A 115343-nucleotide genomic window follows, 5' to 3' on the forward strand; every position below is an offset into this window, starting at 1 on the left:
TGCCTGAGCAATCGATATGCTTCCTCTACCTTCTCATTTAACCCCGTGAATTGCTCAGTTTTCGGTATAACTACAGCCATTTGCTTCTCGTAGTCATAGGGTGATGGAACCGAGAAGGACAACGCGTTGTCCATACCTAATATGTCCATCATGTAATCAAATGAGCTGTTAACAGAAAGTGTCGCAGAAGAGAAAACGATTGGCATCTTACGTGAGAACACCTGCTCCTTCAGCACTTCCTTAACCACTTTAGGCATAATGACGAGTGAAGTTCCTTCTTTATCCTGCGAAACCCAGCTGATAGGCTTGTCTTCTTTTTTGAATAAAGAGAGGGCAAATTGAATCATCTCCAAATGCTCTTCGACAATTTTTAGTTGATACGTATCGATCGTATATAAGCCGCTTTCAAATACAAGCTCTTCTTCAATGACAGAGAGAGTGTCCTGCAAACGATTGATTTCGCGAATAAGCTCCGCGCTCCATATGATTTCCTTACGGTCAGACGCCGGAACCTTCTTGCTGTGTTTGTTCATCATTTTAAATAAATATTCACTTTGAGCAATCGAGTCCTCAACCGCTACTGCTAATGATTCCCGAATTTCCTGCTGCAGCAGTCTTGTTACGATTCCTTCATATACAACATGGTTCAGCTTATAAGTCAGTGCTTGCTGCGCTGCTGTTTCAAGTAAATGACCCTCATCAAATACGACCGAGCTGTATTCTGGCAGCAGCGGCAGCTGACCTTCACGTTTTCTAGCTTCATACGTCCAAATATGCTCCATATAGAAGTCATGTGAACAAATGATAACATCTGCTGATTTACGGTAATGGTCGCGTGACAGCGTTTGACCGCAGCGATGACGTACGTCACAAACTAAGCAATCCTGAAATACATCCCAGCCCAGTTCGTTCCACTGCTCGTCATTCAAGCTCGGATAGTCCTTGCGGTTACCATATGGATAGAAGCTTTGCATAGAATCCGGTTTTTGCACAAAGCTGGGAAGATCGCGATAGATGCTGTCATACAGCTCAGCATTATCTTGGCCTACCCTTGCGTCATCAAGCTTGTTCAAGCAAATATATTGATCAGCTGATTTGCCTAATCTCGCATCAATCGTTAAATCCAAGTATTTGCCAAGCTTAGCGATATCCCCTTCGGGTTTAACGAGCTGCTCAATTAATGACTCATCCGCACAAGCAATAATCGCAGGTTTTCTCGTATACCTTGCATACGTGATCGCATACAGCAGGTATACAAATGTCTTGCCGGTACCTACCCCTGCTTCTGCAAAGATCGTTTGCTTATCCGAGTAAGCACGCTCCAGTTGAAAGGCCATATAAATTTGTTCATCTCTAATTTCGAAACCAGCTTCAGGCAGTTTCTCGTAGAAAACATCAGCAATCCAATCGCTAGCTTGCTCAATAAAAGGTTTTTTTGGGTCAAAATCAAATGGATATTTATTCACGGGTTACTTGCCTCCATATAGTAGGCACAAACGGCCGCGTGCATGCACGCAGCCGAATGTGAAATCTCCTGTACTAATCGCACACTCAAATATATCACTAGAGTGCTTGTTTAGTCAAAGATTCCAACAATCTATCTTCTTATTCGATCCATTTCACCAAATTCGGCTTCTCATCAAGAATAGATTCATATTGCTCTTTCCAGCCGTATATTGCGTCAGGATCAAGTTTTTTGTAACGTTCATACTTATGCAAACGATCCTGCTCTCGTGCCCATCCAAAGTGTTTCACCCTGAGGTTAGAGATTTTATGGGCTTTCAAATATATGTTTTCAGGAAATCTACCGCAGTGCTGAGGCGTTTGCCTCCATGCATAAGGAAATCCTTCGACGTATTTCAACAGAAATGGACGATATACCTCATGTGCTTTCCAGTAGTTGTCTTCGCGATATTGGTCTTCAGACCAGAAATCATATAAACGAAACATGTAAGCATAACTTTCTGGATCACTCAGCAGAATCGGCAGCTCATCCTTAAATTTTTCTTCAAAATATTCATCTGCATCCATATTCAGAATCCATGCCGGATGAATTCGAATCGTTTCTTCCCATTGCTGCGTTCTTAGCTTCACTTCATTATGAAATTGCGAGCTTTCATTTTTAATATAGGTTAAAGGAATACCCGCAAGATATTCATGAACAATTTCACCGGTCTGGTCTGTGCTTCCATCATCAATAATGACGGCATGGTCTATATATTGTCTGTGATGCTCAAGTACTTCCTTCAAAAAACGATCTCCTTCGTTTTTGACAATCATGGACAATGTAAGCTTCGGGCCAGCATCGGGCACAATGATCGTGAGACCTTTAGATGATTGTGTAGTCGTTACTTCATTTGTTTGGGGCCGTGTAGATTCCATAAATAATTGTGCTCTTACAAGATCTGATTCTCTATATACATGAAAGGCCGGATATCTAGTATCGACGTGCAGCCCGATGCCAAGCGCAGCTGCTCGTATGCAGAAATGTCGATCTTCGCCCCAAAACGATACGTTTGGGATCGTTCGGAATGAAATCGGTTTATCTAGAACTGTTCGAGTCATATATGTACATGCACCAAGTCCGCCTACTTCATATACACCAGGAATTTTTAGCATTACAATAAAAATAAGAGCCGTTTCCGCTCCGTCCCCTGCTTTGACTGTCCCATCGGATTGAAATGGCCAATAGGTATCCTTCAGCCATACTTGCGGCATTTCCATCGTATTCGGCTGCCATTGGGTCCAAAAAATAGCGGATATGATCTCTTTTTGAGATGAAATTAACGATTCGAGAGCTAACGGATGCAGCAGAATATCCGAATCAATGAGAAATAATCCATCATAATGCTGCTCTCTTGCCGTGCTAATGATGTCATCTTTCCAACTCGCAATTTTATCGATCAGATCATTGCTCCAGTAGTGAGTAAATTCATCCCTAGAGTAAGGTGTAATAGAGTCGCTTCGCTTCAAAATCGTGTGGCTTCCATGATTGTCACTCTGCTTCGTTATAAAGTCGCTTAATAATTGCGAGGACTGTTCATTATCATTGTCATCAATAAAGTAATAATCAACCTTAAAAGAACTCGCATCAATGCGTTCCAATGAGGATAAAAATTGGCGTAACACGGTCGGGCTCTGGCGTATGGGGCTTCCAATCAATACTCGCTTCAACGATATGCCTCCTTTATTCCAGAGAGATACGTTAGGAATGTTAAACCTTATGCAGCATATGCATCTATTATGCGATTTTCTCGTCATTTTCATTTGAATGGAGGTTCACCTGTCATCACAGCACTTAAAGAATGGGACCTAAAGCCGCTTCTCTTTGGATTATTATTTCTATGTTTTGCCGATGCAGCATTTACTGACATCGGACTTAGACTTAACCTGATTGAAGAATTGAATCCTCTCGTGAAACGGCTGTATGACTGGAATATGGTTAGCTATTACGCATTGAAGCTGGTGCTGCCTCTGCTGCTTTTACTCATTTATTACCAGTTGAAAAACCGCTATTGGATAAATCCTTGTATTCTCGTTACCGTGCTGCTTTATATTATCGTCAATATCTACCATCTCATTTGGATATCGTATGGTGTTCATGACAGCTGGTTTTCATTCGATTCACTATTATGATTTCCTTTACCTCTTACAAGAGTGTTGTATAATAGCTCATAGAAGCTTTGTGCAACACTTATTCGCTTAGAGAGTATAAAGGAGTCACTTTTATGATTGATGCACGACATTTGTTTCCGCTTAACCTCTCCAAGTACTTCCTAAAATGGCTTCTCATTGCTGGAGCGGTCGGCATACTATCCGGATCAGCCTCAGCCTTATTCCTAGCCAGCCTTGACCTCGTAACTGAAACTCGTTTCCATCATCCTTGGCTGCTATGGCTTCTTCCCGCCGGCGGTGTACTCGTTAGCTTCCTTTATCTCAAGTTTGGAAAAGAAGCAGGAAGAGGCAATAATCTTATTATTGAACAAATTCATTCTGGCGAAGGAACGATCCCTTTACGAATGGCTCCACTCGTCTTGTTTGGGACGCTCATTACACACTTATTCGGCGGATCCGCAGGCCGAGAAGGAACGGCAGTCCAAATGGGCGGCAGCTTAGCGGAATGGTTTGGTCAACGAATTCATTTAAAGTCGATTGACCGTAAAATCATTCTCATATGCGGCATCAGCAGCGGCTTCGGCGCTGTCTTCGGCACCCCACTCGCGGGTACGATCTTTGGCTTAGAGGTACTTGCTATCGGAGTAATTAGTTATGAGGCGCTGCTTCCCAGCTTTATTGCAAGTTATGTGGGACATCTTGTTGCTACAGCATGGGGAATTAAACATTTAGCCTATTCAATGGGTGCTGTACCGCCGCTCGACTGGCTCTTACTCCTCAAAATTATTATTGCTTCCGTCTGTTTCGGCTTAGCCGCACTGTTATTCACACAGCTCCTTCGTTTGTTTAAACGGTTATTCAGCAAATGGTTTAACCATCCCGTTATAAAAACCTTAATTGGCGGCATCATCGTGATTGCACTCGTGTATGTTATCGGCACACGTAATTATTTGGGACTTGGGATTCCACTCATTCAGCAATCCTTTCAAGAGGCGGTTTCGCCACTTGTTTTCTTACTGAAAATATTATTCACTACCATTACGCTTGGAACAGGCTATCAAGGCGGTGAGGTAACACCTCTCTTTGTTATAGGTGCCACGCTTGGCAGTGCGCTTGCAGGTTTGCTCAATACTTCAATTCCATTGCTTGCTGCTATAGGCTTCGTATCGGTATTCAGCGGCGCTGCTAAGACGCCTATCGCCTGCTTCATTATGGGCATTGAATTATTCGGATCTGATGGTGCAATGTATTTGTTCATCGGCTGTATGATCGCTTTTATATGTTCTGGTCAAATGGGCATCTATGAAGCTCAAATACACAAAAAAGGCCTGCTCCCGTCTTAACGGCAGCAAGCCTTTTTCTTTTGGTTAAAAATATACGATGTAAATCACTGCAGCGAGTACAATCCGATAAATTGCAAACGGTACAAGCTTGATTTTGTTAATGAGCTTTAAGAAGAAACGAATTGAAAGTAGTGCAAATACAAAAGCACTCAGGAAACCTGCGATAAAAAATGGCAATGATTCTAACGTGAAGTACTCCCAGTTTTTCGCCAAAGACAGTATGCTTGCTCCTGCCATAATGGGAACTGCCATAATAAATGTAAAATCCGCAGCAGCACGGTGACTCATGCCGAGCAGCACCCCGCCCGAGATCGTTGACCCAGAACGAGAAAAACCTGGCCAAAGCGACAAACATTGAATGAGTCCTACTGAAAGTGCTTGCTTATAAGTGATTTGGTCAACCGTCTCGATCTTTGGTTTCTTAGGTCCAAAGCGATCTGCAATGATCATAAATATTGCTCCAATGACTAGACCAATAAGTACGGTGCGGATCGAGAATAAATACTCATCGATGTAATCATCGAATAACAGACCGAACACTCCAGCAGGAATTAGTCCGACGAGAACATGCATAAGCTTAAGCTTATTCCCTTGCCCAGCAGCAGGCTGAGTTGCGTCCTTTCTTTTACGCTTTAAGCCGAGTAAATCAATAAATCGATTTCGGAAAATGATGACCACAGCTAGAATGGAGCCTAGTTGAATGACGATTTTGAAAGTGTTCGCCACGTATTTCCCCAAGTATTTCTCCGTTTGAAGCCACATATCGTCAACAATGACCATATGTCCTGTCGAGGAAACCGGTGCAAACTCCGTTAATCCCTCCACGATTCCCAAAATAATCGCTTTTAAAATTGTAATAAAATCCATGTGTAGTTGAATCTCCTAACTCTCAGATTGATTGATAGACGACAATGAACAGCACGAAGTAAATCATAACACAAAAGCACCCTTCCCAACAATTCCACTCGTTTACAATTGGGTTTGAAGAAGCATCTTCAATTTTTTTTACATTTAAGAAGAACTAGTTAGACGATACATTAGCTATAATCAGTTGAGCCTCTTGAACTACTAGCTTATCGCTCTGCTCCTTCCCAATCGAATAGACGTCAGCAAGTCCCGCTTCCCCTGCTTGTTGCCAATAACTTTTTTTTCATGGCTCGAACATCTTCTAACAAAATAAAAAACCTCATCAATAGGTAGGACTAGCCTACGAACGATGAGGTTCTCATCCTTTACTATAGTCGTTCAAAGCTTGTAAATCGGATATCAGCCGAAACGCTGACGATATCCGCATTTGCGGCATAGCTCTTCGACCGCTTCACGTCTTGAGAACCCATCGTAAAGGTTCGTTGAGCGCTCATTCTCAATAATTTCTGAGAAATGAGTATCATGGATGTTGCCTAGATTAATGACCCCTTCTCCATCCAGACAACAAGGAATGACTGTACCGTCAATGAGAATACCAGCTTGATTCCGCAGTGCATGACAGAACCCTTTCCCGTTATACTCGGGCTCTTTCAGATCCGGCCATTTGAACTCTGGATCTTGATTTAAATAAATGCGCTCAGCGATTTTCACGCCTGATCCTGGAATGAATTTTTCCTCGATTTTATAGTCGAGATCGAAAGCCTTCTCAATCATGCCGAGCAGCTCGCGATTTTTATTTTTCTGCTGATTTGTTTCATTGTCCATGTCTAAATTCCATAATCGAAACGAAATAATAATATTACTGGTTGCTACCGCTTCCTTCACGAATGATAATATCTCAGCTAGATATCCCTCTTTATTCGTTGAGCCGGCATGACCGTCAAAGCTGTGCAGCGAGAAGTTGATTTGACGCAGCGCTGGTTTATTCAGCAGCTTATGTTTATTTTTCGTAATTAGCGTACCGTTAGAAGTAATGTTGACTTTAAAGCCCTTCTCATGGCTAATATCGAGCAGCTCATCCATCTTGGGATGAAGCATTGGCTCCCCTTTGACGTGAAAATAAATATAATCAGTATGAGGCTTGATTTGATCTAGTGTTTTTCTAAAATCCTCAACTGTAATAAAACCTTTCGCGCGCAGCGTAGGCGGACAAAAGCTGCAGGATAAATTGCAAATGCTAGTCGTTTCTATATAAAACTTTTTGAACTTTTTCATTCTTCATGTACTCCATTTCCCGTGGTTCTAGCTGCCTCTGTCTCGCGAGCTTGAATCTTCATATCGTGTCTGACTCTATTATACAACGACAAGCTAGCAAGTGACAAAAAGGAATAAACGGCATCAGCCGATTATTCCCTCTTCTCGTCACGCAGCGGCCGAATTCCGACAGGTATAGCCTCAGGATAAGACTTTATGAAAGTCGCTTGGAAAGAGCCCACATATCGGAATATTGGACCGATAATCGGATTGCGAACAACAACAGTAATTTTGTAACAGCACTCGCTATCGTCATACCACTCATTTACCTCTGCGCAGCCCGTCAATATTTTGGGGAATCGAAATTGCAGCCATCCTTCGTAAAAGCGCTGTTCACCCGAACGTATCGTAATCCCTCCTTTTGAACATACGCTAAGCTCCAAATCGACAGCTAGATGCTGCTTATTACCTAGATAATCAACGATTTGCTCCCTCTCCCCACTGTACACCATCGTTGCATCAAAATGCTTGACTGCTCTAGAAAATTGAAATTTGCGAATCCAAGAAACCGTTTCACGTCCAAAAGGGTCAATATAGGCAAAATTCTCAATTGAAAATGGAATGTTCCTGCCTCCTCGGGGAAACATAATATGGCGAAATGTTCCAAGAAACAGCGGCAGTATAACAAGCTTGTTGTACCAAATAAGCTCCATAACCCCATGACCTATCGATGCGGTGCGATCCTGACTGCTAAAGCCAAAGCGCTGCTGGATGCGAGGATGAAGCTTGTGAAATTCAGCTCCTAGCACTTGTTCATATATTGAGCCCATCGTAAATGCCTCCTCTTTCATAGTTATGATTTGTACTTTCGTTTACAACGACTTGCTTGCGGCAAGTGACTTCTGCTCCAAAAGGCAGCGACTCCCAAACCAATCATCGGTAATGATAGCGTAATTGGGTTAAACGGAGCTGTAAGCAATTCGGAATTGAAAAACAGTGCTGGAGCTGTCAATGCAACCAGCGCAGCGGTGTGAGCAATGTAAATCCATTTTCGCCTATGGAAGAAAGCCGTTGATAAGCCAAAAGCAATTTCACATAGGCCAATCCATTGAACGATTTGCAGCTCTATCCCTTTAAACAAACCTAGCTCCTTCATCATCGCCAGTTCACCCGACTCTGGAAAAAGCAGCTTGGGCACAAGACCCTCATAACACCAAAGCAGCATCATAAGACATACACACAAGTAATGAATACATGCTCTCTCCGCAACGACGGAAGGCGAAATACGCTCTTCCATCCAAATCCGCAACCGATCAAAGCTCCATGCGGTAGCAAAACCAAATAGAGGTCTAAATACATAGTGATCGATTATTCGACCGGCAAGACCGAAGCGTGTCTGATAATCAAATAACGTGATAAAGGTAAGCTTATCTCCGTGCACCTTGTACTTCCAATAACCGCCACCCGAACGAATGAGCGAGATCGCCTGCTCTGATGCAAAGGTTAAGGTAGATACTCTTTCTTCGCTATGCTTGAGTAAAGTGCTTCCCGTTTCTCCCGTACCTGCTATTTTTAGTCCAAAGCCTATCCTTGTTTCATATTGGAACTTCTGTTTGTCTGTTTCATTCATTCGTGGTAAATATGTAATCTTCGAGAAACGAAGATCCCATAGCTCATGCAGCTGCGGCGATTGTGTATGTGCCCACAGCTCATCCATTGTAGTACGGATTTCAAGCTCGACATAGATTGGTTTATTTTTCACCCGTATTCCCTCCCGCTTTTCAATCACTTATAGGATCATCACTGTCTACAAATCGATCTATTAGCTCAGGTGACGGCAACAAGCATACGTCAGTTTTTCCAAACAGTCGGAAGCGATTTCGAGCAATAATATCATAAACACGGTTTCTCCATGATAGAGGTACAAAGCGAAATAGATACAATATACGCCACAAGCCGCCAAGCTTGTGTAAAACACGAAGTGCCGCTTCTGATTTTGTATAGTACTTTGCGGATTCTACCATCACAAACGTATCGATATCATCTATTGGTAAATGCCCCTCTTTGAGCAGCTGCTCGCCGAGAGGCGATTGCAATGTTGCAAACCGAAATAACTTTCCCGTATCCCATTTCACAACAAAGTGAGTAATTTTACTGCAAAGCAAACATTGTCCATCAATGAGCAGAACGATAGGCTTTTGGATACTATTATTCGTTGCAGCCATTTTCAGCACTTCCTCTCTTCTTTCATTCTAAAGTTAAGCCATTCGTGATGGCAGTTCCATCTTTCGTAGAACGACATAAAGAGGGGTACTACAAAACGTAGTACCCCCTACTGACTTCGTGCATTATTTATGCGGCTATTCTTACTCTTCCCTCTGAAACAAACCTCTTCGTTTAACCTTCTCTACCGCATCTTTACTGCTTCGGACACCTAGCTTCTTTAGCATTTTGTTGACTTGATTTTTTAGAGTGCTCTCTGCCTTATAAAGCTTTTTCTCAATTTGTGACTGGGTATAACCAGCTTCGATAAGCTCAAACACCTCACGCTCCGCGCCAGTCAGCTCTTTAAGCTGCTCCTCGCGCTTTAATCGAGCAAGCTCGTTAAGCAAAGCCTCCATAGGTGCAGGATGATGATAGACGCTTCGTATCGTTTGCGGAAGCTCCTGAAAGCGTGTCTTTTCAAGATACTGAACTGCGCCTGCTGTAAAAGCTTTCGTCATCGTCTGTTCATCATTTAATGACGTTAACATTATAATTTTGGCGGAAGAATATTCATGCATCAGCATCGCCGTGTGAATGCCGTCAAGACGGCTGCCATCGAGCTGAATGTCCATCAAGACAACATCAAACGTGATCGTTTGCGCTAGGCTGATCGCATCGCTTGAATTCGTTGCGGTGCCTACGACGAGCAGATCAGACTCTTTATTCAAAAAAGCAGTGAGCGCTTTAATCCAATCCGTGTCATCCTCTACAATAAACACTTTAATATGACTCAAAGTGACTCCCTCCTTTAGAAAACATTATAAAAGCTTTTTTCGAGGCCAAACCAGCGCTGCACGAGTACCAACCCCTGCCTGGCTCGTTAATATGACTTTTGCCCCGCTCTTCTGCATCACATTATAAACATAAGATAAGCCCAATCCAAAATTTCTGCCGCTCTTGCCGCTGCTGTAGAACGGATCAAATACTTGGCTCAGCTTCTCCTCAGCAATTCCGATTCCGCTATCTTGGACTGAAAGCTCTACGCCATTCTTATACGCGGCAAGTCTTACTTCAATTGTACCCCCATCAGGCATCGCATCACTAGCATTCATTAATAAGTTTCCGAATGCCTCACTTATATGAATGGAATCACATTGTATGATCGGACGAATTTCATAGTATGCATTTACAAATATTCCTTGTCTTTTAAGTATAGTTTCATGTTGAAAGAGCACTTTCTCAATTAATATATCCAGCTGAACAGGTTGCTCCTTTAACGTAATGTCCTTGATTTGACTATGTATCCGACTGATCATCTCTAGCATATGATTTGATGCATTCGTAATGATTTGCATTTGTTGATTCGTCTGCTCGCTTACTTCGGGCAGCATGTTCTTTAAGTTTTCAGTGCTGATTGCTATTTTTCCAATTTCATTTTTAATCGTATGATTTAACATCGTAGCACCCGTGCTGACTGCTCTCATTGTACTTTCCATAGGATCATGCTCGAAGCGCAGTCTCACACCGAGGACACCATACATGAACGTACAAAGAAGCGCTACTGTCAATGAATAGATCATAAATACGGAAATATAATTAAAAAATTGAAAGTCAGGAGATATAACCTTCGCAACATAGATGAAGAAAAGTACAGCAAGCAGAGTAGGTACTATAATAATCGTTGTAATAAAACGACTTCGCTTTAGCCTTGGGTCACGTTCTTTCCAGAAGGCTGCAACTAATAAATAGCAGGAAGCCAAATAGTAAGGAGCGCACCAAATAAGCAAAATGATAAAAAACCATTTTTGATTTGAAGAAAACATGACAAACAAAAGCATCAATATGATCGGAAATGCAAGTACAATTTTGAGTTTCCTTCTTAGTTGATAGGAATCAATTACAGATGCATACAAGAAACTAAAAACAAGAACTGCATACGGTGTTAACGTATAGTTAAGAAATTGCAACACATTGGAGGACTGTATTAAGCCATTATTCGCAAATACATCAGAGAGACCTCCAATCGATGCGCTGCATAAGAACATTGCTGCCCACTGATTTGACTCACTCTTGCGATTGTTCAAAATGACAATAACAGCTGCCGTAAATAATGCTAAAAAATAAAACAGCATAGATCGTATCATCCTGTCATTGATTAGTATGTCTATCCTACCATATTAAACAGCTTGTTAGTCGAGATGTTTCAAACGTATAACTAGAAAAAATCCCAATCACACTCGAATGAGCGGATTGGGATTTTTTCGCTGGTCATATTAGTAGTCCGATTTCGGCTTGCGAGGCTGCGGCTTAGGCTTGTTTTGTACAGCTGGCAGATGCCTCATGCTTCTAAGCATCGGTCCTTTACATATTGGGCAAGTTTGTTCTGTAGCTGCGAACTCATCTCTAACCCATGCCTTACATTCTGGATTTTTACATTTAAAAATTTTGGTCGCCTTTAATTTCGGTTTATCATCTTCGTTAGTAGCCACGCTTCAGTATTCCCCTTTTCTCTCTACACTTACGTCATTAATTATTTATACCGTTAAATAAACAGGAATAACACAAACTGGCTTTGATAACGTAACGCTATTACCAGTATACGTCAATTTTCCATCTGTTTGATTAACTGAAAACGTAACAATATTATTCGTATCTCTATTGGCTGCAAGTAAATACTTGCCGTTTGGCATCAATGCAAAATGACGTGGATGCCCGCCTTCTACCGAAATATGCTGTACAAGTGTTAACAAACCTGTTTGCTCATCGATAGCAAATACTACAATGCTGTCATGTCCACGATTAGAGCCATATAACAATTTTCCGTCAGCTGATATAGCAATCTCAGCACAAGAATTCTCATCCTTAAAGTCAGCAGGCAGCGTGCTTACTGTTTCCTTAGTCGTTAACTTACCGGTCTCAACATCGTATGTAAACGATGTAATCGTCGAATCCACCTCATTTATGACATAGACAGACTTTCCATTCGGATGAAACGATAGATGACGCGGACCAGCTCCAGGATGCAAAGAAATTTCACTTTGATGAACCAGTTTGCTATCAGCTTCATCTAAAAGATAAGTCACGATTCGATCAAGACCTAAATCCGATACGAGCAAATAACGTCCGTCCGGACTATAGAACGAAGAATGCGGATGAGGACGATCCTGGCGTTCAGGATGCTGACTGCTGCCTTCGTGCTGTTTTACATCCAGCTGCTCACCAATTGTACCTTCTTCAGTGATCCCAAAAAGACCGATCATGCCGCCATGATAACTTGTAACCGTCAGGAAACGGCTATTTTCATCTCGTTGAATGTGGCAAGTCGTAGAATCTACTGTCTGTTTGCGGTTTAATAGTCGAATTGAACCTTTTACTGGGTCAATTGTGAATGCAGCAGCCTCTCCAACCTTCTGACCGCTTTGATTCACGGTTTCGGAGATCGCATACAGCAGCTTACGGTCTGCATCAACATTAAGAAACGTTGGATTTTTAAACTCAGCAACCGCATCTGTCAACGTTAATGTACCCGATTCATCATCGAATACATACACGTAAATACCATTCTCATCTGATTCCGCATAAGAGCCTGCGAACACAAGCAGTCGTTGTTGTTCAACTGTCACGTTTAATACCCCCTAAGCGTTTGCATGTCAGCGCTTTTTTAAGCGTCTGATTTTTACATCGTTATCTATTATAAGTTCTGAACGCTCATTCGACAAATAGGTATTTTCATACACCGTTTTTACTATTCCAGCTGCTCCCCGTCCAAACGACAAGGTCGCCGAGAATTAAACCCTCAGCGACCTTAGTCAGCGGTACTTCAATGCGTTTTTTATTGATGAGAATAAAAGCAGCGTGTTCGTTCTGGCCGATGATTTCCCCTATTCGTTCAATTTGACAGTTACTCATAAGAGTAGTTTCCTCCATGAACGCGCCGCCCTTCACTACAAATTATGATTTTGGAGAATCGGGAGCGCAATAACCATCTGAGCAAGTAATATCTGCGTCCCCTTCGTTTACTTGAATGAAGGTTGGATGTTTTTGTTCCCATGCTTTATTTAATGTATCCAAGAACACCTCTGGTGATTGAGCTCCAGAAACCGCAAATTTACGATCAACCACATAAAAAGGAACACCGCGTATGCCAAGCTTGCTGCCTTCCTCTTCCTCTTCTCGAACTTTATCAGCGAATTGGTTGGTTTGAAGCATCTCTGCTACAGCAGCGGCGTCTAAGCCTGCTTCTGAAGCAATCGAAGCCAGATGCTCACGATTTCCGACATTTACACCGTCCGTGAAATACGCTTTGAACAATTTTTCGGAAAGCTCCTTGTCCTTACCCTGTTGAGCTGCAAAATGAACAACACGATGCGCATCAAACGTATTTGTTGACACCGTACCTTCAAAGTTGAACGTAATGCCCACTGCAGCAGCTTGCTCAGCGACATGAAGCGTTGTTTCTTTCGCTTTCTCCACACTCATTCCATATTTAGAAGCAAGCATGCTATAGGTGCTCACGTTAGAATTAGGGTCAGCGCTTGGATCGAGCTCGAAACTACGAAATACGATTTCGATTTGATCCTTATGCGCGAATTTCTCCAATGCCATTTCAAACTTTCTTTTGCCTATATAACAGAACGGACAAACATAATCCGACCAAATTTCAACTTTCAATGCGGACACCTCCAAATGTTTTAAAAAAAGTATGATACTTTATTTCTTATTGTAACATGTTTTTATAATAATTTAAAAACAGTAATTTTGCCATTATTTTTAGAAAAAAAAAGATTCCTATCGCAAGCAGCTGCACTTGTCGATAAGAATCTCTTCTCTATACTGCAAATAAATGACGTCCAATTTTCACTGTTGGCTTACGGGACCAAATCCAAGAAGATGTAGCTGTCTCAGGATTAAAATAATAAAGCGCTCCGTTTGTTGGATCATAGCCTCTTACAGCATCTTGAGCTGCTTGATAGGCTGTTTTATCCGGTGTTAAGTAGTATTGCCCATCATCAACAGCAGTGAATGCTCTCGGCTGCTCAATGACACCTTTAACCGAATCTGGGAAGCTTGATGATGCCAATCGATTCATAACAACTGCCCCGACTCCAACTTGACCTTTATAAGATTCACCTCGTGCTTCGGCGTAAATGATTCTTGCTAGAAGATCAAGCTCCACTTTATTTACCGATACACTCTTTAAAGTTTTCCAAGTTTGTTTTCCAGCAATTCCATCTACTTGTATCCCATAATCTTTCTGAAAACTTTTCAGTGATTCCAAGGTAGCAGTACCGAAATACTTACTCACATCTTTGTTGAAATAACCTAGCGTTTTCAAGCGAAATTGTAGATCAGGCACATCATCTCCTGTGCTTCCGGCCTTTAAAGTTACTGGTGAAGCAGCATTTGCAGCCTCCAGCGGAATCGCGAATGCCATCATAAAAATGATAATAAGCGCCATACTATGTTGTACAAATGTTTTGTTCATCATTAGGAATGAACCTCCCTTTTCTTTTGCGATCATACAAATTGTCCGCAATTTGGAATAAGATTGGTAACTCGTCAACTGACTCGTTTGAGTTTAGCACAGTTAAAATGGAATTGTAACCGCGATTGATAAATTGCATCTATTTACTAATTTTGCTCTTCTTTGTTTATTTTGTAGATTACATTATACTTTTGGAGCAATCTTAAGCTCAGTAAAAACAGAAAAAGACTGCTGAGTCACCTCAACAGTCTTATCTGAATTTCATATAATGTAACGCTGTTTGAAACGAAATTAGTTATTATTTGTTGCTACTTTAGCGTCCGATGAATCCTCTTCTTTGTCACTCGATAAGAACCAAGCAACCGTTGCGATCAAGACAAGGACTACATAGAACGTGATCTTCCAACCAGCCGAGTGAGAGAACGACTCTGGAATAATGTTTACTTTAGGGTGCGACAACGTTACAACAGCCAACTTGACGCCTACCCAACCAACGATGACAAATGCTGCGACTTCAAGTCCTGGTTTGCGTTCTAGCAACTTCACGAATGCTGAAGCGGCAAAACGCATAATGATAAGACCAATGAAACCACCGATAAAGATTACCGCAAAATGACCGCCATCCATACCGCCAATCTTCGGTAAATTGGTAGTTGGAAGCGCCATTGCGAGTGCAACTGCCGCTAGAATTGAATCTACTGCGAATGCGATATCCGCAATCTCTACTTTTAATACGGTTAACCAGAAACCGCTTTTCTTTTTGTTATCTTCTTTGTCTTTGTCTTTGTCTTCAGTTACATTGTCCACATGCTTCTTGAAAAGAACTTTCCGGAAAATATGGTTTAACGCAATGAACAATAAGTACAACGCACCGATGGCTTGTACCTGCCAGACATCCACCAGAAAAGAAATGGCGAATAACGAACCGAATCTGAAAACAAATGCCCCTGCTAAACCATAAAACAATGCTTTCTTACGTTCTTTCTCCGGCAAATGCTTGACCATAATGGCCAACACTAGTGCATTGTCTGCTGCGAGCAAACCTTCAATCGCAATAAGGATAAGCAGAACCCATCCATATTCCATTAGCAAACCAAAATCCATACCAGATTCCTCCCCTTCGACTCTACTAAGTAAATTTAACTTGTGCTAACACCCAAAAAATAGACCTTTGCCGAATAGAGGCAAAGGTCTCGCTAACAACGTTAAGTTGCCAATAAAGCCGGAGATCGTTAGATTCTCGTAATGACGACTTTACTGTAGCAGCTACTCCCCTTTGGAATGAAGCACGATGAAGTTATAAAAAGGTATACGGGCTGTTTGAATATGGGTTTCAAAAAAATAATATTGACAAAAAAATATAGTTGTAACTATAATGGTTACAACAAGCGAACGCGTCGCTTTTTATTTTCGCAGTAATTGTAACTGTAATAGTTACAATTACTCAGCATTTATCACATCATCATAACTACGAAAAGGAGTTTTTATAATGAAAATAGCAGTAATCGGAGCAGCTGGACGTGCAGGAAGTCGAATTGTTGAGGAAGCTAAAAGTCGCGGACATCAAGTGACAGCGATCGTTCGCGATGCAAGTAAAGTTGCTAACAAAGCCGGAATTGAGGTTTTAGTTAAGGATATATTTGATACTGGCACCGAACTAAACCAATTTGATATCGTTATTAATTCCTTCTCAGCGAAACCAGGTGAAGAACACCAGCATGTGGAAGTAATTAAGCATTTGATCAAGATCCTTAAACAGTCGACTACAACTACTCTGTATAACGTTGGTGGAGCTGGCAGCTTGCTTGTAGATGACAAGGGTACTCGGTTAAAGGACACACCTGAGTTCCCTTCCATCTATTATGCTACTGCTCATGCGCAAAGCGAACAACTTGATGTGCTTCGCGGGGAGAAAGAACTCAAATGGACGTTCTTCAGTCCTGCTGCAATGTTTGAACCAGGTGAAAAAACTGGAAAAGTACAGCTCGGCAATGATCACTTTCTACTTAACGATAAACATGAAAGTAAGATCAGTATGGAAGACTATGCTGCCGTACTCCTTGACGAAATCGAGAATCCACAATTTATGAATCGTCGTTTCACAGCGATTAACCTATAATGACATTTCTTGAACAAGTCTCTGAAAAGAGGCTTGTTTTTTTGTCAACTATTTCCCTTTCATCGTTGTAGCTCCTTGATGGAATTGTTACAATGTAATTATTCTATAGAGCAATCGTTTAATTTGTTTACATAATTATAATTATGTTTAATTAACTACGTAAAACATTAATATCTTTAATTATAGGGGCTGACTGATCATCAACATTATCAAACAGAAGGATCGTGAGGAGCTAGATAAGAAACTCCCATCCATGCCATGGTATATCGAGAAATTTATTAATTACAAGCTTCCTGATTTATCTCCATCCTCACTCGTGGAATATATGAGGGATTACGAAACATTTCTGAACTGGTTGATGGCTGAAGGGTTATCCGAAGCGACGACAATTAGGGATGTTGCTTTGCTTGAGCTGGAGAAGCTGCATATGGACAGTATAGATGGTTTTCGTATGTATTTATCAACACATAAGGTGGAGCGAAACAGCAAAACGACCATTTCCCGCAAGCTTTCCTCCCTTCGATCATTGTTTCATTATTTAAGCCAAATTGCTGAGGATGAGGAGTTTTATCCGCTTCTCAAACGAAATGTAATGGCTAAGGTCATGATTAAACGTACACATAAACCCAAAGATACTGCTGCCAAACTAGAGGGTAAGCTCCTTCAAGAGGAAGAAATATCCGAGTTTATGGATTATATTAAGCAGCATTATAGTATAGATGTGGCATCAAATAAGCAGGCACTTTATGCTTATGAGTTAAATATGAATAGAGATGCTTGTATCATTAGCTTTATTTTACACTCAGGGCTGCGCGTCTCAGAGCTCGTGAATTTAAACGTTGACGATATCGATCTGAAGAAGAAATTATGTTATGTCTATCGCAAAGGTAAAAATGATGACACATTCAAAACACCCGTTTACTTCCGACAAGAAGCTGTAGAAGATTTACAAGCTTATTTGATTCTGAGGGATGTCCGCTACAAATGTCCTAAACGCGAAAAGGCTTTATTTCTAGCCGTCGCTAACGGAAAAAATGAAGGGTCACGGATGACGAAACGAGCTATTCAAGAAATGGTACTTAAATATGCCAAACGCTTTGGCAAACCGTACTTATCCGTCCATAAGTTAAGACATAGCTTTGCTACGGACTACTACTTAAGAAACGACATCTACAAGACGCAAGAACAATTAGGCCATGCCTCTCCGGAAACGACGCAAATCTACGCTCATTTAACGGATAAGACGATGGCACATGCGATTGATCGATTGAAAAAAGAGGACGAGCCAAGCTAACGCCTACTGCGCGATAGCTTGACTTGCCCTCTTTTTTTTGCGATTAGGAACTTGTTTGTAAAATGACGGATTCCTGCATTGATAGCTGTGTTAGAACGAGATTCGAGTAAATCCCACCTTTCTTCATTAACTCCGCATGTGCTCCCTGCTCTGCTACGCGGCCATCCTCAATCACGAGAATTAGATCAGCATCTTTAATGGTCGACAAACGATGTGCGATAATAAACGCTGTTCTGCCCGCTAACAATGTTTGTAAAGCCTCTTGTATGTGCTGCTCTGTCTCCATATCAACGCTTGATGTAGCTTCGTCCAATATGAGAATGCCAGGGTCTGATAACAATACGCGTCCGAAAGCTAGCAATTGCCTTTGACCTACTGAAAGCTTCGAGCCCCGCTCCTCGAGCTGTGTCTGATAGCTATCCGAAAGTTTGCTTACAACACGATCCAATCGTACACTTTCCGCTGCTCTCAGCAGCTCTTCCTCACTTGCATGCTCATTGCCATAACGGAGGTTCTCTTCTACCGTTCCAGCGAATATAAAGGAATCCTGAAGCACGATCCCCATTTGCTTACGCAAAGATTCTAGTGTCGCTTCCTTGACGTCCACGCCATCTATACGAACCGTTCCTTCAGTAGCATCGTAAAAACGCATCAACAAATTTACAATCGTACTTTTTCCTGCTCCAGTTGGTCCAACCAGAGCGACTCTCTGTCCTGGCTTAACTTGAAATGATACATTATGGAGCACATCTGGTTTATTTTCCTCATAGCGAAACGAGACATTCTCGAATGTGACTTCTCCCCGAATTTGAGGAAGATCACGAGACAGCTTACTATTTTTAACCTCAGGATCGGTATCAAGCACTTCAAAAATACGCTCGGCAGAAGCCATGGCGGACAGCAGCTGGCTGTATACCTTAGACAAGGCACTCAGCGGCCCCCAGAAACGCCACAAATAGTTAATGAAAGCCATAATGAAGCCGAGCGTAATTGCTCCTTCTATAACACGCATAGCTCCAAACCATACGACGATACATGTACCTAACATTCCGATCATCTCTACTAGCGGATAGACGGTCGATTCCAACGTAATGGCTCGCATGAACGCCCCTTTGTTGCGTGTATTAATGCCATGGAACCGCTCATTATTTGTCTTCTGACGCGAGAATGCTTGAATAACACGTATGCCTTGAATCGATTCATTCACATTTCCGTTAATGGAGGACATCGTAGAGCGTGAACGCGACCATGATCCCTCAATTTTCGGACGCAGCTTTGCCACAATAAAGTAGAGCAGCGGCATCATAATAAATGAGAGCAGAGCAAGCTGCCAATCCATCCATATCAAAATAATGACGATACCAAGTAGATGAGTAACTTCCATCACCATCGTTATTAACCCGCCATTAATTAGCTCGCCAATTGCATTCGTATCATTCGTAATTCTGGACATGATTTTACCTGCTGGACGGCCGTCAAAAAAACGAAAGGATAGGGTTTGTAAATGATTGAATAATTGCTGACGCAAATCGAACAAAATACGCTGACCGGTAAAATTAATCCATTTTGTGTGCATGTAGCTAAATAACCAGCCTAATAGCTTGACCCCAAGCAATAAAGCTCCCAGCACATGGATAACAGAATAATCCTTCGCGTTTATCCCTTTATCAATGATATATGCAAGAATAATGGGCTCAGATAAACTCAATAACATATTAATTAGAACGATGACAACAACCCATGTCATCAGTTTGCGATACGGAATCAAGTATTGAAGCATACGCCGCATGTACTTGCCATTAAACGGTTTCTCCTCCACATCATTATCCATATCCCATTCCACTTGACTCATGATCTCACCTCTTTATTATTGATGAGCGATTTGCTTCTGTCTATCGAACAATTGACGGAAGAAGCCACTGCCTTCATTTAATTCCTTATGCGTGCCTTCTTCAGCCAAACGGCCGTTCTCTAGAACAATTATCCGGTCTGCATGCTGAATGGAAGATAACCTCTGCGCGATAATAAACGTCGTCCTCCCCTTCATAACCTCTAGCAAAGCTTCGTGGATCGCTGATTCAGTCGCCGTATCAACACTTGCTGTCGCTTCATCCAGCACAAGAACGGGGGGATCCATTAAGATAGCACGAGCAAGCGCCACGCGCTGTCTCTGTCCTCCAGATAGGCCGACTCCGCGCTCGCCGATTCGAGTATCGTAGCCGTTTGGCATGCTCTCGATAAAGTCATGAATTTGTGATTTGCGTGCGGCTTCTTCAATTTGCTCCTGCGTTGCATCAGGATAGCCGTAGGCAATATTATCTCGAATAGATGCGGAGAATAGAAAGGTTTCTTGCGGTACAATGCCGATGTTTCTTCGTAATCCTTCAAGTTCGTATTCACGTACATCTACACCATCAATGAGGACACTGCCTGCTGACACATCATAGAAACGCGAAAGCAATCCAATTAGACTGCTCTTACCTGAACCGGTTGCCCCAAGCACCCCAATAACCTCGCCTGTTTTCACTTGAAAAGATACCTCATCTAATATAGGTTTGTCCCTACCTGCTTCTTGATCAGAAAAATAAAACGTTACTCGGTCAAATACAACATTGCCGCTCATATTTGCAGTATCCATCCCTCGTTCGGGATTTTTAATATCAATCGGAGTATCCAGCACTTCAAATACGCGTGGAGCGGCTTTAATTGCTTGCTGAAAAATATTAATTTGCCAGCCAAGCATATTAAGCGGCCAAATAATGCCCCATGTGTACCACTGAAACGCCATAAATGTTCCGATCGACATTTCGTCGCGAGCGACAAAGATCGCTCCGATCCAGATCATCATGACGAAAGTAAGTCCGCCGTAGAAGCCCATTAAAGGAAACGCTTTAGCTTCTAGCTTTGCCCGATCCATATTAGTCTCGAAATTTTGCTCATTTCGTTCGGCGAATTTTTTTTGCTCAACCGATTCCGTTGCAAATGATTTTACGACACGAATGCCAGAAATATTTTCTTGCAGCGTTGTTGTTAAACGCCCCATCTGCTCGCGGATATTGGACCAAGCTGGCCCAACCTTGTGGTTAAAGCGGTATAGGACCAGTAGAATAAACGGAATTGTAATTAAGCTGATTACGGTTACTTTCCACTGCATATTCAACATGAAAATAGTCGTTCCAATAAACGTCAGCAAACCTGTAAATAAATTCATTGCTCCGAATCCTACAAAGTTTTTAACAGCATCAATATCACCAGTCATTCTTGACATCAATTGACCAGTCTGTGCACGGTCATAATAAGAGAATGATAAACGCTGCAAATGCTCGTAAAGCTCCTTCCGAAGCTTAAACACTACATTTTGCCCGACCAGCTCTTGTGAATAGCCTTGAACAAACATGCCAATGCTTTTGAGAGCTTGAATGCCTGCCAAAGCAAGTGTTAATCCAATCACGACGGACATATTGCTTTTTCCAATGCCTTCGTCAAATATTCGGCCTAATACCCATGGTGCCACCAAATCAAATATCGTCGCGAAAATCATAATGATCACTGCTGTAAATACCCACTTGGCACTCGGTCGTACATAAACCATCAACCGTAAAAGCGTTTTCATTCAATAACCCCTTCCCTTGTAGGAAACAAAAAAAGACCTCAAGCCAAAGTTGGCTTGAGATCTTCGTATAATCGCGAGCAACGGCTACAAAGCTACGTTGACGCCAAAAAACGAAGGCAGCCCGATCGGCATGTTTGTTGAACGGAATTGAAATTAAAGTCAAACTGTGCACGATCAACCTTCATTCCAAAACCGTTGTTAAACATCCGAGAGCCCCCCTTTTCGCATCCATTTGATAATATTTCCCTAACACATCCAAATCTTAACACCTGATTCCGTCATTGCGCAAGAGGTGTTCCGAAAAAAATTTTAAAACCTGTCTTTATCTAGAGGCAAATCTAAGTCACTTGCGGATATTCCTTCCTCTACGGCAAACTCAAAATCCTCAATGTCATAGATTTGTACTGGAACTTCAGCTTCTATGAGCTTATCTTGAAAGTCAAACTGATCAGATAACAAAGGCACTTGCAGCTTCATGCTTGTGAGCAGCAATTCGGTCTCGATCGGGTCGAACATCTCACCATAATGCGCGTTATCGACAGCATGCACAATCGTAAATTGAATCGTATCATTTAGTAGCAAAGGCGAGCTTTCCCGCCAAGGTACCTGCATCGCCCTTTCGATTTTTTTGCGATTGAGTGAATCCTCAAAAAATGCGATTAGCTCATTTATTTTGGTTTTTACATGCCCATCATCGTCCGGATCATCCATGACAGGCTCTACGCCATCTCTCATATCGTACAGCTCAGCTATAGAAGAATAAGGAACGATATAATCAATGGGGCGACTCGGTACAAGAAGATGTCCATACGTTGCCACCAATACTGCCTCAATTACAAAACGCCGACGCATGTGATCTCCTCCAATCATTTTGTGAAGTAAAGCTAGCTTTCTATGACATGTATGAGTAAATAGGAATAGTTACATATTATTATACAATAATATACCTCTTAGACACGAGAGTCATAAATCCAGATTTGCACAATAGGTACCCTCGCAGTAAAATTATCGTTATGCGATCTATTAGAAGCTGTAATAGCTTCGTTATATTTTAGGAGGTTACTACAAATGCAGATTGAAGATGCCATTATTATTGGAGCTGGCCCCTGCGGCTTGGCCGCTGCCATTGAACTCGAACGAATTGGTCTAAAGCCACTTGTTATAGAGAAGCGCAATATTGTTCATTCGATCTCTCAATATCCGACTTACATGCATTTCTTCAGCAGCCCGGAGCTGCTCGAAATCGGCGGGATTCCCTTTACGACGGCGAATGATAAACCTTCCAGACTCGAAGCTTTGAATTATTACCGAACAGCCGCACAACGTCATCAAATTCGTGTGCAAGCGTATGAATCCATAACGAGAATCACCCCTCAGGATGGACAATTCATTCTCCAAGGTGAGGATCGGTTTGGCGAGAAACGTGTATACAAAAGTAAATATGTGATTATCGCTACCGGTTATTTCGATCATCCAAACGAGCTGGGTATTCCAGGTGAGCAGCTAGAAAAGGTCAGCCATTTTTTCCGTGAATCCCATCCGTACGTAGGAATGAAGGTGGCCATTATTGGCGGCAGCAACTCCGCCATCGATGCAGCATTAGAGCTGGAGCGTGTCGGTGCATATGTAACGGTCGTTTATCGCGGCAATGATTACTCCACCAGCATTAAACCATGGGTTAAGCCCGGCTTCCAAAGCAAGGTTACAAAAGGCTTTATCCGTATGCTTTTCCAATCCACCGTCATTGGAATCCAGAATAAGGATATCACGGTTCAGAGCCCCGAAGGTAAAATTCGACTTGAAAATGATTTTGTACTCGCACTGACAGGTTTCCACCCCGATCGCAACTTCCTGAATGCTACTGGCGTGACCATGGAGGAAGAAGGTTATCCTACTTTCAATGAAGAGACGATGGAAACAAATATTGCCGGAATTTATCTAGCAGGAGTTGTTGCATCCCGGCATGAAGCGAATGAGATTTTCATTGAGTCCGGCCGTTATCATGGTCATAAAATAGCTGCACACATTCAAAGCCTCGATAAATAAGCAATTGTACGATGTTGAGTAAAAAAAGGGAATCAGCCGACTTAGGCTTGATTCCCTTTTTTCTCGAACTGCTGCTTAAAAGCGTTGATTTGATGATCATTTGGCAGCTTATCACCGTACCGTGCTTCCTCATACACCTCAATGAACTGAGGCATACTCTCAAGCTTCGTCCGACCATCCTTCCAATGAGCTAGATCCTCCGTCGTTTCACGAGGCGTCAAATGCTCTTTTACGCTATACCCCTGCTCTGCATTCATCTTCAGTAATCGAGCGTACAAATATCTGATTTTTTCAGTATTTGTTGGGAGCTCATTCCATTCCTGAGCAAACGATCGTTTCTTAGGTAAGAGCCCCTTCAGCTTATTCCTCATTTGCTCTCGCAAATTAGTTAATGTCATTATACTTTCAACTTCATCCGTATATCCGTCGCCGCTGCTGCGAGTATCTGCGCCACGTTCCTGCAGCTTAACCGCAATGAGCTTCGTCAATTGATATAGCTTTTTGATGATGAAGTATAAGAGAAAACATCCGGCAACGATAACTAGCAATGTGGCAATTATTTTGAAAATTAGTTCCATCAGCAGCATAAAGTCTGATGGCGGCTTGGCCTCAACAAATGGCATTTCAGGAGCCGTGGGATCAGCAGGAAGCTCCTCAGCGGGTGATTGCTCCTTCGACCGGCCAAACCAATTCATGAATCGCTCGATGACCGATTGGAAAAAATGCTCAATCATCTTCTGAATTTGGCGAAACATTGCAAGTATGCCGATAGTTATAACCATAATGACGACTAACAGCCGATTTTGGCGTTTAAAAGCAAGAGTAGCCGAAGTTTTTCCTGAATCTACAGTTTCACTGTTAAAATGTCGTTCATTAGCAAAAAAGAAAAATAAAATAACGACTGCAATTCCGCAAACGATTAAAAGCTCGTTATAATCTATCAGTCTTTTAAACATAATCAGCTTCAACGGTTGCACAGCTACATAAAAAATAATACCAGTTAACATCAGCGAATTGGAGAATGATTCGGACCAGCCGGCTAAATTTGCAGACATGCCCCTTAGAGCTACTATAACAGCAACCACACCTGTTATTACAACGGGGATGGCGCCTGTCTCTCCTACCCATGCAACAATGGACAATCCGCTATGCAAGGCTCCTAAACCAATCGCCAGCAGCAGCTTCACGCCATAGCGCAGCCGTGGAAACTTTCCAATCCATAACGAAGCTGCCCAGTAACATAAAGGAAGTGTAGCAACCCATGACCATAAAGCAGTGGAAGGAAGCAGGTATACGGATATAATAATAAAAATAGGTAAATAAAAGAGCAGTTCAATGTAACCTTGACCGAGAGTTATTAAAGAAAGAGATCGCTTCTTTGGAGCATTCACGCGATCACCCCTTCTCTGCTTTTTTCAGAAGCAGCGGGCTCGTCGTCGTTATAGGATATTGCAGTGTTGTCCGTCAGCATCCAAACAGCAACAGCATTCCCGTTATAACGCAGCTGCTTGGCTTGCTTCTCTAGCTCATCATTCCAATAACAAGTAATCATGAGTACATCTCGTTCGCTGTAACCGCGCTGTACTTCTCTCTCCAACAAATGATGGAACAGCTCGGTACGTTCAATTTCAAGCTTAGCCATTTCCTCAAAAATCCCAATTAAATGCTCATGCCCGCCTCGAGGCTCAATGTGAACGCTTTCTGACAAGCCAATGAGTGGCATATTTGATGCGAATCCAACCTCCATACCCTGCTGAATAACAGCTTCAGCTGCTCCAGCTGCCCATTCAATGCCTCGTTCGATTAGTGCAAGATCAGTTACCGAACGCCACATGCCCTCTACGTCGTCCACATTCAAATAAATCATCAGCCTGCGATCTGCTGTAAAATCATATAGATGCACTTGAAGACTTCCTGTCTTTGCCGTTGCCTTCCAGTTGATTTGCTTATACGTATCGCCAGCTTGATAATTACGAACGCCTGCGATAATGAAGGGATCGCTGATGATCCAGCGACGAATCGATTGGTCCCCTTGCCAGCTATGATAAGGAAGCTCATGAATTGGCACCTGTGCAGGCTTAGGATAAACAAGGAGCTCACCTTGCAGTGTAATTTGAGTAGAGGCATTGGAAAATCCAAGCGGATCTCCACCCGTTAAAGTGACCGTTTGAAGCTTGTACCATCCTCGCTTAGTACTTGTGATGCGATGTGTACGAGTAATTTTTGTATAAGGTGCAAGACTGAAGAAGCTCTTGTGGTTCTGATAAAGCTGCCCGCTGCTTACTGAAAAATTATCAAGCTTCTGAAAATGCAAATGTGTCGATAGCTGTGATTCTACTCGAAGCCACGGAACTGGCAGCCACTTGGCATTAGCCATCTCTTCGATCAGTTCCACTTGATCGCCGCTAAAGCATGACTTACTCGTGAATCTTCGTTCGTATGAGATACGCTTCAGTACAAACCTTTTGAATACACTGCTCTGTACTGACAAAATGACAATTGCAGCTAATATAAACCAGAATAAGATCATCCAGTGCCCGCCTAACGGACCGATACGCCGGCTTCAGCAGGCACGGACGTCAAACGAATAATATCGTCGATAATTAAATCAGCTTGATTAGCGATTCGCTGCATGCCTCGAATTGCTAATCGATGTGCTAGAACGGGCTTTGCCATAGCCTTTATATCATCTGGTGTAACGAAATCACGACCGCGTAAAATGGCATGCACTTGCGAAGCACGTAATAATGCTTGACTGCCGCGTGGACTTACGCCAACCGAAACCTCTTCACGCTTGCGTGTCTGCTCAACGATTTGCAGTAAATATTGAAGGATATCATCCGTCACCTTCACAGATGAATAAACTTGCTGAGCTTGTTGAATGACTTCAATGCCTGCGACTGGCTCCAGCTGTGACAGCGGATCATGATCTTTAAATCGTTTTAATAGCTGCAATCCTTCTTCAGTCGTCGGATAACCCATTTTGATTTTGAATAGGAATCGATCGAGCTGAGCTTCTGGAAGCGGGAAAGTACCTTGGTGCTCAACAGGATTTTGAGTTGCTATAACCATAAACGGCCGCTCCAATTGCTTCGTTTCCCCATCGATGCTTATTTGCCGTTCCTCCATACATTCAAGCAGACTCGATTGCGTACGCGGTGTCGCGCGATTGATCTCATCAGCTAACAGCAAATGAGTAAATAAAGGACCTGCTCGGAACTCAAACTCGCCTAATTTTTGATTATAGAAATGAATGCCGCTTAAATCCGAAGGAAGCAAATCAGGTGTAAATTGAATTCGTCTGAATGATAATGCCAACGATTTGGCCATAGATTTAGCGAGTAAAGTCTTTCCTGTTCCAGGCACATCTTCCAGCAGGACATGACCGGAAGTAATAAGACCAATGAGCAATAAATCAACAACCTCTTCTTTACCTACGATGACGCGTCCGATATTGGCTTTGACTTGTTCAGCTAATTGTTTAATCGCTTGATAAGACATAGGTCAGCTCCTTCGTTAAGTTGTAAAGCCTGTTCGCTCACGCTGCAGTTTTTGCAGCTCACTCCAACGGATCATACGGATTCCTTCATTTTTCATCGTTTGTTTAATTGCTGCATCGCGGAACAGCTCCAGCTCCATTCCGCGCTTTAAAGGCTGCATATGAAAGGCATTCAGCTCATCTGTTACGAGAGAAGGATGAATAATGATTTCAGAAACACCTGGTTTCAAGCCTTCAAGCACCTGCTGCATATTTGCCTTGAATGAATCGAACGTTTCACCATCCTCTAAATGGAACGGCAAACCAATCAAATAATCAAGGACAACAACACCTTTCGAATCAGCAAGCATAGCAAGCTGTTTCGCTTGATCTTCCAGTTCAGGCGCTGCCACTTGGCCCAGATTTTGCCGCAAATTACGGGGCAAACGGAAAGGCAAACCATAGGAAGCGCATACATCTAGAACAATAGGCAAAAAGTTTCTGCCGGTTGCAAGTCCATACAAACTGCCCATGTGATTGTCAGCATGCGAAGGTTTCATCCCCATAGCTAAGGCCATTTCAATTTGTGCGATAAGTTCTTCTTTGACTTGCTCTGGATCAGCCTGCTGCTCGAAAGTTTTGCAATCCTTTGGGAAATAGTTTTCATTAGTGACAAGTGAGCTTGTGCTGCCCTTGCGATTGACAGGTCCCCAGCGGTAATTATCCCATTCGCTTGTAAATGTGAAATGAATACCTACATCGATTTGCGGATGCCGCGCACTCCAAAGCGCTGCTTCCCGCGCCCAGCCGCAAGGCATCATTATAGTCGCCGAGCTAACAGTCTGTTCAAGCAACAGCTGTTGAATGCCGATATTTACGGAATGGCATACACCGTAATCATCTGCATTAATAATCAGCAGTTTCTCGTTCTCGTCGTAACCTAGTGCTTTTGCTAAACTCATAAAAAATCCCCCTCCCAATGTTCATTAATCCAGCAGCACCGTGACGCTGACTGATCGATAATGCCGCAAAGTATTTCCTCATTATCCAAATTATCTCTTAAACGTATGGCAAAATGCAATACTACATCAAGCAGTCTCAATTTCATTAATGTCGGTAATACCTGTAACTCCTGATAGGTTAAGGGAATTGTGTCCTGATATCCTTTCAATAATTGTTTCACATTCGCGTGTAAATTTTGGTCGATTGGGTTAATTAGATCAACTATGATTACTGCTAGCTCCATCGCTCTAACATCAAGTGTCGCAAATTCAAAATCCAGCACGCCGATAATTGCATCCCCATGTGACACCGTATTATTAAATACCAAATCACCATGAATCCACTGCTGCGGAATATGTTTGAACTGCTCACTTGCTTCTATGAGCTTAAGTCTCTCATTATGCAGTAACTTGAAGCTGTCTATTCTTGCTGCGAGCCCTTCAGAGCGTTCAGCCATTGCCAAAAAAGCGGTCTCATCCATAGATGCATACGTATTCTCCAGCATATAATATGGACTGTGCAATGGTTCATTCTTAGGTTTAATATTGCTTAATGCATTTGATAGCTTTGCTGCTGTAACACCAAGCCCATAAACATGAGCAGGATTTGAAATTGTAGGCCGATCACCGGCAATATAGTGAAATAATGAAGACAATGTACCATCTGGAGCAATATTGTATGTCTCTCCCCTCTTATTACAAACGGGGATTGGAATCTGAAAAGTTAATTCCAGCTTGTTCAAAGCACTCAACACCTCATGCTCCAGCTTTACTAGCTCGATGTCCTTATGATTATTATATATACGCAAGACGAATCGCTTATTTCCCGACGAAATCATACGGGTCGTATTATTCATCCCGCTCTCTTGGAGCTCGATTAGACAAGGCTCCGGAAACTCATAGTCATTTAAATAGGATGTAAAATCTAAGGTGTCTTGCAAGCTAGTTAACCTCCTTAAATATTGTGCTCCAATCGGTTCAGTCGAGCTGCAAGCTGTTCCTTCCAGCTCGCAGACAGCTCCTTCACCTCAAGCAGCTCACGAATTCCCTGTAGATCTTCCTTATCTCGATACATGATGCGGTTAGCTTCCAGAATCGATTTCCTAGCGGGATGTTTATCCGTAATCTCAAACAACATACCTGCTTGTATAATGCCTTCGTTAAGCACTCGGAAATAACAACCCGTGTAGCCTTCTCGCTGAACATGTGCAGGAAACTCTGGTAGCTTATGCCTTAATCCCAGCTTATAACACGGTTGTCTAGGCTGACTCACTTGGAGGACGACCTCACCTGCTTTAATAATATCACCGATGCATAAATCTTCTTCCGTCCAATTGGACAGTGTGAAGTTCTCACCGAAAGCTCCATGCTCAAAAACTGCCTCGTATTGCTCTCGCCAATAAGGGTATCGCTCATCAAAATAGACGCATACCGCTTTATCAGGACCGCCATGATGAACCCTATCGCCTTGTCCATCACCTTGCAGCCCCGTTGTTGAAATCTTATGGGAAATTGACGAAGACTCCTTATAGATACCGGTTAATACCTCTTTGCTGCCGTGAGCTATCATTACCGGCTTGCCGACATTAAGCGATAAGAGACTGGCAGTCCCTATTGGATGAATCATTTCTGTGTTCCTCCTAAATGGTTAACTTATCTCACTATTATAATCTTGAGAGGGAGATGTTGGCAAAGAATTAAGCCTCTTTCGACATTTTTGACAGCGCCAAGTTCCATGAGCTGTCGAAAACCTCTCTATCCTGTTACTTATTGCGCTTCCCCGGGAAATGTTTTTTCAATAGTCCGACTATTTCCTAAAATGATTACGTTTCATTTCCCAAAAATAATTTGCCATCTATTTAAAGAAAATTTAACGCACATAAATTCATCTAGAATATGGCTAGAATAGTCCATCTCCCTCCTGCTTAACTTGATGAACCGTTTTGACAAGGCAGGCAGGATGGGAAATAAATTAAGCTCAGCACAAAAAAACCTCGCATCCAAATCGATGCGAAGTAATTGAGCTATACCTAAATAGCTTAAAATGGATTTAGTCGTTAACGAGCATCGGTCCAAGAGGTCCATCTTCATTAATGATATCTTGAAGCTCATATACGGATATCGGAAAATATAGAAATCCAAATACGTAGGCTGCCAACTCGTATAATTGAAAGTATATGACGAGCGAGCGATCCGCCACATAGTAGTCCTGATCTGGTCTAATTGTTTTGAAAGGCTCCAGCGTATCAATCTTTCTCGCCGCAATTTGTGCGCTGACGATCCTGTTTATACGCCCTATATAATCTGCTCCAGGTTTGAAAAGCTGAGCCAGCGTATAGGTTTGTCCTGTTGATTGCTTAAAAGTCAACGATTCCTGCAGCGTCAAACCGTGAGCTCCGCCTGTAAAAGCATAATTGAACAGGGATAGACTAAGGTAATCCTTTTGATTATTCTTCTGTTCATAGTAGCCAATCATCTGAGCCCTAGGGTCCTCCAGCGAGCCTTGCTGATGGACCATTCGCTGCACGGTTTGATGAATCGTATGGTTAATCTTCTTATCAACGGCTTCGCTTCTACCACCGCTAACATAAGGCAATGAGAGCTCAGCTTTTGGAAAATCAGCTTTAGCAGTTTGTATAACAACTGGCGGTTGAAATGACATATGAAAGACACCTTCCTATTCGGTAAGATGCTCCATTGTATGCATTATACGACTCATCTCATACCAAACGATTCCGCCATGGGTCGAGGCAGATACACCCCTAAGTTTGAATTGCTCGGATTCATAGAACGGTATAAGATGCTCCTCGCACATCAAAATAATCGTTTCGATACGGCTTACCGCACATTGCTCAATTAATTTCCGGAGCAATAACGCTCCAATCCCCTGTTTGCGGTAATCCGCATCTACTGCTATGGTTAGGATGCAGAAGTTATGTCCATTCATTTCATCCGCTTGGTTTCCCTTCATCTCGTCACCGCATGCGGTCTGAGAAGTACGGATACCATTTGTAATTCCGATTAATCGTTCTCCTTGCCACATAGACAAGAAGAATGATCGATAATGCTTATGGCGAAATTGAAATCCCGACATCGTGGCAGCCGCCTCTGGCGAATAACAACTTTGTTCGAGCTTTATGGCTGCTTCTAATTCCTCTTCTTCGATAACGCGCAGTACGAAGTCTCTCACAGGAGTGCCTTCTCGCGTGCTGTCAGTTTTCTGCCGCGTACGTTTAGTACGAGTTTACCATTATTGAGACCGAGAATCTGATCAGCGTATCTCTCAGCCCAGTCGCCTTGATGCATTACAGCTATAACGATAACACCCTGCTCCTTGCATAGCGCTTTCAAATCAGACAGCACTTGATCTGCCGTATGTGGATCAAGACCGGATACAGGTTCATCGGCTGCGATAACCTTAGCGCCATGAACAAGTGCTCTGGCGATAGCCATACGCTGGCGTTCACCTCCGCTAAGCGTTCCTGCCTTCTGATGCGCTTTATCGATTAGTCCGCGCTTTTCAATCATATCCATCGCACCCATATAATCGTCATTCCTTAGCATGCCTGTCCATCTGCGCCAAGCTGGTGTCTGTGAGATCGAGCCGATAATAACATTTTTCAATCCCGTCTTATCAGGGAATAAAAACGGCTTTTCTTCTATATAAGCAACCTCTCTCTTCACTTTAAGCTTGCCTTTGAATCCCTCTTTGAAAATATCATTGCCATCGAAATGGTATGAGCCTTCACTCCACTGTTCTTGCAAGGCAAGGCAGCGAAGCAGAGTGGACTTCCCGCTTCCGCTATCTCCTTTAATTGCAATAAAATCGCCAGGATAAGCCTCCAAGTTAATATCATCGAGCACCTTAGGCCCGCCGGGAATACGTCTCGATAGGTTCTTAATTCTGATCATTTTCCGCTCTCCTTCTGTTTGCATCAACTGCTTCTATGAATCTAGTTTACTTTATAAAAAAAACAGTTTCCATACGAACAAATGTTTGGTATAATAAAAACAAGAACAAACGTTCTAATGATCATCGAATTCAACCTATTGGAGGAGGCCTGATCACCATGAATAACATCTGCGAAAATTTCCGTTATGTAGAGAATGAACGCCCTGGACGTGACTTAACTTTTAAGTTTTATGCCGATGGACGGCTTATTATTATCGATAATGTAGCAGAGGAGGTGATCACTCCCAAGGATTTGAAGGGCGCAAGCAAGGACTTCTACGTTCGTAGACGTATTGCATTCATTAAGAATCAATTAAGAGCCTCGCAGCTTAAATATGCATAGAATTCCGATAAAGGAGAGCAGAAGTGATTCACGCTCTCCTTTTACGTATCACATCGTTATCTAATAATTAAGGGAGCTGTTTGTTAATGCCGTTTAAGCTCGACGGACGCTTCGCGAATTTATCGGTTTTCAACTTGCCTGACTGACCGTACACACTTGAATTATTTTGCCGATCGCTCTTACCGTTTTTGTTAAAAGCCATTCCAATCACCTCCACTATCATTATGCCGTATTTGTTGGATAACTATGTAAAAGAAATTGCACAGCATCCCCTTACATTGACTCAGGCCCTCCTCTTGCGGTAGATTGATCATACAGTTTCAAGTTTCGCAAAGGAGATCGTATATATGAAGCAACAAATTATGTTTGATCTTGATGATACATTAATTCACTGTAATAAATATTTCTATTTGGTCATTGATCAATTCATTGATGCGATGACTACTTGGTTCGGCAGCTCTTCCCTCGTTTCGGTCCAGGCCATTCGTGATAAGCAAATGGAAATCGATATTGCCGGTGTAGCCGTATTCGGTTTTAAAAGTGAGCATTTCCCACAATCATTTGTCGACACTTACATTCACTTCTCCCACTTAACCGGCCGTAAGCGTTCCACTAACGAGGAAAGCTTTCTATGGAAGCTTGGTTTAAGCGTCTATGAGCATGATACTGAGCCTTATCCCAACATGGAGCAAACATTGTTCGCATTGGCAGAATCCGGACATGAGCTCCATCTCTACACGGGCGGTGAGCTTCCAATCCAACGCCGTAAAATTGAGAAATTAAATTTGGAGCGTTATTTCGAGTCACGGATATATATCCGCAGGCTAAAGAATAGCGATGCTTTAGAAACGATTTTAGCTAATGGTACTTTTGATCGCAACAGCACATGGATGGTCGGCAACTCCATTCGAACGGATGTTGTACCTGCATTAACCGCAGGTATTCACGCTATTCATATGCGTGCAGTGACAGAATGGGAATTTAATGTCATTAAAATTGAAGTGGAGCCTAAGGGCGCTTTCTTAACGCTGGACCACCTGAAGGATGTTCCAGATGCCATTCACGGCTACGTAAATCGTTAATTTCAACCTATAGATCAAATAGCCCCGAATTCGTCTCCTTTTGCCAAAGACGAATTCGGGGCTATTCATTTTACTACTCGATTGCTAATTCACCAGTATCTATATTTCGAAGTACGATTCTTCCTTCTCCAGGCGTACCATCTGCTAGTTCGAGCTTAAGCTTAGTCGTCTTACCCTTCTCGACTAAAGCTTTAACCTGCGAATCCGTCAAAATCCTTCCGAAGCTTTCCTTCCAAATGACGAATTTGCAGCCTTCCTTGTAATGAGAGCAGCCATAACCCTTGCGTCCCATAAAGATCGAGCCGCCGCAGCCTGCCCGCGGACAAGTTGTAATTACAGATGGACCGCTGGAAGCTGAAGTCTTTGCAGCTGTGCTTTTTTTCGCTGCTGTTGTAGATTTTGTTGCCGTGCTGCGGCTGCGAGTCGCAGCCCCAGCCTTTCCAGAAGAGCCTTTCCCAGATGCCTGTGCTTCACTCTCAAACGAAGTTTTTGCCGCACGGGACTGCACACGAACCTTGTCCACTATCATCGTCGCGAATTTCTTCACATTTTCCATGAACTGTCCGTCAGATGCCGTTCCTCTTGAAATTTCGTTCAAACGTCTCTCCCACAAACCCGTCATCTCAGGAGAGGTCAGCAAGTCAATCCCTGCACCGCGTATCAGCTCAATAGCAGTCCGCCCTTTTTGGGTAACTTGGATCTTCTTACCTAGCATTTCTACATAACCAACATTTTTAAGCCGCTCGATTGTGGCTGCACGAGTAGCAGGCGTACCTAAGCCGGAATCCTTCATCGCATCGCGAACATCTTCGTCCTCAATTTGCTTGCCCGCACTTTCCATTGCTTTAAGCAGCGTTCCCTCGGTGTAATGCTTGGGCGGCTGAGTGTCCTTTTCTTTCACAATGGCATCTGAACACGTAATTCCTTCATCTGCAGAAATTGAGAAAGGCTCATTCACTTCAATTTCTTCGTCCTCAGCATCTTCCTTATCCTTGCTTTTGGCTGTCGTCTTCGCTTTCTCTTTCTTCTGATCAGCGTAGATGACCTTCCAGCCTAAGCTTAACAGCTCTTTAACCGTCGTTTTGAACATTTCGTTCTCCACCTCGGTCAAAACGGTATGCACTTTGTATTCAGCAGGTGGATAAAACTGGGACAAAAACCGTCTCACAATTAAATCATAAAGCTTTTGCTCATCAGGACTAAGCCCATTTGCTTTGCGATTCGTTGGCAAAATAGCATGGTGATCCTCTACCTTTGTAGGATTGCAAATAAATTTATTCCCTTTGTGTACAAGGCTGCGATTGGCCCCTTTTACGAGATCATCATAAACGGTTCCTTGCAGTGCATTCAACGTTTTGTGCATCTCCGGAATGTTCTGCTCCGTAACATAGTTGGAGTTTGTTCTTGGGTAAGAAATAACCTTGTGTTTTTCGTATAACGCCTGCGCAGTATCCAGCGTTTTTTTCGCAGAGAAAGAATACTTGCCGTTGGCTTCCCGCTGTAATAAAGTCAAATCGTAAAGTTTAAAAGGATACTCCTTCGTATCTTTAACCTCGTAAGATGCAATACGCCCGGGCTTACCCTTTACCTTAGCAGCGATGGCTTCTACTTTTGCTTGATCCGTCATTCGCTCGCCCTGCCACATACCGCGGTACGTCATCTCATTTTGAGCGAAATGTCCTTCTAATTCAAAAAACTTCAAAGAAGAGAACGCCTCAATTTGCTTCTGACGGTCATAGATCAGTGCAAGCACGGGCGTCTGTACTCTGCCTACGGATAACAGCACATTATGCTTTGTTGTAAATGCACGAGACCCGTTCATACCGATAAGCCAATCCGCTTCACTTCTTGCCGTTGCTGCACGAGTCAAATTCTCATACTCGACACCCTCCTTCAACTCCGCAAAGCCTTTGCGAATTGTCTCAGGTGTAAGGTCTGATATCCATAATCGCTTAACAGGTTGACTTAGCTTCAAATGCCGCTGAATGAGCGAGAAGATGTATTGTCCTTCCCGCCCTGCATCGCATGAGTTCACAAGTAGATTGCTGCGCTTTGCCAAATCACCGATTACTTTAAGCTGATCAATCGTTTTTTTATTTGGTACAAGCTTGAATTGTGTCGGAATAATCGGAAGATCATTAATGTTCCACTTTTTATAACGATCGTCATACGCATCAGGCTCAGCAAGACCAATCAAGTGTCCAATAGCCCAAGTAATAATATATTGCTCGCCTTCTATGTAGGAACGGTGATTTTTTGCTTTAGGATCGATTGCGGCTGCTATATTTCGTCCCATATCAGGTTTTTCCGCAATGATTAGTGTCTTCAAAAGATAATCGCTCCTTCAATAAACATTTCGAAAGTCTAACGCCTATCACTCTCCGCAGAGAGTAATAGATCGCTTCGCACTGAACAGTCACTAAAACATTTTACAGATTTCTCGTTAAAAAAGAAATCAAAAAAAACAAAACCCAACGGGAAAAGCATCCCAATTGGGTTTACTGGTGATTCAAAACTCTATGTTATTAATGAGCTGGCGGTGTCTCCAGATAAGTAATGATTTTCGCAAAAATAGATCGAACGCCTTCCGACCACTTCGGGTCCTCTGCATATTTCCGATTAATCCATGTGAAAGGATCTACGTCTACTGGTCTGTCTTTGCTTAGATTATACACTGTTCTTGCTGCGATTTCTGAAGATTGTTTAATATTTGTATTAAAATCCTGCCAGCTATGAAAAACGTTAAACGGATTATTAGCAATTTTCTTATGCTGCTTGTTTGATTTCGGGACAAATCCCTGTTCTTGGCCTGTGATGGCAAACAAGACGACAGGATGAATATCAAACGTATGAGCTGCTTTGACAATCGCATCAAAATAAGGCTGCTCCGCAAGAATAGATGATTTCGTCTGTAAAAATGATATTAAACGTTTTTGATCAATTTCCTGATAGCGCAGCTCAGTAGGGAGTCCATCTATAGGAACAACGAGCGGATTAACAGGCTTCAGAACGACAGGCGGCTGAGGCTTATACATTGAAGGTTTGCTTAAAGACCAGCCATACAATAAGGTAGCTGCAATTAATAATACACTTAAAGCACTATAAATATAGGTTCTGGATCTCCGTTTGTGCGATAAAGCATAAGCTGACGTGCTTAGTGGAAGTGCGATGACTTCAGCTGCACCCGCAGACTGAGTCATTTGCCGCTGTTCGACGCCTTCAGCATGCAGTAATCCTCTCAGCTGCGTCAAAAGGCCATCCTCAGCCTCATTCGGGTCAAAGTCCGACCGTTCACTGGTTGTTATGAGCTTGTCCATTACATGCTGCATGAGCGGCTTCTTACAGCTTACAAACAGCTGCTCTTCCACCCATTCATGGAACGGATCATAAATATTCGTCTCCGTTCGATCGAGGGTTAAGCATACCTGAAAAATATCCTCAGCTCTAACAGGTCTCTGATGCTCCAACACGGCTGTTTTAATCAAAGTTTCGGTGACGGAGCTTTTGATGCTGCTCTCGAAATTCGGCAATTGCTTATGTATAATGCGTTTGACCGCATCCGCTACGATTTCTGCCCGTTTTTCTTGCGGCATGGCAGCGTATTTGTGCTGAACATAGCTTCGAATGTTTCGAACGTCTGTTGGTGACAATACATATGCTTCATCGGCTGGCATGACGAATCGCCCCTTCGCGTCATCTCAAACCGATTTTACCACAACTTTCCTTAGGACAGTAAGCTTAGTTTTTGAATTTCATCTTGAATATGCGTTTGCATAATAAATGCCGTGATTTGTTGCTTTTCGTTTTCCGTAAATTGATATTCACAATCGCAGCCTTCATCCTGCGGCACCATCTGCGCGATCCTTCCATCTATAGTACAAATGACAAGTATCGTAAAATCGATCATATCATCCGGCATTTCCGTTTCAGGTGCAAGCTCTGCACGTAAAACGATGTCCACCCATTGCTCGTTCCTACGCTCAATAACTGGCCTAAAGGATTGGAAATTTAGCTCCGTAATACGTTCTACTTCATATTTAATCACAAGGTGTCTCCTCATATATGATGTCATCGGTCAATCCACAGCAAGAAAAGCGCCCTAAGGCGCTTCTCATTCAGACTATTAATCTATTCTTACCTCTTCTTGTACTTCTATTACGGGAGCATCGATGTTCCCATCAAATACTTGTCGACTTCACGCGCAGCCTCGCGACCTTCGTTTATCGCCCAAACGACAAGACTTTGACCGCGGCGCATATCGCCAGCAGCAAATACTTTATCCACACTTGTCGCGTACTTTCCATATGTTGCTTTTACGTTAGTACGACGGTCTTGTGCAAGCCCAAGCTGCTCAATGATCGTTGTTTCAGGACCTTCAAAGCCTACTGCGATGAATACTAGATCTGCAGGCCATACTTTTTCTGTTCCTGGAATTTCACTATATATTTTACGTCCAGTCTCGTCAACTGTACGTTCAATTTGTACGGTATGAAGCTCTTTGAGGTTTCCATTTGCGTCGCCAACAAACTTCTTTGTCAGTACAGAAAACGCGCGAGGATCTTCACCGAATAGTGCTTTCGCTTCCTCATGTGCATAATCAAGCGTATAAACATTCGGGAATTGCGGCCATGGGTTTTTCACGTTGTCACGCTCAAGCGGTGCCTTAGCATGTGTGCCAAATTGCGTAACCGATTTGCATCCGTGACGAAGTGCCGTTGCTACGCAATCCGATCCTGTATCACCGCCTCCGATAACGATAACGTCCTTGTCTTTCGCGGAAATAAAGTTGCCGTCCTCAAGATTCGAATCCAAATAGCTTTTGATTGTGCCATTCAAGTAATCCATCGCCATGTGAACGCCGTTTAAATCGCGGCCTTCCATCTCAACATCACGCGCTCTTGTTGAGCCTCCGCAAAGCACAACAGCATCAAAGTTGTTTACAAGCTCATTCGCTGAAATATCTTTGCCGATTTCTGTATTTGTTACAAACTCAACGCCCTCTGCTGCCATTAAATCAACACGGCGCTGAACAACATGTTTCTCAAGCTTCATAGTAGGAATACCATATGTGAGCAAGCCGCCGATGCGATCTGCACGCTCATATACCGTTACGGTATGTCCTGCTTTGTTAAGCTGAGCAGCTGTTGCCATACCTGCAGGACCAGAGCCTACTACAGCAATACGTTTGCCAGTACGAACTTTTGGCGGTTGTGGAACAACCCAGCCCTCGTCAAACCCGCGATCGATGATCGCTTGTTCAATCGTTTTAATTGTGACAGCATCGCCGATCAGGCCAACTGTACAAGATCCTTCACACGGTGCTGGACATACACGGCCTGTGAATTCAGGGAAGTTATTTGTTTTATGCAGACGTTCAAGCGCTTCGCGCCATAAACCACGATAAATAAGATTATTCCACTCTGGGATTAGATTATTTACTGGACAACCTGAAACGGAACCAGCTAATTCAATTCCAGTATGACAATACGGCGTGCCACAGTCCATACAACGAGATCCTTGTGTCTTTAACTGCTCATCCGAAAAATGCTTATGAAACTCTTGCCAGTCTTTGATACGCTCTAGCGGATCGCGATCGGCCGGCAATTCGCGTTGAAATTCCATAAATCCAGTAGGTGTAGACATGATCGCATTTCCTCCATCCAAATTTCCCGTTAACCACAGTTAAGATTCTCTTCAAACTATATCGGGAATTCTTCAAATATTCAATAACAAACTTTCTCAAAAACGAATAATTTGTCTAATGCACTCGATTACTATTTTACAATATCCTAGCATTCAAGCACTTATGAAGGTAATGGATTATGCGTACAATCATTTGCACTTTATGACAGATCGTTCGTCAAACGTCCGTTTTTAGCTTAAAAAGCTATTAATCTTGACGAATATACGTTTGAAACGTGAAAGCATACTTATTTTTTTCATCACTTTCTCTGCTTTCACTCTCTACAAGCTGCCACTCTGAATCGGAAAAAATAGGAAAGAAAGCGTCCCCGCCTTCAATATCAACTTCCACTTTCGTCAGCAAAATTTTGTTTGCATGCGGAAGAAACTGCGAATAGATATCTGCCCCGCCAATAACGACTAATTCATCGCCTGAATCTAGATTAAGCGCTTCTTCGATCGTATGAACGATGTCACAGCCCTCAGGGTGATAATCGTATTGACGCGTCAATACGACATTTCGACGATCGACCAGCGGTTTAGGAAGAGATTCAAAAGTCTTTCGACCCATCAGAACCGTTTTTCCAATCGTCATTTTTTTGAAAAAAGCCATTTCTGCAGGTAAACGCCAAGGCAGTTTATTTCCAATCCCTATCGTGCGGTTGCGGTCCATCGCAGCGATTAGCGTAATATTCATTTTTGATTTGCACCTCTCTATCGATTAGCATGGTCAATTATACAGCTACAGGCGCTTTTATAGTTGGATGTGGATTGTACCCCTCAATTGTCAAATCCTCAACAGCAAAGTCGAAGATCGATTTTTTATCAGCATTTAGCTTTAATTGAGGCAATGGTTTGAGTTCTCTGTTAAGTTGAATATCGATTTGCTCCAAATGATTTGTATAAATATGAGCATCACCAAGCGTATGAATGAAATCGCCGACTTCAAGTCCACACTCATGAGCAATCATATGAGTTAATAACGCATAACTCGCGATGTTAAACGGAATGCCGAGGAATATATCAGCACTGCGCTGATATAGCTGGCAAGAAAGCTTACCGTTTGTTACATAAAATTGAAACATCGTATGACATGGAGGCAGCGCCATGCTAGGCACATCCTCAGGATTCCAAGCGGAGACGATCAACCTTCTTGAATCTGGATTTTTTTTGATCGTTTCTACAACGTCCTTAAGCTGATCGATCGTACCCCCTTGGGTCGTCTTCCAATCCCGCCACTGCTTTCCGTATACGTTACCGAGCTCCCCGAATTCAGCAGCAAACAGGTCATCCGCTAATATACGCTGCTTAAAGAGCTCCATCTGCTCATCATACGCTTTAGCGAATTCAACATCCGATTGTGACCGAAGTCCAAAATTAGTCATGTCGGGACCGGTATATGATGCACTTTCGACCCATCTTTTGAATGCCCATTCATTCCAAATATTATTATTATGCTGAAGAAGGTAGCGAATGTTCGAATCCCCTTGAATAAACCAGATCAACTCGCTAGCAATTAATCGGAAAGGCACACGTTTTGTTGTAAGCAACGGAAATCCTTCGCTGAGATCAAAACGCATCTGATAACCAAAGGTAGAGATCGTCCCGGTACCAGTACGGTCCTCTTTTTTGGCTCCATGCTCCAAAACATATTTTAACAACTGCAAGTAAGTTTGTTCGCTATTGCTCATTCGGATATTGCCTCCAATCTTGAAAAAAAATCTGAAAAATAACAATTCATTATAGCATCATCCGCGTTTTCTGTCCTGCTTTCGTTTCTTTCTTAGTGCATACCGTTCAGGTGCAGAAGCGTGAAGCTTCATTTCTTCTTCGGTTTCTGGCACGACAACCGGTACAATGGCAGGCTTGCCATTATCATCTAAAGCAACAAAAGTGAAAAAAGCAGTAACTGTCGTTTTGCGAACACCGCTGATCAAATTTTCGGACTGCACAGAGACGAATATTTCCATAGAACTCACATTTGTCCAGCTGACAAAAGCTTCAACCTCAATAACTTCTCCTACTCGAATCGGTGCCAAAAAATCAAGACTATCCGTTGAAGCGGTTGCGACCTGCATGCGCGCGTGCCTCATAGCTGATATGGCAGCCACTTTATCCATATATTCCATCAGCTTGCCGCCAAACATCGTATCGTAATGGTTCGTATCCGATGGAAAAATGAGCTGTGTCATAATGGTTCTCGATTCTTTGGCAAACTTGGTCGCATGTTCCATGTTCGTGTATGCCCCCTATTCGTTCGATTACAACTCTTGATGCACAAAGAGGCCCCGTCGGCTGGGTAGCCGCGTGACCTCTTGTTCCGCAAAACGATAACATTATTGCGATTTATTTGATAAATGTATGAATCGGGTGACCAAGTGCAACTTCAGCTGCATCAAGCACGATTTCACCGAGTGTAGGATGCGCATGAATCGTAAGTGCGATATCCTCAAGAGTTGCACCCATTTCGATTGCTAGAGCAAGCTCAGCAATCATATTGGAAGCCTCAAGACCGATAATTTGCGCGCCGAGTACAAGACCGGAATCTGCATCGGATACAAGTTTAACAAAGCCTTCGTTTGCGTTAAGCGACATTGCACGTCCATTGATTGCGAACGGGAATTTGCCAACCTTCACGTTGTGGCCTTTGTCTTTTGCTTCCTTCTCACTGAAACCAACGCTTGCGCATTCAGGATCAGAGAAGCAAACGGCTGGTACACATTTGTAGTCAATTACACTGGATTGACCCGAAATAGCTTCAGCAGCAATACGACCTTCGTACATTGCTTTGTGCGCAAGCGCAGGACCAGCAATAATATCGCCAATTGCATAAATGTGTGGAATGTTCGTACGGCATTGCTCATTAACCTCAACCAGACCACGATCGGAAAGTTTCACGTTGATAAGATCAAGACCTAGCTCGCCATCGGTATTTGGACGACGTCCAACCGTTACGAGCAAGTAATCAGCCGTTACTTTCTCTTCTTTGTCGCCTACTGTATAAGTTACAGTAACGTCTTTATCTGTTTGCTCCGCACCTTTTGCTTGTGCGCCAGTAATGATATCAACGTTCGTGCTTTTCAGTTTCTTAGCAACAATGTTAGACATATCTTTGTCAAAGCCCGGCAAAATAGCGTCGGAGCCTTCAATTACTGTTACTTTCGTGCCGAATTTGGAGTACATTTGACCAAGCTCGATACCGATATAACCGCCGCCGATAACGACAAGGCTCTTCGGAATTTCAGGTAAGGACAATGCGCCAGTCGACGATACGATACGACCAGTGAACGGGAATGCTTTAAGTTCAATTGGACGTGAGCCCGTAGCGATAATACAGTTTTTGAAACGGTAACGAGGCGCTTCTTGATCGTTAAATACACGCGCTTCTTGATCGTTAATAAACATAACTTCGCCTTGGAAATATTGGACTTTGTTTGCTTTCAGAAGAGAAGCAACGCCGCCTGTCAATTTTTTCACGATGCCGTTTTTGAACTCTTGTACTTTAGTAAAGTCAACCTTCGCTTCGCCAACTTCGATACCGAATGCGGAAGCATGACTGATTGATTCATATTGATGTGAAGCGGAAATAAGTGCTTTCGATGGAATACAGCCCACATTCAAGCATACGCCGCCTACATGTTCTTTATCCACGATAAGTACGTTTTGACCAAGTTGAGCCGCACGAATCGCTGCTACATAACCACCTGGGCCCGCACCAATAATTAGAGTGTCAATATCAAGGGAAGCATCACCAACAACCATGTCTTATACCTCCATAATAAACAGTTCTGGTTGACCCAAAAGTGTTTTGATGTGATTCATAAAGTTTTGTGCTGTAGCACCATCGATTAGACGGTGATCGAAGCTTAGAGATAGAGCCATTACAGGAGCAGCTACGATCTCACCATTGCGAACAATCGCTTTCTCTGTAATTCTACCTGTTCCAAGTATTGCAACTTCTGGGAAGTTGATTACTGGAGTGAAGAACATACCGCCAGCTGAACCAATGTTAGAAATCGAGATCGTGCTGCCTTTTAGTTCGTTAGCAGCAAGCTTGCCATCGCGGCCGCGTGCAGCTAGATCACGGATGTTATCCGCAATTTTGAACAGGTTTTTACGATCTGCATCTTCAATAACCGGCACGATAAGGCCGTTATCCGTATCTGTTGCAATACCGATATTGTAGTATTTGCGTAGAACGATTTCTTGGTTAGCCTCATCAAGCGTTGCGTTCAAGATCGGGAACTCACGGCAGGCTGCCACAAGTGCTTTCACGATGAACGGCAAGTACGTAAGCTTGGAGCCTTTTTTCTCAGCATAAGGCTTATATTTAGCACGAAGTGCAACGAGTTCAGTAACGTCAACTTCATCCATAATTGTAACGTGCGGCGCTGTATACACCGATTTCGACATTGCGTTTGCAATGATTTTGCGAATACCTTTGAAAGGAACGCGCTCTTCCGGACGATATGGTGAACCAGAAGTTGTAACCGCTGGTTTCGCAGCTGCTTCCGCATTGCTTGCTTGTTCAACTGCTGGAGCAGCAGCTTCAGTTGCAACAGCTGCTGGAGCGCCGTTAAAACCAGATACATCATCACGAGTGATACGGCCGTTCTTACCAGTTCCGCCCACTTGCGTAAGATCTACACCCTGCTCGCGTGCAAACTTGCGAATGCTTGGTGTTGCTAGTACAAGACCGCCTGTTGCTTTAGGAGCGCTTGTTGCAGCTGGTGCTGCAGCCGCTTCAGCCTTTGGTGCTTCAACTGCTGGCGCAGCTGCTGCAGGTGCTTCTGCTTTAGGAGCTTCAGCAGCTGGTGCTGCTTGTTCAGGCAATTCGCCTTCCGCGTCGATGATTGCAACAACTTCGCCTATGTGGCAAACTTGTCCGTCTTTCACGAACACTTCTAGCACTTTACCATTTACTGGGCAAGGCACTTCCACGATCGCTTTATCATTTTGTACTTCCATAATAATGTCATCATCTGTAACCGTGTCTCCGACTTTGATATGCACTTTAATGATTTCACCTTCGTGCAAGCCTTCGCCGAGCTCCGGGAAACGATATTCGAATTTAGCCACCGATTGTAGCCTCCTTTAAAAGTTCATTACTTTGTTAACCGCTGCATTAATACGAGCTACTGTAGGTAGCCACGCATCTTCAACTAGAGCAAACGGATATACGGTATCCGGTCCAGCTACACGAAGTACTGGAGCTTCCAAGTGCAGAATTGCTTTTTCATTGATTTGAGCGATTATTTCCGCTGCTGCGCCAGAAGTTTTTTGAGCTTCTTGAACGACGATAGCACGGTTTGTTTTTTGGATCGAAGCTACGATTGTATCGATATCAAGCGGAAGCAGTGTACGAAGATCGATAACCTCTACACTCACGCCTGTTTTTTCTAGCTCTTCTGCTGCTTTGACAGCAGTGTGAACCATAAGTCCATAAGAAAGGATCGTTACGTCTGTACCTTCGCGAACGACGTTCGCTTTGCCGATTTCAACTGTATACTCGCCTTCAGGCACTTCAGCCTTGAATGCGCGGTATAAGTTCAAATGCTCCATGAAGAATACTGGATCATTGTCACGGATAGCAGAAATCATCAAGCCTTTTGCATCGTATGGATTAGAAGGTATGACAACTTTGATACCTGGTGTTTGAATCGCAAGACCTTCAAGAGAATCCGTGTGCAGCTCAGCCGCTTTAACGCCGCCGCCAAATGGCGTACGGAATACGATTGGCGAGTTATAGCGGCCGCCGGAGCGGTAACGCATACGAGCAGCTTGGACAAACATTTGGTCAAGTGCTTCATAAATAAAACCTACGAATTGAATTTCTGCGATTGGACGGAAGCCTTGCAAGCCCATGCCTACTGCCATACCTGCAAGAGCTGACTCAGCCAGCGGCGTATCAAATACGCGTTCTTCACCAAACTCGTCTTGCAGACCTTCTGTCACACGGAATACACCGCCGACCTTACCTACGTCCTCACCGAAGATGACAACGTTTGAATCACGCTTAAGTTCTACACGCATCGCATCGCGAATTGCTTCCAACATATTCATTTGAGCCATGATCGTCTGTTCCTCCTCTACTATTGAAAATCGTCCTTTTGTTCTTCCAAGTGCTGCGGTGTTGTTTCGAACATGCTATCGATCAAACCAGATACAGTCATTTTCTCAACTGCTTCGGCTTTTTTGATGTGCTCAGTTACAGTAGCTTTCGCTTCTTCTTTCACACGGTTTGTATCCTCTTCTGTCCACAAACCTTTTTTCTCCAAATACTTACCGAAGCGAACTAGCGGATCTTTCAGCGCCCATTCTGCTTCTTCTTCTTTGGTACGATATTTAGTCGTGTCATCCGCCAAGGAGTGCGGACGGAAACGGTAAGTTAGAAGCTCGATCAACGTTGCGCCTTCGCCATTGCGACCGCGCTCTGCTGCTTCTTGAACGGCTTTAATAACAGCAAGCACGTCCATTCCATCCACTTGAACACCTTTAATACCAGCAGCAACAGCTTTGTGTGCTACAGACAAAGCGCCTGTTTGCTTGGAGTAAGGAGTTGTAATTGCATAGCCGTTGTTTTGAACGACATAAATAACTGGAAGCTTATAAGCGCCTGCAAAGTTCATACCTTCGTAGAAGTCGCCTTCTGACGAACCGCCGTCGCCTGTATATGTGATAGCTACACGCTTTTCATTCTTTTTCTTGAATGCCATCGCAACACCTGTTGCGTGCAATACTTGTGCACCGATTATGATTTGCGGCATAAGGACATGAACATCCTCAGGAATTTGACCACCTTGTTGGTGACCGCGTGAATATAGGAATGCTTGATATAGCGGCAAACCGTGCCAAACAAGCTGCGGCATATCGCGGTAGCCTGGGCAAATGAAATCATCTTTGTTTAGTGCGTATTCGCTGCCGACCATCGATGCTTCTTGGCCGGATACTGGAGCGTAGAAACCCAATCTTCCTTGGCGTCCTAGATTAACAGCACGCTCATCCCATGTACGAGTAAATACCATGCGGTACATAACTTCTTTTAATTGATCATCAGACAAAGCCGGCACTAAATCCGGATTAACAACTTCTCCGTCGAGTGACAAGACAGAAAGCGGAGTTACCGGTTCCGTTTGAACTTCATATGGCAATTTGCTCATTTTGAACGCTCACCTCAATCGAAATATTTGAAAATCATTTACCTCTGTTATAGAATTATTATAAACCTGTTTAGTGAAAATGGTCAAAGCAAAAAACACAAAAACCGTTGTTTTTTCGATGATTCTCATCATTCTCTTAAGAAATTGTATATGCTACAGACTTTTTTATTTAGTATAACAGCATAATACAACAAGACAGAAATAGATGTGATTCCTTTGATTGTCTTTCTATTGTTTACCCACAACAGATGCTTTCCATTCAATAAACCAATCCGATAGGGGAGAAAGTAATGACAGACGAGCGATATTTGAAGCGAACAATAGTAAAAGAAACTGTACCCAGCCGTTATTTGCCTGAGCAAAACCGTAATTTACGTATCTTTTTGCCGCCAGGTTATAATGAGGTGCTTAGCTACCCTGTCGTTTATTGCCAGGATGGCGAAGATTTTTTTAATTTCGGCCGGATCGCAACGACTGCGACGCGTTTGATTTTGGATGAGGGTCTTGAGCCCTTCATTATTGTAGGTGTAGACGTCGACAAAAAACAGCGCACGGAGGAATATGCACCTGACGGTAATCGACACGCAGCTTATATTCGTTTTTTTGCAGAGGAGCTTATTCCTTTTGTAGAAGAGCGATATGCCGTTAGACAGGTTCCAGAGCACCGTTTATTAGCAGGTGACTCCCTTGGCGGGTCAGTCTCCCTCCATTTGGCGCTGTCCTACCCTGATCTCTTTACACGGATCATGTCCTTATCTGGTGCTTTTTATGGCGTCTCTCAAAATATTATTTCTTCAGCAGGCGACCTTAGCTGGCTTAACATCTATATGATTGTTGGTCTCCAAGAGGATGCGTACGAAACTGACCGTGGTGTATATGATTTCGTCGCCTTGAATCGCAATGCGAAAGCGTTATTGGAGCTTAATCAAGCTACTGTCTTCTATGAAGAGAAGGATGGCAAACATCAATGGGGCTTTTGGCAAAAAGAGCTTGATCAAGCACTCTCCTATTTTATTGAGGTAGAATAAACAAATAAAGAAGAAGCTGCCAATCGTCTCCTTACGGAACGTTTGTTCAGCTTCTTTTGTTTTTCGTTCGTTTAAGATAATTGCAAATCGGCTTGGACCCGCTTTAGTAGTTCCTTGCATCCATTTTCCACGAGTTCAAAAACAAACGGGAAGTTGTTTTCATAATAAGGATCTGGCACATCAGCAATTCCTTTGTCAGGAAGAAGCTCCATGAAAGTAAATAACTTTTGGGATACTCCCTCTCCACTTGTTCCTTCTGCTTCATTAAACACCTTGCGTACATCACGTAAATTATTCGTATCCATACACACGATGTAATCAAAGGTTTGGAAATCTTGAGGCGTAACTAAACGAGCTTTCATGCCCTCATGGGAAATGTGACGCTGATCCAATTGCTCCCTAGTTCCCTCATGCGGAGGATGACCCAAATGCCAGTCACCGGTTCCTGCGGAATCTACTGTAATTTTATCCGACAAATTCGCTTGCTCCACCTGATGGCGCATAACCGCCTCTGCCATAGGAGATCTGCAAATGTTTCCTAGACAAACAAACAAAATACGTGCTTTCATCACATTCCTCTTTTCTGCTGTTCATTAACAGTATTAATATGTAGCGAGCGCCTAGGCAGCTTCCACTTGAAATAAACCGACAACATTCGCAAGCTTATGATGATAACAAACAATATCAAGAGCTCTAATGTTGATTTCAACCACCCAAGACCAATGACGAGCCCGGCAAGCATAGCCCATACGGCATAAATTTCTTCTTTTAACACTAGCGGTTTACGGCCAGCCAGCACATCACGAATAATTCCTCCGCCAATGCCAGTCAACATAGCCGCCACCAGCACCGCACTAAGCGGATGCTTCATTTGTGTGGCATACAGAGCACCTTGGATTGCAAAAGCAGATAAACCGATCGCGTCAAAAAAAGCCTCACTCCGCCTCCAGCGTTGAATCCAGTTGACAGGGAGCAGAAATGCAATCGTCATGGCAATCATGGCTATTTTCAGCAGATTCCCTTGACTCCAGAGTGATGTGACTGGCATTCCAATTAAAAGATTGCGTACAACACCGCCGCCAAACGCGGTTACGAGGCCAAGAACGAATACACCCAGTATATCGTACTCTTCCTCCATTGCCACAATCGCTCCGCTCACAGCGAAGGCAACCGTACCAATAATGCTAAAAATGCCAAATATGTCCATGCTCACCGCACATACTCCTCGCTTCCCGTCCATGAACCGACCCTCAGTGTCGGTACTTTCCTACATCATTTTAGCTGGGAGTATGTGGATACGCAACGACAAATTTCGCATTATTCGTCTGCTTCAGCGAATGCGATATTCAGCTTCCTCTAGTTTTTATATTACAATAGGCTTTATACTTATAGGAAATGAATGATATTTCGTAAAAAAGGAAGGAAATACGTTATGCAACCTCGAATCGTTATTTGCACAGGCGGTCAGCTCGGAGCTTGGGCGCTTGAACATATAAAAGTCGATGATTTGCTTATTGGAGCTGACAGCGGTGCACGATTTCTCATTGCACAAGGTCTGCAACCCGATATTGCGATCGGTGACTTTGACTCAGTAACCGAAGAAGAATTACTTCTTATTCGCCAAAACAGCGGTCAAACGATCTCATGTGACCCCATTGACAAAGACTACACAGACACAGAAATGGCTGTTCGGCTCGCTTTAGATTTAAAACCTCGTGAATTGATTTTGCTTGGTGCGCTTGGCACAAGATTTGATCACTCACTGGCAAATGTGCATCTGCTCGCCCTTGCAGCCAAGGAGCGTGTCAAAACGACGATCATTGATAATTATAATAAAATATCACTCGTGACCGAAGAAGTGACGATCGAGCAGCAAGGCTACTCTAATGTTTCATTACTTCCGCTTTCACTGCAAGTCGAAGGAATTACGCTGAACGGATTCCAATATCCTCTGAATGATGCGGAGTTATCTATCGGACAGTCGCTTGGAATTAGCAATGTCCTCATCTCCCGCACAGGCAAGATCATGATAAAAAAAGGCTTATTGCTCGTTATCCAAAGTCGAGATTAGCATTACCTTTTTGTAAAAAAAAGAGAGCCAGACATCGTGTGTAATCACGAGCTGGCTCTCTTTCGTTTTTTTACATTCCTATTTTAGTACAGATCATCTTCCTTTGTAACGATAGTAAGGCCATCCACATGTTTACGGCTCATCAACTTGCGAGCTTTTCTATTTTCCTTCGATTCAAAGACGATATCCAAATCGTACTCCTCATGTTTATCCGGATAGAGCTCGGTTTTGGCAATATACAACTTTAACCGTTTGTGATTAAACGTATGCTTCTTTCCTTGTACCTGTACAATGACGTTACCTCGCTCATCAGCAGGTCGATATACAACACCCATTCTCTTGAGCGGATAGATCCAAACAGCGTCCCCCTTTTCGAAGGGCTTAACTATTTTCTTCTGAACCTCAGTTGATGATTCGCTTTTAAAACGTTTATTTGCACTAGAACGCCCGTGAGCAGCAGACGATGTAGTGTTTGTTGCATCACCCTCATTACCGGCAGCGTCGTCATTCACTTTGGCAGACGTTTGATTTCCCTTTCGTACTAACAATTGCTCAGCACGCTTCATGACCTCTTCCGATAAGCCGAAGCGTCTTGCGATAGCAAAGGCATGACTCTCTCCCGATTCTCCCATTTCCAATCGATATAGCGGTTTTAGCGTTTCTGCATCGAAGGCCATTTTCCCATTTTGACAACCGGGGGTGCGAGCTGCGAAAGCTTTAATTTCATTAAAATGTGTGGTAGCTGCCGCTAAAGCCCCACGTTGTAACAATTGCTCGAGTAAAGCTATGGAAAGTGCGATGCCTTCTGAAGGATCGGTACCTGCAGCCAGCTCATCGAGAAGAAGCAGTGCTCTCGGACTCGCAACTTGAAGCATTGCCTTCAACACGGTGATATGCGAGGAGAATGTGCTTAGAGACTGCTCCAGACTCTGTCCATCACCAACATCTGCAATTACATGCTGAAATATCCCCATCTCGCTGCCCTGCTCAACTGGAACTAGCAGCCCTGATTGCACCATGAGCACAAATAAGCCAATCGTCTTTAAGGTAACTGTTTTTCCGCCTGTGTTCGGCCCTGTAATAATTAGCTGTTTCCATCCATAACCGAGTTCCACATGTAGTGGCACACTGTCTTTTCCAATCAATGGATGGCGGGCACTGACAAGACGAATAACGGGCTGTTCTGATAATGTGATTTTTTCACCTTCATACGAACGAGAAAGCTTAGCACGAGCAGTAATGAAATCAAATGATGCCATCGCCTCAACATTTCGGAACAACTCGAAACTGAAAGACTCCGTCTTTTCGGATAATCCAGCTAAAATAACCGTTCGCTCCCGCTCCTCCTCTGCCTTCCACTGCGATAACTCCACCTGAAGCTCTGCTGCATCCAATGGCTCAACGAATAAGGTCTGACCGCTAGCGGATTCATCCCATACCGTTCCGGGCACCTGCTTGCGAAGCTCACGCTTTACAGCGATAACAAAACGATCATGCCGCTTACTTATCACCGGCTCCTGTAGCGAAGATCGATATTTATGCAGCGCATTCTCCATTTTCTTCTGTATTTTATCTTCCGTTGCGTAAATGTGTCTGCGGATATAGGCAAGATCCGAGCTAGCCATATCGGTTAATTGTCCGTAACGGATACACCGCTTTAACTCCTCACGCAATTCTGGGCAATCGTACATCGATTCTGCATAAGCTGCGATGGTTGGAGCAACTTCGCGCTTGCTGCTCATATACTTCTTCATCTGTACAACGGATGTAAGCCATACAGACAACTGCTCAAGTTCCTGTTCATTATATATTCTCCCTTTGCCGAGCAGCGCTAGAAATGAATCAATCCCATCCATAGTCGATATGGGGATACTTGCTCCGCTTGAGAGCAATTCAGCTGCCTCGTACGTTTCCTGCAGCCATGCTTCAACTTGACGCTGCTTTGTGCTCGGTTCCAGTCGTTCAGCCAATAATCGCCCCGCAGGCGAAATCGTATATTTTACAACCTCTGTCTTAATTTTATCAAATTCTAATCTTCGCCAAGATGCTTCATTCATCTTTATGGCCTCCTCAAATTTAGGGTATAAAAAAAGACAGAAACAGAACGCGGGCGCGTTCCATTCCTGTCTTTGATCGATAACTGCTCCAATTTCATCCATTTCCATCGTCAACAAAATCGTTAACATGAAAATGGATATAAAAAAAACCGCGCTGCGAGAGCACGGTGATTGGGGCCGCTGTCGAATTGCTTCAGGCGGAAATCCTCATGTCCAGAACTCTTGGCGTCAGATCACGAAATAAAGCCTTGCATCTCGACGCAATTGCACCGGGACTCATTGCAAGACCAGCGTTCATCTGACCATATCCAATTTATGAGTTAAGGACACCAGCAAACATTAAAATTTCCCCTTTAAAGCATAATTGTAGATCCGTAAAAGGATTCTTACATAATGTACAAAAAAGACAAGCGTCTTGTCAAGCATTGACTAACTTAATCGTTAAGCCTATAAAGTGATTTCCATTCCCGTTCGCGCAAATTGCAGTTGACCAGGCAGTTTATAATCTCTTCGAAGATCGATATCATGTGACATGTGAGTAAGGATGGTCCGTTTCGGGCCCCATTTATTAACAAGCTCTATGGCTTCAATAACATCATAAACAGAACGGGTTTCATAGGCATAAGGCTCTTCATAAAAGCTAGTACCTAGTACAAGCAAGTCAAGATCTGCCAAAGGAATTTGCTGCTCATCCGTCAAACCTATGGAGTCCGAGCAATAAACCCACTTGCAGCCTGTTTCCGTATGCTCGAAACGAAATGCGTAGGCGTATCCGTTTTTACCGTGATTAACACGCCAGCTATACGCTCGCCATTTGCCGATCATAATCGGTTGATCGAAAGAATGGAATTGAATCTGATTGCTTAGCCAAGGAAAACGATCCAAAATCTCCATGATGACTTCAGAAGGTGCAAACGCCTCGCCTCTCTTCTTCATCCATCGGCAAGCATCAGCCCACTCCACCAAACCTCCAATATGATCAAAATGTGCATGAGTGATAAGCAGAGTATTAATCTCGCGTACAGCTGCCATTTCTAATTGTTTCGCAAAGTCAGTACCGCAGTCAATCCATACCGTGCCTGCATCCTCATCTTCAATCTGCAAAGATGATCTGAATCGACGATTTATGTTCGTATCCCGTGCTTCCGAGCATACCTCACAATTACAATAAATGCGAGGTACACTCATGGAATCTCCGGTTCCTCTAAAAATCAGTCTCGTCATAGCGGCAGCAGCTCAAACGACTCCGATGCACGGATTTGTTCCATCATTTGCAGCCATTGTTCCGGCTTATTTGGCAGTGCAGCATAGTAGCCTTCTAAGAATGATGCAACAAGAGCCGCTTCAATAGTTTCCTGCTCTTCGTCCCTCGGCAGGAAGCATAAATCTAACTCTGCAACTGCTTGTCCTTCGTGATCCCAAGAAGGATGAACATAGGAAATAGCGATCCGTTTGTAACCGATATGCGACAATACTTCGCGACGAACATACGGATTCATAGGTGAGACACCTCCGAATGTATGCTCTTCTGCCCGGTACGGATCATAGACCTCAGCGAACATGCCCAGCGGAACTGTTCCGGATTGCTCGGCAAGCCTCTGCAAATCGCGTTCCCGATTACGAAGCAGAAAACGCCCAATGCCTAGCGAAGGTTTCCCGATAATCGTAAAGTCAGTCATTGCTACACGCAGCTCTGAATAATAACGATATTCCGTTGAGCCTACTACTTCACCCTCATGTATCGCAACATAAACATGTATGGAGGGATCTTCTAGCGGCTCACGCCATAGCTCGTACGCAAGCACTTCCTCAGGTGGAAATATCGTTTGAAGAAGCTTATGTAAGGGTCCAAAATATTGGTCTTCTATTGATGTAATACGATGATAGATAAGCATAAAGTTGTTCCTCCAATATAAAAAATTGATTTCACAGTAATATTTCCCTTTGCTTTCATTTAAATGGATTCAGCCATTCCATGATCACCGCACAGTTATGCGATTGCTCATCATCCAAATAGTTACGGGCAATACCAATTGGCATTCGTCCACATCTAAGTAGAAAAGTAATGACAGGGTCTTTGTATTCGCCGCTCAGCACGTTTTCCAAATATGCTTCTGGTGACATTACCTCCGAAAGTACTCCATAACCAGGCATGCGACCGCCGCCTAGCAGTCTACGCAGACCTAGATGTACGACCGTCTCGTACATCGTCTGCATCATCCATTTGCCAATGCCTGATTTACGATATTCCGGAATTACGCAAACGTCTATTACATATAGCGTATCTCCGTCCTCATTATGATTTCGAATATAACCGCTATCTGAGATCGACTCCCAATTATGTGTATGACCGTAATCATTCATGTCGATTTTAAGTCCAGTCATCGATCCAATAATCCTACCATTCACCTCAGCGCATAAAGCTCCCTCTTGAAAACGTGTAACATGTTCAAGAAGCTGCTCATTATTCCACAGTAGCTCCTGCGGGTAAGGAGGTGGAAAGCTCAGTCGTTGAACTTCAATCAAAGCTTCAAAATCTGCTTGACTATAATTGCGAATTACGGCTTTAACCGGCTTTCCGTCAACAAACAAGTACAGTTCCTTACGCATCGTTTCCCGCCATTCTGCTGGATTTCAATAGAAATAATAAGAAATTAATTCCAATCTGGATACAGATCTGTACGCCGGTCTCGCCAAGTTGTAACGGAGCCCTTAGCTCTAACATCCTCAAGCAGCGACAAATCAAGATCAGCGACGACGAGCATGTCATCATTAATAATGCCTTCACTCAAAATTCCAGCCGGCGGGAAAGGAATATCATTAGGAGCTATAATAGCTGCTTGTCCGAAGTTCGCGCGCATAAGATCTACCTTACGAAGTGAGCCGACAGTGCCGGTTGTAACGATATACACTTGATTCTCTACTGCTCTCGCATGACAGCAATAACGTACGCGATAGAACCCATGACGATCATCCGTACAAGAAGGACAGAAAATAACATCTGCCCCCCTCGCCCTTGCCATCCTTACGATCTCCGGAAATTCAATATCATAGCAAGTAAGCATAGCTATCGTTCCATAAGCGGTCTCGAATACCTCAATTCCTTCACCGGCAGACATATTCCAGCCTTCTACTTCTGAAGGTGTAATATGGATTTTATGCTGAACATCTATCTTACCATCTGGATGAAAGAGATGAGCAGCATTAAGCAAGCTGCCATCAGCTTGCTTAATGACATGTGTCCCGCCTACGATGTACACTGCATATTCTGCTGCTAGGGAACGAAATAGATTCAAATAGTCTTCCGTAAAGTCGGGAAGCCTCTCGATTGGGAGTGCGTGTCCTTGCTCGTCACCAATAGACATCAATTGTGTCGTCAAAAACTCCGGAAACAAAATAAATTGCACTCCGTATTCCGAAGCATTACGCACATAATGTGTCACTTGCTCTGCAAATTGCTCAAACGAGTTAATATCAGCCAGCTTATACTGTACTGCTGCCGTACGAAACTTCATTTGGTATAGCCTCCATTTATTATCGTTAGTGTTTACGCTGTTTAAACTGAAGTGTAATCGTTGTGCCTAAATCTGGCAAGCTAAACACATCTACCTTTCCTTCATGCAAATCAACGATACGTTTGGCGATAGACAAACCAAGACCAACTCCGCCGGTTGCACGGCTTCTCGCACCATCGACGCGATAGAAGCGCTCGAATAGATGCGGAATCTCGTTTTCCGGAATACCCATTCCTTTATCTTTGACCTCGATTTTTACGATATGCCTTACGAGCGTAATCGTAATATCGATAGGGTCCTTCGAGTATTTAATGGCGTTATCGAGCAATATGACGAGCAGCTGCCTAATTTTGTCCTTGTCTCCAACCATTCGAACAACCTTGGACATAGCTTTCACCCGAATCGGTCGGCCAAAGGTCGTTTGCAGCATCGTAGCTAGCTCATCGACAACTTGAACGACATCAAAAAGCTCCTGCCGCAGCCAATCCTCTTGCTCCGCCTCGGCCAGCATAAGCATCGACTTCGTCAAATTTTGCAAACGGTTAGCTTCCTTATCAATCGCTTCAATCGCTTCATTCCGTAAGCTCTCATCATCGCGACCCCAGCGTTTTAACATTCCAGCATAGCTGCTGATGACCGTTAACGGAGTTTTGAGCTCATGTGACGCATCGGCTACGAATTGCTTTTGCTTGGCGAAAGTTCGATCTAGTCGTTCAATCATTTGATTGAACGCTCGAACCAGCTGCAGCAGTTCTGCTGATTCCTCGCGATTACTAAGCTCAATTTGTCTTAGCTTACCGCTTCGGTCAATTTCTCGCATCGTATTCACCATTTGTTGAATGGGAGCCGTTAGTCTCGAGGTAAACCAATAGGTACCGAATATGGCGAAAAGAATCGCACCGCCGCTCGTCACACTTAACGCCGCGACCAGCACCTGCAAATAATTGTCCAATTCGTCCAAAATTCGATTAATCTCAAGCATTGCGATTACACGATTCCCATCGTATAACGGCACCCGCATGAACAGAATACGCTCTCCGCCCTTCGATATCATCCCGGTATGATGATGAACCTCAAAGGCCGCAGGAAGCTGTTGCAGCACTTCGTTCGTCCCCGTTATATTCACGACCCTATTATTAGGAGCAATAATACGAATCATTTCGTTTACGTTGTAATACTCATTGAGCAGCTCCGGATAATTTAATCCTCGACCGCTCTGAATTCGGGGATTCTCAAGCATGAGATTCACCTTATTCGCAATAACCTCTTCTTCACTCTCCGTCGTAATTTTGATCACATAGAAATAAACAAAAATATTAAATAGGATCAGAATGAAAATAAGCCAAAAAATGGTGAAAAGCGTAAACCGTTTGCGGAGTGTCATGCATCTGGCTCCTTAACCATATAACCTACTCCGCGTACTGTATGAATAAGTTTATGACGGTAACCCTTGTCCAACTTCTGACGCAAGTAACGGATATAAACATCAACTAGATTTGTTTCACCGATGAAATCATAACCCCAAACCTCTGATAAAATATCTTCACGTGACTTTTCTTCATTTTTGTTTTCGACTAGATATACGAGCAGCTCAAACTCACGCGGCGTCAGTTCGATTAGAATGTCCTTGCGATAGACTTTGCGCGTACGAAGCTCAATCGTCAGGTCTCCAACTTTAATCATGTCTGAGCCTTCCGCTTCCTTAGGGTACTGCTGGAATATGCGCAAAATATTACGCACACGCGCCAGAAGCTCCTCCATTGCAAACGGCTTTGTAACATAATCGTTAGCGCCATGCTCGAATCCGCTTACCTTATCCGGTACCGTATCGCGAGCTGTTAATAATATAATAGGTACTGGATTACCTGCTTGTCGCAGAAGTCGCAGTACTTCAATTCCACTCATCTCAGGAAGCATCACATCAAGCAATACAAGCCCCCAATCACCCGTTGAAGCCATTTCATAACCTGTTCTGCCATCAGCGGCAGTTCCTACGGTATAACCCTCATGCTCTAATTCAAGCTGTAAAATCCGGGAGATACCCGCTTCATCTTCTACGACAAGTACACGTTCTTTCATCCTAGAGGATCACCTGCTTCCAGTTGTATATGATTGCATTCGAATTAATTACATCTTGTTCGATAGGGACGGTTAAATTTATCATAATGAACACGTTTCACAAATGCAAGCAAGCCGATCTACATGTAGAGTAGACCGGCGTTTGCCGCGGAGGTATTTACCCTCAATTAATTAAATCGTATGAAGTTGATACTGTTACTTTTTACTTCTACTAGTTTTGCATTGACCATGCTTCGACATCCCATGTTTTTGTAGCCATATCCTCATAGAATTCAGGTTCATGAGATACGAGAACGACAGTCCCCTTATAGGCTTTAAGAGCACGCTTCAATTCTGCTTTGGCTATGACATCCAAATGGTTCGTCGGCTCATCGAACAAAATCCAATTGCTCTCGCGCATCATGAGCTTGCAAAGACGAACCTTCGCTTGCTCACCACCACTAAGCTGATTAAGTGCACGCGTAATATGCTCATTTTTCAAGCCGCAGCGTGCAAGTGCACCGCGTACCTCTGACTGCGTCATGTAGGAAAACTCATCCCAAACGTCTTCCAACGGTGTCATCGTCGGAGCTTTTGCTTCTTGCTCGAAGTAAGCTGGGTTCAAATAATCGCCGAGATAGGTCTTCCCATCAAGCGCTGGAATTTTACCTAGTATCGTTTTGAGCAGTGTTGATTTTCCTACACCATTGCAGCCCACGATAGCTATTTTGTCACCACGTTCAATGACCATGTCCATCTTAGGCAGTAGCGGCTTCGTGTAACCGATAACCATTCCTTCAGCTTCAAATACGGTTTTACCGCTCGTTCTAGACTCTTTAAAGTTAAACGTAGGTTTCGCCGCTTCCTCTGGCTTGTCGATGCGGTCAATCCGATCTAACTGTTTTTCACGGCTCTTCGCACGACCGGAGGTCGATGCCCGCGCCTTATTCTTTTGAATGAATTCCTCTTGCTTCTTAATAAAATCCTTTTGTTTCTCATATGCATCGATATGTTGAGCTTTGTTCAAATCAGCCATCTCAAGAAACTTATCATAGTTGGCCGAGTAGCGTGTGAGCTTCGTAAATTCAAGATGATAGATCGTATTAACTACTTGGTTCATGAAGCTCGTTTCATGAGAAATAAGAACAAAAGCATGCGGGTAGTTTTTCAGATAGTTGGTCAACCAATTGATATGCTCTTCGTCCAAATAGTTGGTAGGCTCATCAAGCAGAAGAACGCCTGGCTTCTCTAGCAACAGCTTAGCAAGTAGAACTTTAGTCCGCTGACCACCGCTAAGCGCTGTAACGTCGCGATCAAGTCCAATCGCATTAAGACCTAAACCATTTGCCATCTCATCAACTTTAACATCAATTAAATAGAAATCGCCGATCTCAAGCTCTTCTTGGATCTCGCCCATCCGGGTTAGCAATTCATCAAGTGTATCTGCATCCGCGTCGCCCATTTGATTCGCAATTTCGTTAAGCTCTGCTTCCAATACGAGCAGCGGAAGAAATGCATCTTTCAGAACATCACGAATAGTTTTGCCTTCTTCAAGCTTCGTATGTTGATCCAAGTAGCCGTAACGAACGCGCGGTGTCCATTCAACCTTACCTTCGTCCTTCAACAGCTTACCTGTCAAAATATTCATAAGTGTTGATTTGCCGGTTCCGTTCGCACCAACAAGCCCAACATGCTCCCCATCCAATAAGCGGAAGTTAACATTTCGAAATAGAACTCTATCTCCGAACGTATGTGATAATTGCTCTACGGTTAACAAACTCATTGTCTCTATCTCCATTCATATATAAACCATAATCATAAACTGCTAATTTTGTCGTTTTGCCCGTATCATTGTACCACAGAAATGGTCAATTTGTGTCAGTTTCCTTATAAAGGAGCTTTAAAATAGGCAAAAGAGCTTGATACAGTCTCTTGTTTAGACGTGATTCATCCGTTGCCCATCTTCCTCTCCACTGCATGGAGAGGAGCATGTCATCCGGGAGCCGCGGTATTATAGCCAGCGGTTTTTCGGGAAATATGGAAAGCCATTCGCTTCGGCCATGGAATGAAACATCTTTATTTGCGATAAATACCATTTTCCCGTCAAAGTCATTCATCTCTTGTTTCAAAGCAACAAGCTTGTTTAATTCACTTGCTTTCCATTTCTCGACGAAGGGGTCTCCAATGACCAGCACAAACTGTGCTTGCTTTACCTGCGCTAGACTGGTCGGTTCATTCCATTTCCCAGAAAAATCGATCAGCTGAAACATACCTTCTGAATGCTTCAGCATTTGTGCGAAGCGCTGAACATCATGTTCAAAATCAGAATACTGCTCGGGGTGTATCGAATACCACTCAATAGATAATTCTTCATGCTCGTAATGGACGTAACGTTTCTCGAGCGATTTCATATCCGCTGCACCACGTTTGATCATCTTTTTATTCCCAGATAGCCATGCATGCCAATCAGGTCTCGTATCGTCATATTCGACTGCCGTAACAGATACGCCTTCCCTCCCGATCAAGATAGCAAGTGTACGCGTCAAAAAAGTTGCTCCTGCACCTGGTGCTAAGGATAACAAAGCAATCATCTTATTATTTTTTTGTGAATAGGGTTGGTTGTTCTCATGATTTATACCCCAGTAATTAGCATTTCGGGACCCACTTAATAAAGCTAGAGCCTCTTCTACATCAGCGATAGTGCGGTATCGATATTGCGGGTCTGATTGCAGCAAACGACTCAGCACCACTTTGAATGCATCCGGTATATCAGGCTGCAAATTTGTGAGCACTTCCTGCACCTGAGTCAAACCCGTCATAGGTCCGTATATCTTTCCTTTACTAGCCATGAAATAGAGGAGTGCTCCTAGACCGTAAATGTCCGTTCGCTCATCACTTTGCCCCGTTCCTGCTTGCTCCGGAGCTGCGAAGCCATGTGTTCCTAGCTGCACGGTATCCTGATCTTTTCCTTGTTTATATTGGCGTGAAATACCGAAATCTATGAGCTTTACATTTCCTGTCTTATCGCTCATCACATTTGAGGGCTTCAAATCACGATGAATAATAGGCGGATTGTGACTATGCAAATAACGCAGTGCAGCACAAAGCTGAAATCCAATATGTAATATTTGTAGGAAAGTCAGTCCTCCCGTATAGGAACGGAGAAGGTCCGCAATGGTTTGTCCTTCGATGTATTCCATCACAAGTGCTTCATATTCATGATTTTGCGGCGGAAAGTAGTCAACAATTAACGGTAAATTTGGATGCTCTACCTTCATCAACATTTGCGCTTCCTCCGCATATCTGCTGCCGCCTGGCAAAGGAGCAATGACCTTTATCGCTCTTAGCTTACCTGCCAACTTTAAATCATCAGCAGCATATACAACTCCCATCCCACCGCGACCAATTACACTAACAATCCGATAACGACCGCCGATAATCGAACCTCGTTCATAAGGTGTAAACAAAACTCCCTGTCCTTCCATGCCATTTCCTCCTAAACAATAATTGAACAAAAAAAGGCATCCCGACGCTGCTTGTAAAATTACAAACAGCATCAGGATGCCTTCCTGATTTCCTAGCTATTAGTGCTACTTTATCATATAAATCAAGGATGAAACAATAAAAGATTGATTAAAACAAACGTTTTTTCGAGTTTAAAAGCTCAGCTAGAGAAGCTAGTACTAATCCTTGGCCCCAGCCCTGTACACGTTTATAAGCAACATCGCAATAACCCTGCTGATCATTCATGACAGCTGTTCCTGCTGACACATTCAGTACAGCACCGTCCTCCGTAATTTGACTCAAAATACCATCAATCGACCGTTGAATGTATTTGTTGTATAAGGAACCAAAGGCGAATAATCCAGTCGCTATCCCTGCAGACCCTGAGGTTTCAAGATAAGAGCTCTCGTCATTCAGCACCGTATGCCATAATCCATTATCAGCCTGCAATCTTACAAGTGTGCTAAGCTGATCACGCATCGAGCCTTCAATAATCATGAATGATGGATGCTGAACGGCAATATGCGGCAAAGCCTTTGCCATCGTAAGAGCAGCCCATGAATTACCGCGAGCCCAGAAGATGGAGGACATATGATTTTGCGCGATATTGTCCCAGCCATGATAATACAAATTCGAGACAGAATCCTGCAAGAAATGCTCATGACCGTGATATTGCTTTACCTCTAAATAATCGGTACGTCCGAGTAAATGTCCCATCCGAACGAGAAAATAACCAGCCATCATAGCAATTGCAAGCGGTCGGTTAGCTAATTGCTGTAAACCAACATATTGGTTTGACCATTGCCATACTCCGATACCTTTATTCAATACGAGGTGATTGTCTTCAGCACCTTTGATTTGAGCCAATACGTCTGGCGATGGCACTGCGCCATTAACCACTAGTTTAGCCAACATACCGAAGAAATCGGTGAACAACTTATCATCTTCGTAGAAGCTCATTTGCTGCAGCTTGAGGAGCAAGCTTCTTCCAGTAATCAATCCATACAAACATTTTGTGCTTGATTCGCAAATTCATATAAAGCGCTTTCAATTTAGGCATCAGTCGAGACATCTCCAAGCGATAACAGCAGCTTTCTAATTGTGTAGATTCGAAAAAGAGCGCCCTCCCTAGCTAAAGGGGGGCAGCTCATGTTATTTCTTAATCAAATATAGTGTAATCTCTTCTCTATTGTGGAACAATTGCTTCGCTTTTTGAAGGACGAATTCCGTTGAAAGTCTTGAAATGACATCCCTTATCGTTTGAAGCGGTTTCCGATGCATCAGCTTTACTGTAATAATAGCTGTTCCACCCTTCGTTAAAGCTGGCTCCAGATCTAGAACAAGCTTACACATCATCATAGGACTCCAGCTCATATCGCACACAAGCAGTTGGAATGAATCTGGATTAAACTTCACTTCTGACGCATTGCGCTTTAAATAGGTTAACGTTGGATAGGCCATTAGTGAAGGATGTAATTCTGCAGGATCAATCGCCGTAACCCGCAAGCCTCGTTCCAGCAATAGTGATGTCCATCCGCCAGGCGCTGCTCCAATATCGAGTGCATTCTGAAAACCAGCATAGTTTAGGTTGAAAGCTCTCTCCGCTTCAAGCAGCTTGAATTTGGCACGTGATACTTGTCCCTCTTCCCGTTGAAAACGAACAGCTCCCCCTGGCCAATCCGACAGCATATCTGATGGCGAACCGAAACCGATATAAAGCTGATTAACCGCCGCATAGATCGCAATAATGACATCCGGCTGCTGCACGACAGGCTCAGCATCGATCTCTTCCAGCACGGCATCAATAACAGATTTGGTATCAGCCACCGAGTATACATACTCTGATTTGGACGCACGTCTAATATGAACCGCCACTCGTTTGTTTTCTAAAGTCAAAACAGCATGTCGGACCATACTCGATAATTGTTCTAGATCATTCGCATTACCTGTAATTTCAATCGTACGATCCACCGGTTGCACATGACGTAAAAAAATCGGCTCATTTTGCAGAATAGACTGCAGCGTCTCTTCCCGCGATAATGGGCTCGACATTAGAAACACTTCACCTGCTGCAAGCTGTGTAAAAGCAACACCCTCTATCAGCTTCCTAAGCTCTTCCATTGCATATGGTGCATAAGTTTGATTAGCTGTTCCGATCCATTGACTCACGTATGTTAAACCTCTTTCGTGTATGATTACCCATAATCCCTTTTTTCGAACCCACCCAAACCCTCCCTTCCAAGGGAGGGCCCCAAGGGTTGCACCCTCTGGAGACCCGCAACTGGACTAACATGGGAGCTAAAACGTCACATGCGCGATACGTCTGCGGTGGATCGCTTTCGTCCCTGCGGGACACGCTTAACTTTGGAGGAATTTATAGTGAATATACTGATTATAGTGTTAAAAACTCAAGATGCGTTAGGGAGTAGATATCCTTTTGTAATAACAGATTTACTTCATAGCATATATTTACATATTTTAGGAAAAATTTATAGCCTTTAAATATGTTATCCATGTATTGTGGAGCAATTGAAGCATTTATATATTTAGCTATTTAGCCTTAGATTGCATTATAACCGAATATGTCACATTTCGTGAAACTTTTCGAGTAATATTTATATAATTATTACTTTTACAACCTAATTCACATTAATGCGAAAACCCATCTCATTGTCCACAAAAGCTCGTCCCTGTACAAAACTTGAAAAAAATAGGTCTAGATTCTAGACCTATTTCTATCAAATGACTTAATTTACTCCAAATAAGTCTAGATATTATACTTATCCTAAGTAAATTAAGTCCATTTCCTATAGTATTCACAAAATCGGCGGAAATAGATCTAAAAACTAGATCTAATTTCGCCAAAACAGCATATTGACACCAAATAAGTCTAAAAATTAGACTTGTAGCAAACCGGATCCTCTTTTTCAGTAACCACTTTTATTTCTTAATTAGCTTTAAGAAATATAAAGCATTCATTACAACATGCACGCACTGAGAAGGTTCAAATCTTACCAATGAAAGCATGTCCCGTAGGGACGAAAGCTTTCAATGCTCTGCTCTATCCAAACACGCGCACGCTGGTTAATCTCCTACGTTAGTGCAGTAGTGTGTGTGCAGAGAGGGTGCAAACCTCTCCAATGAAATCGTGTCCCGTAGGGACGAAAGCGTTCGATGCTCTATCCAAACACGCGACCACCTGTTAAACTCCTACGTTAGTCCAGTAATGTGTGTCCGGAGAGGGTGCAAGCCTCTCCAATAAAAGCGTGTCCCGTAGGGACGAAAGCGTTCAATGCTCTATCCAAACACGCGACAACCTGTTATTCTCCAACGTTAGTCCAGTTGCAGGTGTCCAGAGGGTGCAACCCTTGGGGCCCTCCCTTGGAAGGGAGGGTTTGGGTGGGTTCGAAAAGCCCTTAAGGGTTTGGGTATTAGTCCCTTAAGGGTCTGGGTGTAAGCTACCTTGAGGGCTTCGGGGTGTAAAGCCCTTAAGGGTCTGGGTGTAATTACAACCCAGCTATATTATTAATGAGCGCGTCCGGCATCGGACCATTAAATAGCTTAGTTTCAGCCGGCGCGTTCGTTGAGAGCATATGGTACATTTGCATGCGTCCTGATGCACTAGAGGTGTGTAAGTAAATTTGCTCGGGATACCGGCCAGTTTCAACGATATGACGCACGACCTCGTAGCCAGTAGGCTCTGACCATCCTAGATCGTAATCGAGCGACAGAATTCCTACCTTCTCGAGATCAAGCAGCTGCTTACACTCTTCTGCATTAAGCGCAAGTACAAAACCTTTTGGGCATGAGCGGTAATCGTCTAAATAAACATGAATCATAAATGAATCCCCCGTTCAACCGTTAGACTCAAACGCAATGCTAACTGATTTCCTCATTCTGTTGACAATTCGGACATGCATACGCTTTGCGATTAGACACATCTATCTTCTCGATCATAGTGCTGCAGCGTGGACAAGGTTCACCCTCACGATCATAAACTTGAAAATGATTACGATGTTTACCCGAAAAGCTATCACCGGCAAAAAACGGATGATCTCCCGCTCCGCCCTGTGAAATCGCTTCCTTGAATACACTATGCATCGAAGTATATAGGCGTTCCCATGTTTCGCGTTCAATCACAGGAATTTTAACATCTGGACGAATGGCTGCTGCAAAACAGATTTCATCGGCATATACAGCTCCGATCCCAGAGATCACATTTTGATCAACTAAAGCCGTTCTTATCGCGACTCTCTTCTTAGCAAAAAGCCCAATGAATCTCTCCAGCGTCACTTTCTTGTCTAGTGCATCTGGTCCAAGACGTCCGAGCTTTCCTTCGACTTCTCTCACCGTTAAAAGCTGTAAATCATCTGTTCGCAAACCTAATCCGTACAATACAGTTTCGCCAAAAATAAGCTTTAGCTGCGCGGTGCGATTAGGTTTATCCGCTTCACTTCCTCTATACAAATAAGCCCCTTGCCCCAAATGCAGCAATAGACGTTTCCCATTATCTAGGTGCAAGACTAGGTGCATTCCTCTTCTTTCTACAAACCAAACTTCTTTCCCGATAATGTCCCGTTTGATTTGATCCTCACTGGCTTGAAAAACCTTGTCATTAGATATCTCGATACCGGTTATTTGGGCGCCTGCGAATTGCTCCGTAATCAGGACCCGATAATTTTCCAGTTCCGGTAGTTCATACATGAAAGCTCGCTTCCTTCCTATGTTCTTCGTTTGAAATCTTATATTTCTCTATGGTCGGATATATAAGAACGAAGTTCTTCTAAGTGATTGCATACAACAGTTGGCTTACACCCTGCAATGCCCATATAATATTCCATATTTTGCGCAGTTGTGAGTCCAGTTAAAACAAGGATCGTACCACAGCCGGCAGCTTCACCGAATGCGATATCTGTTGCTAAATTGTCGCCTACTACCCAGGTTTTATTAGCTGTTAATCCGATGGATTTTAAAGAATAGTTCAAAAGGATAGATGATGGCTTGCCAATTAAGATAGGCTCTTTACCGCCTGCTGCCTTCAGCATCGCTCCAATAGAGCCTGCCCCCGGTATAAGCCCATCGCCCGATGGCAGGAGCAAATCTGGGTTTGTCATGATGAATGTTGCCCCGTTGTGAATATGTCGAACTGCCTTCGTTAAACGTTCGTATGTGAAGGATCGGTCTATTCCTTGTAAAACAAAATCAGGTTGTTCCTCTGTCAGCTGTAAGCCAGCTTCTTGAACGGCTTTCTTTAACCCTTCCTCACCTACTACGAATACAGCAGCTCCTGGTTTAATTGAAGCAATATGCTCAGCAGCAGCTTGCGCAGATGTGCATACGTCCTCAGCAGCAGCAGGTATACCCATATTCATCAGCCGATCTGCTACGTCTTCAGGAGTCGATGATGAATTGTTCGTAACAAAGCGGTAGGGCAGCTTCGTTTCTTTCAAATAAGAAATAAGAACATCTGCACCATCTATTCGATGCGTCCCATGATATAAAGTACCATCAAGGTCAATTAATAAACCATGCATTGCAGGTCGTTCAGTTGTCATAGCTTTATCCTCCCAAGCATAAACGGAAGTTGCCACAACCATCGCAGCTAAGCTGACGTATTCCGTTGAAAAGTAAGCTGTATGGTAGTGATGCAACGATCTGTTTACACTGTTCATTCCCATTAAAGGTTGCTTATCTATTAGGTTTCGATATTTTACGGCGAAGCCTTGCAATACGATTTCGCAATGCTTCGAGCTGCGCTCTTTTTTTGGCATCGGGACGAACGAGCTGTGAATGATTCAATGAATGCTCAAACGCCACATTCGCATAACCTAATGCCGATTCATAGTCTTTTAACTTGTGCTCGTTATACATAGCAAGCTCTACGCTCGCTTCATGGGCAGATGAACCAAAATGATTTGAAGAACGAATAATTGCCTTCTGCCACAATAACACAGCGCGTTCCCAATTTCCAGCCTTCTTGTCTCGAGAAGCGAGCATAACAAGCGATGATGATTTCGAGTGCTCTGCTCGCACAGCCAAATCGAATAATTGGTTAGGCAGCTCGATTTTGCCCATACGTTCCAGCCAGAGTCCTGTACGAACCATCTCCTCGGGCTCATCTGGAAGCGGTATGAATGTTTGAATGTTTCCGTTTAATAAATGCCCAAAACGTATAGCTAGACAAGCAAGAGAGAGCATATCAATTTCATTATGACGAAAAACACCTTCTAGAGGTGCCGGATCTCCACTCGCCAAAAATTGAAAATAAAGTTGAGGAGCTAAAGAACCCGGAACATCATCTACTCGTTCAATGCCGAGCCTTTCTTCTTCAACATGACTTAATTTACAGGAAACGAGCGTATTTCGCCATATAGATCTTGCGGGATGCAAAAAATCAAGATGCTGAGGCTCCCACATTTTAGTGCCAAGCCCATTCATAATAAAGCGGCTTTGGACTAACGGCCAATCGAAGGTCTTGCCATTATAGGTCGACAAAAAAGTATAATTGTTCAATTTCTCCATCAAATAATGAAGCATTGCCCGCTCCTCAGCAGGGTGTCTAATTAAGGCTTGCTCGATGACAAAATGCTCCTTTGACATATAACCTATGCCAATCATGAAAGGAATGTTCCCTGCGCCGACACCTAAACCTGTTGTTTCCAAATCGAGAAACAATATCCGCTCAGCCGCCATCTGAGATGCGGGATGAATAGCAGACAAACCAGGCGCAGCTTCATGAAGCTCATTTAATGCATGATGACCGTGTCGATAATTTGCCGGATAAATGATTTTTCGAAGTAGAAAGCTGCCTATTTCATTCTTAGTTAGCTTGACATCAAATGTCTCCCACACGGGGGAAATCCATTCCTCATCATCCGTCAGCTCCTGCTCTATCTGTTCTTCAATCATAGTTGTCGTCGGTTCAATTGGTTGGTTCTGCTCCGTGCTGATTCCCCGCAACCGATTCATTTTATCGCGCATTCCGCTCATCGATTGCCCTCCGCTTCTTTAGAACGTTCACGATGTCCCAGCTTTGCAAACGCAATACTTCTCATAATACCCCCAACAGTTCAAGGCTTGTTGCCTTTGCATGAATGCCTTCGATCTCTGTACCGATACAAGAAGGACAGCCGTCTTCACATGGGCATTTCCGAATTAATTTTGATGCAGCCGCTTTTATTTCGTCAAACCGCTTGTAGACATCTTCCGCTAACCCAATTCCGCCGGGGTAATGATCATGTATGAAAATCGTAGGCAGTTGCGTATGTTCTGCTCTTATCTGTGAAACAACGTGAATATCGCTTCGATCGCACATGACATGAATAGGTATAATATGTCTTAATACATTGGCTATGCCTAGCAGCAATTGTTCAAGCGTTTTCGTTCCTAACGCCGGGTCAACCTCTTTTATTTCAATCCAGGTTGCGCTTGTGTGTAATTCTTCTTCTGGCAGACTAACTTGACCGTACCCGATATTCTCAAAACTGGACAATCGAATTTTTTTGAAAAGAGTCACCATGAAATTAACGACGACATCGCCGTAATTAATCGCAGTATTTCGTCTATTCTCTCTCCGATCGGTAGCTAGTACTTTAAGCTTCACCGCTAGGTTCGCGTCTGTGTAGTACTCAACATCGACTTTTCGAACATAAGCCTTCTTATGATGCCAATCCAGCTTTTCTACTTGGTACTGTACGCCTTCATGTAAATAGATTGCCTCATCGTGTAAAAGGGTCATGGCGCTGAAACGATCCATCTCTCCAATGATTTTCACGTTTGCTACTTCTGATTGATCGATAATGACTACATTTTCCTGCGCTGCAGAGCGTAGACTAACTTCACTAGCTGGAAAAGCTAAGTTAGCCCAGTAAAATGTATCACCTGCATGTGTTAAAACTCTTTCTTCTACGAGATATTCCAAAATATCTTCTATCTCCAAAGTCCCAAACGTTTCACCCTGCTTAAAGGGTAGTTCGTAGGCTGCACAACGCACGTGATCGACAAGAATGAGTAAATTTTCCGGATTAATTCTTGCAGATTCTGGGGATCGATCAAAAAAGTATTCGGGATTCAGTACAATATACTGGTCGATGGGCGTATTGCTTGCTACCATTAATACGAGCGCTTCGCCATGTCGTCTTCCAGCTCGACCTGCCTGTTGCCATGTACTTGCTACGCTTCCGGGGTAGCCTGTCATAATACAAACTTGCAGCTGGCCTATGTCTACACCCAGTTCTAGAGCATTCGTACTAACTACGCCTAATATTTCGCCGTTCCTTAATCCTCTTTCAATTTCCCTACGCTGATTGGGCAAATAGCCGCCTCGGTAGCCCCTAATTGATTTGGCTCCGATTTCATTTTTAACAAGCTCCTGAATATGGCTTAAAATGATTTCTACCCTTACCCGACTGCGGGCAAAAACGATCGTTTGTATTTTATTCGTTAAAAACTCCCTGGCTAAGTGATTAACCTCTACGGTAGCACTTTTTCGAATATTCAACGGCTTATTCACTATTGGCGGGTTATAAAATACAAAATGCTTTCTTCCTCTAGGCGCGCCATTATCATCAATTAACGCCATAGGGTTTCCTGTTAGCTGTTCTGCTAGTTCCTTCGGGTTTGCAATCGTTGCAGAAGTACAAATAAATTGTGGATTGCTGCCGTAAAATTTGCATATCCGTTTAAGCCTGCGAATGACATTCGCTACATGACTGCCGAATACCCCCCTATAAGTATGAAGCTCGTCAATAACGATATATTTTAGATTGCTAAATAAGCTTACCCATTTTGTATGATGGGGAAGGATTGCTGAATGTAACATATCAGGGTTTGTAATGACGATATGTCCGACATTTTTTACAATCTGCCGGATTGCTGGGGAAGTATCACCGTCATAAGTAAAGCTTTTGATATCAATTCCCATTTCGTTTATCATTTCATTTAATTCGCTTTTTTGATCTTGCGCCAATGCTTTCGTAGGGAATAAATAAAGCGCGCGGCTGCCATCATCTTCGGCTATTGCCTGTAGTACTGGAAGGTTATAGCATAGTGTCTTTCCCGATGCCGTGGGAGTTACTGCTACAATATTTTTGCCTTTTCGTACGGTCTCGTAGGCAGTGTACTGATGAGTATATAACTGTTCTATTCCTCGCTTCAAGAAAGCCGATTTAATTCTTGGATCGACACTTTCTGGTAGAGGTTTTGTTTTAGCTTCTTGAGGCTCTATTTCAGTCCAATTAATTATATTCTCATTGGCTCTTAAGCCCTGTATCAATTCAGAAAGAGATTTCTTTTTTATCATTTCTCTGCACCTCGCTATACCCTATATTTTAGCGAATATCTGTTCCCTTTACTAGTCTTTACTTAGGGTACTCATCTTTTCTGAGAATACATGTATGTTCTGTAATTTTAGTTCAAGGTATTTGTTGACCTCATGCAAATTGACAGTAGAATGAAGAACCTATATAGTAAATTAGTATTATATAATTAGATGATTGTTTAAATATCTAACAGATTCATTAGATAATCTAGAAAGGATGACTTAGATGTCATTCAACCTAGCTTTTAAAGCACTATCTGATCCAACGAGAAGAAAAATATTAGATTTATTGCGAGAGCGAGATCTAACAGCAGGAGAAATAGCTGACCATTTCCAAATGACAAAGCCAAGCATTTCCCACCATCTCAGTCAATTAAAGCAAGCGGAACTCGTATCGGATAAGCGGCAGGGCCAGCATATCTATTATTCACTCCACACAGCGGTCCTCCATGATCTGACGAATTGGATTATTTCCTTTCAGCAGAGTGTACCGGAAGGGAATGTAGAGAAATGAAATCAAGCATCATCTCTTGGATTATTGTTGCCATTGCTATTATCGCAAGTCTCGTGACTTATCGTGATTTGCCTGAACAAATGGCCGTTTATTGGGATATAAACAACGAGATTAGCGGACTAGCGCATAAAGCCTTTACACTGCTCTTATTGCCGGCTTTCATGGTCATCTTAATTGTCATACTCCCAAAAAAACATGCGTTTCAAGATCTAAAGCCTAATATGCATACAGTCCAGAACGTCGTATTAATATGTCTTCTCGTCCTCCATGGTGTAACTATTGCTTATGGCTATGGAATAGAATTTGAACTTATTACCGTGATTGTACCTATGATTGGTACTGTTTTTACCGCTACAGGAATCTACATGCCGCGCTTTCAGCCTAAAAGCTACATTGGTATAAAGACTATACATACGCTCGGCAGCGAAGATGTTTGGAAAAAAACACATAAGGCAGCATCAAAATATTTTTTAGTTGGCGGCCTATTGATGATTGCATCAACTTTCATCCCCAGTCCGTATCAAATGTTCGTCTGCTTCGGCATTGTCCTCATTGTAGTACTAGCTTCGGTTTTCTATTCTTTTTACTATGGCAAAGATCATAAATAAAACAAAAACGCGAGGTTATCCTCGCGTTTTTGTTTTATTCTATAGGAAGTGTACGCTTAATCTCGATATGTTGCAGATCAGTTGCCGCAGTTACAGGTGAGAAATGCACCCTAGCCTCTTCTTCTAGCGAAGAGAGATCCTCGTTACTGTATCGTCCGCTGAAATGAGTCATCACAAGATGCTTTGCGTTTGCCTCAGCTGCAGTTCTAGCCGCTTCAGTCGTCGTACAATGTCCGAACTCATGTGCTTTCTCTTCCATCCCAGCAGCGAAGGTTGCTTCATGTACGAGCAGATCAGCATCCTTGGCTAACGAAATGGCATTTTGACAAGGCTTCGTATCTCCTAGCACCGTAATGATTCGCCCAATAAGAGTAGGCCCTGTAACGTCCTCTGACCGTATGACTGCTCCATTAGGCGTAGTAACTGATTGTCCACGCTTTAATTGCCCGTATAAAGGACCTGCTTCGATACCAAGCTCCTTCAGCTTATGGACGAGCAGCTTCCCAGTTTGGTCATGTTCTGTTACTCGATAACCGTAGCAAGTTACGCGATGCTCAAGCGGAGCAACCTCTACCTTAAAATAGTCATCTTCAAAAACAATACCTTCATCACCTGTTAATTCGTGAATAATCAGCTCATAATCGAGCTTTGTAGCGCTAATTGCAAATGTCGTTTCTATGTAACTCTTTATTCCAACAGGTCCATAAAGCTGAACAGGCGTAATCCCTCCGTCAAATGAACGACTGCTGAGCAAACCAGGAAGTCCATAAATGTGATCACCGTGCAAATGCGTTATAAATATGAACTCTAGCTTATTCAACTTAAGAGGTGTCTGCATAAGCTGATGCTGAGTAGCTTCTCCAGCATCGAATAGCAGCCATTTGCAGCATGGATCAGGAAGATGAAGAACCATTGCCGTCACATTCCGATACTTTGAGGGCCTGCCAGCACCCGTACCCAAAAACCACATATTCATGTTATTATCCACCTCACCCTTAGCGCCATTGCCTCGACTTCTGGAATTGAAACGAAGAGCCCTCTCAAGCTCGTTATGAACGAACGATCAAGGGCTCTTGTTTATTATACGCTATAATTTCTCTACGTTAAAATATTGCGCTTCTGGATGTGCGAATACCATCGCAGATACAGATGCCTCAGGCTCCATCATGCATCCTTCCGTCAATTCGACTCCAATATCCGAAGGTCTCATCAAATCGAACAATGGCTCTTGATCCTCAAGGTTCGGACATGCCGGATACCCGAACGATACGCGAATACCTTGATAACGAGCGCCATGACGCTGCTTCATAGTCATTTCAGCTGGATCAGGATAACCGCAGATGTCACGCATAATATGGTGAACACGCTCTGCCATTCCTTCTGCTATCTCAAGCGCTACAGACTGAAGTGCGTGTGATCTTAAATAATCACCGTTATCCTTCCACTCATTCGCAAGCTCACGAATTCCGTGGCCTGCTGTAACGACTAGGAAACCTACATAATCCATAACACCGCTTTCCACTGACTTCAAGAAATCAGATAAGCACAGATACGGCTCAACTTGTTGACGCGGGAATGTGAACCGCTTAATTTCTTGCATTGGATCAACCGGGTTATAGATGATAATATCATTGCCCGACGATTGTGCCGGGAAGAAACGGTACATTCCGTGAGTTTTGATAATGCCATTCGTTGTTCCTTCACTCAAAATGTCATCTACTGTAGCTTTGAGTTGAACCGCCTTCTCATTGCCTTCCTTCAGTAACTGGTCTACATTGCCCTTAAGTCCAAGGTGATGACCAAGCAGCATTTGCATATTTACATAAGGGATCACATGAGGCAATGGTACATCACGCAGAATATGCCGATCTAAGTCCGGCGGTGTAAATACCGGTGCATCAGGCGAAATCTTGGAACGTACTGCGCGTGTTAATTGAGGCAAAGGTTTCTTCTCTTCATCATTAACTCCGCCAGCTGCTTTAAATGCAGCCATTTCGTCTTCAAGCCGCGAGCGATGTTCAGGGTCCATCAGCTTGTTGGCGATATCTAATCCGTCCATTGCATCCTTAGCATAAAGAACTAGACCGTCATATTCTGGACCGATTCTCGTTTTCGTAAATTTCCGTGTAAGCGCCGCGCCGCCCACAAGAATTGGTGCATCAATACCTGCTGTTCGCAGATCCTGCGCCGTAATGACCATTTGCTGAGCTGATTTAACAAGCAAGCCAGACAAACCAATGGCATCGGCCTTCTCATTGCGATATGCCTCGATTAACTGCTCAGGCGGTACTTTAATGCCTAGATTTATTATTTTATAACCATTGTTTGACAAAATAATTTCAACAAGGTTTTTACCAATATCATGCACATCACCCTTAACCGTAGCTAAGATGATTTTCCCCTTCACGGAGGACTCATTTTTCTCCATGAACGACTCTAGGTAGGTTACAGAAGCTTTCATAACCTCGGCGCTCTGCAGCACCTCTGCTACGATAAGCTCATTACCATTGAATAAGCGGCCAACTTCCTCCATCCCGCGCATAAGCGGTCCGTTGATGACTTCCATCGCCGAATATTTATTAAGCGCCTCATCGAGGTCAGGGATAAGTCCTTCTTTTGTACCTTCCACTACGTAAGAGCCCAGTCGCTCCTCAAGGGTTAGATTAGAAATTTTCTCCTTCTTCTCTACCTTCTTGTCACGGAAAGCCGCTACGAATGCTGCTAGAGTCTCGTCCGTCGTCGTGTAAATAAGTGCTTCCGCCAAGCGACGCTCTTCATCAGGAATCGATGCATAACGTTCCAGCTTCTCCGTATTCACAATTGCATAGTCTAGACCTGCTTTTGTCGCATGATACAAATACACGGAGTTAAGCACTTCTCGTCCAGCATCCGGCAATCCGAAAGAAATATTACTCAGACCTAGAATCGTCTTGGCGAGCGGAAACTTTTCTTTGATCATTCGAATTCCTTCAAGCGTCTCGACTGCAGAACCGATATATTGCGGATCGCCAGAGCCGACAGGGAACATGTTTGGATCAAAAATAATATCCTCAGGATTCATCTTATATTTCTGAGTCAATAGATTGTATGACCGTTCGGCAACTTCCATCTTCGCTTCACGCGTTACGGCTTGACCACGTTCATCGATTAGGATCATAACTACTGCTGCTCCATACCGATGGATTAGCGGTAATATTTTCTCAAACTTAACTTCACCATCCTCCAAGTTAATGGAGTTAATGATCGCTTTACCTTGCGAATATTTAAGACCAAGCTCAATAATGTGGTCGTAAGTGGAGTCAAGCATCAATGGTGCTTTGATCTTCTTCACAACTTGCGGCAAAAATTGATGAACCGCATACTCCTCATCAATATCGGTATCCTGCAAGTTGATGTCTATAACATGAGCGCCGCCCTTAACCTGCGCTCGCGCAATTTCTGATGCCTCGTCAAACTTCTCTTCCTTCAGAAGACGTTTGAACTTGCGTGATCCGGAAATATTCGTACGTTCCCCAATCATGATTGGGCGATTTTCTGGTTCAATATATACGGTCTCTATTCCAGAAACGGCATTAGGGTGCTCCCCCATCTTTGTACGTGGAGCGTATTTCGCCATCGTCTCAGCCATTGAACGAATATGTTCAGGAGTTGTTCCGCAGCAGCCGCCAGCAATGTTCAACCAGCCTTGTTCAGCGAATGCAGACATCTTCTTAGCGAGTGAATCCGGTGATTCATGGTAGTTTCCGTTCTCATCCGGCAACCCTGCATTCGGATAACAGCTAATTGCAGAGTTAGCAATATCGCTGAGTGTCCGCAGATGATCCCGCATAAACTCCGGGCCAGTTGCACAGTTAAGCCCGATCGAAATCGGTTTCAAATGCTCTAGTGAAATGTAGAATGATTCAATCGTTTGACCTGCGAGCGTCGTTCCCATAGGCTCAATCGTACCTGAGATCATAATGGGCAGCTCTTTACCGAGTTTATCAAACGCATTGCGTATGCCGATGCTTCCAGCTTTTACATTCAGTGTATCCTGTGATGTTTCAAGCAACAGTGCATCCACATCAGCTTCGATCAAAGCAAGTGCTTGCTCATAGTAGCTCTCTACAAGCTCATCGAAAGTGACGCCGCCAGTTACAGATAAAGTTTTGGTTGTTGGTCCAAGTGCCCCAGCTACATAACGAGGCTTGTCAGGCGTGCTGTATTTATCACATGCATCACGAGCTAGTTTAGCTGCTGCTAGATTGATCTCTCTTGCTTTTTCCGGAATATCATAATCGGCCAATACAACACTCGTTGCACCAAACGTATTTGTTTCCAGAATATCGGCGCCAGCCTCAAGATACTGCTCATGAATAGATTGTATAACATCAGGACGAGTCAGAACGAGTATTTCATTACATCCGTCCAGCTCCGCGCCTCCAAAATCATCTTCATTTAAGCCTGCTTGTTGAATCATCGTGCCCATCGCGCCGTCCAAAATAAGTATGCGCTCCTGAAGCATTTGTTGTATGGTCGGTTTTGACAAATGACTACACCCTTCCCCAAAATCATTAACATATAGTTTATCAGAATACCTGTGAGGTGAAAAGGTAATCCATCGACAATCCATTTGATTTGTTTTATAATCATTATATCATTTAATCTCTATAGGAAAAGAGGGAATGTTCATGGCCGAGATTAGAATTCGCAATACAGAAGAACGAATTCAAGGTGAAGAGGCTGTTCGTGCATTTCTAGAACAGCAAGAGGTGCTTTACGAGCATTGGAATCCAGGCAAGCTAGCAGAAGGATTACAAGGAAAATTCGTCCTCACTGATGAAGAGAAACAACAAATCTTAGCGACTTTTGACGAAGAAATTAAAGATTTAGCTGAACGTCGCGGGTACCAGACTTGGGATATCATCGCTTTGTCCGATGCTACGCCTAACTTAGATGAGCTTCTCAAAAAGTTTGAAAATGTACACACGCATACAGAAGATGAAGTTCGTGCAATTACTGCAGGACGCGGCATCTTTATTATAAAAGGAACAGACGATGTAGGTTACTTTGACGTAGAACTAGAAGCTGGCGATGTTATTTCCGTACCGGAATACAAGCCGCATTTCTTCACACTTATGGATAATCGCCAAATTGTAGCTGTACGTCTCTTCATTGAAACTGAAGGCTGGATTGCTCATCCATTCGCAGATGATAAGTTTGCTTCAAACCAGGCCTAATAACAAATATAAAATAATGCAAGCCTCCCGCAAGCAGCTTTAGCTGCTGACGGGAGGCTTTTTTATTGCAATAATTTAAACTTCAAGCAATTGCAGCAGCTCTTCTAGGTGTTTAATTTCATGCGTTGGCACGATCTCGTCATTACGTACAGCTTCATGACGATTAATCCAGACCGAAGTCATACCAATCGTATTTGCCCCAAGAATATCCGTTGTCAGCTTATCTCCGACCATAATACCGTGTTCAGTTTCAACACCAAGTCGCTCAAGCGCATGCTTGAAAATAGATGCCGCTGGCTTTCCTTCGCCGAATTCACCTGAAATTATAATATGATCGAAATATGGCACTAGTTCCGGTACTCCGGCAAGCTTCTCGCGCTGTAGATCAGGTGAGCCGTTCGTAAGTAATAGCAGCTTGTATTTTCCTTTAAGCGCGTCTAGGACGCGGAACGTTTCTTCATATACGATCGGCCGTAGTCGACGTTCTGCTGGGAATTGCTCCGCCAGCTTCGCACCAAGCTCCTCGTTATCTACACCAAGTGCCTTTAAACCGAGTGTCCAAGCCGCTTTCCGATAACCGGGAGCAAGCTGCTCAAGCTTACGGAATTCCTCCTGCTCACCTTCAAGAAACGGTGCCCAGAGTCCTTCAAACGGGTTAATGCCAATCATCTTGGTGAATGGGAACGTTTCATACGATTCATACAACGCTCTTGCTTCACGGCGCACCGCTTCCTCAAGCTCATCTGGATCTACCCCAGTCTCTGCGGCTGCCGCTTGGCATGTCGCTTCGAAAGCTTCCTTAACGCTGCGATCATCCCACAGCAAAGTGTCATCCAAATCAAATAATACTGCTTGTTTAGCCATTGTTGTTTAAACTCTCCTGCCTATTTATTTTTGGTCATAAGATATGCCGTTAGCAAGTGCAAAGTCTTTCATCTTCTCCGCAATTTCATCGGTAGGGAATCGGTTAGTCAGCTTTGCAAACACCCAATTTCCACCTTTGTGCATATCTACAACAACATACCCCTTTTGTACTCGTACACCTTTGATTGAAGCCGCTGGAATACGCTTGTCACCCGTCAGACGACGTGATTGAATGTAATCTTTACCGATTGTAATGTAAGGTCTGCGTAGGAAAAATACAGAAGCGAGAAATACATAACATCCTACCGTGATCCAAAACATCGTGTCCATCTTAAAGCCTGTTGTATTTGACATCATCATGACATACATGCCAATAAACAAAATCAATAGGATAGGCGCTATGAAATTTCGTCCGACGATCTTCTCTGATTTCTCAGCATTAAAGACGATTTGACCATTACCTTGCTTCTTTCGCTGCTTATTCACAACATTCATATTTTTGCGCACTTTGCGCTCCCAAGATCGTGACAAACGAATTCTCCTCCTAATTAAAAAAACTATTCAAATGGTCTGCGAAACTTTTCAATAAAACGATTTGGGTAGTCTTCCTGAAGTGCGCTAATTTGCTCCAAACGGTTCCACACATCGCTTGGCATTTCCCATCCAATGGCGCCGATATTGTCCTCATATTGCTCGAGTGTGCTTGCGCCAAATATCGGTGATGTAATACCTTCACGTTGAATGAGCCATCTTAGAGCAACCTGAGCAGGGGATTTGTCCAGCTCTTTAGCTGCTTCAAGCAGTGCATCGAGAATAACAAAGTTTTTGTCGTTTGCCCGCAGCATCCACGAGCTCTCGCCTGCTTTTGAAGTTAACCGGCCTTCTGTGGGCACTTCCCTCGTATATCGGCCAGTCAAAAAACCTCCGCCAATAGGAGCCCAGGGGATAATCCCTACCTTCTCCTCTAAACAAAGCGACAGCATTTCGCGATCCATTTGTCTGCTTACTAAACTGTATTGCGGCTGAATCGATACGAAACGGACATACCCGCGAGCATCACTGTATGCAAGTGACTTCATTAGCTGCCATGCAAAAAAATTGGAGCAACCTATGTATCTGACCTTACCGGAAGTCACGAGATCATCTAACGTGCGCAGTGTCTCTTCAATAGGTGTTGCGTGATCCCAGACATGCACCTGATACAGATCGATATAATCAGTCTGAAGGCGTTTGAGACTAGCTTCGACACCGTCCATAATATGTTTGCGAGACAAGCCTACACCGTTAATATTACTCGAAGTGGTCATTCGCACTTTGGTAGCAAGGACGATGTCTGAACGATTTTTCTTGATCGCCTTGCCGACGATTTCCTCAGAACGACCGCTCACATAAACGTCGGCTGTATCGAGAAAATTACCTCCGCGTTCCACGTAACGATCAATCATTTCGATCGAATCCGCTTCACTTGTTGTGTTGCCAAATGTCATTGTGCCAAGGCAAAGCTCGGATACAGCTAGTCCACTTTTCCCAAGTAGATTATATTTCATCTAATCACCCTTCCGTGGATATTAAATGAGTGTAGTACACTAGACATCAACTAATGCTTAATATTGTCTTCCTCGTCAACAATTTCAATATTATCAAGCTGCTGACGAAAATTGCTTTTGAAAACGGTCAAATATTGCTTGCGAAGCTCATCTCTTTCGACAATCTCCTGATCGGATAAACCCTCCGATTTATTTTTACGAGCTAGCTCGTTAATACGCTCAATTATTTTCTCGAATTCCATTACTTGCTCTACTCCTCTCATGATGAAAAAAACTCTACTCTCTACTTTTACATTTCCACCAATCAGTTGTCAAGGAAACGAATCTCATCTCACACAATGTAACCTGTGATTTGAGTGTTCATTATTGTAGAACAACCAGATCTCCAGGCTTCAACCCTTCAAGCACTTCAGTCTGTTCCGGCGTTTCAAGTCCTATCTTAATCTCTTTTCGCTCGTACTGACCATTTCCTACATCTAACATGACAAAATGCTTGTCCTTTTCACGGATAATAGCAATGGAAGGCACCGCAGTCGTATTTTCCTTGCGCTCCGTCTCTATGGCTCCGCTCAAGCTTAAGCCCGCAATCAAATACTCATTAGGCTCAAGTACGATTACCACTTCAAACTGAGCAGCCTGATTTAAATTATTTTGATCTGTGCCTGTTTTTGCGAATTTGGACACTTTATGTACTTTTCCTGTAAGGTTCAGCTCTTTCATTGCATTCATCTTCACATTTACTGACATGCCGGCTTTTATTCGGAATACATCCTGCTCACCTACTAATGCAATAAATTGTAATTTATTCAAATCTACAACTTTGCCAACATATTCATTATCCCCAAGCGCTTGTGGTCGTTTATTCGGATTATCGAATAAAAAAATACCTGTCGCCGGTGAACGGAAACTCGATTCATTGAGCATTTTTTTCTTTTGCAGCAGTTCCTTTGCTTGAATGGTTGCCGTTACTTCATTAACATCCTTCGATAAACGGGCAATTTCTCTTTCCACGAGCGCTTTTTTACGCATATCTTCCGTAGATTCAAGTGGAGATGACTCATCGCTCAATTGAGCCAGATAGTCATTTAGCTCAGCTTCAAGCTTAGCTTTGCGCATTACCGCCTCCATTTGCATAATGTCGTTTTGAACAGCTGTCTGATCAAGATTGAACAACACATCGCCCTTCTTGACCTGCTGCCCATCTTCGACTGACCACTGTTTAACCTCCGAGCCATAAGGTGCATATACGAGAGTCTCCTGCTCATATAGAGACTTTCCTTTTACTTCAACCGTATTAGTTATTGTCTCCTTCGTTACTTGAAATGAAATAGGCTCTGAATCAGAAGCGATCTCGACAGGACGCGAAGGATTTCCGATTTTATATAATCCAAAGCTTATGCCAATGATAATAAGTCCGATAATTCCCCACTTTATTTTTCTTTTCATAATTAAACTCCTTCTCCTACTATAAATTAATCGCGTCTAATGGCTGTTAATGCATCTGTGCGTGAAGCACTTATGGCTGGATAAATACCTGAGAGAATACCGGTAGCAAGTGCAAATGCCATGCCAAGCGGTATCGTAAATATGGGAATAAATATAATGACTGAATCCTGCTCACCAGATAGGTTATAGATGAGACCATTAATGCCCCACACAATCCAATAGGAAAATAATACGCCTAGCAAACCGCCTAAAAATCCTAGCAGCGCAGCTTCAACGATGAACATATTTCGAATTTGCCCAAGATTGGCACCTAGAACTTTCATAATGCCAATTTGCCTTCTTCTTTGATAGGTTGACATCGTCATCGCAACTACAATCGATATCGAAGCGATGATTAGAATGAATACACCAATGCCAAGTGCCGCAGCTTTTATTATTTTGAACTCATTAGCAAGCCGTTCCTTCTGATGCAAATTTGTTTGCGTGGTAACGACTAGTTTTTGAAGCTGTTTTTCTACCAACTCAATTTTTGATTGCTGATCTACTTTTACAACAATGGAGTTGTAGCCCTGCTGTTCATCGTCCCCAAGCTTAAGCTCTTTCTTGAGAAGCTCTGCTGTCTCTAATGAAACGTAACCCTTCTTATCGTACATCGCTTGATCATCACTGACACCTGTTGGCTTCTTCAATACCCCGATCACGCGCAGCGGTGTACTTGTAATTTGTCCTTCCTGTGTATAGGAACGAAGCTGAATTTGCTTCTGGTACAAAACGGATGGAATACGGTTTAAGTTATCATATTGCTTGTAGACAGCTTCATCATAAGGGTTAGCTTCAATTTGCTCTTGCACCTTCCGCCTTGTCTCTTCATCAACAAACCCCATTGTAGCACCATAATTAAGTACGATTGTTCCCGCTAGTTCAGATACTTCCCCTTGCAGCATTACATTCCCAAAGGCAGAGAGCGTCTCTAAATCCGTACCAATAATTTGGGTCATCATTTGTGAAGTAAGCCCGTCTAATGTCATAACCTCCATATGATTGAGCTGCTCATATGGTGCTGCTGCTGCTACATTCTCAATTTGCCTCATGATGTTCAACTTTTGCTCCGTTAACAATCCTTTCTTCAAAGAATCATCTTCGGCAGCGGCAGCATCGCTGCTCGAACGCGCTCCAGTATTAGCTGTAACCGTTATTTCGTCCATTTTGAGATAACTATTCATTTGCTTCTCGATATAAACCTGCGCGGATTCACCAACGCTCATCGCTACAATAATTGCGGCACAGCCTATGGAGATCCCTGCTGCACATAAAGCTGTTACGACTTTCCTGCGTTTCACCTGATCCCAGGACAACCTTGTAATATCACTTATTCTCAATTTTGTATTCCCCCGGCAAACATTCTTTCTCTTGCGGTTTCTTGTTCCGTTACAAGATATCCATCCCTCAGCGTAATAATTTTTTCCGTTTGAGCTGCTACTTCACGTTCATGCGTTACGATAATGAAAGTCGTGTCCATCGTTTTATTCAGTTGCTTCAAGATGATAATGATCTCTTCTTCTGTTTTTGTATCTAGATTTCCGGTCGGCTCATCTGCAAAAATAACTGACGGCTCTGTTATTAATGATCTTGCGATACTGACACGCTGCTGTTGTCCGCCTGAGAGCTGTGATGGAAACAACTCTGCTTTATCTGGTATTCCTACTTGCTCAAGGAGAGCAAGTGCCTTTTTCTTTCTTATGAATGGATGTGTGGATTGAAATACGAGCGGCAGCTCAACATTTTCCCTAACCGTTAAATTGGAAATCAGCTCATACGCTTGAAAAATAAATCCGATATGCTTTCGCCTAAACTCTGCCAATCGGTTTTCATTCATCGTTACGATATTATGATCTGCGATAAAGATTTGACCTTCTGTCGGCTTCATCAAACCCGCCATTAAGTTTAGTAACGTGGATTTACCTGAGCCTGAACTCCCTAACAACGCAATCATTTCACCCTTATGTACATGAAAGCTAATCTGCTGCAGAACAGCGGTCGTTTCATGCCCATTCATAAATGAATGGGATAACTCTTCAACTCGTAACAAAATAGCCTCTCCTTTCAGTCCCCTTTAATAGACGATAGAATTCAGGGTTTGCACTGCAGTTCACACAAAAAAACTTTCTAAATCAAGCGGATGTGAAAACATCTGCATAACTTAGAAAGTAAAATTAATTGAATAAAATATTCCTATTAAATTGTAATAGATATTGGAACTAAATGCTAGGAATAATTAGCTTCTGACCCGGTTTAATAACAGCTGTTTGTAAATCATTCCTGTCTTTAATTAGAAAAACAATATATCTAATATCTTGGCTTTCATTTGTAAATTGCTTTGCAATATTCCAGAGAGTGTCGCCAGACTTAACAGTGATAATATTCTCTTCTACAGTTGCTGCTTGAGGAGAATTCCCTGAAGCATATGTTCCCATCATTAGGAAGCTAGTAAACAGAAGAATAAACACAGCAGCGCAAACTGTGATCTTAGCAGCATGTCGCTTCAGTAATAGTCCTACTCTTTGTTTACTCTTCGTTGCTTTGTTTGTATCTTGCTTATGTATCGTTCTATAAAAACTTGGACTCGTTATCATTTATCAGCACCCCAAACGTTTGTTCTGTTTTTAGATTACACGAACAAACGTTTGGTGTCAACGAAAAAATACGAACCTCTGTACTTAAGAACTTATGTTTGTACGAACTCCGGTTCTATGTTATAATTTTTTGCAAACCTACTAATGGAGTGATTGCAGTGTCGAAGATTTCTAACCGACAACATTCAATTCTTGAATTTATTAAGAATGAAGTGCGGGAGAAAGGCTATCCACCCTCCGTTCGAGAAATCGGCGAAGCTGTTGGATTGTTGTCCAGTTCAACCGTTCATGGTCATTTGGACCGCTTAGAGAAGAAAGGTCTAATACGCCGAGATCCCACGAAACCGCGTGCTATTGAAATTTTAGATCAAGAAGTTTCTGAAGGTATTATCCCGATGTCCGTAGCAAGAGTACCGATTGTCGGAAAAGTTACCGCTGGTGTGCCAATTACGGCGACGGAGAACATCGAAGAGTATTTCCCGCTTCCCTCCCATTTTGTCGGTGACAGCAGTGTCTTTATTCTGAATGTCATGGGCGAGAGTATGATTGAAGCAGGTATTCATGATGGAGATTATGTAATCGTTCGTCAACAACAAACTGCAAATAATGGTGAAATTGTTGTCGCGATGACCGAGGATGACGAAGCAACAGTCAAAACCTTCTACAAAGAGAAAACACATATTCGCTTGCAGCCTGAGAATTCAACTATGCAGCCGATTTTACTTCAAAATGTAACGATTCTTGGCAAAGTCATCGGACTTTTCCGCGATATTCATTAATTTTATCTTGTTAGTACATAAAGAATAGGCTGAATCCGTGCGTAAGCATCGATGATTCAGCCTATTCTTTGGTTTACTAAGGACAATTACCCAATCACTGTGACTTTATCCGCATATCATACTATGTATTCAATTCAAAAGGAGGTGCAATGAACAATGTCCGGTTATGTAGGTGGAGCCTTTACAAACACTGGTACGATTCTTGTTCTCTTCATCTTGTTGGTTATTATAGCATGCAGCTGCATGCGCTTTGGCGGCTACTAAAACAGACCTTTAATTTAATCCTTCTATAGTAAATCTCACACAAAAAGATCCATTACATGGATCTTTTTGTGCTTTTTGTGCTTTCAATCTTCTCTAATCGCATATGTTAAACCACTCGCTTCCAAAAGAAATAGGCGGGGGCTTTTGAAGGTGCATTTCGAATTAATTTTTGACGATTAAGCAATGGATAATTATAGAGAAGTCCTTCGTATACAACTTCGAGTTGCTCGTGCAGTAGAAAATCATGTGGTGTCACTTGTGTCGATGGACGTTCCCACAATGGAATGCCGCTCCTGCGCATGGTCTCTGCAACAAACTGTGAGCAAAAATAGGCGTCAGCGGGTTTAATATCAAGTTCTAGAAGCACACCTATCAATCCAACAAGATTATAACGATATTGATCTTTTTTATTCTCAAACTCACGCACAACTTGCAACAACGAAGCTCTTTGTTTATCCGATACAGCGATCTTTAGCAGTACGCAGCGCGTAGAAGGAAATTGGCGAAACGTCCCTTCATATACGTTTTCTTTGACAAACCCAGCTATCAATGGATTATTCGCCCGTTTGCGTCCAAAGCTATAAATATCCTTCAAATCATCTCCCATAACAATGGAAGCATGATTATATGGAGCACCTGTAAAAGCTTTAATCAACCTTGTAAACCATGTACCTGTGTCCGTTAATAATACGTACACAAATTGATCTATTTCGTGATCCGAATTGGATACTGTCACGTTGCTCACCTCTTTCTCGTTGAATCGACTATCCATTAGAACAAATATAGCAATAAGGCGGATTCCCGAATAGTACTAACTCTATATGGTACTGGCTATTACAAACACAAAAAAAATCCCTCAACGCCTATGGCGTCAAGGGATCTAATTTCTAGTAAAGAGTCAAATATTGATCGCGTTCCCATTGGTGAACTTGTGTGCGATACATATCCCACTCGATTTCTTTAAGCTCGTAAAAATGAGCAAGAGCGTGATCGCCAAGCGCTTCGCATACAATGTCGCTTCTTAGCATCTCATCTAATGCTTCTTTCAAATCTAGCGGCAAGCTTGGAATTCCTGCATCTTGACGCTCTTCCTCTGTCATGATGTAGATGTTCCGGTCCGTAGGAGCTGGCAGCTGTGCTTTGTTCTTAATGCCGTCAAGACCTGCTTTAAGCATGACTGCAAGAGCCAAATACGGATTAGCTGCTGGATCTGGATTACGCACCTCTACACGAGTACTAAGTCCGCGTGAAGCTGGGATACGAATCATTGGTGAACGGTTGCTTGCTGACCAGGCTACATAACAAGGCGCTTCATAACCAGGGACAAGACGTTTATAGGAATTGATTGTAGGGTTCGTAATGGCTGCCATTGCGCGAGCATGAAGCAGGATTCCTGCCATATACTGACGTGCAACAGCACTAAGGCCTAGCTTGTCCTTCTCATCGTAGAACGCATTCGTATCACCAGTGAAAAGCGATTGGTGACAGTGCATACCAGAACCATTCACACCGTACAAAGGCTTTGGCATAAACGATGCATGCAAGCCATGTTCGCGTGCAACTGTTTTAACAACTAGCTTAAACGTTTGAATTTGGTCTGCAGCCTTGATCGCATCAGCATATTTAAAATCGATCTCATGCTGACCAGGAGCAACCTCATGGTGAGATGCCTCAATCTCAAAGCCCATTTCTTCAAGTGTCAAAACGATTTCACGACGACAATTTTCACCCATATCCATAGGTGCTAAGTCGAAGTAACCGCCTTGGTCATTAAGCTCCGTAGTTGGCTCACCGCGCTCATCGGTTTTGAATAAGAAAAATTCCGGTTCAGGACCAACATTCATTGCCGTATAACCAAGCTCTTCCGCTTCCTTCAATGCACGTTTCAAAATACCGCGTGGATCTCCAGCGAAAGGTGTTCCGTCCGGCATGTAGATATCACAGATCAGACGAGCAACACGATCTTGTGTTACCCATGGAAATACAACCCATGTATCAAGATCAGGGTATAAGTACATATCAGATTCTTCAATACGAACGTAACCTTCGATAGAAGAACCGTCGAACATCATTTTGTTGTCCAACGCTTTTTCAAGCTGACTTACAGGAATTTCAACATTTTTAATCGTTCCAAGTAAATCCGTAAACTGCAAACGAATAAACCGAACATTTTGTTCCTGTGTTATACGTCTAATATCGTCTTTAGTGTAACTCACAGAATCATCTCCTTAGTTTGCACATCAATGGTTATTAAAGTCAATTAGCGCTTATTTAAGAAACGAGTTAATTGTCCTTGAATGAGTGAAGCCTGACCTGGCCTTTTCTCCAGCAATTGCTGTTTAAGTAATCGATGAAGCTGCTGATCAGATAGCTCACGTCGTTTTACTTCTGATTGCTCACTAACGATTGTTGCATCATCCGATTCTTTCGATACCGGATTCATCACTTGTTTAATTCCGGCGATGTTAACGCCTTTCTCAATCAATGATTTTATTTCCAGAAGCCGTTCAACGTCATTAAACGAAAATAATCGTTGGTTCCCTGCTGTTCTAGCAGGCACGATCAATTCATGCTGTTCGTAATACCTGATTTGGCGGGCTGTTAAATCCGTCAGCTTCATAACAATGCCGATAGGAAATAAGGCCATATTTCTGCGAATATCATCAGCCATGTCGCATCAACCTTCCAGTCGCTCTATAATATGTTCATTCTAACCTTTCGCATTCAAATGTGTCAAGTCATGTAAGGTTTAATCACAATTAAACCACTATCCACTAGGCGATATAATGCAGTCAGAACACCATATTTTGCATGAGCATACGTAAGGCCGCCTTGCATATACGCGATATAAGGTTCGCGTATCGGAGCATCTGCTGAAAGCTCCAAGCTGCCTCCTTGAATGAAAGTACCAGCAGCCATAATGACCGCATTCTCATATCCCGGCATATCCCAAGGCTCCGGCACAACATGTGAATCAACCGCAGCAGCTTGCTGGATACCTTGTACGAAGGCGATCAAATGATCAGCTTGTCCGAAACGGACCGCTTGTATAAGATCAGTACGCGGCTCATTCCATCTTGGCTTCGTTTCGAACCCAAGCTCTTCGAATAATGCCGCAGCAAGTACACTTCCTTTAATTGCTTGTCCAACTAAATGAGGCGCCAAAAACAACCCTTGGAACATCGGGCGAAGCGTGCCTAACATCGCTCCAACCTCGCCGCCGATGCCGGGTGCAGTCAAACGATATGCAGCAGCATCTACAGCAAATGCTTTACCTGCAATATAGCCGCCTGTTTCAGCTATTCCTCCGCCTGGATTTTTAATAAGTGAACCAGCCATTAGATCTACTCCTACTTGAGTAGGCTCTAACAGCTCCGTAAATTCACCATAACAATTGTCCACAAACACAATAAGATCAGACTTAATTTCTTTTACCCTATTTACAATGGTTTGAATCTCCGTTACTGTGAACGAAGCTCTCCAATCATAACCGCGAGAGCGTTGAATACCAATAACCTTTGTTTGCGCCGTAATCGATTTCTCAATTTGAGCCCAGTCCAAACCTCCGTCATCAAGAAGCGCTACCTCAGAATACTTCACACCCCAATCCTGCAAAGAACCCATACCATCACCAGGCTTACCAATTACCTTATGTAGTGTATCGTAAGGTCTGCCGGTAACATAAAGCAGCTCATCCCCGGGGCGAAGAACCCCGAATAAAGCACAGCTAATCGTATGCGTGCCTGAAACGAAATGGGGTCGTACGATCGCAGCTTCAGCACCCATAACGTCAGCGTATACTAGATCAAGGATTTCACGTCCACGATCATTATAGCCATAGCCCGTTGAACCGGTAAAATGAAAATCGCTTACTTTGTGACGCTGAAATGCTTCAATGACTTTCCATTGATTCTTCTCTGCTATCTTATCAATACTCCGAAAAGCTTCTGCTGCAAGCACCTCAGACTGCTCTGCAAGCTGCTCTAGATGATCCCATAGTCCTTGGTTTACATGATGCCTGTTCATTTTGATATCTTCTCCTTAAATTTTGCGTAGCAAAATTACTTCGTAAGCATATGCCTTAAAGTTTTGCGAAGCAAAACTACTTCGTAAGCATAAGCTAATTCACTCAATATATTGTTTCAAACGGTGCCCGTGCTGTTCATATTCCTGTTTACTTACATGAACGGTTAGCCGCAAACTATCTTCAATCACTTCTTGATTGATAACCTCACCGCTTCGGTAAGCTAACGCAATCAAATCTCCACGCTCCGCAGGAACATTAAAGGTTACTACGTCTCCGCTTAACTTATCTTGAACGATTTGCTTCAGCAGCTCGAGATCCTCAGCGTCATATGCGCTAATAACAAGGTTATCGCCGCTCGTAATCGGCAAGTCAGCTAAAGAACCATTATTTTCGCACATATCCTTCTTATTGTAGACCATGACATGCGGTGTATCGGCTGCGCCAAGATCACCCAAAATTTTGTTTACAACCGCAATTTGCTCATCACGCATTGGCGAGCTGCTGTCGATTACGTGCAGCACAAGATCAGCTTCGCACACTTCTTCCAACGTCGCACGAAATGCTGCAACGAGATCATGCGGCAGGTTTTGAATAAAACCTACAGTATCCGTAAGTATGATTTCTCTGCCATTTGGCAGCTCAAGCGTTCTAGATGTCGGGTCCAACGTAGCGAACAACTGGTTTTCTACATAAACATCCGCGTGAGTCAACTCGCGCAGCAGCGTCGATTTCCCAGCATTCGTATAACCAACCAAAGCCACTTGAATTGCACCGGATTTTTTGCGGCGTTCGCGGTGCAATTTCCTGTGACGTACCACTTCGTCGAGTACCGTCTTCAGATCAAAAATACGATCGCGAATATGACGGCGATCTGTCTCAAGCTTCGATTCCCCTGGACCGCGGGTACCAATGCCGCCTCCGAGGCGCGATAAGTTTTTGCTTTGTCCTGAAAGACGCGGCAAAAGATAGCTAAGCTGTGCCAGCTCAACCTGAATAATACCTTCACGAGTTTTGGCCCGCCCTGCAAAAATATCCAATATCAGCTGAGTACGATCGACAATCTTCAAATCGAGCGCCTCTTCCAAGTTTCGAACCTGAGCACCTGATAGTTCTTGATCGAAAATAGCTGTCGTTGCACCCAGTTCATCAGCTAATGCTTTAACTTCCTGAACTTTGCCTTTACCGATAAACCATTTAGAATCGACAGTTTCTTTATTTTGCGTGAGCGTCGTGAGCACCTCGACCCCTGCCGTCTCCGTGAGCTGCACAAGCTCTTGAAGCGACATCTCGGGGTCTCCGCCCTTACGCTTTTCTTTTGATGTAACTAAGCTTATCAATATTGCTTTTTCAATCATGTTCGGATTGGTATCGAATGTAATCTCGCTCATCTCATACTCCTTCTAAACTACACAATCATATTGGCTTTGTGTCCCATTTTAAATCCTCTGGTCTGATTGTCATTAACTCCTGCTTGGCGGGAACAGAGCTCGCATATTGCGTCAGCAGACGAACGGCTTGAAACCGAATCGCTTTCTCAATCGAATTTCTGACGTATCTTGCATTGCTGAACGAGAACATCGTATTTTGCTTTTCTTGCATTAAATGTTGTCTCAATTTAAATATGGTCTGTGGCTGCAAAATATAATCACGGTCTTTCGCCATCAGTTCACTTATTTGAATTAACTGATCCACTGAATAATCTGGAAACTCGATTTGGATCGGAAAACGTGAAGGCAAACCAGGATTTGTAAGTAGAAAATCATCGATTTCGGCTGGATAACCCGCAAGGATGAGCACAAAATGATTTTTGTGATCCTCCATAGCCTTGACCAACGTATCAATTGCTTCCTTCCCAAAATCCTTCTCCCCCCCGCGAGCAAGACTATATGCTTCATCCACAAACAATACTCCACCGATCGCTTTCCGAACGAGATCACGTGTCTTTTGTGCGGTATGTCCAATATATTCACCGACAAGATCAGCTCGCTCCACCTCGATTAGGTGTCCTTTAGACAAGACACCCATCTTCTGAAACAGTTTTGCCACGATACGCGCAATCGTTGTCTTGCCCGTCCCTGGATTACCCTTAAAAATCATATGATACACATGAGAGCCGCCAAATAATCCAGCTTCTGAACGCATTCGACTAATGTAGAGCAAAGCATATATTTCATAAACGAGAGATTTCACATTTTCCATACCGATCATCGGTTCTAGCTCTTTCTGAATCTCGGCATAATGGTCAACGCCAGGCAACGGCTTAACCGCAGGCAGCGGCTCTGCTTCAAGAGCTGTAGCTGATGCTCCAGTCTGAAATGTTTCTTGCGTTCTTAGAACCACATTGATCTGGCGGGAAGGCCTTGCGGTGCCATTACCGGGTCCCGATTTGACGTGTCCACTCATCTGAGTCATCACCTATCCTTTGCTTCGAAAGCTATAGCGGCTAACCGCACTACAAGTTTATTCTACTTTGCAGCAGCATATTAGCAGATTTACAGCTTCGAATCAGAAGGACTCATTCCGAGACTAAGAAGCAAAGAGTCGAGCTTCCATTTCGTGAAAGCAAGTACTTCACGCGACTCATTATAAACTGGATTAAGCACTTTCGACTTTGTCGCAGCTACTTGAAACTGCGTAAAACCAAGCTTTTTCGCGATCTCCTTTGATCTGGCAGCATGATAATCATGTGTAATGACAATAAGTGTGGTCAGACCATTCTGCTCAGCTATCGTCTTGCTATAATCTAAGTTTTCGTAAGTGCTAGTCGCTTTATTTTCTAGTAACAGCTTGTCAGCTGAAATACCTTTTGCAATTAGATAGTCCCGCATACCTTCAGCTTCCGTCTTCACTGAGCCATTAGCATCCAATCCGCCGGACAAAATAAGCTTGTCCACCGTACCAGCCTCGAACAATTGCCATGCATAATCCAATCGTTCCTTAAGGGCTGGACTTGGCACATCATTCCACAATGCTGCGCCAAGCACGATACCAGCATCTGCTTGTACAAGCGGCTTATTCGTATCAAACCCATTAATTAACCATAATAAATATCCGCACCAGAACACGCCTGCACATACGATCCAGGCAACAACACGAAACAAGAGCAGCCACGGACGCCTTTTCCTTGATCGTTTGCGTGAGCCGCTCCTAGAACCTGTTGCCTTTCTCATGATTCGCTCAATTCGCCAGTTCGCTCAATCAAGCTCTTCCGATGTTTTAAACTGAGTGTAAAATAGCGGAATCTTCCATTACGAATGCTGGAGAGCAATTTCCCTGCTGTTTTGCGGGCCAAAGCCACGTCCCTGTTATTCACATCACCTTGTCTTAAGGCATCCTCCAGCTCATCCTCATCCATAAGGAACACTTCCCCGCTAGGAAGCACCACAACATCCAAATATAAATCATCGAACCAAGGCACCTGCTGATCGGTTAAACCTTGCGTTTTGCACACATCAATATACCATTGCACGACGCGTCCCTTATCGTCAAACATCGTCGTTACGACAAAATGCTCGCCTCTTGGGAAATGCTGCATCCATAAGTACCCGCGATCGGCCAAGCATAATCTGCGTCCGTTATATTCCTTCCATAAAGGCTCACGCAATTCATGAATCCGATAAAACGTTACGAGACCTTTGAACTCCTCACCATCTAGCGCTAAGCACGAATAGCTTTTGCGCAAGATACGCCGCCAGTTAGCCCGGTCTGAAAATTTTCTCTTCATACGGAACGTACCTTTCCGTTCATTTGGGAAAAGCTCGCAAGCGAACTGCTCAGCTCTTCTTGGCTTTGATTATACAGCGAACACTTTGCGACCAGCGACAGTTGACATTTACCTATATAAAAAAGATTACCATATCTTAACGTCCATCTCCAGCCGACAAACAAAATAAACCAAGCTCTTCGCATAAAAATAAAAAGAATACCGCCACGAATGGCGGTATTCCACTTTATTGCTCCACGATTTCGATTCCAGTGATGATAATGTCCTCGGCGGGCAAGTTGTTTTTTATGGGCGTCTTTGAAATAGCTCGGACAACGTCCATGCCGCTCTCAATCTTACCGAAGATTGAATAATTAGGCTCGCGGTTTAAATTTGCAGCATCAGGTCCTGTGCAAATAAAAAACTGACTGCCTCCCGAATTGGGCTTGCTCGCATTAGCCATCGCAACTATGCCCTCTTCATATTTCATTTCCGTACTAAGCTCATCTGGAATGGAATATCCAGGTGTTCCAAAGCCGTCACCTTTCGGATCTCCACTTTGAACCATAAAGGACTCAATAATGCGATGAAAGGTCAATCCTTCATAAAAGCCTTCTCGAGCAAGGAAAACGAAATTATTTACCGTTACCGGCGCTTCTTCTGTGAACAGCTTGACTGTAAAATCACCTTTAGTCGTCTGGAACTTTGCTGCGTACGACTTATCAAGATCAATTTGCATGTCCGGCATTTTATCCCAGCTCATCTGTTTGGCCGAAGCTGCCGCACGATCCCCGTTTGCTAAACCTGAATCATTCTTGCCGCAGCCTGCAACAAACAATACTGCTGCGACAACAATGATCAGATATAAGAATGGGGCTCTTTTTCTAACTGCCATTAGTAACCACCCGTTCCTTACGTATTGCCGCCGGTTTCAGGATTTCCTAAAGCATTGTTGCTGTTGTTGTTCATACCTGTGTTTGGTGTAGGGGTCGGACTTGGCTCGCCCGTCCCGTTCCCTGATCCAGGTTCCTCCGTAGGTTCTGGCTCAATACCATCATCTGGAGTAGGTGTAGGCTCTTCGCCGCCACCGTCGATTGGAGGAGTGACCTCACCGCCGTCTGGTTCATCAGGATTTGGCTCCATAGGAATGTCAGGTATTATTTCCGTTTCGGGAATAACAACTTTACTCTTATTAGATGGCGCGCTTTCCAAATCCTCCTCCGCATTATAAGCAACGACATAATATTCATAGGTCATTCCCGGGAATACACTCATATCATCAACCGTAGTATCAATAGAATCGACGAATAGAGTGAATTTACTTTCCGAAGCTTCTTTGCGGTAAACTTGATAAGTGACCTTCCCATCCTTATACGGATCCCAAGACAATGAAACCTTCATTTCTTCCGGTAGAAAAGCCGCATTAAAATTCGTTATTGTTGCCGGCGGTTTATTCTCTTTAATGCCTTGCGGTTTTTTAAAGCTCGACTTCGGTACATCCTTCATTGCGGCCCTCATGACCTTCGAGAACATTGAAGCCGCCTGGCTGCTGCCAGAATGCAAGACATGTTGTTTATCTGTCTTATCGTATCCCATCCATACGGATGCTGTCCACTCCGGCGTATAACCTACGAACCAAGCATCACGAATTCCTTTGCCTTTGTAGCCTGGAATACCATGCTGAGTTGTGCCCGTTTTTCCTGCCAAAGGACGATCAATTGCCGCTCTAGTACCGGTACCGCCTCTTTCAACGACCGTTTGCATCATTTCAGTCAAATAATAAGCGGTACTTGCGGACATCAACTGCTTGGAAGCTGGTGCTTTATATTCGTAGAACTTGTTGTTATTTTTACCTTCAATTTTCAATACTGCATGAGTATCTACGGACTTCCCGCCGTTTGCAAACACGCTAAACGCTGTTGCCATTTGCATAGGAGTTGCGCCTTTTGACAAACCGCCCAGTGCAGCTGTTAAGTTGCGATCATCCTTCTCAAGCTCAATCCCGAGCTTACTTGAAAAAGCAAACCCTTCCTTCAATCCAACCTGATTCAGCATCCAGACTGCTGCGAGATTTCGCGAATCTTTAATTGCTTGCGTCATTGTAACTGGCGTTGCTCCCCATCTATCAGTCGGGCAATAGCTGCCGTAACATTTCTTGTCATTCGCAAGTACGGTCCACGGATAGTATTTGCCTGATTCCAGCGCTGGTCCATAGGCGATAATCGGCTTGAACGCTGATCCAGGCTGTCTCGCAACCTCAACGCGGTTAAGCCCCTTTTTCACATAATCCCGTCCGCCAGATAGCGCTTGGATCGTACCGTCACGATGATCGATAATAATCATAGCACCTTGTGCTATATTTTCATCTTCACTGCTCTCAAAGTTATCGTCATTGTTAAACTGTGTATCCATCGCATCCTGTGCTTGAGGATTAAGTGACGTATAGATTCGGTAGCCTCCAATGCGGAGCTCTTCCTCTGATTTGCCGGTTTTCTCCATCGCTTCTTCAACCACATAGTCAATAAATGCAGGATACTTCTCCGTGTTTCTTTCCACATGATTCTCAGGAATTTCGTAATCGACCGCTTTCGCTTCTTCCATTTCTGCTGCGGTAATGTATCCTTGTTCATTCATAAGCCTTAGAACAACCGCTCTCCGATTTTTAGAATCTTCGGGATGATTAATTGGATTGTAGCGGTTTGGCGCCTTCGGCATAGCTGCTATTGTTGCAATTTGCCAAAGTTCCAGCTTTTCAAGCTCGGTATCAAAGTAAAATTGTGCAGCTTCTTTAACACCTGATACGCCTTTGCCGAAATAAATACGGTTAAGATACATCGTCAGAATTTGCTGCTTGGACATTTTATGCTCTAGCGCAACTGCGATTGATGCTTCCGTTGCTTTTCGGAAAAATGTTTTGTCTGCTGTTAAAAAAACGTTTTTCGCAAGCTGCTGCGTAATCGTACTCCCGCCTTCTACAGCACTGCGAGCGATAACGTCTTTAACCACAGCACGCCCAATAGCAAAGAAATCTATGCCAGAGTGTTCGTAAAATCGTTGATCCTCGGTTGCAACAATTGCATTAAGCATTTGTTCTGGAATTTCTGCGAACTCGGCAATTTCACGATTTTCTTTCGGATCGGACAATTTTGCTATCTCGTTTTCGTTTACATCGTAAATGGTGGATGCTTCACCAAAAACCAGCTTATTTTCGTTTTCAGACAAAATTCGCTCACCGTTCAGAATAATGAACAAGTAGCCTATTATTCCGCATACGATTGCGATGACCGCTGTAAAAAATAATCCATAAAACCATTTCTTCCCCGATATTTTCTTTTTCCGTTTTTGTTTAGTTACAGTCTTGTTGCGTGGTCGTTCAGCCATAGCCGACTCCCCTCCTGTTGTTCTATAGTCTGTTTAATCTAGTTTTGCCACAAAATGAAAAGAGCAACCCAATTTGGAGCGGGTTGCTCTTGCATGCCGCTATCTAGTTAAACGAGACTTGTTATAATAATGTTTCACAAAGTGCTTTAGACTATTAATCTGTATTGTTATGATCCTGCTGCATAAGTGAAACATTTCGTTGCGGGGTGAACGTCGAAATAGCATGTTTGTATACCATTTGTTGACGACCTTCGCTGTCGATGATGATTGTGAAATTATCGAACGCTTTAATAACGCCCCGAATTTGGAAGCCATTCATTAAAAAAACCGTAACCGGTATGTTGTCTTTGCGAAGCTGATTCAGGAACGTATCTTGAATATTGATCGATTTGTTCATTGGACGTTACCCCCGTCTTAAAAAGATTGATTAGAAGTATATTCAAGATTAACTTGAAACTTTCCTGCTATTATATCATGAACAGACTCCAAATTGTTGTGAAAATTTTCCCCCATATCGATCCAATGAATATCTTTCATATGACGGAACCATGAAAGCTGGCGTTTGGCAAACCTTCTCGTATCCCTTTTCAGGAGCTCAACGGCCGCTTCAAGCGAGCAATTTCCATCCAAATATTGTGCAATCTCTTTGTACCCTAACCCCTGCATAGCAACCGCTGCCGGCGGCAAATCTCTTTCAATTAGCTGCCTCACCTCTTCTACTAAACCTAGCTCCATCATCTCATCTATCCGCTGCTCTATTCTACGATACAACTCAGAGCGGTCCATAGTCAAACCGATGATGCAAAGCTCGTAAGGTGAAACCTTCGTTTGACCAGCTTGCTGATCGGAAAAGGTTTGGCCTGTCATATGAAAAACTTCCAATGCACGAATGACTCGCCGCATATCGTTAGGATGCAGTCTTTCCCCAGCGGGGGGGTCAATAGCAGCTAATCGTTTATGCAATGCTTCAGCACCAAATTCGGCAGCAAAACTTTCTTGTTCTAGCCGGAAAGCAGCATCTGAGCCAATTTCTGCGAACTGAAATTGATAGCAAACTGATTCCACATATAAACCTGTGCCACCGACGATAAAAGGCAATTTTCCGCGTGCTGCTATATCAGAGATCGCTTGAGTAGCGCCCGCTTGGAAATCAGCAGCGGAATACGCTTCATCCGGTTCGCATATATCGATTAGGTGATGCGGTATGCCTTCACGCTCATCTAGCGCGATTTTGGCTGTTCCAATATCCATCCCCCGATAGACCTGCATAGAATCTCCAGAGATAATCTCAGCATTCCAAGCTTTAGCAATGTCTAAGCTCATTCGCGTCTTGCCTACTGCTGTTGGGCCAATAAGCACCAGTAAGGGCTGCTTGTGTACTGGCTGCCCTTCTTGTTCTTGCTGCGTATTGTTCATTTCTTCATTCAAAGCTGTATCACTCCATATGCAATTTTCGAAGTATTCACATGTCGTCGTTCAAATCCGAGTCTTGCAAATTCTCCGCTGGCTTGATGCTCCTTAAGCACTACGCATTTCCTTGCGACCCGCTTCGCTTGATCAATGACTTCATGCGACAAAGCGTCCATATTGGCGATCCCGCGAAGCGGCTCCATGGAGCTGGATTCATTAATCGGCTTCCTGAACATTGGATCAAAATATACGATATCTGCACTATTATCGGGCAATCCCGTTAAATACTCCATATGATTCATACATTTCATCTCTATACGTCTCATTGCCTCATTCACATCAGTCAGGCTCGTCTGATAACCTGCTAGCCCCTCCCGAACAATTGCGCATAAGACAGGCTCGCTTTCAATCGCTGTAACTCTGCCTGTAGGTCCTGAGGCATAGGAGAATACGAGTGAATCTGATGCAAGACCTGCTGTACAATCAATGACACGATCACCTTCCGAACAGCCGGAAAGCTGAATTAACGGGTCCGTTTCACCTCGCCGCAATCGCTTTACCCGAACGAACGCCATGCTTGGGTGAAAATAAAGCGGAGTTTCCGATTGTCCGTCATAATAGCGGACCTCTTCTTCCGTTACGACAATCAAACGCTTGTCATCACTTAAAGTTAACAGCTTATTGACTGTCAAATTCCCTCGTACTTTGAGAGGTGAAGCAAGCTCAGCCGAAAGTTTTGCAGCTTGCTCCAAAGCCCTTGCTGACGGTTTAGCCGTCGTAGTAACAATCACGACATCACCCGCTTAAACATTTTTTCCAGCTGGTAGGTCGATAGGTGGACAATGATTGGGCGTCCATGCGGACAAGTATAAGGCTGCTTGCAATTTGCAAGCCTTGCCAGCAGTGTCTCGCCTTCTTCACGATTCATCCGGTCATTTGCCTTAATCGATGCTTTGCATGCACACATAATGGCTGCTTTCTCGCGCAGCTTGCCGATATCAATAGTTTTACGTTCTTGTATGAGCAGCTCCGCCATCTCCTCAAGTAAGGCTTGCTCCTCACCCTGAGGCATCCATTCTGGATAAGAACGAACGAGAAATGTTTGTGCGCCAAAGGACTCCAGCTCTACTCCTGCTTGCTCAAACATAGGCAAAAGGTCTCTTAGCTGCATTGCTTCTCCTGTTGTAAATTCTAGAGTAAGCGGAACAAGCAATTGCTGACTTGCAGCTTCTGGATTTCCGAATTTTTGAAAAAAATATTCATAATTGATTCGCTCATGAGCCGCGTGCTGATCAATTAAATATAGACCATCCTCAGATTGGGCAACGATATAGGTGCCATGATGCTGTCCGATCCAGTACAACTCCGGAAATGACGGCTGACCATCCAAAGAATCATCCTCTGTTCTCACCTCAGCTATAGGAGCTTGAATAACTGGCTGTTGTTCTATCCCATGCTCAGTCTGTAGTTCAGCATGATACACTGGTGCCTCTACCTGTTCTTGCGTTACAGCTGCTTCTTGCTTAACATCAAGCATTGAGGCTAAATTTGCTGGTGTTTGCCCCCACTGTGTAGAAGTCTCTCGGACTGCAAAAATGTCCGACGAGGCCGAAGACGAAGATGGTGCTGCTGGCGGTGCATACAGCTTCTCTGCTGCGTTTCTTGGCACATATTCCCGATCGATGACCGGCGGTTTATAAGAGGACGAAGCCCCTTTGCTCGGCGCAGCCGGTTGATAAGGTTTGAACGATTCCGCCATTGGCTCAGGCCGATGAAACGAAATTGCATCTTGCACAAACAACGGTTTTGAACGCTCCAGCTTATTGCTTGATTCCGGTCCAGGTATATGACGCTGACGACCAAGCACCGCTTTGACTGCATCCTCAATCATCGTACGAAGCTCTGGTTCTTTACTAAATCTTACCTCCATCTTAGAGGGATGGACGTTTACATCCAACAAGCTTGGATGCATTCCGATCTCTAATACCGCTAGCGGATAACGATTAATCGGCAGCAGCGTATGATACGCCTGAAGCAACGCTTGATTAATTGTGTGACTGCGGATGTAGCGCCCGTTCACAATTGCGGTGATCCCATTTCGATTCGCACGAGTGAGCTCCGACTTTGAGATGTAGCCGCGCAGCTCGTAATCAGACGTTTCAGCCTCGACTGGAAGCATCACTTTTGCAGTATTTGAACCATATACAGCTGCAATTACTTGTAATCTATCGCCGCTGCCTAAAGTGCGCAAAAGCACGTTTCCGTTATGTTTGAATGTAAAAGCAATACCGGGATGAGCAAGGGCAATACGATTGATATAATCAGATATATGCCCAAGCTCCGTTTGGATTGCTTTCATATATTTGAGTCGTGCAGGTGTATTGTAAAATAAATCTCGCACGGTCATTTCCGTTCCCTGCGGTGCATTTGCCGGTTCATCGATCGTAACTTTGCCGCCTTCTATGACGATCCTGCGGGCAAGACCTGTTGAAGTATCCGAAGAAGTACATTGCAGTCTCGAAACCGCGGCAATACTCGGAAGAGCCTCTCCGCGGAAACCTAGACTAGCTATTCGGAACAGATCGCTCCCTGTGGAGATTTTGCTTGTCGCATGGCGCTGGAAAGCGGTAACGATATCAGATGCCTCTATCCCGTAGCCGTTATCTATTACTTTAATAAGCGTTAAGCCGCCTTCTTCAATCATTATATCAACCGTCGTGCTGCCCGCATCGACAGCATTCTCGACAAGCTCTTTTACGACTGAAGCTGGGCGTTCAACCACTTCTCCCGCGGCGATTTGGTTGGCCAGCTGCTCATCTAATATATTTATTTTGCCCATGACGTTGCCGTTCCCCCTTTCACGAAACTAGTCATTTAATTTACTTTTCATATCATTCAGCCACTGCATTGCTTGCATAGGTGTTAAGTTGAACAAATCAAGCTTGCGTAACTGATCTGCCAGCTGCTCTGCTTTCGGATTGGCCTTCTTTCGTACTGGCTCTGCTTCAATAGCTGCTGCAGGCTCATCAAAAATGGAAAGCTGCACAATTCCGCGAGATTCCTTAACCGTCTCATTACGTGTATGTTCTTCCGTAATTGAAGATGGTTCCTGTGAAACCGGGTAGGTGTAACGGTTGCCATGAACAGCTTCATTAGTGCTCGTCGCACGCTTTGGAGTTTCAAACTCGTCCGTCTCATCAAGCAGCTCATAAGCTCGTCCAATAATCGATTGCGGCAGCCCAGCTAATTGAGCACAATAGATGCCATAACTAGTACTTGCTGCGCCAGCAATTAATTTTCTAAGAAACGTTACATTATCGCCGCTTTCCTCAACAGCCATACGTGCGTTTGAGAGAGCAGGCAACGATTCCTCAAGATGCGCCAGCTCATGGAAATGAGTAGATACAAGCGCTTTACATCCAATATGATGATGTACATACTCAATAACCGCCTGTGCGATCGCCATCCCTTCACCAGTAGATGTTCCGCGTCCTAACTCATCAATAATGACTAGGCTGTTTACAGTGGCCTTTTCGGTCATCAGTTGAATGTCTTTCATCTCAACCATAAATGTACTTTGACCGCCAATTAGATCGTCAGCCGCACCGATCCGTGTGAATATACGATCGATGAGCGGAATAACCGCTGACTTCGCAGGAACGAAACATCCCATTTGAGCCATGATACAGATAAGAGCGACTTGGCGCATGTACGTGCTTTTGCCGGCCATATTGGGCCCTGTAATGAGCAGCATCCACTGCTCGTCCTTGTGCAATCCCGTACCATTAGAAATAAAAGGAGTGCCATCCATCATCGCTTCAACGACAGGGTGCTTCCCTTCCTCAATCTGCAAATCATAACCGTCGGTCACGCGCGGACGAGAAAAACGACGCTCCGCACTTACTGTGGCTAACGACTGATAAACATCCAGCTCTGCAATAATAGCTGCAGCTTTTTGCAATCTGTGCAAATGAAGTGACAAATGGTCACGCAGCTCGATAAATCTCTCATGCTCCAAATCGACCATTTTATCCTCTGCCTCAAGAATGAGCCGTTCCTTTTCTTTAAGCTCTGGCGTCACGAATCGCTCAGCATTAGCCAGCGTTTGCTTGCGCTCATATCTGCCTTCCGGCAGACTCGACAAATTCGCTTTGGAAACTTCTAAATAATAGCCAAAAATTCGGTTATAACCAATTTTCAAGTTTTTAATTCCAGTAGCTTCTCGTTCTTGACGTTCGAGCTCTGCAAGCCATTTTTTCCCGTTCGTACTTGCCTCGCGCAATTGATCTAGATATTCGTCGTAACCGGCACGGATAAGACCGCCCTCTCTTATCGTAACGGGAGGGTCGTCGACCAGCACCGTCTCGATGAGATCAGCCAAATCAGAACAATTGTCCGTACCCTCTACTAGCGCTTTGAGCACTTCTGAGCCCGATTGTTCACAAAGAGCAGTCAATTGCGGAATACGACGAAGCGAACTGCGAAGCGCATTGAGATCACGTCCGTTTGCGCTGCCAAAGGCTACTCTTCCGACCAGCCGCTCAAGATCATAGATGGGTTGCAGCTCTGAGCGTATATCATCTCGCAATATTAAGTTAAGGTATAAGGTCTCTACCGCGTCCAAACGAGCTTCTACAGCAGCACTGTTTAATAGTGGCTTATCAATCCAGCGACGAAGCAGACGAGCGCCCATTGACGTTTGCGTGCGATCCAGCAGCCATAACAGTGAGCCCTTCTTGCTGCGATCGCGGACAGTCTCGGTTAGTTCGAGGTTCCTTCTCGTATAATGATCCAAAATCATATATTGATTAGGCTCATAGCTCGTTATTGAGCGGACATGTCCAAGCGAACGCTTCTGCGTTTCGTCCAAATAACCTGTAAGGACGCTAACTGCCATCAGCCGTGCTCCGCTTAGTTTGGCAAGCTCAATCTCGCCAAACTGTTCTGTCAGCTTGTCCAATGCCATAGGCTCGCGGGCAGTAAGAAGCAGCTGTTTGTTCCATACAGCTGCTTCTTGAACCCGATCTAACAACTCTCTGTCGCCTACAAGCTCAGATGGCTGGTAAACGTTAATTTCATCGATTAATGCTTCAACATGCTCAGCGAATGAAGTAACATATAGCTCGCCTGTCGATAGATCACATGCAGACAATCCGAACAAACCATGAGATTGAACGATCGCCGCGATGAAGTTATTTGAATTGCCATCAAGCGCCTTCGATTCCATCACGGTGCCTGGTGTGATGATACGAACAATTTCTCGGCGGACAACCCCTTTTGTCGCTGCAGGGTCCTCAACCTGCTCGCAGATAGCTACCTTGTATCCTTTGTCCACGAGTCTGCTAATATAATTCTCAGCGGCATGAAAAGGTACACCGCACATCGGTATTTTTTGCTCGCCCCCGCCCTCTCGACCAGTAAGCGTAATTTCCAGCTCGCGGGATGCGTTAATCGCATCATCAAAAAACATTTCATAAAAATCGCCTAATCGAAAAAATAAAAAAGCGTCCTTCGCTTCTTCTTTGATTGCAAGATATTGCAAAATCATTGGAGTATATCCAGCCATTCCGATCCTCCTCAAAAACGTTAACAGCATGCTGCTCCGTAGTTACTCAACTAATTAATATCGTTAATTACATGAGCAAGCAAAAAAATCCCAACTTGCTCAGGCAGTAAACATTAGATATTCATTATAACAAGCGGAACAGATGTGCGCCATAAGCGAAAAGATTGGCATATGCTTTGGCCGGTTTTTTTATAGGAGTTTGTGTGCCTGCAAATTACCTAATTTTGATCAATTAACGGATGCTGAGTCCGATAGCATCCATTTTATAATCAAATTTTCATAAATAGTGGATTGTAGGTCCGTTAAGAACACAGTGGAACTATTAGTTGATCTATTTTCAATTAACTCAATGGCAGCCTCCATTTAACGCGGATATCGGCACTTTCATTCCAAGTTGTTCCACGCCGTACCGCATCAAACATCGGCTCGATATACGACGCGAGCGCGGGGTAGCTTGCTGTAGCCGCGAGCGCTGAGGCAATACCTTCCAAGCAACCGGCCAGCTCAGCGCGGTCGCCGGTATAATATGCTTCAACATACCGCTCCTCCAGAGCTGGCATGTAGGATAGATTTTGTTCTTCACGGGCGCATAGCAGCGCCAACGCGAAGGAGGCTTTGGCTGCCGCTGGCGATACCAGCCAGCTCGGCAGCGTTCGGTACTCGAACCCGCCATGCGGCTGCATACGGAAGTCTCCAAGTGTTCCATACCTTGGACGGCGAGCCCGCCCTGCGGGGTCCTCTACAAGAGCAAGCGGAAATGCCGCGTAGCTGTCCAGCAAGTGGAGCAAGCGGCTCGTTAGCGGCGCTCCGCTTAGGTGGATATGCCCGCCGAGCGCAAGCCCCGGCACGGGCATAGCTCCAGCGGCCCAGCGCAATGCTGGGTCGCTGATGCGATCGGCGGCGCGAAGCAGCAGCCGCCGCACATTCGCGGCGAGCGCGGCCGGGTCCTCGGCCGGCTCGGGCCGCAGCTCGGCGACGGGATAAAGCAGCCGTCGCCCCACGAGCACAGCGTCGGCACCGGCTGCGCCGCCGACGCCAGCTCCAAAAAACCGCGACGCCGACGCAATCTTCCCTGCCGGCGTCACAAGCACAAACTCAGGATCGGCGCCTATAAGCAGCTGCCGCTCTACAGCCTCTGCTCTCGCCGCGGCATGCCACGCGGCAAAACGCCTCAAAGCAACACCCTCCAGCCTCGTATCCCTCAGCTTCGGCCATGCATCATGGACGGCTGTGCGCCCGTCCCCGCCAAGCCACACCTCGGCCTCGCCAATATCGAGGCCAAGCGAATAAAGCGCTGCTACGGCGGTGCGTGCCACCCTACGCAGCGCTGGATCATCCGGCCATCCCGCTGAACCACCGGTAAGCAGCGGCTTACCCTGCATCGGTTTCCCCGAAGCATCGATACGCTGCATTTCGACTGGCTCCAAATGTACGACGCTGATGCGATACAATCGTTCGCTTTGGATTGCGGGACCGCCGCATAACCCCGCCCGACGCCAAATGTGCTGCTTTTCAGAAGCGGGCAGCTTCGTTGCGATGTGTCCATTTACATTCAGAATCCATGCTCCATTAAATCGATTACAATCTATTGAACGAGCATCTGACCATGCGAGCACTGCATCACTTGGCTTGACTGCTGTCCATGACTGCGCATGCAGCGGCTGCCCATTTCGCTCGCCTGCGGTATGTGGCTCTTTTGCGACATCTGAAATTCTCTCCATCCGATCATAGCTGCCTCGCCATATCCACGTCGAAGCCATTGCGTTCCCGCCTTTAATCGAGGTATGTAAATTAAATTCAATGTATATTATTAATTTCCAAAAAAAAGAGGGCTTTCGCCCTCGAATTTGCTGCTCTCGCAGCATATGATACCTTGACAGCAAAGCTTCCCGGCTTGCTTACAGCTCATCGTCCAGTAAATCTGGATCCAAATCCTCATAATCATTATCGCCGAGGCTGAATTCCAAATCCTTGCCATCCAGGTCGCCGCAACCGCCTGGAAGTACTGCTACACAAACCTTAGTCTCGGCGACTAGCTCTACCGAAAACTCACGCTCTACACGAATCACGACACTCGAGCCGTTCGAAGAAATATTGGCTTCGATACAGTTCGGCTCCTGCACTACCTCGGCTGACACTTCCACAGTAGACGGCCGATGTTTCGGATCTACATAGGAGAGATTGACATGCTCGACGTAATGCACGGATTCCTTAGCTACGTCTGTTTGCGAATTTTTGCTGTACGAATACCAGATGTTGATATCGTAAGTACCAATTACCTCAATGCCGTCGCCCGAACGTACCGCTTCATACTGATGGTTAATGATCCATGCTCCCAGAATACTGGTCGGATTATGAGGCGGCGTTACGGTATGGGTTACAGTGGAAAACTTACGACCTTTGCCGCAGACAGCCTTGGTAATTATTTCTCTGTACTGTAGCTGTTTATCTGCAATAGTCATTGATTTAACCTCCTCCATACAATCATTCATTTAAAGTGTATGCAGGACATTCGTCTAGGGTGACTGTTTATTTTCTCGAAATATAAGATTATATAAGTTTTATACTTATAGCGATTCAAATAGATCTTTGCGCAACGTATGCTAGGGCCGCCCGACGCCTCAAATAGCCGTTACGCTTGATATATAAGAATACATAAGTCTCACACTTATAACGGTGCTTATATTTCTCAGCTAAACGTACACTGTGCCATAATAGAGCCACAGCCGTTTACGCTTGAAATGCAAGATATTATAGGCTTCTACCCTATAACTACGCTTGGATTTCTACGCGAAACGAAAGCTGTGTCTCCCAATGTCGCCACAGCCGTTTACGCTTGAAATGCAAGATATTATAGGATTCTACCCTATAACTACGCTTGGATTTCTACGCGAAACGAAAGCTGTGTCTCCTATTGTCGCCACAGCCGTTTACGCTTGCCTCGCAACGAATTTTTCCCTTTACATTCTATGGTCGAAGTTGGGACGTCATGACTTTTCTTTTTTTTAATCGCTTAGCAATGGCTAAATAACGCTCCAGCTCTCGAAGAAGCATGAGCAGCGAAGCACGAACTTCGAACTCATCCCTCGTTTTCGGAAGTTCCATCGCTTGAAATAATTGCGACAGCTCTAGCAATCGCTCTTCAACACTGCCCTTATAAACATCTGAATTCACATCGCTAGATAATTGATCGAATAGATCTGCAATCATAATCGCTTGAGGAAACTTCTCATATACGAATGCCAGCTTAACGAGCATCTGCTGAATAGATTCAAGCTGTTGGCGTCTCATCTCAAAATAAGTAGACCAATACTGCTCTTGGCCCCAAAGCCGGTTCTCGCGATTGCGAACAGAACGCTGTGCTCCTTCTTCAATTGCGTTGTCGGCTTCTAATATTTCGCCGCCATTCCATATATGCGCTGGGTTACGCAGCGTCATCGCCATTTCTTGAAAAATAACAGCAAAGTTTTTCTCAAGCGCTGTACGATAGAAGCTAAGCTGATGTTCATCCTTCGGCATATAGATGATATTCACTACGGTTGCCCATCCCAATCCAGCAAATAGCAGCAAGATTTCATTGCTTATAATGTCTGTCGTCACTTCCGCCCGGTCAAATAGGTGAAATACGATTACTGAGCTCGTAACGATGCCGTCCTTTAGTTGAATGCGTGACAAAATAGGGAACGTGATGAGTATAAATACAGCAACCACCCAAATGTGAAAACCAAATAAGGTAAAAATAAGCGATGCAAAAAAAAGTCCGAGCACAGAGGCGATAAATCGAACAAACGCACTCTTTATGCTCTTCATCCTCGTCACTTCAACGCCAAGTATTGCAAGAATACCCGCACCAAGCGGCGGCTCCAATCCTAGATATGCAGCAGTATAAATGGCTGCTATGGCTGCTAATGCCGTTTTTATAATTCGAATGCCCATGTTCTACCTCGCGTGCTGTAAGATTTATTTCTACATCCTACCGCTCGCGCCAGCCTGACGTCAACTTTCGTTCAAGCGCTGCAACAAGCTGATACATAACCGTTGCAACAACTGCAATAACAATTAAGCTTGATAGCACTAATGTGAAGTTAAATACTTGAAATCCATATATAATCAAATATCCTAGTCCAAGCTTCGCGACGAGAAATTCTCCGACGATTACACCGATCCAAGCTAATCCAACATTTACCTTTAAGGTTGAAATAATGACTGGAAAGGAACCCGGCAAAATAACAAGCTTGAACAATTGTAATCGTGAGGCACCAAACAGCCTAACAACCTTAATATAGCCGGAGTCAATTTCACGAAATCGATTATATATGTTCAAAATCGTAATAATAACAGTAATCGATAGCGTAATTGCCACGATGGACATAAAACCTGGCCCAAGTCCCACGATAAATATTGGACCAAGTGCTACCTTCGGCATACTGTTGAGTACGACCAAATAAGGATCGAATACCCGTGACAGAAACGGGAACCACCAAAGCAATGCAGCGATAACCGTGCCAAGGATCGTGCCAAGCAAGAAGCCTACCACTGTTTCCGTTACAGTCATGCCGACATGCGGCCAGATGGAACCATCAGCCATCGTTTTCCATAGCTGAAGAAACATTTTGGATGGATAGCTAAATAGCAAAGGATCAATCCAATCCTTACGACCTGCTACTTCCCATAAACCGATAAAAAGAAGCAGCAGCACGACTTGGGTTGCGATGACCGCTGCCGTTATTCGTCGCTTGTGTTCATTGAAGCGGGTATGAAGATCGCTCATCCATGACTGTCGATCTTCCTGCATACCGGAAACGGCTGCTTTGTCTGACCTATCACGATTCGTCAACTCCAGCCTGCTCCGTTCATCCATCCTTCCCGCCTCCCTCCACGTCATCTTCATCAAGCTCTGACCATAAGCGATCAAACAATTGTTGAAAGCCTGGAAGCTTACGAGCTGCCATAGGAGATGTCAAACGGATATCTTCCGGTATTTCCACCTCGCAGCGAATATGTCCGGGGTTACGGCCCAGTACGATGACGCGATCACTCATGGCTGCCGCTTCTGACAGATCATGTGTGACGAGAACTGCTGTTTTACCCAGCCGCTTCAACGTCTGATGAACCAAGTCCTCCAATTGAAGCTTGATATGCAGATCAAGCGCTGAGAAGGGCTCATCGAGCAGCAGCACTTCCGGTTCAGTAGCAAGCGTCCTAGCTAGTGCAACACGCTGCCTCATACCTCCTGAGAGCTCATGAGGATATTTGCGGCCTGAGTCTGGCAATCCAAGCTCATCCAGCAGCTCCTCCACTGTTCGAAGCGCCTCTTCTGATTTCCGTCCGTTTATTTCAAGTCCGATCGCGGCATTTTCCTTTATCGAACGCCACGGAAACAAATAATCTTGCTGCAGCATGTAGCCTACTTTGGGCGATGGCCCCACAACCCGCTCACCATTTAGCAGTACTTGCCCCTTTGTCGGCGGAAACAAGCCGGCTAGCAGACTAAGTACCGTCGTCTTGCCGCAGCCGCTGGGACCGACCAAGCTGATAAATTCCCCGCGATTGACTAACAGCTCTATCTGTTCAACCGCGAGGGAGGCTCCCTTTTCATTCACATATACATGTGTTAATTGCTGCAGCTCAAGCACAGGTACCTTAGTCATGCCTAAGCCTCCATTCTCTGCCGTTCGTTATTTAACTTCTTCGATTGCTTTTTTTGCAAAGCTTATATCTACTAGTTCACTATGCTCCGTACGCTTCTTAAGTTCACCTGCACTCGTAATGACATCAAGAAGGTTATTCCATTCCGCTTCATCAACGATAGGGTCTGTAGCGAATGAGCCTTGCTTCTTGTAACGATCGATCGAGCTAATTAAAATATCCCGATCTACATTCTCAAAATAAGGAAGTACAACATCAGCAATCGCTTCTGCAGTGTTGCTCTCTACCCATAGCTGTGCTTTGTGAACTGCATTAGTAAACGATTGAATGGTCTTTTTGTTTTTGTTGATGTAGCTTTTCTTCGCCATAAATACGGTATAAGGAAGGTGACCGCTCTCTGTGCCGAAAGAAGCAACCACGTGACCTTTTCCTTCTTTCTCAAAAATCGAAGCCGTCGGTTCAAACAACTGTACATAATCGCCAGTACCAGACGCAAAGGCTGCTGGAATATTCGCAAAGTCAACATTCTGAATGAGTTCCAAATCTGCTTTCGGATCAATGCCATGTTTCTTCAGTGCGAATTCGCCGGCCATTTGTGGCATTCCGCCTTTTCTTTGCCCGAGGAATACCTTCCCTTTTACGTTGTTCCAATCAAAGCTGGCATCGGCTTCTCTTGCAACGAGGAAGGTGCCGTCCGTTTGCGTCAACTGGGCAAAGTTAATGATCGGATCATCCGTACCCTGCTGATAAACATAAATAGACGTCTCAGATCCAACCAAAGCAACGTCAATTACATTCGAGAGCAATGCGGTCATCGTTTTGTCACCGCCCGGCGTTGTCGTCAATTCAACGTCAAGACCTTCGTCCTTAAAAAATCCTTTTGCTACAGCTACATACTCCGGTGCATAAAATAAGGAACGAGTTACTTCCCCGATACGAACCTTCACATTCCCTGAATCACCTTTACCGCAGCCCGCCAATACACTTGTCATGACGAGCGCTACAGCAAGCAGCACCGTCAATAAAATACGTTTTTTCATTTTCCCATTCCCTTCTGCGCAAATTTGCGTTAATAAATGTACTTCAGCCTATGCGCTATTGTTATGGGCGGTGAATGCAAGCACAAAAAAGAAGGCTGCCCGATATCGTCAATAAACGATTGGACAGCCTTCTCATCATGTTGAAGCTTGTATTCGTACTATAGCTTGTAAATATCTGAATATTTTTTCGTTAAGTAAGCAACCAAATGCTGTGGGTCAAGCGGCTTGCCCGTCACGCTCTGAATAAGCTCTGAAGGTGTTCTCAGCTTACCGTATTTATAGATACGCTCGCTCAACCATTGCTTAATCGGCAGCAAATCACCTTTTTCAACATGACTCCAGAAGCCTTGCAATTCACGCTCCATCGTATCCGCAAACTGAGCTGCGTACATATTGCCGAGAGAATATGAAGGGAAATAACCGAATGCCCCGCCTGACCAATGTACGTCCTGAAGCACGCCTTCTGCATCATTTTGCGGTGTTACACCCAAATACTCTTTGTATTTCTCATTCCAAATCGCAGGAAGATCCGCGGCTTTCGCTCCTCCATTGAAAATGAGCTTCTCAATCTCATAACGAATAATGATGTGCAAATTATAGGTCAGTTCATCCGCTTCAATTCGGACAAGAGATGGCTGCACGACATTATTTCCACGATAAAATTGATCGACGCTCACATCAAGCTGACCTGGAAAACGTTGTTGAAGCTCACCGAAATAACGATTCCAGAAAGGTCTGCTCCGTCCGATTACATTTTCCCAGAAGCGGGATTGCGACTCGTGGATACCCATCGACGTGCCGGTGCAAAGCGTTGTGCCGATAAGTTCTTCCATAATATTTTGCTCATACAGCGCATGCCCGCCTTCATGAATCGTGCCAAATAAAGCGCTCGTTACATCGTCTTCCAAATATCTCGTCGTAATCCGAACGTCACCTGGGTTAAGACCTGTAGCAAATGGATGAGCACTCTCATCCAGCCTGCCAGCTTCAAAGTTGTACCCCATCTGCTCCAATATGTATAAGCTAAAAGCTTTTTGAGCTGATTTATCATAATTTTGTTTTAGAAATGAAGTATCAGGCTGATGCGGCGAACTTGCAATTGCTGCTGAAAGCGGGACGAGCTGCTCACGCAATCCGCCAAATACAACATCCAATTCAGCTACGGTCATACCAGGCTCATATTGATCAAGGAGTGTATCATATCTAGTCGCTTTTGGGCCCCAAAGATCAATAAATTGATTCGTATAAGAAATTACCTTCTCCAAATATGGCTGGAAGCTGGCATAATCATTATTTTCCTTCGCTTCCTCCCACTTGGATTCAGATTGTGAGGATAACACCACATATTCTTGATAAAGCTTTGGCGGTATTTTGACACTGCGATTGTATTCCTTGCGTGTCTCCGTCACTAAACGCTGATCAATTTCGCTGAGATCTGAAAAGACAGAACCGTTCTCGAGCGTAGATAGGCACTCTCCTAACTCAGGCGAGGTTGCCAGTTTAAAATGGTCTGCGGATAAGACTCCGATAACCTCTGATCGGTTATCCATTCCTTTGCGAGGTGCACCCGTGCGTAAATCCCAGTACAGAACGCCGAGCGCTTCCTCATAACTCGATATTTTGCGAATGGTTTCTTTAAAATTTTGGAGAGCTTCCGTATTTTTTGTCGACATGAATATTCCACCTTCCTACATTATTGTATAGTTGATTATTATTCATTAGATCTTTACTTGATCTTACTTATTTCAATCCTTATAATCATCTTAAACCTGCTAGACATCCAGTGCAATAGAGAGAAAGAGAGGAAACCATATGCATATTACATTTTCCGAAGCAGCTGTGGAACGGTTATCTCCTTATTTAAAAGCGGGGGAAAATCATCTGAAGCTGCTTCATGATACGGACGGCTGCGGTTGTGTTGTCAGCGGCGTTCCTGCATTACAATTAATAAGTGACCCCACAGTGGACGACAAACTCGCTCAAGGTGAACCTCTACCCTACTATTATGAACCCCGTCATGAAGTATATTATGAACCCCAGCTTCGCGTAGATTACAACGTGGAACGTAATAGCTTTAGTCTGAAGAGTGACAGTCAAATTTATACTTTGAACCTTCGCTTTCTAAGCAATGGAGGAGCAGCATGAATAAAATCGACGATATTCTAAGCTATAATCAAGAATTTGTACAAAATCGCAAATACGAGGAATATTCAACAAGCAAGTATCCCAATAAACGGATGGTTATTGTCACTTGCATGGATACGCGATTAACTGAATTGCTCCCCAAAGCGCTAAATCTCAAAAACGGTGATGCTAAAATCATCAAAAACGCTGGTGCTATCGTTACTCAGCCATTTGGCAACATCATGCGAAGTATCCTTGTCGCACTTTACGAGCTTCAAGCAGATGAGGTATTTGTCATTGGTCACAGCAATTGCGGTATGACAGGAATCAATCCTGAACATATTATTCAGCATATGGAAGAACGCGGTGTTTCCAACGAAACGATTACTACCTTAAAGCATTCCGGGGTTAATCTTATGCGTTGGTTAACAGGCTTTGACAACGTCAGAGACAGCGTACTTAACAGCGTAAGTATCATTCGAAATCATCCGCTGCTTCCTTCCAACATTCTGGTACATGGATTGATTATCGATTCGGAAACTGGCGAATTAGAGCTAGTAGATGCCGCAGTACCGCAGGTTTAAAATACAAAACGGGAACGTAACGGTTGTTTAGGAAAAGTCGTTACGTTCCTGTTTTTTTGCTGCATAAGCCGCTTGTCTTGCCGCTATCACATCGGATCTGTCTCGTTTCGTATGTCTGTGTATGATAGATTCATCATCAAGTGGACTTTTCGCTCCCCAAGTTAACCCCTTTTGCTCACAGAGTTGCATGCACAAATTAACGACTTCGTCATTGATGAATAGCATATTAATGTCGGTGTAGCTCGATATTTCCTCTGCCTGCAAAGACGCCAGTCTCGCAATCAATTGCTCCTGCAAACTGTGCTTATCTATACCTAACTCTTCGAGTGGAGCTGTAGATAATCTCCGAACGGCTTGAGTAAGCATCTTTGCCGCACCGCGAACATTACCTCTACGCTCGTGATAAAGACTGACCGCTAACTGAATCAGTCCTACCCATGTGTCTGCAAATCGATCTCCCGTGTGCTCTTTCCAGTATTCCTCAAGAAGCTCATGACATTCAAAATAGTCTCTCGATGCATGAAACTCCACTAAATAAGCTATATAAGCTTTTGGAAAAGAATTCATTTGTACCTCCAAACTACTTGCTCCTGACAAGTTTATCAAATAAATATTATTAAAATATTATCATATGTCAGTTATACTTTCATACATTTAAACCTATCCTAAATAAAAAATGAAACCATCGTCACTATAAGCCGTATTTTATGATGTTAATATTGAATGTATTAAAGATATCAGGAGGAGAACAGACAGATGAAAAAGGGATTCATGGTCATGCTGGCATTCGCACTATTCTTCACATTAGGTTTCGGTCAGTATGCCGATGCAAAACCAAGAGGCGGTATGAAATCTCCGAAACAAAGCGTTACGCAAAACCCTAAGAAATCGGATAATGTTAATCAATCAAACCCAGGCAAGACCGCTGGTGCTACTGCAGGTGCTAAAAAACCTGGATTCTTTAGCGGCGGAAGTTTGATGAAAGGCCTAATGATCGGCGGGTTAGCAGGCTTGATGTTCGGCGGCTTGTTCGCTGGCATGGGCGCGTTCGGTAATATTCTTGGTCTTATGATCAATCTACTGGCTATCTTCGCCATTATTATGCTGATCCGCGTAGCGTTCGTTTATCTTCGCAGTAAGCGTAACAAGCCAGATCAACGGAGACCTTACTAATCGTGCGTATATATACGGATGAAATTATAAACGCTATCTGCCTTCACATGGCCGATCGAAGGGGAGTTAACCCTACCGACGTGGAAGTGCAGCTCTCTTGGGAAGAAGAGTATGGTTATACGGCCGAGGTTTGGGTTAAAGGCCGCAGCCAATATATCATTGAAGCTAATATCCTAGAGGCCATCGAGCAATATATGTTTAAACAATATAATCGGCGCGTATTCCGCTCAAACATTACGTTAGATGCTGATGAAGATTTTTGGGCAGATATTACCGATTCATAGAAAGAAAGCATTCAGCAGCATGCCTTATCTTATTGATAAGCATTCGGCGGATGCTTTTTTTTTGCCGTAAAATTACCCTCCCAATAATTACTAGAGAAATATTAATAGATTTCCAGCAACATCCGGGCTCCCTCTGCGTCTAATCATAAGACTAGAGAGGAGTGTTATTGAAAATTTTATGAGAAGAAAAGTGAGCACCGCCCTGCTTCTGCTATTATTTTGCCAAACGATCATGACCGCTGCGGCTGGTATTGCAGATGCTGCAACAAATCAAATGACGAAATATCGCGTTTATCAGAATGATAAGGCATTGCGCGAATTTGCAACAGAATCACAAGCAATATCTTATGCCGGAAAGTTCGGATACAGCCATGTCGAGAAGATATCAGACCGTGCTTGGGTATGGGACAATTTCCCTCGCTACAAAGTTTATCAGAATGGTATCACCAACCCGAAATGGGAATTTAGCAATTATGATAAAGCGTTATCCGTTGCTAAGAAACTGACGAATGTACATATTCGTGATCTGGAGAACATCGGCTGGAAATATCAATCCTTTTCAAAATTCAAGCTTTATCAGGGTGATAACACTCGCGAGAGTTGGTCCTTCCCTACACTTGCTGACGCAAAACAGGAAGCGAAAAAATGGGGTAACGCTCATATCATGGATCAGTCCACAAACAAGTGGGTATGGGGAAATTTGACCGCAGCTCAAATTAAAGCGCAGCGTGCAGCAGCACCTGTCTACCAAATCACAGTAGATGGCCTGCCTGCACAGGAAGCAAAGGTATACTCATTCCTACTCGATGCCATTAACGCTTCTGCTGCGATAGCCGGCAGTGAGGTATTAAACACAGCCACAAACAAAGTTGTTCATTCGAATGTCCCTGCTTATTTGATTAAACAAAATGGCAAAACTGTTGGCTCTGCTCTAAGTCTGGATGCGGCTGTACTGCTAGCAAAGAAAACACCAAATGCTGAGGTTACTTTTAAAGGAAATGTCTATTGGTCAGGTATTCCATATTTAGCTGTCTACCAAGGCGATAAGAAATTAAGAGCATTTAATACTAAGACTAGTGCAATCGCCTTTGCGAAAAAGTATTCGAACAGCTCCGTGCAGAACAGCGATGGTCGCAAAATCTGGAGTAATACGAAAAGTCTCATTTATTTGGGCTGGAATGGCAGTGCGACAAGTTCGACCGTCATTAGTCATGTTGCAAATACGCAAGGATTATCCATTGATTCCCCTACTTGGTTTGAACTCGCAGCTGCTGACGGTTCAATCAATGACACGTCAGATCAAGCGGTCGTAAACACATTCAAGGAGCAAGGAATTAAAGTGATGCCGCTCGTTCATAACCAGTTCAACAGAAAAATGACGACTGAATTTTTAAAGAACAGCACCGCTCAGAAAACATTCATCAGCACGCTTACAGCAAAGCTGTCTCAGCTTGGCGTGGCAGGGGTAAATCTTGATTTTGAAGAAGTGGCTGGAGCAGATCGAACAGCCTATACCTCCTTTGTTACCGCGCTCGCGAAAGCTGTACATGCCAAAGGAATGCAAATATCAATCGACTTGCCTCGCGGAAGTACAAGTTGGAATCATTTGACGGCATACGACCATGCTGCTCTCTCCGAAGTCGTCGATACCATTATCATTATGGCTTATGATGAGCATTGGAAAGGCAGTGAAACCCCGGGCTCCGTTGCAGGTTTGAAATGGGTTGAAGAAGGTGTAAAGCAATTTTTAAGCTATGGAATTCCGCGTAACAAACTTATGTTAGGTATCCCGTTTTATGTACGGGAGTGGAAGCTAGACAGCTCAAATAAGCTAGTCAGTAACCGCGCAATCTTTATGAAGGAAATTCCTAAGCTGATTGCCGATACAAATGCTCAAGGTCAGCTTGACCCGGAATCTGGTCAAATGAAATATAAATACGTCAAAGATGGCTTTACCTATCTATTCTGGGCCGAAACCGAGAATACTGTGAAGGCTCGGATAGACATCGCTAAATCATACGATTTGGCTGGAATTGGAGCTTGGCGCCTCGGCTATGAAAGTTCTGATTTGTGGACGATGATGCTTCGCAACAAATAGTTCAAGTTTGATATCAATAAGTAAATGATTTGAAAATAATCGACATGAAAATAAGGCTTCTCATAAGTTCACAATAAACTTAATGAGAGGCCTTTTTTAAAAATATTCATTTAAAGATGATTCCAACTAAGCAGCAGGATCTATACGTGCCGTTCAGATGACTCTACGGCTGGAAATCGCAGCTTGACCTTCGTTCCAATACCTACCTCGCTGTAAAACGAGATTTTACCCTTTAATGCTTCAACAATTCTATAAGTAACCAAAATACCTAAGCCCGTACCTGTTTCCTTTGTCGTAAAAAAAGCGGTTCCTAAATGTTCCAACGCCTCTTTAGCCATC

General features: G+C 43.7%; 110 protein-coding genes (2 of these 110 only partly in view). 19 read left to right on the forward strand and 91 right to left on the reverse strand.

Going from position 1 to position 115343, the window contains the following annotated elements:
• Together AC0YN6_RS03495 and AC0YN6_RS03500 are read right to left on the reverse strand one after the other, a co-directional pair.
• Window positions 1–1466: the 5' portion of an ATP-dependent DNA helicase gene (locus AC0YN6_RS03495; RefSeq protein ID WP_475745151.1), read on the reverse strand. Its footprint begins 478 nt before the window's first position; 1466 of the gene's 1944 nt are visible here — the first part of the coding sequence; it begins with the start codon at window positions 1464–1466; the stop codon falls past the left edge of the window.
• A 139-nt stretch (window positions 1467–1605) separates the two neighbouring features.
• Entirely contained in the window at window positions 1606–3174 is a 1569-nt protein-coding gene (locus tag AC0YN6_RS03500) for a glycosyltransferase (RefSeq protein ID WP_475745153.1), read from the reverse strand.
• A 69-nt stretch (window positions 3175–3243) separates the two neighbouring features.
• Here AC0YN6_RS03500 and AC0YN6_RS03505 point away from each other — a divergent pair, with 69 nt between their 5' ends.
• Together AC0YN6_RS03505 and AC0YN6_RS03510 are read left to right on the forward strand one after the other, a co-directional pair.
• Window positions 3244–3636 carry a DUF5658 family protein gene (locus tag AC0YN6_RS03505; RefSeq protein ID WP_475745154.1) on the forward strand — a complete coding sequence of 131 codons (393 nt, stop codon included), beginning with the start codon at window positions 3244–3246 and terminating at the stop codon, window positions 3634–3636.
• A gap of 92 nt (window positions 3637–3728) precedes the next feature.
• The gene (locus AC0YN6_RS03510; RefSeq protein ID WP_475745156.1) at window positions 3729–4958 is read left to right on the forward strand and encodes a voltage-gated chloride channel family protein; all 1230 of its coding nucleotides are present in this window, start codon (window positions 3729–3731) and stop codon (window positions 4956–4958) included.
• A 24-nt stretch (window positions 4959–4982) separates the two neighbouring features.
• Here AC0YN6_RS03510 and AC0YN6_RS03515 read toward each other — a convergent pair whose 3' ends face one another.
• The 13 genes from AC0YN6_RS03515 to AC0YN6_RS03575 form a co-directional block, all read right to left on the reverse strand.
• Window positions 4983–5825 (reverse strand): undecaprenyl-diphosphate phosphatase, encoded by an 843-nt coding sequence (locus AC0YN6_RS03515; RefSeq protein ID WP_475745158.1) that lies wholly within the window; start codon window positions 5823–5825, stop codon window positions 4983–4985.
• 399 nt (window positions 5826–6224) lie between these two features.
• Entirely contained in the window at window positions 6225–7100 is an 876-nt protein-coding gene (locus AC0YN6_RS03520; protein WP_475745159.1) for a radical SAM/SPASM domain-containing protein, read from the reverse strand.
• Window positions 7101–7231: 131 nt separating this feature from the next.
• On the reverse strand, window positions 7232–7909 hold the full coding sequence (locus tag AC0YN6_RS03525) for a DUF4166 domain-containing protein (protein WP_475745161.1): 678 nt from the start codon (window positions 7907–7909) through the stop codon (window positions 7232–7234).
• Window positions 7910–7932: 23 nt separating this feature from the next.
• Window positions 7933–8841, reverse strand: coding sequence for a DoxX-like family protein (locus AC0YN6_RS03530; RefSeq protein WP_475745162.1), 909 nt, complete (start codon window positions 8839–8841; stop codon window positions 7933–7935).
• Between the two features lie 19 nt (window positions 8842–8860).
• Entirely contained in the window at window positions 8861–9304 is a 444-nt protein-coding gene (locus AC0YN6_RS03535; protein ID WP_475745164.1) for a thiol-disulfide oxidoreductase DCC family protein, read from the reverse strand.
• A 141-nt stretch (window positions 9305–9445) separates the two neighbouring features.
• Complete coding sequence (locus tag AC0YN6_RS03540; RefSeq protein ID WP_475745165.1) at window positions 9446–10078, reverse strand: response regulator transcription factor; 633 nt, start codon at window positions 10076–10078, stop codon at window positions 9446–9448.
• Window positions 10079–10102: 24 nt separating this feature from the next.
• Window positions 10103–11416, reverse strand: a complete 1314-nt coding sequence (locus AC0YN6_RS03545; RefSeq protein ID WP_475745167.1) for a sensor histidine kinase — start codon at window positions 11414–11416, stop codon at window positions 10103–10105.
• 141 nt (window positions 11417–11557) lie between these two features.
• On the reverse strand, window positions 11558–11773 hold the full coding sequence (locus tag AC0YN6_RS03550) for a cold-inducible protein YdjO-related protein (protein ID WP_475745169.1): 216 nt from the start codon (window positions 11771–11773) through the stop codon (window positions 11558–11560).
• Between the two features lie 45 nt (window positions 11774–11818).
• Window positions 11819–12907, reverse strand: a complete 1089-nt coding sequence (locus AC0YN6_RS03555; protein ID WP_475745170.1) for a lactonase family protein — start codon at window positions 12905–12907, stop codon at window positions 11819–11821.
• Window positions 12908–13013: 106 nt separating this feature from the next.
• The gene (locus AC0YN6_RS03560; protein ID WP_475745172.1) at window positions 13014–13193 is read right to left on the reverse strand and encodes a hypothetical protein; all 180 of its coding nucleotides are present in this window, start codon (window positions 13191–13193) and stop codon (window positions 13014–13016) included.
• Window positions 13194–13235: 42 nt separating this feature from the next.
• On the reverse strand, window positions 13236–13964 hold the full coding sequence (locus AC0YN6_RS03565; protein ID WP_475745174.1) for a DsbA family oxidoreductase: 729 nt from the start codon (window positions 13962–13964) through the stop codon (window positions 13236–13238).
• 148 nt (window positions 13965–14112) lie between these two features.
• Complete coding sequence (gene sleB / locus AC0YN6_RS03570) at window positions 14113–14772, reverse strand: spore cortex-lytic enzyme (protein WP_475745176.1); 660 nt, start codon at window positions 14770–14772, stop codon at window positions 14113–14115.
• Window positions 14773–15060: 288 nt separating this feature from the next.
• On the reverse strand, window positions 15061–15873 hold the full coding sequence (locus AC0YN6_RS03575) for a TerC family protein (protein WP_475745178.1): 813 nt from the start codon (window positions 15871–15873) through the stop codon (window positions 15061–15063).
• Between the two features lie 385 nt (window positions 15874–16258).
• Here AC0YN6_RS03575 and AC0YN6_RS03580 point away from each other — a divergent pair, with 385 nt between their 5' ends.
• Window positions 16259–16888 carry an NAD(P)-dependent oxidoreductase gene (locus AC0YN6_RS03580; protein ID WP_475745179.1) on the forward strand — a complete coding sequence of 210 codons (630 nt, stop codon included), beginning with the start codon at window positions 16259–16261 and terminating at the stop codon, window positions 16886–16888.
• Between the two features lie 199 nt (window positions 16889–17087).
• Window positions 17088–18182, forward strand: a complete 1095-nt coding sequence (gene xerS, locus AC0YN6_RS03585; protein ID WP_475745523.1) for a tyrosine recombinase XerS — start codon at window positions 17088–17090, stop codon at window positions 18180–18182.
• Between the two features lie 43 nt (window positions 18183–18225).
• Here xerS and AC0YN6_RS03590 read toward each other — a convergent pair whose 3' ends face one another.
• The 3 genes from AC0YN6_RS03590 to AC0YN6_RS03600 all read right to left on the reverse strand — a co-directional run bounded on the left by AC0YN6_RS03590 (window position 18226) and on the right by AC0YN6_RS03600 (window position 22647).
• A complete protein-coding gene (locus AC0YN6_RS03590) occupies window positions 18226–20034 on the reverse strand; it encodes an ABC transporter ATP-binding protein (RefSeq protein ID WP_475745181.1) in 1809 nt (602 codons plus the stop codon).
• Window positions 20035–20049: 15 nt separating this feature from the next.
• Window positions 20050–21795 (reverse strand): ABC transporter ATP-binding protein, encoded by a 1746-nt coding sequence (locus tag AC0YN6_RS03595; RefSeq protein ID WP_475745183.1) that lies wholly within the window; start codon window positions 21793–21795, stop codon window positions 20050–20052.
• Between the two features lie 309 nt (window positions 21796–22104).
• Entirely contained in the window at window positions 22105–22647 is a 543-nt protein-coding gene (locus AC0YN6_RS03600; RefSeq protein ID WP_475745185.1) for an ADP-heptose synthase, read from the reverse strand.
• Window positions 22648–22863: 216 nt separating this feature from the next.
• Between AC0YN6_RS03600 and AC0YN6_RS03605 the strand changes: the two genes are divergently transcribed.
• Window positions 22864–23841 (forward strand): YpdA family putative bacillithiol disulfide reductase, encoded by a 978-nt coding sequence (locus AC0YN6_RS03605; protein WP_475745187.1) that lies wholly within the window; start codon window positions 22864–22866, stop codon window positions 23839–23841.
• Window positions 23842–23882: 41 nt separating this feature from the next.
• On the opposite strand, the gene AC0YN6_RS03610 is transcribed toward AC0YN6_RS03605, so the two are convergent.
• The 9 genes from AC0YN6_RS03610 to AC0YN6_RS03650 form a co-directional block, all read right to left on the reverse strand.
• On the reverse strand, window positions 23883–25232 hold the full coding sequence (locus AC0YN6_RS03610; protein WP_475745188.1) for a DUF4129 domain-containing protein: 1350 nt from the start codon (window positions 25230–25232) through the stop codon (window positions 23883–23885).
• Window positions 25229–26371, reverse strand: a complete 1143-nt coding sequence (locus tag AC0YN6_RS03615; protein WP_475745190.1) for a DUF58 domain-containing protein — start codon at window positions 26369–26371, stop codon at window positions 25229–25231. The genes AC0YN6_RS03610 and AC0YN6_RS03615 overlap by 4 nt, the downstream gene beginning before the upstream one ends.
• 11 nt (window positions 26372–26382) lie before the next feature.
• Window positions 26383–27342: an AAA family ATPase gene (locus tag AC0YN6_RS03620; protein ID WP_475745192.1), complete on the reverse strand. Its 960-nt coding sequence runs from the start codon at window positions 27340–27342 to the stop codon at window positions 26383–26385.
• A gap of 15 nt (window positions 27343–27357) precedes the next feature.
• Window positions 27358–28281 (reverse strand): polysaccharide deacetylase family protein, encoded by a 924-nt coding sequence (locus tag AC0YN6_RS03625; RefSeq protein ID WP_475745194.1) that lies wholly within the window; start codon window positions 28279–28281, stop codon window positions 27358–27360.
• The gene (locus AC0YN6_RS03630) at window positions 28278–29261 is read right to left on the reverse strand and encodes a phosphotransferase (protein ID WP_475745196.1); all 984 of its coding nucleotides are present in this window, start codon (window positions 29259–29261) and stop codon (window positions 28278–28280) included. The genes AC0YN6_RS03625 and AC0YN6_RS03630 overlap by 4 nt, the downstream gene beginning before the upstream one ends.
• A 14-nt stretch (window positions 29262–29275) precedes the next feature.
• Complete coding sequence (locus AC0YN6_RS03635) at window positions 29276–29947, reverse strand: MOSC domain-containing protein (RefSeq protein ID WP_475745198.1); 672 nt, start codon at window positions 29945–29947, stop codon at window positions 29276–29278.
• Window positions 29948–30370: 423 nt separating this feature from the next.
• Window positions 30371–30982 carry a DUF3298 and DUF4163 domain-containing protein gene (locus AC0YN6_RS03640; RefSeq protein ID WP_475745200.1) on the reverse strand — a complete coding sequence of 204 codons (612 nt, stop codon included), beginning with the start codon at window positions 30980–30982 and terminating at the stop codon, window positions 30371–30373.
• A 15-nt stretch (window positions 30983–30997) separates the two neighbouring features.
• On the reverse strand, window positions 30998–31510 hold the full coding sequence (locus tag AC0YN6_RS03645; RefSeq protein ID WP_475745201.1) for a GNAT family N-acetyltransferase: 513 nt from the start codon (window positions 31508–31510) through the stop codon (window positions 30998–31000).
• Window positions 31507–32232 (reverse strand): phosphonate ABC transporter ATP-binding protein, encoded by a 726-nt coding sequence (locus AC0YN6_RS03650; protein WP_475745202.1) that lies wholly within the window; start codon window positions 32230–32232, stop codon window positions 31507–31509. The genes AC0YN6_RS03645 and AC0YN6_RS03650 overlap by 4 nt, the downstream gene beginning before the upstream one ends.
• A 158-nt stretch (window positions 32233–32390) precedes the next feature.
• Between AC0YN6_RS03650 and AC0YN6_RS03655 the strand changes: the two genes are divergently transcribed.
• Window positions 32391–32615 (forward strand): hypothetical protein, encoded by a 225-nt coding sequence (locus tag AC0YN6_RS03655; RefSeq protein ID WP_441942588.1) that lies wholly within the window; start codon window positions 32391–32393, stop codon window positions 32613–32615.
• 67 nt (window positions 32616–32682) lie between these two features.
• Here the strand turns inward: AC0YN6_RS03655 and AC0YN6_RS03660 are convergent, their stop codons facing one another.
• A complete protein-coding gene (locus AC0YN6_RS03660) occupies window positions 32683–32817 on the reverse strand; it encodes a hypothetical protein (protein ID WP_475745204.1) in 135 nt (44 codons plus the stop codon).
• Between the two features lie 145 nt (window positions 32818–32962).
• On the opposite strand from AC0YN6_RS03660, the gene AC0YN6_RS03665 reads away from it, so the two are divergent.
• Window positions 32963–33697: an HAD family hydrolase gene (locus AC0YN6_RS03665; protein ID WP_475745206.1), complete on the forward strand. Its 735-nt coding sequence runs from the start codon at window positions 32963–32965 to the stop codon at window positions 33695–33697.
• Between the two features lie 73 nt (window positions 33698–33770).
• On the opposite strand, the gene AC0YN6_RS03670 is transcribed toward AC0YN6_RS03665, so the two are convergent.
• From AC0YN6_RS03670 to pdhA, 11 genes are all read right to left on the reverse strand, one after another.
• Window positions 33771–36026, reverse strand: a complete 2256-nt coding sequence (locus AC0YN6_RS03670; RefSeq protein ID WP_475745208.1) for a type IA DNA topoisomerase — start codon at window positions 36024–36026, stop codon at window positions 33771–33773.
• 196 nt (window positions 36027–36222) lie between these two features.
• Complete coding sequence (locus AC0YN6_RS03675) at window positions 36223–37371, reverse strand: hypothetical protein (RefSeq protein WP_475745210.1); 1149 nt, start codon at window positions 37369–37371, stop codon at window positions 36223–36225.
• A gap of 50 nt (window positions 37372–37421) precedes the next feature.
• The gene (locus AC0YN6_RS03680) at window positions 37422–37742 is read right to left on the reverse strand and encodes a hypothetical protein (RefSeq protein ID WP_475745212.1); all 321 of its coding nucleotides are present in this window, start codon (window positions 37740–37742) and stop codon (window positions 37422–37424) included.
• A 110-nt stretch (window positions 37743–37852) separates the two neighbouring features.
• Window positions 37853–39340 carry a glutamate synthase subunit beta gene (locus tag AC0YN6_RS03685; protein WP_475745214.1) on the reverse strand — a complete coding sequence of 496 codons (1488 nt, stop codon included), beginning with the start codon at window positions 39338–39340 and terminating at the stop codon, window positions 37853–37855.
• A 247-nt stretch (window positions 39341–39587) separates the two neighbouring features.
• Window positions 39588–40076: a dihydrofolate reductase gene (locus AC0YN6_RS03690; protein ID WP_475745215.1), complete on the reverse strand. Its 489-nt coding sequence runs from the start codon at window positions 40074–40076 to the stop codon at window positions 39588–39590.
• 37 nt (window positions 40077–40113) lie between these two features.
• Window positions 40114–41070: a thymidylate synthase gene (locus tag AC0YN6_RS03695; protein WP_475745217.1), complete on the reverse strand. Its 957-nt coding sequence runs from the start codon at window positions 41068–41070 to the stop codon at window positions 40114–40116.
• Window positions 41071–41127: 57 nt separating this feature from the next.
• The gene (locus AC0YN6_RS03700; RefSeq protein WP_475745218.1) at window positions 41128–41613 is read right to left on the reverse strand and encodes an acyl-CoA thioesterase; all 486 of its coding nucleotides are present in this window, start codon (window positions 41611–41613) and stop codon (window positions 41128–41130) included.
• A gap of 112 nt (window positions 41614–41725) precedes the next feature.
• Window positions 41726–43141: a dihydrolipoyl dehydrogenase gene (gene lpdA / locus AC0YN6_RS03705; protein WP_475745219.1), complete on the reverse strand. Its 1416-nt coding sequence runs from the start codon at window positions 43139–43141 to the stop codon at window positions 41726–41728.
• Between the two features lie 3 nt (window positions 43142–43144).
• Window positions 43145–44458: a dihydrolipoamide acetyltransferase family protein gene (locus AC0YN6_RS03710; protein ID WP_475745221.1), complete on the reverse strand. Its 1314-nt coding sequence runs from the start codon at window positions 44456–44458 to the stop codon at window positions 43145–43147.
• Between the two features lie 15 nt (window positions 44459–44473).
• Window positions 44474–45451 (reverse strand): alpha-ketoacid dehydrogenase subunit beta, encoded by a 978-nt coding sequence (locus AC0YN6_RS03715; RefSeq protein ID WP_475745222.1) that lies wholly within the window; start codon window positions 45449–45451, stop codon window positions 44474–44476.
• A 20-nt stretch (window positions 45452–45471) separates the two neighbouring features.
• Window positions 45472–46539: a pyruvate dehydrogenase (acetyl-transferring) E1 component subunit alpha gene (gene pdhA, locus AC0YN6_RS03720; protein WP_475745223.1), complete on the reverse strand. Its 1068-nt coding sequence runs from the start codon at window positions 46537–46539 to the stop codon at window positions 45472–45474.
• 290 nt (window positions 46540–46829) lie between these two features.
• Between pdhA and AC0YN6_RS03725 the strand changes: the two genes are divergently transcribed.
• On the forward strand, window positions 46830–47567 hold the full coding sequence (locus AC0YN6_RS03725) for an alpha/beta hydrolase (protein ID WP_475745225.1): 738 nt from the start codon (window positions 46830–46832) through the stop codon (window positions 47565–47567).
• A gap of 71 nt (window positions 47568–47638) precedes the next feature.
• Here AC0YN6_RS03725 and AC0YN6_RS03730 read toward each other — a convergent pair whose 3' ends face one another.
• Both AC0YN6_RS03730 and AC0YN6_RS03735 read right to left on the reverse strand, forming a co-directional pair.
• Complete coding sequence (locus tag AC0YN6_RS03730; protein WP_475745227.1) at window positions 47639–48136, reverse strand: low molecular weight protein-tyrosine-phosphatase; 498 nt, start codon at window positions 48134–48136, stop codon at window positions 47639–47641.
• Window positions 48136–48774 (reverse strand): trimeric intracellular cation channel family protein, encoded by a 639-nt coding sequence (locus AC0YN6_RS03735; RefSeq protein WP_475745524.1) that lies wholly within the window; start codon window positions 48772–48774, stop codon window positions 48136–48138. Before AC0YN6_RS03735 ends, AC0YN6_RS03730 begins: the two co-directional genes overlap by 1 nt.
• A 225-nt stretch (window positions 48775–48999) precedes the next feature.
• Between AC0YN6_RS03735 and AC0YN6_RS03740 the strand changes: the two genes are divergently transcribed.
• Entirely contained in the window at window positions 49000–49638 is a 639-nt protein-coding gene (locus AC0YN6_RS03740; RefSeq protein ID WP_475745228.1) for a thiamine diphosphokinase, read from the forward strand.
• Between the two features lie 83 nt (window positions 49639–49721).
• On the opposite strand, the gene AC0YN6_RS03745 is transcribed toward AC0YN6_RS03740, so the two are convergent.
• The 16 genes from AC0YN6_RS03745 to AC0YN6_RS03820 all read right to left on the reverse strand — a co-directional run bounded on the left by AC0YN6_RS03745 (window position 49722) and on the right by AC0YN6_RS03820 (window position 70070).
• A complete protein-coding gene (locus AC0YN6_RS03745; protein ID WP_475745229.1) occupies window positions 49722–51695 on the reverse strand; it encodes an endonuclease MutS2 in 1974 nt (657 codons plus the stop codon).
• A gap of 447 nt (window positions 51696–52142) precedes the next feature.
• Window positions 52143–52919, reverse strand: a complete 777-nt coding sequence (locus AC0YN6_RS03750) for an MBL fold metallo-hydrolase (protein ID WP_475745231.1) — start codon at window positions 52917–52919, stop codon at window positions 52143–52145.
• Window positions 52916–53590 carry a GNAT family N-acetyltransferase gene (locus AC0YN6_RS03755; RefSeq protein WP_475745233.1) on the reverse strand — a complete coding sequence of 225 codons (675 nt, stop codon included), beginning with the start codon at window positions 53588–53590 and terminating at the stop codon, window positions 52916–52918. Before AC0YN6_RS03755 ends, AC0YN6_RS03750 begins: the two co-directional genes overlap by 4 nt.
• A 55-nt stretch (window positions 53591–53645) precedes the next feature.
• The gene (locus AC0YN6_RS03760; RefSeq protein ID WP_475745235.1) at window positions 53646–54305 is read right to left on the reverse strand and encodes a GNAT family N-acetyltransferase; all 660 of its coding nucleotides are present in this window, start codon (window positions 54303–54305) and stop codon (window positions 53646–53648) included.
• Between the two features lie 44 nt (window positions 54306–54349).
• Window positions 54350–55210 (reverse strand): carbon-nitrogen hydrolase family protein, encoded by an 861-nt coding sequence (locus AC0YN6_RS03765; RefSeq protein WP_475745236.1) that lies wholly within the window; start codon window positions 55208–55210, stop codon window positions 54350–54352.
• A gap of 25 nt (window positions 55211–55235) precedes the next feature.
• The gene (locus tag AC0YN6_RS03770; RefSeq protein ID WP_475745237.1) at window positions 55236–56594 is read right to left on the reverse strand and encodes a HAMP domain-containing sensor histidine kinase; all 1359 of its coding nucleotides are present in this window, start codon (window positions 56592–56594) and stop codon (window positions 55236–55238) included.
• Complete coding sequence (locus tag AC0YN6_RS03775) at window positions 56591–57289, reverse strand: response regulator transcription factor (RefSeq protein ID WP_475745239.1); 699 nt, start codon at window positions 57287–57289, stop codon at window positions 56591–56593. Before AC0YN6_RS03775 ends, AC0YN6_RS03770 begins: the two co-directional genes overlap by 4 nt.
• A gap of 211 nt (window positions 57290–57500) precedes the next feature.
• The gene (locus tag AC0YN6_RS03780; RefSeq protein WP_475745241.1) at window positions 57501–59051 is read right to left on the reverse strand and encodes an ABC-F family ATP-binding cassette domain-containing protein; all 1551 of its coding nucleotides are present in this window, start codon (window positions 59049–59051) and stop codon (window positions 57501–57503) included.
• A gap of 85 nt (window positions 59052–59136) precedes the next feature.
• A complete protein-coding gene (locus AC0YN6_RS03785) occupies window positions 59137–60753 on the reverse strand; it encodes a serine/threonine protein kinase (RefSeq protein WP_475745243.1) in 1617 nt (538 codons plus the stop codon).
• 148 nt (window positions 60754–60901) lie between these two features.
• Entirely contained in the window at window positions 60902–61732 is an 831-nt protein-coding gene (locus AC0YN6_RS03790) for a glycoside hydrolase family 88 protein (RefSeq protein ID WP_475745244.1), read from the reverse strand.
• A gap of 192 nt (window positions 61733–61924) precedes the next feature.
• Window positions 61925–62941: an SAM-dependent methyltransferase gene (locus AC0YN6_RS03795; RefSeq protein WP_475745246.1), complete on the reverse strand. Its 1017-nt coding sequence runs from the start codon at window positions 62939–62941 to the stop codon at window positions 61925–61927.
• A 1337-nt stretch (window positions 62942–64278) separates the two neighbouring features.
• A complete protein-coding gene (locus tag AC0YN6_RS03800; protein ID WP_475745248.1) occupies window positions 64279–64611 on the reverse strand; it encodes a cyclic-phosphate processing receiver domain-containing protein in 333 nt (110 codons plus the stop codon).
• Window positions 64612–64651: 40 nt separating this feature from the next.
• On the reverse strand, window positions 64652–65476 hold the full coding sequence (locus tag AC0YN6_RS03805; RefSeq protein WP_475745250.1) for an Fpg/Nei family DNA glycosylase: 825 nt from the start codon (window positions 65474–65476) through the stop codon (window positions 64652–64654).
• Window positions 65477–65514: 38 nt separating this feature from the next.
• Window positions 65515–66327 carry a TIGR01457 family HAD-type hydrolase gene (locus AC0YN6_RS03810; RefSeq protein ID WP_475745252.1) on the reverse strand — a complete coding sequence of 271 codons (813 nt, stop codon included), beginning with the start codon at window positions 66325–66327 and terminating at the stop codon, window positions 65515–65517.
• Window positions 66328–66460: 133 nt separating this feature from the next.
• Window positions 66461–67762: a ribonuclease H-like domain-containing protein gene (locus tag AC0YN6_RS03815; protein WP_475745253.1), complete on the reverse strand. Its 1302-nt coding sequence runs from the start codon at window positions 67760–67762 to the stop codon at window positions 66461–66463.
• Window positions 67763–67823: 61 nt separating this feature from the next.
• Window positions 67824–70070, reverse strand: a complete 2247-nt coding sequence (locus AC0YN6_RS03820) for a DEAD/DEAH box helicase (protein ID WP_475745525.1) — start codon at window positions 70068–70070, stop codon at window positions 67824–67826.
• A 247-nt stretch (window positions 70071–70317) separates the two neighbouring features.
• On the opposite strand from AC0YN6_RS03820, the gene AC0YN6_RS03825 reads away from it, so the two are divergent.
• Window positions 70318–70605 (forward strand): autorepressor SdpR family transcription factor, encoded by a 288-nt coding sequence (locus AC0YN6_RS03825; protein ID WP_475745254.1) that lies wholly within the window; start codon window positions 70318–70320, stop codon window positions 70603–70605.
• Window positions 70602–71213: an SdpI family protein gene (locus AC0YN6_RS03830; protein WP_475745256.1), complete on the forward strand. Its 612-nt coding sequence runs from the start codon at window positions 70602–70604 to the stop codon at window positions 71211–71213. The genes AC0YN6_RS03825 and AC0YN6_RS03830 overlap by 4 nt, the downstream gene beginning before the upstream one ends.
• A gap of 34 nt (window positions 71214–71247) precedes the next feature.
• On the opposite strand, the gene rnz is transcribed toward AC0YN6_RS03830, so the two are convergent.
• Entirely contained in the window at window positions 71248–72189 is a 942-nt protein-coding gene (rnz, locus tag AC0YN6_RS03835) for a ribonuclease Z (RefSeq protein ID WP_475745257.1), read from the reverse strand.
• 111 nt (window positions 72190–72300) lie between these two features.
• Window positions 72301–75741, reverse strand: coding sequence for a methionine synthase (gene metH / locus AC0YN6_RS03840; protein WP_475745259.1), 3441 nt, complete (start codon window positions 75739–75741; stop codon window positions 72301–72303).
• Between the two features lie 142 nt (window positions 75742–75883).
• On the opposite strand from metH, the gene AC0YN6_RS03845 reads away from it, so the two are divergent.
• Window positions 75884–76432 carry a 1,2-dihydroxy-3-keto-5-methylthiopentene dioxygenase gene (locus AC0YN6_RS03845; RefSeq protein ID WP_475745260.1) on the forward strand — a complete coding sequence of 183 codons (549 nt, stop codon included), beginning with the start codon at window positions 75884–75886 and terminating at the stop codon, window positions 76430–76432.
• A 75-nt stretch (window positions 76433–76507) separates the two neighbouring features.
• On the opposite strand, the gene AC0YN6_RS03850 is transcribed toward AC0YN6_RS03845, so the two are convergent.
• The 8 genes from AC0YN6_RS03850 to yneA all read right to left on the reverse strand — a co-directional run bounded on the left by AC0YN6_RS03850 (window position 76508) and on the right by yneA (window position 82922).
• Window positions 76508–77296, reverse strand: coding sequence for an HAD family hydrolase (locus AC0YN6_RS03850; protein WP_475745262.1), 789 nt, complete (start codon window positions 77294–77296; stop codon window positions 76508–76510).
• A 24-nt stretch (window positions 77297–77320) separates the two neighbouring features.
• Window positions 77321–77827: a hypothetical protein gene (locus tag AC0YN6_RS03855; RefSeq protein ID WP_475745263.1), complete on the reverse strand. Its 507-nt coding sequence runs from the start codon at window positions 77825–77827 to the stop codon at window positions 77321–77323.
• A gap of 26 nt (window positions 77828–77853) precedes the next feature.
• Complete coding sequence (locus AC0YN6_RS03860; protein WP_475745265.1) at window positions 77854–78843, reverse strand: aldo/keto reductase; 990 nt, start codon at window positions 78841–78843, stop codon at window positions 77854–77856.
• Window positions 78844–78893: 50 nt separating this feature from the next.
• Window positions 78894–79085, reverse strand: a complete 192-nt coding sequence (locus tag AC0YN6_RS03865) for a DUF896 domain-containing protein (RefSeq protein ID WP_475745266.1) — start codon at window positions 79083–79085, stop codon at window positions 78894–78896.
• A 121-nt stretch (window positions 79086–79206) separates the two neighbouring features.
• The gene (locus AC0YN6_RS03870; RefSeq protein ID WP_475745267.1) at window positions 79207–80289 is read right to left on the reverse strand and encodes an efflux RND transporter periplasmic adaptor subunit; all 1083 of its coding nucleotides are present in this window, start codon (window positions 80287–80289) and stop codon (window positions 79207–79209) included.
• Window positions 80290–80315: 26 nt separating this feature from the next.
• Window positions 80316–81668 (reverse strand): ABC transporter permease, encoded by a 1353-nt coding sequence (locus AC0YN6_RS03875; RefSeq protein WP_475745269.1) that lies wholly within the window; start codon window positions 81666–81668, stop codon window positions 80316–80318.
• The gene (locus tag AC0YN6_RS03880) at window positions 81665–82378 is read right to left on the reverse strand and encodes an ABC transporter ATP-binding protein (protein WP_475745271.1); all 714 of its coding nucleotides are present in this window, start codon (window positions 82376–82378) and stop codon (window positions 81665–81667) included. The genes AC0YN6_RS03875 and AC0YN6_RS03880 overlap by 4 nt, the downstream gene beginning before the upstream one ends.
• Window positions 82379–82547: 169 nt before the next feature.
• A complete protein-coding gene (yneA, locus tag AC0YN6_RS03885; protein ID WP_475745272.1) occupies window positions 82548–82922 on the reverse strand; it encodes a cell division suppressor protein YneA in 375 nt (124 codons plus the stop codon).
• Between the two features lie 158 nt (window positions 82923–83080).
• Between yneA and lexA the strand changes: the two genes are divergently transcribed.
• Window positions 83081–83701: a transcriptional repressor LexA gene (lexA, locus tag AC0YN6_RS03890; protein ID WP_475745274.1), complete on the forward strand. Its 621-nt coding sequence runs from the start codon at window positions 83081–83083 to the stop codon at window positions 83699–83701.
• A gap of 156 nt (window positions 83702–83857) precedes the next feature.
• Entirely contained in the window at window positions 83858–83965 is a 108-nt protein-coding gene (gene yjcZ / locus AC0YN6_RS03895; RefSeq protein ID WP_475745276.1) for a sporulation protein YjcZ, read from the forward strand.
• 106 nt (window positions 83966–84071) lie between these two features.
• Here the strand turns inward: yjcZ and AC0YN6_RS03900 are convergent, their stop codons facing one another.
• From AC0YN6_RS03900 to AC0YN6_RS04005, 22 genes are all read right to left on the reverse strand, one after another.
• Window positions 84072–84701, reverse strand: a complete 630-nt coding sequence (locus AC0YN6_RS03900; RefSeq protein ID WP_475745278.1) for a C40 family peptidase — start codon at window positions 84699–84701, stop codon at window positions 84072–84074.
• Window positions 84702–84852: 151 nt separating this feature from the next.
• Window positions 84853–86181 carry a type I glutamate--ammonia ligase gene (gene glnA / locus AC0YN6_RS03905; protein ID WP_475745280.1) on the reverse strand — a complete coding sequence of 443 codons (1329 nt, stop codon included), beginning with the start codon at window positions 86179–86181 and terminating at the stop codon, window positions 84853–84855.
• 44 nt (window positions 86182–86225) lie between these two features.
• Entirely contained in the window at window positions 86226–86636 is a 411-nt protein-coding gene (locus AC0YN6_RS03910; protein ID WP_053376247.1) for a MerR family transcriptional regulator, read from the reverse strand.
• A gap of 62 nt (window positions 86637–86698) precedes the next feature.
• Complete coding sequence (locus AC0YN6_RS03915; RefSeq protein ID WP_475745282.1) at window positions 86699–87991, reverse strand: methionine gamma-lyase family protein; 1293 nt, start codon at window positions 87989–87991, stop codon at window positions 86699–86701.
• A gap of 99 nt (window positions 87992–88090) precedes the next feature.
• Window positions 88091–89380 (reverse strand): GTPase HflX, encoded by a 1290-nt coding sequence (gene hflX, locus AC0YN6_RS03920; protein ID WP_475745284.1) that lies wholly within the window; start codon window positions 89378–89380, stop codon window positions 88091–88093.
• 25 nt (window positions 89381–89405) lie between these two features.
• Window positions 89406–90395, reverse strand: a complete 990-nt coding sequence (locus AC0YN6_RS03925; RefSeq protein ID WP_475745286.1) for an AAA family ATPase — start codon at window positions 90393–90395, stop codon at window positions 89406–89408.
• A gap of 89 nt (window positions 90396–90484) precedes the next feature.
• Window positions 90485–91162 carry a YdcF family protein gene (locus AC0YN6_RS03930; RefSeq protein WP_475745288.1) on the reverse strand — a complete coding sequence of 226 codons (678 nt, stop codon included), beginning with the start codon at window positions 91160–91162 and terminating at the stop codon, window positions 90485–90487.
• On the reverse strand, window positions 91159–91716 hold the full coding sequence (locus AC0YN6_RS03935; RefSeq protein WP_475745289.1) for a ribonuclease FAU-1 family protein: 558 nt from the start codon (window positions 91714–91716) through the stop codon (window positions 91159–91161). The genes AC0YN6_RS03930 and AC0YN6_RS03935 overlap by 4 nt, the downstream gene beginning before the upstream one ends.
• 226 nt (window positions 91717–91942) lie before the next feature.
• The gene (locus tag AC0YN6_RS03940) at window positions 91943–92590 is read right to left on the reverse strand and encodes a peptidylprolyl isomerase (protein WP_475745291.1); all 648 of its coding nucleotides are present in this window, start codon (window positions 92588–92590) and stop codon (window positions 91943–91945) included.
• 17 nt (window positions 92591–92607) lie between these two features.
• Entirely contained in the window at window positions 92608–95076 is a 2469-nt protein-coding gene (locus AC0YN6_RS03945) for a transglycosylase domain-containing protein (RefSeq protein WP_475745293.1), read from the reverse strand.
• Between the two features lie 154 nt (window positions 95077–95230).
• Window positions 95231–95473, reverse strand: coding sequence for an RNA chaperone Hfq (gene hfq / locus AC0YN6_RS03950; RefSeq protein WP_475745295.1), 243 nt, complete (start codon window positions 95471–95473; stop codon window positions 95231–95233).
• Window positions 95474–95490: 17 nt separating this feature from the next.
• A complete protein-coding gene (gene miaA / locus AC0YN6_RS03955) occupies window positions 95491–96492 on the reverse strand; it encodes a tRNA (adenosine(37)-N6)-dimethylallyltransferase MiaA (protein ID WP_475745526.1) in 1002 nt (333 codons plus the stop codon).
• 8 nt (window positions 96493–96500) lie between these two features.
• The gene (locus AC0YN6_RS03960; RefSeq protein ID WP_475745297.1) at window positions 96501–97277 is read right to left on the reverse strand and encodes a class I SAM-dependent methyltransferase; all 777 of its coding nucleotides are present in this window, start codon (window positions 97275–97277) and stop codon (window positions 96501–96503) included.
• Window positions 97274–99325 (reverse strand): DNA mismatch repair endonuclease MutL, encoded by a 2052-nt coding sequence (mutL, locus tag AC0YN6_RS03965; RefSeq protein ID WP_475745298.1) that lies wholly within the window; start codon window positions 99323–99325, stop codon window positions 97274–97276. Before mutL ends, AC0YN6_RS03960 begins: the two co-directional genes overlap by 4 nt.
• Window positions 99326–99352: 27 nt before the next feature.
• On the reverse strand, window positions 99353–102052 hold the full coding sequence (gene mutS, locus AC0YN6_RS03970; protein WP_475745300.1) for a DNA mismatch repair protein MutS: 2700 nt from the start codon (window positions 102050–102052) through the stop codon (window positions 99353–99355).
• Window positions 102053–102393: 341 nt separating this feature from the next.
• Window positions 102394–103812, reverse strand: coding sequence for a putative amidoligase domain-containing protein (locus AC0YN6_RS03975; RefSeq protein WP_475745301.1), 1419 nt, complete (start codon window positions 103810–103812; stop codon window positions 102394–102396).
• Window positions 103813–103950: 138 nt separating this feature from the next.
• Entirely contained in the window at window positions 103951–104514 is a 564-nt protein-coding gene (locus tag AC0YN6_RS03980) for an outer spore coat protein CotE (RefSeq protein WP_475745303.1), read from the reverse strand.
• 505 nt (window positions 104515–105019) lie between these two features.
• On the reverse strand, window positions 105020–105988 hold the full coding sequence (locus AC0YN6_RS03985) for an aromatic acid exporter family protein (protein ID WP_475745304.1): 969 nt from the start codon (window positions 105986–105988) through the stop codon (window positions 105020–105022).
• 37 nt (window positions 105989–106025) lie between these two features.
• Window positions 106026–106913: an ABC transporter permease gene (locus AC0YN6_RS03990; RefSeq protein WP_475745306.1), complete on the reverse strand. Its 888-nt coding sequence runs from the start codon at window positions 106911–106913 to the stop codon at window positions 106026–106028.
• Complete coding sequence (locus AC0YN6_RS03995) at window positions 106906–107703, reverse strand: ABC transporter ATP-binding protein (RefSeq protein ID WP_475745307.1); 798 nt, start codon at window positions 107701–107703, stop codon at window positions 106906–106908. Before AC0YN6_RS03995 ends, AC0YN6_RS03990 begins: the two co-directional genes overlap by 8 nt.
• 27 nt (window positions 107704–107730) lie before the next feature.
• The gene (locus tag AC0YN6_RS04000) at window positions 107731–108741 is read right to left on the reverse strand and encodes an ABC transporter substrate-binding protein (RefSeq protein ID WP_475745308.1); all 1011 of its coding nucleotides are present in this window, start codon (window positions 108739–108741) and stop codon (window positions 107731–107733) included.
• A 158-nt stretch (window positions 108742–108899) separates the two neighbouring features.
• Complete coding sequence (locus tag AC0YN6_RS04005) at window positions 108900–110414, reverse strand: carboxypeptidase M32 (RefSeq protein ID WP_475745310.1); 1515 nt, start codon at window positions 110412–110414, stop codon at window positions 108900–108902.
• A 139-nt stretch (window positions 110415–110553) separates the two neighbouring features.
• On the opposite strand from AC0YN6_RS04005, the gene AC0YN6_RS04010 reads away from it, so the two are divergent.
• Both AC0YN6_RS04010 and AC0YN6_RS04015 read left to right on the forward strand, forming a co-directional pair.
• The gene (locus AC0YN6_RS04010) at window positions 110554–110886 is read left to right on the forward strand and encodes an iron-sulfur cluster biosynthesis family protein (protein WP_475745312.1); all 333 of its coding nucleotides are present in this window, start codon (window positions 110554–110556) and stop codon (window positions 110884–110886) included.
• Window positions 110883–111449: a beta-class carbonic anhydrase gene (locus AC0YN6_RS04015; RefSeq protein WP_475745314.1), complete on the forward strand. Its 567-nt coding sequence runs from the start codon at window positions 110883–110885 to the stop codon at window positions 111447–111449. The genes AC0YN6_RS04010 and AC0YN6_RS04015 overlap by 4 nt, the downstream gene beginning before the upstream one ends.
• Before the next feature lie 27 nt (window positions 111450–111476).
• Here AC0YN6_RS04015 and AC0YN6_RS04020 read toward each other — a convergent pair whose 3' ends face one another.
• Window positions 111477–112016 carry a DUF309 domain-containing protein gene (locus AC0YN6_RS04020; RefSeq protein WP_475745316.1) on the reverse strand — a complete coding sequence of 180 codons (540 nt, stop codon included), beginning with the start codon at window positions 112014–112016 and terminating at the stop codon, window positions 111477–111479.
• A 189-nt stretch (window positions 112017–112205) separates the two neighbouring features.
• Between AC0YN6_RS04020 and AC0YN6_RS04025 the strand changes: the two genes are divergently transcribed.
• The 3 genes from AC0YN6_RS04025 (at window position 112206) to AC0YN6_RS04035 (ending at window position 115004) form a co-directional block, all read left to right on the forward strand.
• Window positions 112206–112622 (forward strand): hypothetical protein, encoded by a 417-nt coding sequence (locus AC0YN6_RS04025; protein ID WP_475745317.1) that lies wholly within the window; start codon window positions 112206–112208, stop codon window positions 112620–112622.
• 2 nt (window positions 112623–112624) lie between these two features.
• Window positions 112625–112906: a YxcD family protein gene (locus AC0YN6_RS04030; RefSeq protein ID WP_475745319.1), complete on the forward strand. Its 282-nt coding sequence runs from the start codon at window positions 112625–112627 to the stop codon at window positions 112904–112906.
• A gap of 190 nt (window positions 112907–113096) precedes the next feature.
• The gene (locus AC0YN6_RS04035; protein WP_475745321.1) at window positions 113097–115004 is read left to right on the forward strand and encodes a glycosyl hydrolase family 18 protein; all 1908 of its coding nucleotides are present in this window, start codon (window positions 113097–113099) and stop codon (window positions 115002–115004) included.
• A 140-nt stretch (window positions 115005–115144) separates the two neighbouring features.
• On the opposite strand, the gene AC0YN6_RS04040 is transcribed toward AC0YN6_RS04035, so the two are convergent.
• A protein-coding gene (locus AC0YN6_RS04040) for an ATP-binding protein (RefSeq protein WP_475745323.1) crosses the window boundary here: on the reverse strand, window positions 115145–115343 show its final stretch. Its footprint extends 1088 nt past the window's final position; 199 of the gene's 1287 nt are visible here — the last part of the coding sequence; its start codon lies beyond the right edge, outside the window — the gene reads right to left on this strand; it ends in the stop codon at window positions 115145–115147.

Source organism: Paenibacillus sp. J22P15 (assembly GCF_056269345.1).

Bases quoted from the DNA above. Each gene is read 5' to 3' on its own strand.
- AC0YN6_RS03505 (WP_475745154.1), top strand. From the start codon at position 3,244: ATGCGATTTTCTCGTCATTTTCATTTGAATGGAGGTTCACCTGTCATC.
- AC0YN6_RS03510 (WP_475745156.1), top strand. From the start codon at position 3,729: ATGATTGATGCACGACATTTGTTTCCGCTTAACCTCTCCAAGTACTTC.
- AC0YN6_RS03515 (WP_475745158.1), bottom strand. From the start codon at position 5,825: ATGGATTTTATTACAATTTTAAAAGCGATTATTTTGGGAATCGTGGAG.
- AC0YN6_RS03520 (WP_475745159.1), bottom strand. From the start codon at position 7,100: ATGAAAAAGTTCAAAAAGTTTTATATAGAAACGACTAGCATTTGCAAT.
- AC0YN6_RS03525 (WP_475745161.1), bottom strand. From the start codon at position 7,909: ATGGGCTCAATATATGAACAAGTGCTAGGAGCTGAATTTCACAAGCTT.
- AC0YN6_RS03535 (WP_475745164.1), bottom strand. From the start codon at position 9,304: ATGGCTGCAACGAATAATAGTATCCAAAAGCCTATCGTTCTGCTCATT.
- AC0YN6_RS03545 (WP_475745167.1), bottom strand. From the start codon at position 11,416: ATGCTGTTTTATTTTTTAGCATTATTTACGGCAGCTGTTATTGTCATT.
- AC0YN6_RS03560 (WP_475745172.1), bottom strand. From the start codon at position 13,193: ATGAGTAACTGTCAAATTGAACGAATAGGGGAAATCATCGGCCAGAAC.
- sleB (WP_475745176.1), bottom strand. From the start codon at position 14,772: ATGATGAACAAAACATTTGTACAACATAGTATGGCGCTTATTATCATT.
- AC0YN6_RS03575 (WP_475745178.1), bottom strand. From the start codon at position 15,873: ATGGATTTTGGTTTGCTAATGGAATATGGATGGGTTCTGCTTATCCTT.
- AC0YN6_RS03580 (WP_475745179.1), top strand. From the start codon at position 16,259: ATGAAAATAGCAGTAATCGGAGCAGCTGGACGTGCAGGAAGTCGAATT.
- AC0YN6_RS03590 (WP_475745181.1), bottom strand. From the start codon at position 20,034: ATGAGTCAAGTGGAATGGGATATGGATAATGATGTGGAGGAGAAACCG.
- AC0YN6_RS03595 (WP_475745183.1), bottom strand. From the start codon at position 21,795: ATGAAAACGCTTTTACGGTTGATGGTTTATGTACGACCGAGTGCCAAG.
- AC0YN6_RS03600 (WP_475745185.1), bottom strand. From the start codon at position 22,647: ATGCGTCGGCGTTTTGTAATTGAGGCAGTATTGGTGGCAACGTATGGA.
- AC0YN6_RS03605 (WP_475745187.1), top strand. From the start codon at position 22,864: ATGCAGATTGAAGATGCCATTATTATTGGAGCTGGCCCCTGCGGCTTG.
- AC0YN6_RS03615 (WP_475745190.1), bottom strand. From the start codon at position 26,371: ATGATCTTATTCTGGTTTATATTAGCTGCAATTGTCATTTTGTCAGTA.
- AC0YN6_RS03620 (WP_475745192.1), bottom strand. From the start codon at position 27,342: ATGTCTTATCAAGCGATTAAACAATTAGCTGAACAAGTCAAAGCCAAT.
- AC0YN6_RS03625 (WP_475745194.1), bottom strand. From the start codon at position 28,281: ATGAGTTTAGCAAAAGCACTAGGTTACGACGAGAACGAGAAACTGCTG.
- AC0YN6_RS03635 (WP_475745198.1), bottom strand. From the start codon at position 29,947: ATGATTCATCCAATAGGGACTGCCAGTCTCTTATCGCTTAATGTCGGC.
- AC0YN6_RS03640 (WP_475745200.1), bottom strand. From the start codon at position 30,982: ATGTCATTTCAACCGCCAGTTGTTATACAAACTGCTAAAGCTGATTTT.
- AC0YN6_RS03650 (WP_475745202.1), bottom strand. From the start codon at position 32,232: ATGATCAGAATTAAGAACCTATCGAGACGTATTCCCGGCGGGCCTAAG.
- AC0YN6_RS03655 (WP_441942588.1), top strand. From the start codon at position 32,391: ATGAATAACATCTGCGAAAATTTCCGTTATGTAGAGAATGAACGCCCT.
- AC0YN6_RS03660 (WP_475745204.1), bottom strand. From the start codon at position 32,817: ATGGCTTTTAACAAAAACGGTAAGAGCGATCGGCAAAATAATTCAAGT.
- AC0YN6_RS03665 (WP_475745206.1), top strand. From the start codon at position 32,963: ATGAAGCAACAAATTATGTTTGATCTTGATGATACATTAATTCACTGT.
- AC0YN6_RS03675 (WP_475745210.1), bottom strand. From the start codon at position 37,371: ATGCCAGCCGATGAAGCATATGTATTGTCACCAACAGACGTTCGAAAC.
- AC0YN6_RS03685 (WP_475745214.1), bottom strand. From the start codon at position 39,340: ATGTCTACACCTACTGGATTTATGGAATTTCAACGCGAATTGCCGGCC.
- AC0YN6_RS03690 (WP_475745215.1), bottom strand. From the start codon at position 40,076: ATGAATATTACGCTAATCGCTGCGATGGACCGCAACCGCACGATAGGG.
- AC0YN6_RS03695 (WP_475745217.1), bottom strand. From the start codon at position 41,070: ATGAGCAATAGCGAACAAACTTACTTGCAGTTGTTAAAATATGTTTTG.
- AC0YN6_RS03700 (WP_475745218.1), bottom strand. From the start codon at position 41,613: ATGGAACATGCGACCAAGTTTGCCAAAGAATCGAGAACCATTATGACA.
- lpdA (WP_475745219.1), bottom strand. From the start codon at position 43,141: ATGGTTGTTGGTGATGCTTCCCTTGATATTGACACTCTAATTATTGGT.
- AC0YN6_RS03715 (WP_475745222.1), bottom strand. From the start codon at position 45,451: ATGGCTCAAATGAATATGTTGGAAGCAATTCGCGATGCGATGCGTGTA.
- pdhA (WP_475745223.1), bottom strand. From the start codon at position 46,539: ATGAGCAAATTGCCATATGAAGTTCAAACGGAACCGGTAACTCCGCTT.
- AC0YN6_RS03725 (WP_475745225.1), top strand. From the start codon at position 46,830: ATGACAGACGAGCGATATTTGAAGCGAACAATAGTAAAAGAAACTGTA.
- AC0YN6_RS03730 (WP_475745227.1), bottom strand. From the start codon at position 48,136: ATGAAAGCACGTATTTTGTTTGTTTGTCTAGGAAACATTTGCAGATCT.
- AC0YN6_RS03735 (WP_475745524.1), bottom strand. From the start codon at position 48,774: ATGGACATATTTGGCATTTTTAGCATTATTGGTACGGTTGCCTTCGCT.
- AC0YN6_RS03740 (WP_475745228.1), top strand. From the start codon at position 49,000: ATGCAACCTCGAATCGTTATTTGCACAGGCGGTCAGCTCGGAGCTTGG.
- AC0YN6_RS03745 (WP_475745229.1), bottom strand. From the start codon at position 51,695: ATGAATGAAGCATCTTGGCGAAGATTAGAATTTGATAAAATTAAGACA.
- AC0YN6_RS03750 (WP_475745231.1), bottom strand. From the start codon at position 52,919: ATGACGAGACTGATTTTTAGAGGAACCGGAGATTCCATGAGTGTACCT.
- AC0YN6_RS03755 (WP_475745233.1), bottom strand. From the start codon at position 53,590: ATGCTTATCTATCATCGTATTACATCAATAGAAGACCAATATTTTGGA.
- AC0YN6_RS03760 (WP_475745235.1), bottom strand. From the start codon at position 54,305: ATGCGTAAGGAACTGTACTTGTTTGTTGACGGAAAGCCGGTTAAAGCC.
- AC0YN6_RS03765 (WP_475745236.1), bottom strand. From the start codon at position 55,210: ATGAAGTTTCGTACGGCAGCAGTACAGTATAAGCTGGCTGATATTAAC.
- AC0YN6_RS03770 (WP_475745237.1), bottom strand. From the start codon at position 56,594: ATGACACTCCGCAAACGGTTTACGCTTTTCACCATTTTTTGGCTTATT.
- AC0YN6_RS03775 (WP_475745239.1), bottom strand. From the start codon at position 57,289: ATGAAAGAACGTGTACTTGTCGTAGAAGATGAAGCGGGTATCTCCCGG.
- AC0YN6_RS03780 (WP_475745241.1), bottom strand. From the start codon at position 59,051: ATGAGTTTGTTAACCGTAGAGCAATTATCACATACGTTCGGAGATAGA.
- AC0YN6_RS03785 (WP_475745243.1), bottom strand. From the start codon at position 60,753: ATGGAAGGACAGGGAGTTTTGTTTACACCTTATGAACGAGGTTCGATT.
- AC0YN6_RS03790 (WP_475745244.1), bottom strand. From the start codon at position 61,732: ATGAGCTTCTACGAAGATGATAAGTTGTTCACCGATTTCTTCGGTATG.
- AC0YN6_RS03800 (WP_475745248.1), bottom strand. From the start codon at position 64,611: ATGATTCATGTTTATTTAGACGATTACCGCTCATGCCCAAAAGGTTTT.
- AC0YN6_RS03805 (WP_475745250.1), bottom strand. From the start codon at position 65,476: ATGTATGAACTACCGGAACTGGAAAATTATCGGGTCCTGATTACGGAG.
- AC0YN6_RS03810 (WP_475745252.1), bottom strand. From the start codon at position 66,327: ATGACAACTGAACGACCTGCAATGCATGGTTTATTAATTGACCTTGAT.
- AC0YN6_RS03815 (WP_475745253.1), bottom strand. From the start codon at position 67,762: ATGAGCGGAATGCGCGATAAAATGAATCGGTTGCGGGGAATCAGCACG.
- AC0YN6_RS03825 (WP_475745254.1), top strand. From the start codon at position 70,318: ATGTCATTCAACCTAGCTTTTAAAGCACTATCTGATCCAACGAGAAGA.
- AC0YN6_RS03830 (WP_475745256.1), top strand. From the start codon at position 70,602: ATGAAATCAAGCATCATCTCTTGGATTATTGTTGCCATTGCTATTATC.
- rnz (WP_475745257.1), bottom strand. From the start codon at position 72,189: ATGAATATGTGGTTTTTGGGTACGGGTGCTGGCAGGCCCTCAAAGTAT.
- AC0YN6_RS03845 (WP_475745260.1), top strand. From the start codon at position 75,884: ATGGCCGAGATTAGAATTCGCAATACAGAAGAACGAATTCAAGGTGAA.
- AC0YN6_RS03850 (WP_475745262.1), bottom strand. From the start codon at position 77,296: ATGGCTAAACAAGCAGTATTATTTGATTTGGATGACACTTTGCTGTGG.
- AC0YN6_RS03860 (WP_475745265.1), bottom strand. From the start codon at position 78,843: ATGAAATATAATCTACTTGGGAAAAGTGGACTAGCTGTATCCGAGCTT.
- AC0YN6_RS03865 (WP_475745266.1), bottom strand. From the start codon at position 79,085: ATGGAATTCGAGAAAATAATTGAGCGTATTAACGAGCTAGCTCGTAAA.
- AC0YN6_RS03870 (WP_475745267.1), bottom strand. From the start codon at position 80,289: ATGAAAAGAAAAATAAAGTGGGGAATTATCGGACTTATTATCATTGGC.
- yneA (WP_475745272.1), bottom strand. From the start codon at position 82,922: ATGATAACGAGTCCAAGTTTTTATAGAACGATACATAAGCAAGATACA.
- yjcZ (WP_475745276.1), top strand. From the start codon at position 83,858: ATGTCCGGTTATGTAGGTGGAGCCTTTACAAACACTGGTACGATTCTT.
- AC0YN6_RS03910 (WP_053376247.1), bottom strand. From the start codon at position 86,636: ATGGCTGATGATATTCGCAGAAATATGGCCTTATTTCCTATCGGCATT.
- AC0YN6_RS03915 (WP_475745282.1), bottom strand. From the start codon at position 87,991: ATGAACAGGCATCATGTAAACCAAGGACTATGGGATCATCTAGAGCAG.
- hflX (WP_475745284.1), bottom strand. From the start codon at position 89,380: ATGAGCGAGATTACATTCGATACCAATCCGAACATGATTGAAAAAGCA.
- AC0YN6_RS03925 (WP_475745286.1), bottom strand. From the start codon at position 90,395: ATGAGTGGACACGTCAAATCGGGACCCGGTAATGGCACCGCAAGGCCT.
- AC0YN6_RS03930 (WP_475745288.1), bottom strand. From the start codon at position 91,162: ATGAGAAAGGCAACAGGTTCTAGGAGCGGCTCACGCAAACGATCAAGG.
- AC0YN6_RS03935 (WP_475745289.1), bottom strand. From the start codon at position 91,716: ATGAAGAGAAAATTTTCAGACCGGGCTAACTGGCGGCGTATCTTGCGC.
- AC0YN6_RS03940 (WP_475745291.1), bottom strand. From the start codon at position 92,590: ATGGCAGTTAGAAAAAGAGCCCCATTCTTATATCTGATCATTGTTGTC.
- AC0YN6_RS03945 (WP_475745293.1), bottom strand. From the start codon at position 95,076: ATGGCTGAACGACCACGCAACAAGACTGTAACTAAACAAAAACGGAAA.
- hfq (WP_475745295.1), bottom strand. From the start codon at position 95,473: ATGAACAAATCGATCAATATTCAAGATACGTTCCTGAATCAGCTTCGC.
- miaA (WP_475745526.1), bottom strand. From the start codon at position 96,492: ATGAACAATACGCAGCAAGAACAAGAAGGGCAGCCAGTACACAAGCAG.
- mutL (WP_475745298.1), bottom strand. From the start codon at position 99,325: ATGGGCAAAATAAATATATTAGATGAGCAGCTGGCCAACCAAATCGCC.
- mutS (WP_475745300.1), bottom strand. From the start codon at position 102,052: ATGGCTGGATATACTCCAATGATTTTGCAATATCTTGCAATCAAAGAA.
- AC0YN6_RS03975 (WP_475745301.1), bottom strand. From the start codon at position 103,812: ATGGCTTCGACGTGGATATGGCGAGGCAGCTATGATCGGATGGAGAGA.
- AC0YN6_RS03980 (WP_475745303.1), bottom strand. From the start codon at position 104,514: ATGACTATTGCAGATAAACAGCTACAGTACAGAGAAATAATTACCAAG.
- AC0YN6_RS03985 (WP_475745304.1), bottom strand. From the start codon at position 105,988: ATGGGCATTCGAATTATAAAAACGGCATTAGCAGCCATAGCAGCCATT.
- AC0YN6_RS03990 (WP_475745306.1), bottom strand. From the start codon at position 106,913: ATGGATGAACGGAGCAGGCTGGAGTTGACGAATCGTGATAGGTCAGAC.
- AC0YN6_RS03995 (WP_475745307.1), bottom strand. From the start codon at position 107,703: ATGACTAAGGTACCTGTGCTTGAGCTGCAGCAATTAACACATGTATAT.
- AC0YN6_RS04000 (WP_475745308.1), bottom strand. From the start codon at position 108,741: ATGAAAAAACGTATTTTATTGACGGTGCTGCTTGCTGTAGCGCTCGTC.
- AC0YN6_RS04005 (WP_475745310.1), bottom strand. From the start codon at position 110,414: ATGTCGACAAAAAATACGGAAGCTCTCCAAAATTTTAAAGAAACCATT.
- AC0YN6_RS04010 (WP_475745312.1), top strand. From the start codon at position 110,554: ATGCATATTACATTTTCCGAAGCAGCTGTGGAACGGTTATCTCCTTAT.
- AC0YN6_RS04015 (WP_475745314.1), top strand. From the start codon at position 110,883: ATGAATAAAATCGACGATATTCTAAGCTATAATCAAGAATTTGTACAA.
- AC0YN6_RS04020 (WP_475745316.1), bottom strand. From the start codon at position 112,016: ATGAATTCTTTTCCAAAAGCTTATATAGCTTATTTAGTGGAGTTTCAT.
- AC0YN6_RS04025 (WP_475745317.1), top strand. From the start codon at position 112,206: ATGAAAAAGGGATTCATGGTCATGCTGGCATTCGCACTATTCTTCACA.